This window comes from Dethiobacter alkaliphilus AHT 1 (genome assembly GCF_000174415.1).
GTDB classification, from domain to species: domain Bacteria; phylum Bacillota; class Dethiobacteria; order Dethiobacterales; family Dethiobacteraceae; genus Dethiobacter; species Dethiobacter alkaliphilus.
This window is the reverse complement of sequence record NZ_ACJM01000012.1, coordinates 1-98358: the sequence shown is the minus strand read 5'-3', so window position 1 is coordinate 98358 and position 98358 is coordinate 1. Positions and strand designations below refer to the sequence as shown.

At 49.7% G+C, this 98358-nt stretch carries 92 protein-coding genes, 4 tRNA genes and 1 other annotated feature; of the genes, 25 read left to right on the top strand and 71 right to left on the bottom strand.

The window, feature by feature from the left end; all coding sequences use genetic code 11:
• The 13 genes from DEALDRAFT_RS16545 to gltX all read right to left on the bottom strand — a co-directional run.
• Positions 1–172, bottom strand: a 172-nt coding sequence (locus tag DEALDRAFT_RS16545) for a GTP-binding protein (protein WP_008517628.1), incomplete at its 3' end; no start/stop codon positions are given.
• Between the two features lie 95 nt (positions 173–267).
• Positions 268–343 (bottom strand) — tRNA-Met (locus DEALDRAFT_RS11565).
• Position 344: 1 nt separating this feature from the next.
• Positions 345–420: transfer RNA gene (locus tag DEALDRAFT_RS11560), tRNA-Thr, on the bottom strand.
• A gap of 17 nt (positions 421–437) precedes the next feature.
• Positions 438–513: transfer RNA gene (locus tag DEALDRAFT_RS11555), tRNA-Met, on the bottom strand.
• A 19-nt stretch (positions 514–532) separates the two neighbouring features.
• Positions 533–606: transfer RNA gene (locus DEALDRAFT_RS11550), tRNA-Gly, on the bottom strand.
• A gap of 375 nt (positions 607–981) precedes the next feature.
• Positions 982–1647 carry an RNA polymerase sporulation sigma factor SigH gene (gene sigH / locus DEALDRAFT_RS11540; RefSeq protein WP_083798759.1) on the bottom strand — a complete coding sequence of 222 codons (666 nt, stop codon included), beginning with the start codon at positions 1645–1647 and terminating at the stop codon, positions 982–984.
• Between the two features lie 115 nt (positions 1648–1762).
• Entirely contained in the window at positions 1763–2275 is a 513-nt protein-coding gene (locus DEALDRAFT_RS11535) for an NYN domain-containing protein (RefSeq protein ID WP_008517624.1), read from the bottom strand.
• A gap of 4 nt (positions 2276–2279) precedes the next feature.
• Entirely contained in the window at positions 2280–3017 is a 738-nt protein-coding gene (gene rlmB, locus DEALDRAFT_RS11530) for a 23S rRNA (guanosine(2251)-2'-O)-methyltransferase RlmB (protein ID WP_008517623.1), read from the bottom strand.
• An 8-nt stretch (positions 3018–3025) separates the two neighbouring features.
• Positions 3026–3712, bottom strand: coding sequence for an FAD-dependent thymidylate synthase (gene thyX, locus DEALDRAFT_RS11525; protein WP_008517621.1), 687 nt, complete (start codon positions 3710–3712; stop codon positions 3026–3028).
• A complete protein-coding gene (locus DEALDRAFT_RS11520; protein ID WP_008517619.1) occupies positions 3713–4084 on the bottom strand; it encodes a Mini-ribonuclease 3 in 372 nt (123 codons plus the stop codon).
• A complete protein-coding gene (gene cysS, locus DEALDRAFT_RS11515; protein WP_008517617.1) occupies positions 4085–5494 on the bottom strand; it encodes a cysteine--tRNA ligase in 1410 nt (469 codons plus the stop codon).
• Positions 5491–6138 (bottom strand): serine O-acetyltransferase, encoded by a 648-nt coding sequence (gene cysE / locus DEALDRAFT_RS11510; RefSeq protein WP_008517614.1) that lies wholly within the window; start codon positions 6136–6138, stop codon positions 5491–5493. The genes cysS and cysE overlap by 4 nt, the downstream gene beginning before the upstream one ends.
• Before the next feature lie 44 nt (positions 6139–6182).
• Positions 6183–6397: a binding site (T-box leader), on the bottom strand.
• 89 nt (positions 6398–6486) lie between these two features.
• Positions 6487–7950 carry a glutamate--tRNA ligase gene (gene gltX / locus DEALDRAFT_RS11505; RefSeq protein WP_008517613.1) on the bottom strand — a complete coding sequence of 488 codons (1464 nt, stop codon included), beginning with the start codon at positions 7948–7950 and terminating at the stop codon, positions 6487–6489.
• A gap of 159 nt (positions 7951–8109) precedes the next feature.
• Between gltX and DEALDRAFT_RS11500 the strand changes: the two genes are divergently transcribed.
• The gene (locus tag DEALDRAFT_RS11500) at positions 8110–10158 is read left to right on the top strand and encodes an NAD(+) synthase (RefSeq protein WP_008517611.1); all 2049 of its coding nucleotides are present in this window, start codon (positions 8110–8112) and stop codon (positions 10156–10158) included.
• A gap of 359 nt (positions 10159–10517) precedes the next feature.
• Here DEALDRAFT_RS11500 and ispF read toward each other — a convergent pair whose 3' ends face one another.
• The 4 genes from ispF to DEALDRAFT_RS11480 form a co-directional block, all read right to left on the bottom strand.
• Positions 10518–10991 carry a 2-C-methyl-D-erythritol 2,4-cyclodiphosphate synthase gene (ispF, locus tag DEALDRAFT_RS11495; protein WP_008517610.1) on the bottom strand — a complete coding sequence of 158 codons (474 nt, stop codon included), beginning with the start codon at positions 10989–10991 and terminating at the stop codon, positions 10518–10520.
• Positions 10982–11680 (bottom strand): 2-C-methyl-D-erythritol 4-phosphate cytidylyltransferase, encoded by a 699-nt coding sequence (ispD, locus tag DEALDRAFT_RS11490; RefSeq protein ID WP_008517608.1) that lies wholly within the window; start codon positions 11678–11680, stop codon positions 10982–10984. The genes ispF and ispD overlap by 10 nt, the downstream gene beginning before the upstream one ends.
• Entirely contained in the window at positions 11681–12778 is a 1098-nt protein-coding gene (locus DEALDRAFT_RS11485) for a PIN/TRAM domain-containing protein (protein WP_008517606.1), read from the bottom strand.
• Positions 12779–12980: 202 nt separating this feature from the next.
• Positions 12981–13475, bottom strand: a complete 495-nt coding sequence (locus DEALDRAFT_RS11480) for a CarD family transcriptional regulator (RefSeq protein WP_008517605.1) — start codon at positions 13473–13475, stop codon at positions 12981–12983.
• 203 nt (positions 13476–13678) lie between these two features.
• Here DEALDRAFT_RS11480 and DEALDRAFT_RS11475 point away from each other — a divergent pair, with 203 nt between their 5' ends.
• Positions 13679–14071 carry a nucleoside triphosphate pyrophosphohydrolase family protein gene (locus DEALDRAFT_RS11475; RefSeq protein ID WP_008517603.1) on the top strand — a complete coding sequence of 131 codons (393 nt, stop codon included), beginning with the start codon at positions 13679–13681 and terminating at the stop codon, positions 14069–14071.
• 93 nt (positions 14072–14164) lie between these two features.
• Here the strand turns inward: DEALDRAFT_RS11475 and DEALDRAFT_RS11470 are convergent, their stop codons facing one another.
• From DEALDRAFT_RS11470 to DEALDRAFT_RS11445, 6 genes are all read right to left on the bottom strand, one after another.
• Positions 14165–14950, bottom strand: coding sequence for an IclR family transcriptional regulator (locus DEALDRAFT_RS11470; RefSeq protein WP_008517602.1), 786 nt, complete (start codon positions 14948–14950; stop codon positions 14165–14167).
• Between the two features lie 154 nt (positions 14951–15104).
• Positions 15105–15827: an amino acid ABC transporter ATP-binding protein gene (locus tag DEALDRAFT_RS11465; protein WP_008517600.1), complete on the bottom strand. Its 723-nt coding sequence runs from the start codon at positions 15825–15827 to the stop codon at positions 15105–15107.
• The gene (locus DEALDRAFT_RS11460) at positions 15820–16482 is read right to left on the bottom strand and encodes an amino acid ABC transporter permease (RefSeq protein ID WP_008517599.1); all 663 of its coding nucleotides are present in this window, start codon (positions 16480–16482) and stop codon (positions 15820–15822) included. The genes DEALDRAFT_RS11465 and DEALDRAFT_RS11460 overlap by 8 nt, the downstream gene beginning before the upstream one ends.
• 88 nt (positions 16483–16570) lie before the next feature.
• The gene (locus DEALDRAFT_RS11455; RefSeq protein ID WP_008517596.1) at positions 16571–17377 is read right to left on the bottom strand and encodes a basic amino acid ABC transporter substrate-binding protein; all 807 of its coding nucleotides are present in this window, start codon (positions 17375–17377) and stop codon (positions 16571–16573) included.
• Between the two features lie 113 nt (positions 17378–17490).
• Complete coding sequence (locus DEALDRAFT_RS11450) at positions 17491–17988, bottom strand: DUF2889 domain-containing protein (RefSeq protein ID WP_008517595.1); 498 nt, start codon at positions 17986–17988, stop codon at positions 17491–17493.
• Positions 17988–19649 carry a long-chain-fatty-acid--CoA ligase gene (locus tag DEALDRAFT_RS11445; protein WP_040378977.1) on the bottom strand — a complete coding sequence of 554 codons (1662 nt, stop codon included), beginning with the start codon at positions 19647–19649 and terminating at the stop codon, positions 17988–17990. The genes DEALDRAFT_RS11450 and DEALDRAFT_RS11445 overlap by 1 nt, the downstream gene beginning before the upstream one ends.
• 253 nt (positions 19650–19902) lie before the next feature.
• Here DEALDRAFT_RS11445 and DEALDRAFT_RS11440 point away from each other — a divergent pair, with 253 nt between their 5' ends.
• From DEALDRAFT_RS11440 to DEALDRAFT_RS11425, 4 genes are all read left to right on the top strand, one after another.
• The gene (locus tag DEALDRAFT_RS11440) at positions 19903–20820 is read left to right on the top strand and encodes a GGDEF domain-containing response regulator (RefSeq protein WP_008517592.1); all 918 of its coding nucleotides are present in this window, start codon (positions 19903–19905) and stop codon (positions 20818–20820) included.
• Between the two features lie 203 nt (positions 20821–21023).
• Positions 21024–22094 carry a glutamine-hydrolyzing carbamoyl-phosphate synthase small subunit gene (gene carA / locus DEALDRAFT_RS11435; protein WP_008517590.1) on the top strand — a complete coding sequence of 357 codons (1071 nt, stop codon included), beginning with the start codon at positions 21024–21026 and terminating at the stop codon, positions 22092–22094.
• 21 nt (positions 22095–22115) lie between these two features.
• Positions 22116–25370 carry a carbamoyl-phosphate synthase large subunit gene (gene carB / locus DEALDRAFT_RS11430; RefSeq protein ID WP_008517588.1) on the top strand — a complete coding sequence of 1085 codons (3255 nt, stop codon included), beginning with the start codon at positions 22116–22118 and terminating at the stop codon, positions 25368–25370.
• A gap of 148 nt (positions 25371–25518) precedes the next feature.
• Positions 25519–25758, top strand: a complete 240-nt coding sequence (locus DEALDRAFT_RS11425) for a hypothetical protein (protein ID WP_008517587.1) — start codon at positions 25519–25521, stop codon at positions 25756–25758.
• Between the two features lie 68 nt (positions 25759–25826).
• Here the strand turns inward: DEALDRAFT_RS11425 and DEALDRAFT_RS11420 are convergent, their stop codons facing one another.
• The 9 genes from DEALDRAFT_RS11420 to DEALDRAFT_RS11380 all read right to left on the bottom strand — a co-directional run bounded on the left by DEALDRAFT_RS11420 (position 25827) and on the right by DEALDRAFT_RS11380 (position 33947).
• Complete coding sequence (locus DEALDRAFT_RS11420; RefSeq protein WP_008517584.1) at positions 25827–26480, bottom strand: HAD-IB family phosphatase; 654 nt, start codon at positions 26478–26480, stop codon at positions 25827–25829.
• A gap of 2 nt (positions 26481–26482) precedes the next feature.
• A complete protein-coding gene (locus tag DEALDRAFT_RS11415; RefSeq protein ID WP_008517582.1) occupies positions 26483–27319 on the bottom strand; it encodes a class I SAM-dependent methyltransferase in 837 nt (278 codons plus the stop codon).
• Between the two features lie 121 nt (positions 27320–27440).
• Positions 27441–28274: an FAD/NAD(P)-binding protein gene (locus tag DEALDRAFT_RS11410; RefSeq protein WP_008517581.1), complete on the bottom strand. Its 834-nt coding sequence runs from the start codon at positions 28272–28274 to the stop codon at positions 27441–27443.
• Positions 28264–29292 (bottom strand): 4Fe-4S dicluster domain-containing protein, encoded by a 1029-nt coding sequence (locus DEALDRAFT_RS11405; protein ID WP_008517580.1) that lies wholly within the window; start codon positions 29290–29292, stop codon positions 28264–28266. The genes DEALDRAFT_RS11410 and DEALDRAFT_RS11405 overlap by 11 nt, the downstream gene beginning before the upstream one ends.
• Before the next feature lie 15 nt (positions 29293–29307).
• On the bottom strand, positions 29308–30285 hold the full coding sequence (locus tag DEALDRAFT_RS11400; RefSeq protein ID WP_008517578.1) for a 4Fe-4S dicluster domain-containing protein: 978 nt from the start codon (positions 30283–30285) through the stop codon (positions 29308–29310).
• Positions 30282–30713 carry a hydrogenase iron-sulfur subunit gene (locus DEALDRAFT_RS11395; protein WP_008517576.1) on the bottom strand — a complete coding sequence of 144 codons (432 nt, stop codon included), beginning with the start codon at positions 30711–30713 and terminating at the stop codon, positions 30282–30284. Before DEALDRAFT_RS11395 ends, DEALDRAFT_RS11400 begins: the two co-directional genes overlap by 4 nt.
• Positions 30704–32683 (bottom strand): CoB--CoM heterodisulfide reductase iron-sulfur subunit A family protein, encoded by a 1980-nt coding sequence (locus DEALDRAFT_RS11390; RefSeq protein ID WP_008517574.1) that lies wholly within the window; start codon positions 32681–32683, stop codon positions 30704–30706. The genes DEALDRAFT_RS11395 and DEALDRAFT_RS11390 overlap by 10 nt, the downstream gene beginning before the upstream one ends.
• Before the next feature lie 26 nt (positions 32684–32709).
• Positions 32710–33114 (bottom strand): 4Fe-4S dicluster domain-containing protein, encoded by a 405-nt coding sequence (locus tag DEALDRAFT_RS11385; RefSeq protein ID WP_008517572.1) that lies wholly within the window; start codon positions 33112–33114, stop codon positions 32710–32712.
• 29 nt (positions 33115–33143) lie between these two features.
• Positions 33144–33947 (bottom strand): CoB--CoM heterodisulfide reductase iron-sulfur subunit B family protein, encoded by an 804-nt coding sequence (locus tag DEALDRAFT_RS11380; protein WP_008517570.1) that lies wholly within the window; start codon positions 33945–33947, stop codon positions 33144–33146.
• Between the two features lie 670 nt (positions 33948–34617).
• Between DEALDRAFT_RS11380 and DEALDRAFT_RS11375 the strand changes: the two genes are divergently transcribed.
• The 4 genes from DEALDRAFT_RS11375 to DEALDRAFT_RS11360 all read left to right on the top strand — a co-directional run bounded on the left by DEALDRAFT_RS11375 (position 34618) and on the right by DEALDRAFT_RS11360 (position 39073).
• A complete protein-coding gene (locus DEALDRAFT_RS11375; protein WP_008517569.1) occupies positions 34618–36231 on the top strand; it encodes an ATP-binding protein in 1614 nt (537 codons plus the stop codon).
• A complete protein-coding gene (locus DEALDRAFT_RS11370) occupies positions 36218–36889 on the top strand; it encodes a response regulator (RefSeq protein WP_008517567.1) in 672 nt (223 codons plus the stop codon). The genes DEALDRAFT_RS11375 and DEALDRAFT_RS11370 overlap by 14 nt, the downstream gene beginning before the upstream one ends.
• A gap of 22 nt (positions 36890–36911) precedes the next feature.
• Positions 36912–37937, top strand: a complete 1026-nt coding sequence (locus DEALDRAFT_RS11365; RefSeq protein ID WP_008517566.1) for a DctP family TRAP transporter solute-binding subunit — start codon at positions 36912–36914, stop codon at positions 37935–37937.
• Between the two features lie 170 nt (positions 37938–38107).
• Complete coding sequence (locus DEALDRAFT_RS11360; protein ID WP_008517564.1) at positions 38108–39073, top strand: DUF3231 family protein; 966 nt, start codon at positions 38108–38110, stop codon at positions 39071–39073.
• A gap of 236 nt (positions 39074–39309) precedes the next feature.
• On the opposite strand, the gene DEALDRAFT_RS11355 is transcribed toward DEALDRAFT_RS11360, so the two are convergent.
• Together DEALDRAFT_RS11355 and DEALDRAFT_RS11350 are read right to left on the bottom strand one after the other, a co-directional pair.
• Positions 39310–41238 carry an AMP-dependent synthetase/ligase gene (locus DEALDRAFT_RS11355; protein WP_008517563.1) on the bottom strand — a complete coding sequence of 643 codons (1929 nt, stop codon included), beginning with the start codon at positions 41236–41238 and terminating at the stop codon, positions 39310–39312.
• Between the two features lie 196 nt (positions 41239–41434).
• On the bottom strand, positions 41435–41845 hold the full coding sequence (locus DEALDRAFT_RS11350; protein WP_008517561.1) for a HEPN family nuclease: 411 nt from the start codon (positions 41843–41845) through the stop codon (positions 41435–41437).
• Between the two features lie 143 nt (positions 41846–41988).
• Between DEALDRAFT_RS11350 and DEALDRAFT_RS11345 the strand changes: the two genes are divergently transcribed.
• The 6 genes from DEALDRAFT_RS11345 to DEALDRAFT_RS11320 all read left to right on the top strand — a co-directional run bounded on the left by DEALDRAFT_RS11345 (position 41989) and on the right by DEALDRAFT_RS11320 (position 49005).
• Positions 41989–43197 (top strand): spore germination protein, encoded by a 1209-nt coding sequence (locus tag DEALDRAFT_RS11345; RefSeq protein WP_008517560.1) that lies wholly within the window; start codon positions 41989–41991, stop codon positions 43195–43197.
• A gap of 3 nt (positions 43198–43200) precedes the next feature.
• The gene (locus DEALDRAFT_RS11340) at positions 43201–44313 is read left to right on the top strand and encodes a GerAB/ArcD/ProY family transporter (RefSeq protein WP_008517558.1); all 1113 of its coding nucleotides are present in this window, start codon (positions 43201–43203) and stop codon (positions 44311–44313) included.
• Positions 44310–45419: a Ger(x)C family spore germination protein gene (locus DEALDRAFT_RS11335; RefSeq protein WP_008517556.1), complete on the top strand. Its 1110-nt coding sequence runs from the start codon at positions 44310–44312 to the stop codon at positions 45417–45419. The genes DEALDRAFT_RS11340 and DEALDRAFT_RS11335 overlap by 4 nt, the downstream gene beginning before the upstream one ends.
• A gap of 151 nt (positions 45420–45570) precedes the next feature.
• The gene (locus DEALDRAFT_RS11330; protein WP_008517555.1) at positions 45571–46776 is read left to right on the top strand and encodes a spore germination protein; all 1206 of its coding nucleotides are present in this window, start codon (positions 45571–45573) and stop codon (positions 46774–46776) included.
• Positions 46777–46787: 11 nt separating this feature from the next.
• Entirely contained in the window at positions 46788–47897 is a 1110-nt protein-coding gene (locus DEALDRAFT_RS11325) for a GerAB/ArcD/ProY family transporter (protein ID WP_008517553.1), read from the top strand.
• On the top strand, positions 47890–49005 hold the full coding sequence (locus tag DEALDRAFT_RS11320) for a Ger(x)C family spore germination protein (RefSeq protein WP_008517551.1): 1116 nt from the start codon (positions 47890–47892) through the stop codon (positions 49003–49005). The genes DEALDRAFT_RS11325 and DEALDRAFT_RS11320 overlap by 8 nt, the downstream gene beginning before the upstream one ends.
• A 36-nt stretch (positions 49006–49041) precedes the next feature.
• On the opposite strand, the gene DEALDRAFT_RS11315 is transcribed toward DEALDRAFT_RS11320, so the two are convergent.
• On the bottom strand, positions 49042–49707 hold the full coding sequence (locus DEALDRAFT_RS11315; protein ID WP_008517550.1) for a GNAT family N-acetyltransferase: 666 nt from the start codon (positions 49705–49707) through the stop codon (positions 49042–49044).
• Between the two features lie 265 nt (positions 49708–49972).
• On the opposite strand from DEALDRAFT_RS11315, the gene DEALDRAFT_RS11310 reads away from it, so the two are divergent.
• Positions 49973–51073, top strand: coding sequence for an ATP-binding protein (locus DEALDRAFT_RS11310; protein ID WP_008517548.1), 1101 nt, complete (start codon positions 49973–49975; stop codon positions 51071–51073).
• A 5-nt stretch (positions 51074–51078) separates the two neighbouring features.
• Here the strand turns inward: DEALDRAFT_RS11310 and DEALDRAFT_RS11305 are convergent, their stop codons facing one another.
• Entirely contained in the window at positions 51079–52245 is a 1167-nt protein-coding gene (locus DEALDRAFT_RS11305) for a DNA methyltransferase (protein ID WP_008517545.1), read from the bottom strand.
• A 114-nt stretch (positions 52246–52359) separates the two neighbouring features.
• Between DEALDRAFT_RS11305 and DEALDRAFT_RS11300 the strand changes: the two genes are divergently transcribed.
• A complete protein-coding gene (locus DEALDRAFT_RS11300; protein ID WP_008517544.1) occupies positions 52360–53127 on the top strand; it encodes a tetratricopeptide repeat protein in 768 nt (255 codons plus the stop codon).
• Positions 53128–53178: 51 nt separating this feature from the next.
• On the opposite strand, the gene DEALDRAFT_RS17015 is transcribed toward DEALDRAFT_RS11300, so the two are convergent.
• The 7 genes from DEALDRAFT_RS17015 to DEALDRAFT_RS16930 all read right to left on the bottom strand — a co-directional run bounded on the left by DEALDRAFT_RS17015 (position 53179) and on the right by DEALDRAFT_RS16930 (position 58026).
• Positions 53179–53328 (bottom strand): Spo0E family sporulation regulatory protein-aspartic acid phosphatase, encoded by a 150-nt coding sequence (locus tag DEALDRAFT_RS17015; protein ID WP_008517542.1) that lies wholly within the window; start codon positions 53326–53328, stop codon positions 53179–53181.
• 174 nt (positions 53329–53502) lie between these two features.
• Positions 53503–54219, bottom strand: a complete 717-nt coding sequence (locus tag DEALDRAFT_RS11295) for a coenzyme F420-0:L-glutamate ligase (RefSeq protein ID WP_008517541.1) — start codon at positions 54217–54219, stop codon at positions 53503–53505.
• A 156-nt stretch (positions 54220–54375) separates the two neighbouring features.
• Positions 54376–54777 carry a hypothetical protein gene (locus tag DEALDRAFT_RS11290; protein WP_008517539.1) on the bottom strand — a complete coding sequence of 134 codons (402 nt, stop codon included), beginning with the start codon at positions 54775–54777 and terminating at the stop codon, positions 54376–54378.
• Between the two features lie 12 nt (positions 54778–54789).
• Positions 54790–55191, bottom strand: coding sequence for a hypothetical protein (locus DEALDRAFT_RS11285; protein ID WP_008517538.1), 402 nt, complete (start codon positions 55189–55191; stop codon positions 54790–54792).
• Entirely contained in the window at positions 55188–55844 is a 657-nt protein-coding gene (locus tag DEALDRAFT_RS16150; RefSeq protein WP_161598029.1) for a TetR/AcrR family transcriptional regulator, read from the bottom strand. Before DEALDRAFT_RS16150 ends, DEALDRAFT_RS11285 begins: the two co-directional genes overlap by 4 nt.
• Before the next feature lie 171 nt (positions 55845–56015).
• On the bottom strand, positions 56016–57707 hold the full coding sequence (locus tag DEALDRAFT_RS16530; RefSeq protein ID WP_008517534.1) for a putative glycoside hydrolase: 1692 nt from the start codon (positions 57705–57707) through the stop codon (positions 56016–56018).
• A 172-nt stretch (positions 57708–57879) separates the two neighbouring features.
• The gene (locus DEALDRAFT_RS16930) at positions 57880–58026 is read right to left on the bottom strand and encodes a hypothetical protein (RefSeq protein WP_008517533.1); all 147 of its coding nucleotides are present in this window, start codon (positions 58024–58026) and stop codon (positions 57880–57882) included.
• Between the two features lie 188 nt (positions 58027–58214).
• Between DEALDRAFT_RS16930 and DEALDRAFT_RS11270 the strand changes: the two genes are divergently transcribed.
• Positions 58215–60932, top strand: coding sequence for a cation-translocating P-type ATPase (locus DEALDRAFT_RS11270; protein WP_008517531.1), 2718 nt, complete (start codon positions 58215–58217; stop codon positions 60930–60932).
• Positions 60933–60967: 35 nt separating this feature from the next.
• On the opposite strand, the gene DEALDRAFT_RS16145 is transcribed toward DEALDRAFT_RS11270, so the two are convergent.
• Genes DEALDRAFT_RS16145 through DEALDRAFT_RS11250 form a run of 5 tightly spaced genes read right to left on the bottom strand, consistent with a single transcriptional unit; the run spans position 60968 to position 66960 of the window.
• Positions 60968–61324: a hypothetical protein gene (locus DEALDRAFT_RS16145; protein ID WP_008517529.1), complete on the bottom strand. Its 357-nt coding sequence runs from the start codon at positions 61322–61324 to the stop codon at positions 60968–60970.
• Between the two features lie 4 nt (positions 61325–61328).
• The gene (locus DEALDRAFT_RS11265; RefSeq protein WP_008517528.1) at positions 61329–61550 is read right to left on the bottom strand and encodes a TetR/AcrR family transcriptional regulator; all 222 of its coding nucleotides are present in this window, start codon (positions 61548–61550) and stop codon (positions 61329–61331) included.
• A gap of 9 nt (positions 61551–61559) precedes the next feature.
• On the bottom strand, positions 61560–62648 hold the full coding sequence (locus DEALDRAFT_RS11260) for a TolC family protein (RefSeq protein ID WP_008517526.1): 1089 nt from the start codon (positions 62646–62648) through the stop codon (positions 61560–61562).
• A complete protein-coding gene (locus tag DEALDRAFT_RS11255; protein WP_008517525.1) occupies positions 62645–65746 on the bottom strand; it encodes an efflux RND transporter permease subunit in 3102 nt (1033 codons plus the stop codon). Before DEALDRAFT_RS11255 ends, DEALDRAFT_RS11260 begins: the two co-directional genes overlap by 4 nt.
• Positions 65743–66960 (bottom strand): efflux RND transporter periplasmic adaptor subunit, encoded by a 1218-nt coding sequence (locus tag DEALDRAFT_RS11250; RefSeq protein ID WP_008517523.1) that lies wholly within the window; start codon positions 66958–66960, stop codon positions 65743–65745. Before DEALDRAFT_RS11250 ends, DEALDRAFT_RS11255 begins: the two co-directional genes overlap by 4 nt.
• Before the next feature lie 243 nt (positions 66961–67203).
• Between DEALDRAFT_RS11250 and DEALDRAFT_RS11245 the strand changes: the two genes are divergently transcribed.
• Together DEALDRAFT_RS11245 and DEALDRAFT_RS11240 are read left to right on the top strand one after the other, a co-directional pair.
• Positions 67204–67659 (top strand): hypothetical protein, encoded by a 456-nt coding sequence (locus tag DEALDRAFT_RS11245; RefSeq protein ID WP_008517522.1) that lies wholly within the window; start codon positions 67204–67206, stop codon positions 67657–67659.
• A gap of 290 nt (positions 67660–67949) precedes the next feature.
• Entirely contained in the window at positions 67950–69011 is a 1062-nt protein-coding gene (locus tag DEALDRAFT_RS11240) for a tocopherol cyclase family protein (RefSeq protein WP_008517520.1), read from the top strand.
• A 25-nt stretch (positions 69012–69036) separates the two neighbouring features.
• On the opposite strand, the gene DEALDRAFT_RS11235 is transcribed toward DEALDRAFT_RS11240, so the two are convergent.
• From DEALDRAFT_RS11235 to ftsE, 5 genes are all read right to left on the bottom strand, one after another.
• Positions 69037–70782: a MutS-related protein gene (locus tag DEALDRAFT_RS11235; protein ID WP_008517519.1), complete on the bottom strand. Its 1746-nt coding sequence runs from the start codon at positions 70780–70782 to the stop codon at positions 69037–69039.
• Between the two features lie 95 nt (positions 70783–70877).
• Positions 70878–71615 (bottom strand): DNA alkylation repair protein, encoded by a 738-nt coding sequence (locus DEALDRAFT_RS11230; protein WP_008517517.1) that lies wholly within the window; start codon positions 71613–71615, stop codon positions 70878–70880.
• 83 nt (positions 71616–71698) lie between these two features.
• Entirely contained in the window at positions 71699–73105 is a 1407-nt protein-coding gene (locus tag DEALDRAFT_RS11225; RefSeq protein ID WP_008517515.1) for a DUF3048 domain-containing protein, read from the bottom strand.
• Between the two features lie 18 nt (positions 73106–73123).
• Positions 73124–74014: a permease-like cell division protein FtsX gene (ftsX, locus tag DEALDRAFT_RS11220; RefSeq protein ID WP_243441159.1), complete on the bottom strand. Its 891-nt coding sequence runs from the start codon at positions 74012–74014 to the stop codon at positions 73124–73126.
• On the bottom strand, positions 73998–74687 hold the full coding sequence (gene ftsE, locus DEALDRAFT_RS11215) for a cell division ATP-binding protein FtsE (RefSeq protein WP_008517512.1): 690 nt from the start codon (positions 74685–74687) through the stop codon (positions 73998–74000). Before ftsE ends, ftsX begins: the two co-directional genes overlap by 17 nt.
• A gap of 181 nt (positions 74688–74868) precedes the next feature.
• Between ftsE and DEALDRAFT_RS11210 the strand changes: the two genes are divergently transcribed.
• A complete protein-coding gene (locus tag DEALDRAFT_RS11210; protein WP_008517510.1) occupies positions 74869–75870 on the top strand; it encodes a potassium channel family protein in 1002 nt (333 codons plus the stop codon).
• Between the two features lie 29 nt (positions 75871–75899).
• Here DEALDRAFT_RS11210 and DEALDRAFT_RS11205 read toward each other — a convergent pair whose 3' ends face one another.
• The 3 genes from DEALDRAFT_RS11205 to DEALDRAFT_RS11195 form a co-directional block, all read right to left on the bottom strand.
• Entirely contained in the window at positions 75900–77621 is a 1722-nt protein-coding gene (locus DEALDRAFT_RS11205) for a lytic transglycosylase domain-containing protein (protein ID WP_008517508.1), read from the bottom strand.
• 143 nt (positions 77622–77764) lie between these two features.
• Positions 77765–79906: a Tex family protein gene (locus DEALDRAFT_RS11200; protein WP_008517507.1), complete on the bottom strand. Its 2142-nt coding sequence runs from the start codon at positions 79904–79906 to the stop codon at positions 77765–77767.
• A gap of 123 nt (positions 79907–80029) precedes the next feature.
• A complete protein-coding gene (locus DEALDRAFT_RS11195) occupies positions 80030–80473 on the bottom strand; it encodes a YaiI/YqxD family protein (protein ID WP_008517506.1) in 444 nt (147 codons plus the stop codon).
• Between the two features lie 89 nt (positions 80474–80562).
• On the opposite strand from DEALDRAFT_RS11195, the gene uvsE reads away from it, so the two are divergent.
• Positions 80563–81534 (top strand): UV DNA damage repair endonuclease UvsE, encoded by a 972-nt coding sequence (gene uvsE / locus DEALDRAFT_RS11190; protein ID WP_008517504.1) that lies wholly within the window; start codon positions 80563–80565, stop codon positions 81532–81534.
• Here the strand turns inward: uvsE and DEALDRAFT_RS11185 are convergent, their stop codons facing one another.
• Both DEALDRAFT_RS11185 and DEALDRAFT_RS11180 read right to left on the bottom strand, forming a co-directional pair.
• Positions 81535–83685 carry an acetate--CoA ligase family protein gene (locus DEALDRAFT_RS11185; protein WP_008517503.1) on the bottom strand — a complete coding sequence of 717 codons (2151 nt, stop codon included), beginning with the start codon at positions 83683–83685 and terminating at the stop codon, positions 81535–81537.
• Between the two features lie 80 nt (positions 83686–83765).
• Positions 83766–84089 carry a hypothetical protein gene (locus DEALDRAFT_RS11180; protein WP_008517502.1) on the bottom strand — a complete coding sequence of 108 codons (324 nt, stop codon included), beginning with the start codon at positions 84087–84089 and terminating at the stop codon, positions 83766–83768.
• Between the two features lie 202 nt (positions 84090–84291).
• On the opposite strand from DEALDRAFT_RS11180, the gene DEALDRAFT_RS11175 reads away from it, so the two are divergent.
• A complete protein-coding gene (locus DEALDRAFT_RS11175) occupies positions 84292–85137 on the top strand; it encodes a YihY/virulence factor BrkB family protein (protein WP_008517500.1) in 846 nt (281 codons plus the stop codon).
• On the opposite strand, the gene DEALDRAFT_RS11170 is transcribed toward DEALDRAFT_RS11175, so the two are convergent.
• The 5 genes from DEALDRAFT_RS11170 to DEALDRAFT_RS11150 all read right to left on the bottom strand — a co-directional run bounded on the left by DEALDRAFT_RS11170 (position 85134) and on the right by DEALDRAFT_RS11150 (position 90081).
• Positions 85134–86237 (bottom strand): AI-2E family transporter, encoded by a 1104-nt coding sequence (locus DEALDRAFT_RS11170; RefSeq protein WP_008517498.1) that lies wholly within the window; start codon positions 86235–86237, stop codon positions 85134–85136. The genes DEALDRAFT_RS11175 and DEALDRAFT_RS11170 overlap by 4 nt on opposite strands.
• 65 nt (positions 86238–86302) lie before the next feature.
• Positions 86303–86749 (bottom strand): hypothetical protein, encoded by a 447-nt coding sequence (locus tag DEALDRAFT_RS11165; RefSeq protein WP_008517497.1) that lies wholly within the window; start codon positions 86747–86749, stop codon positions 86303–86305.
• A 17-nt stretch (positions 86750–86766) separates the two neighbouring features.
• Positions 86767–87189, bottom strand: a complete 423-nt coding sequence (locus tag DEALDRAFT_RS16525) for a YtxH domain-containing protein (protein ID WP_008517496.1) — start codon at positions 87187–87189, stop codon at positions 86767–86769.
• Positions 87190–87503: 314 nt separating this feature from the next.
• Positions 87504–88727 (bottom strand): dicarboxylate/amino acid:cation symporter, encoded by a 1224-nt coding sequence (locus DEALDRAFT_RS11155; RefSeq protein ID WP_008517494.1) that lies wholly within the window; start codon positions 88725–88727, stop codon positions 87504–87506.
• Between the two features lie 244 nt (positions 88728–88971).
• Positions 88972–90081 carry a Gfo/Idh/MocA family protein gene (locus DEALDRAFT_RS11150; RefSeq protein WP_395858048.1) on the bottom strand — a complete coding sequence of 370 codons (1110 nt, stop codon included), beginning with the start codon at positions 90079–90081 and terminating at the stop codon, positions 88972–88974.
• Positions 90082–90244: 163 nt separating this feature from the next.
• On the opposite strand from DEALDRAFT_RS11150, the gene DEALDRAFT_RS11145 reads away from it, so the two are divergent.
• Positions 90245–90595 (top strand): cupin domain-containing protein, encoded by a 351-nt coding sequence (locus tag DEALDRAFT_RS11145; RefSeq protein ID WP_008517490.1) that lies wholly within the window; start codon positions 90245–90247, stop codon positions 90593–90595.
• 48 nt (positions 90596–90643) lie between these two features.
• Here the strand turns inward: DEALDRAFT_RS11145 and DEALDRAFT_RS11140 are convergent, their stop codons facing one another.
• The 8 genes from DEALDRAFT_RS11140 to DEALDRAFT_RS11105 form a co-directional block, all read right to left on the bottom strand.
• Positions 90644–91408: an FMN-binding protein gene (locus tag DEALDRAFT_RS11140; RefSeq protein ID WP_008517488.1), complete on the bottom strand. Its 765-nt coding sequence runs from the start codon at positions 91406–91408 to the stop codon at positions 90644–90646.
• Positions 91409–91685: 277 nt separating this feature from the next.
• Complete coding sequence (locus DEALDRAFT_RS11135; protein WP_008517487.1) at positions 91686–92483, bottom strand: S1C family serine protease; 798 nt, start codon at positions 92481–92483, stop codon at positions 91686–91688.
• Positions 92484–92506: 23 nt separating this feature from the next.
• Positions 92507–93175: a vitamin B12 dependent-methionine synthase activation domain-containing protein gene (locus tag DEALDRAFT_RS11130; protein ID WP_008517484.1), complete on the bottom strand. Its 669-nt coding sequence runs from the start codon at positions 93173–93175 to the stop codon at positions 92507–92509.
• Between the two features lie 267 nt (positions 93176–93442).
• On the bottom strand, positions 93443–93835 hold the full coding sequence (locus tag DEALDRAFT_RS11125; RefSeq protein WP_008517483.1) for an FMN-binding protein: 393 nt from the start codon (positions 93833–93835) through the stop codon (positions 93443–93445).
• Positions 93836–94026: 191 nt separating this feature from the next.
• Complete coding sequence (locus DEALDRAFT_RS11120; protein WP_143753444.1) at positions 94027–95784, bottom strand: ASKHA domain-containing protein; 1758 nt, start codon at positions 95782–95784, stop codon at positions 94027–94029.
• A gap of 195 nt (positions 95785–95979) precedes the next feature.
• Positions 95980–96570: a rubrerythrin gene (rbr, locus tag DEALDRAFT_RS11115; protein WP_008517480.1), complete on the bottom strand. Its 591-nt coding sequence runs from the start codon at positions 96568–96570 to the stop codon at positions 95980–95982.
• 26 nt (positions 96571–96596) lie between these two features.
• A complete protein-coding gene (locus DEALDRAFT_RS11110) occupies positions 96597–96995 on the bottom strand; it encodes a Fur family transcriptional regulator (RefSeq protein WP_008517478.1) in 399 nt (132 codons plus the stop codon).
• A gap of 148 nt (positions 96996–97143) precedes the next feature.
• The gene (locus tag DEALDRAFT_RS11105) at positions 97144–98286 is read right to left on the bottom strand and encodes a sensor histidine kinase (RefSeq protein WP_008517476.1); all 1143 of its coding nucleotides are present in this window, start codon (positions 98284–98286) and stop codon (positions 97144–97146) included.
• Between the last annotated feature and the right edge of the window lie 72 nt (positions 98287–98358).

Below are 98358 nucleotides of genomic sequence, written 5' to 3'. Positions count from 1 at the left end.
CTTTTTCTTCAGGTGCTTTGTCGATTTCGTCGTAAGCAGTTTTGGTTGCGCCGCCTGCGGTGGAAAGACAAGTGGTGATCGCAGCGGTCAGGGTGGTCTTACCATGGTCAACGTGACCGATGGTCCCCACGTTTACGTGTGGCTTGGTTCTTTCAAACTTTTGCTTTGCCATACTAAAACCTCCTAAAACAGTAGATTTTGCTAATCAAAATAAATAAAAAAATAGCTTGGTCAAGCCTCAGCTTGTCCCAAGAATTATGTATAAATTGGTGGCGGCGCAGGGATTTGAACCCCGGACGCGGCGGGTATGAACCGCCTGCTCTACCACCTGAGCTACGCCGCCATGGAGCTCACGAGCGGGATTGAACCGCTGACCTCATCCTTACCAAGGATGTGCTCTACCTACTGAGCTACGTGAGCAAGACAAGATATAAAATTGGTTGCGGGGACAGGATTTGAACCTGCGACCTCCGGGTTATGAGCCCGACGAGCTACCAACTGCTCCACCCCGCGTCATTGCTGTTAACTTGTTTGGAGCGGGTGATGGGAATCGAACCCACGTAGCCAGCTTGGGAAGCTGGAGCTCTGCCATTGAGCTACACCCGCGCGGGCTTTCCCGACATCAGCTTCTTGATTATACAACACTTAATTTGGCATGTCAACACAGTAATTGTAGCCAATTTAAGGCTGATTGGCCATGTATTTGGTTACCTTCCCAGACATAAGAAAGGCGCGCTTATTCAGCTTCCTCAGTGCGAACTTTTCAGTGCCGGTTTCTGCTGCAGCTTTGCTAGCTGCAAAGCCTGATAATTTCCTACCGGCATAAGAAAGGCGCGCTTATTCAGGTTCCTCAGCGCGCGCTTTTGATACTGGTTGCTAGCAGCTTCGCAAATTGCCAGGCGCTATACTTTCCTGCCGGTAGAGGACACAGGAAACGGAGAGCAGGTGCTCTCCGCCTTGTACCCATCTGTCTGGAAACGGTTAACCTTCCCGCACTTCCAGATATCTTTCCAACTTCCTTTTAACACGCTGCAGTGCGTTGTCAATGGACTTGACGTGACGCTTCAGCTCCACCGCAATTTCCTGATAGGACTTTCCTTCCAGATAGAACATCAGCACTTTCCATTCCAGGTCACTTAGAATTTCGCCCATCTTAACTTCAATGTTGTCGTATTCTTCCCGGTTGATCATCAACTCTTCCGGGTCGGTTATCTTGGCCCCTGAAAGAATGTCAAGGAGCGTTCTGTCCGAATCTTCGTCATAAATCGGCTTGTTCAGTGACACATAGGAATTGAGAGGAATGTGCTTCTGCCGGGTCGCTGTTTTAATGGCCGTGATGATCTGCCGGGTAATACATAATTCGGCAAATGCCCGAAACGAAGAAAGTTTGTCCTCTTTGAAATCGCGAATGGCCTTGTACAGCCCAATCATTCCCTCTTGAATGATGTCTTCCCTGTCAGCGCCAATGAGGAAATAAGATCTGGCTTTGGCTTTCACGAAGTTTCTATACTTATTAATGAGGTACTCAAGCGCCACTTCACAGCCATCCTTGGCTTGTATGGCTACTTCTTCGTCGGTTTGCACTTCGTAATTTTCATAAACCCTGGCCAGACCACGGACTTCCTGGGCCGTAACACTCACACGCATCGCCTCCACGATTAGAAATCGTTGCACCGTAACCTGGAAAACTTACATTGCTATTATACCGTAGGGCCTGTCAAATCGTCAAGGACTTTTGGACAGGCACTGCAGACAAGCTTCGTCAACTTTTGCGGCGCCAGCGCTCCAACACTTCCCTGGTTTTTTGATCCAGGTGAATATCCAGCACCATCCGCCGCCCCCGATCACCGGAGTTTGCTTCACTTAGCTGTCTGTCCATTTCCCCAAGCTGCAGGCGCAGTTCCCGTGATGAAATTCTTGTGGCCCCCAGCCTGAGAACAAGGGACTGTTCCAGTGCATCTGAGGTGGCCACCTCCACAACATTTCCCGCCGCCACCAATTGGGCGGTGAGCCGTTCAATAACCACATCTGCCGTTTCTCCTTCGTCGCTGAAGATTACGGCAAAGGGGGCATCGCCGGGATCCTTTTCTTTGCCTCCGCTAACCCGGTAAGCATCAAAAACCACTATGATGCGGTCCCAGCGAAACTTCAGATAACGTATCAGAATACCGCACAGTTTAGCGCGGGCTTCTTCCAGGCTGACACTTTTTAGGGCCGACAAATCTTCCCAGTTCCCAATAACGTTATAACCATCTACTAGCAGTACGCTGGCCATTTCTTTAAAAACCTTCCCGCTGCCGGTAAACTTCGTACATTAACAGGGCTCCCGCCACCGAAGCATTCAAAGAAGCCACTTTACCCTGCATGGGCAGTTGAACCAGATGGTCGCATTTTTCCTTTACCAGGCGACCCAGGCCTTCGCCTTCACTGCCGATAACCAGCACGGTCCCACCCTGATAATCTCCGGTGGTGTAGACCGACTCTCCGTCCATATCGGCACCATACACCCAAAGCCCCGCATCTTTGCACTCATCCAGGCAGCGTGCCAGGTTTACCACTTTGGCCACCGGCAGGTACTCGGCGGCTCCGGCGGCGGTGCGCACGGCGGCAGGCGTCATTTGCGCAGCACGGCGCTCGGGGATAATAATCCCGTCACAGCCGGCGGCATAGGCGGTACGAATCAAAGCCCCCAGATTATGTGGGTCCTGAATATGGTCAAGCAGCACCAAAAACGGTGGTTTATCGCCGGCCTTGGCCAGGATATCGGCAAAAGGTGTATAACGAAACGGCGGCGTTTCAGCCATCACCCCCTGATGATTGCGACTGGTAGCACGTTTATCCAGCGCAGCTTTGTCCAGATACTCTACCTTGACACTATATTCTTTAGCCAGGGCAAGTATGTCATCAACAGGCTTGCCACGGGAACCTTTTTGCAATAAAATCCTGGTAATTTTTGTCCCGGCGCGCAGTGCTTCCATTACCGGGCGACGGCCTTCAATCATCCTTTTTTCTTCCATGGGACACCTCACATGTTACGGAATTTTTCCCGTACCGCGGCAAACTCACCGCAAGTCATTTCCCCCTCCGGACATGTTCCTTCACTGACGCAGGCCGGCCCGGAAACACCAAACAGGGTGGGCGCCACCTTTTTTACTTCTCTGTAAACCGCTTCGGCCAAATCCCTGATTTCCCACTGCGCCCGGTTGCAGCAGCGCAGCGCAAAGAAATTATGCAGGCTTCTGGCATTCATGGTAAATACCACCTTGGTTTCACAGGCATTGGGCAGCACATAGCGGGCATCCTCCTGATGCACCATGGCGCGCAGCTTCTCATAAGCCTGGCGGATGTTCTCCATCTGTTCATGAAAAAGCGCTTCCGCCTCGCTGTTTTCTTTAACCGAAGGCGGCACAATATATGCAAAGGCATCTTCTGTCACGTAACGCTGTGATTTTTGTGAATAGGAAGCAATGCGGTGCCGGACCAGCTGGTGCGACAGGGCCCGGCTCACTCCTTCCACTGCAAAAGTAAAGGATACGTGCTCAATAGGTGAAAAATGGCCCATTTCCACCAACTTGTTTAAAAAACGTCCGGCTTTCTCCTGGGTCAAGCCGTCCAAAAGGGTGGACGCGCCTTCCGGAGAATAGCACAGCCGGGCCGCTGCGGCCACGGTTTTTTCCGGGTCCGGAGTATAGGCTAACAGCGTCACATGCATTTATGATTCCTCCCCCATTTCAATGGCATCCAATAGTTCTTCCAGTCTGTGGTGCTCCCCGTTTAAATACAACCAGCCCAGCAGGGCTTCAAAGCCGGTGGCCCGCCGGTACGCAGCCATATCTGCATTTTTGGGCACCCGGCTTTTGGTGTTGCGGCCGCGGCGGACAATTTCCGCCTCCTCTTCTGAGAGAAGCGGCTCAATTTGCCCAAGAGCCGCGTCCTGTCCTTCAGCCCGCACCAACCGTGTGGCCCTGCGGTGCAGCTGGCGTACCGGCAACGCCTTTTGCCGGGACAATTTCTGCCGGACAAAAAGCTCAAACACCGCGTCCCCGACGTAAGCCAGCATCAAGGGAGATAAATTACTGTTCATTTATTTTCTCCGCCAGCGAATCCCCTGTGGCGTATCTTCCAGCACAATCCCCATAGCCTGCAGCTGGTCTCTGATGGCATCGGCGGTGGCCCAGTCTTTTTCTTTGCGGGCCGCCTGCCTTTTTTCAATCATTTCATTAACGGTGGCATCCAAATCTTCATCGTCCTGCTTTTGGAAAAAGCCCAAAACACTGCCCAGCTCTTCAAACAGCGCCAGGGTTTTTTCCACCACCTGCCGGGATACCTGGGCGTTTTTCAGATAAGCATTGGTTTCCCGGGCCACATCAAAGAGAACCGCCAACCCGTCGGCAGTATTAAAGTCATCATCCATGGCCTCCACAAAACGGCCGCGGTGCGCCTCCAATGCCGCCAGCCTTTCCGTCGCATCCGCCGAATCCCCCTGCCCTTCAGGCAGCTTTTCCAGCAAATCCCGCAGGTTGTATACCACGTTATTTAACCTGTCCAAACCGCTTTTGGCCTGCTCCAAAAGATCCGGCGAATAGTTAATGGGATTGCGGTAATGGGCAGAAAGCATAAAGAACCGGACAATCTGGGGGTCAATCTGCTTGCGGATTTCCCGCACCGTCATAAAATTACCCAGGGACTTGGACATTTTCTCCTGATTAATGTTCAGGTAGCCGGCATGGAGCCAGTATTTGGCGAAAGGCTGGCCGGTAGCGCCTTCACTCTGGGCCTTCTCGTTTTCATGGTGGGGGAAAATCAAATCGGGCCCGCCGGCATGGATATCCAGTGTATCCCCCAGGTATTTGGAAGACATGACGGAACACTCAATATGCCAGCCGGGGCGGCCTTTGCCCCAGGGGCTTTCCCAGGCCGGCTCACCGGGTTTTTGTTTTTTCCACAGCACAAAATCCAGCGGATGTTTCTTGCGCTCATCCACATCTACCCGGGCGCCGGATTCCAGTTCATCCAGAGGCTGGTGGGAAAGTTCACCGTAATTATCAAAGGCCGGGGTATGAAAATATACGTCTCCGTCCACCTCATAGGCCATGCCTTTGGCTTCCAGTTTCTGAATTAACTCAACCATTTCCTCAATATGCTCGGTGGCTTTGGGATGCTCATCGGCGGGTTCCACGCCCAGTGCTTCCACATCCTCAAAATACGCTTCAATGTAGCGCTCCGCTAACTCAGGCACCGTAATTCCCAGTTCGTTAGCCCGCTTAATCATCTTGTCATCAATATCGGTAAAATTTTGCACAAACGTAACATCATAACCGCGCCAGCGCAAATATCGCCGAATCACGTCAAACACAATAAAGATACGGGCATTACCAATATGGAAATAATCATAAACCGTGGGGCCGCAGGCATAGATTCCCACTTTTTTACCTTCCACCGGCACAAACTCTTCTTTTTTCCTGGTCAGTGTATTGAATACGCGCACACTCACTTGGCTTTTCCCTCCTTAATACACTTCTCCTGTTGGAAGCGCAAATCAATCTGATTCTGCAGGCAGTGCAGCATCTCCGCCACCGGATCCGGCAGATCCTCATGGTTTAAATCCACCGACGGAATACGTTCTCCGTCATAGATTACCACCCGGCCGGGCACACCCACCACCGTTGTGTGGGCAGGCACATTGTTTAGTACCACCGACCCCGCACCAATTTTGGCATAGTCGCCGATTACAATGGGGCCCAGCACCCTGGCTCCGGTGCCCAGCACCACATTGTCTCCCACGGTGGGATGTCGCTTGCCTTTTTCCTTGCCTGTCCCGCCCAGAGTAACGCCCTGGTACATGGTGACGTTATCACCCACCTCTGCCGTTTCACCAATAACAATACCCATTCCATGGTCAATAAAAACACCATCACCGATTTTGGCGCCGGGATGAATTTCCACCCCGGTGAGCAGTCGGGCAATTTGTGAAATCACCCTTGGTACGAGGACCAGTCCCCGCCGGTGCAGGGCATGGGCCAGCCTGTGAAAAATAATAGCATGGAGTCCGGGGTAGCACAGGATAACCTCCAGCAAACTTTTTGCCGCCGGATCCCGTTCAAATATTGCTTTAATGTCGTTTTTCAGCCGCTTCATTTTTCTTCTCCCCCAGCATTTAAAATAATAAAAACCGCCTCTGTATCAGAGACGGCATAATCCGCGGTTCCACCCTGTTTGGGCATAAATGCCCCACTCATCAGGATAACGGCTTTTATTGCCGTGCCTTCCTACTCCAATTTCAAAAGGCAAGCTCCGGGGCGCACTTGGGGCCATTTCACCGAAAGCCTCTTCCAGCCAGTGGAGGCTTCTCTCTGACAGCTCTTTTGGCCTTACTCTTCCCCGTCATCGCAAAGGAATCTTTAATTACCTCTATATTATAGAAGGACGACTGCAAAGTGTCAACAGGCAGGCCCTTTGGCCTGCCTGTTAATTGCTGCAAATTGCTTAGAGCTGCTTTAGCGTATACTCCAGACGACGGGCCACCTGTTGTGGGCCCAGCAAAGTAAGAAGAGCATTGAGATCCGGACCCTGGGAACGGCCGGAAACGGCTACCCGCACCGTCATAAACAAAGCCTTGCCTTTTACGCCCTGCTCCTTGCCGATGCCTTTTAAAATGGCTTTGACCGTCTCTCCGTCCCACTCCTGAAGCTCCAGAGCCTTTTGGCGAAAGGCGGCAATTACCGCCGGAGATGTCTCCAAAGCCAACACCGCTTTGGCATCTTCGTCCTCCTGGTCCAGCTCAGGCTCCTCGCCAAAGAAGGCGGCGGCATGCTCTGTAATCTGGGCGGCGTATTCCAATTTGTCTTTTACCGCTCCCACCACCTGCTTTAGCCAGTCCAAGTCCTCTGCGGTGGGGTTTTCTGCAGCCAGTCCCGCTTGCTGCAGATGGGGCAGGCACAGGGGAAAAATCCGCTCCACAGATTCTTCCTTAATATAGTGCGAATTCATCCACTTTAGTTTGGCAAAGTTAAAAACGGCGGGACTTTTGGAAACCCTCTCCAGCGAGAAAAGGCGGGTCAGCTCTTCAATAGAGAAAATTTCCTCTTCCCCTTCCGGCGACCAACCCAACAGCGCCAGAAAATTCACCAGCGCTTCCGGGAGATAACCCTGGTTGCGGTACTGCACCACCGAGGTGGCACCGTGGCGCTTGCTCATCTTGGAGCGGTCTTCGCCCAAAATCAAAGAGATATGGGCAAACCTGGGCAGTTCAAAGGCTAATGCTTCATAAAGCAAAATCTGCCGCGGCGTATTGGATAAGTGTTCTTCACCGCGCAGGATATGGCTGACCTTCATCAGGGCGTCATCGAGAACTACAGCAAAATTATAGGTGGGAATACCGTCGGATTTGACGATGATATAATCACCGATGCCGTCGCTGTCAAAGCTCACCCGACCGCGCACCATGTCATCCACCACAATCTGTTGGCCTTCAGGGACCCGAAAACGGACCACCGGTTTGACACCCAGGGCACATTTTTCTTCCTTGTCCTTAATGGACAGATCGCGGCACTTGCCTAAATACCGGGGCAGTTCCCCTTTGGCAGAGAGCTCTTGCCGCTCGGCTTCCAGCTCTTCTTCACTGCAGTAGCAGTGGTAGGCCTGTCCCGACTCCAACAGCTTGTCAACGTAGGGCTGATAGATATCCAGCCGCTCACGCTGCCGGTAAGGACCGTTGTCGCCGCCGACGGTGATACCTTCATCCCAGTCGATACCCAGCCAGCGCAGCGAATCAAGAATCAGCTCTTCATACTCCAGGGTGGAGCGGTCCAAATCCGTATCTTCCACCCGGACAATCATTGTTCCGTTATAGCGCCGGGCAAAAAGCCAGTTAAACAACGCCGAGCGGGCGCCGCCGATATGTAAAGGACCCGTGGGGCTCGGTGCAAAACGCACCCGTACATTTTCCATTACCAATCCCTCCAGTTTGTCTCAGAAACTTTTCCTATTATATCATCAAAAGACGCCGCTTTGCAAAGCAAAAACGGGTACAATTCCCTGTGATTCCACAAACAATGTGGTTTTGTGCTATAATGGAAAGACAGTTCCATTTTGTTAGGAGGACCCTACATGAACGAATTTTTCAACCTGTACAGGCATGGCTTTATCCGCGTGGCCGTGGCGGTACCCGAAGTCCGGGTAGCAGACCCTGCCTTTAATGCAACTCACACAATACAATTAGCTGAGGAAGCGGCGGCTCAAAGGGCTGTGCTCACCCTCTTTCCCGAACTGGGAATCTCCGCCTACACCAATGAAGACCTGTTTCATCAACAGGCACTGTTGGAGAGCACGGAGAGAGAAATAAAGCGCCTGCTGCGGGAAACCAGCTTCCTGGACTCCATTTTGGTGGTGGGCGCACCTGTCCTGGTGGACTCTTCCCTTTATAACTGCGGGCTGGTACTGCACCGCGGCCAGATTCTGGGTATCGTACCCAAAACATACCTGCCCAATTACCGTGAATTCTATGAAGGGCGTCATTTCCGCTCTCCGGATACCACAACCCGAAATACAATTGAATACTGCGGCCAGGAAGAAATCCCCTTCGGCACCGACCTGCTTTTTAACGTCCGCAACATTCCCAACTTTATTTTTGCCCTGGAACTTTGTGAGGATTTGTGGGTACCGGCTCCCCCTTCCAGCTTTGCCGCTTTAGCAGGAGCCACTGTTATTGCCAACCTGACCGCCACCAACCTCACCATCGGCAAGGCGGATTACCGAAATGCCCTGGTCTCCAACCAGTCGGCAAGGTGTCTGTGCGGCTACATGTATTCCGCCGCCGGGCCCGGTGAATCCACCACCGACCTGGCCTGGGACGGCCAGGCACTGATTTATGAAGCCGGTGAATGCCTGTCTAAATCCAGCCGCTTTGACCTGGAGTCACGGCTGACTTATAGCGAAATTGACCTGGACAAGCTGGTGATGGAGCGAACCAGGCAGAACAGCTTTACGGAAAACGCCCGGGTACTCTCTGATTACCAACGCTTTCGCACCGTCCACTGCGACATTCAACTCACCGACGGTGAACTGCTTTTGACCCGCCAATATCCCCGCTTTCCCTTTGTCCCCTCCGGCGAAAAAGACCGCGACCGCAACTGTTATGATGCCTATAACATCCAGGTACACGGCCTGGTTAAAAGGCTGCAGTACACTAAATCTGAAACTATTATTATCGGCATTTCCGGCGGACTGGACTCTACCCAGTCGCTTTTGGTGGCAGCCAAAGCCGCCGACATGCTGGGCTGGCCCCGGGAGCGCATCCGTGCCTACACCATGCCCGGTTTTGCCACCTCCTCCCGTACCAAAGAGAATGCCTGGCGGCTTATTAAAGCTCTGGGTGTCTACGGCGAGGAGTTGGACATCCGCCCCGCCTGCAATCTCATGCTCTCCGACATCGGCCACCCGGCCTCCGGGGGCACCGGCGACTATGACGTCACCTATGAGAACATCCAGGCCGGCCAGCGCACCTCCACCCTGTTTCGCCTGGCCAACATGCACAAAGGAATAGTGCTGGGCACCGGCGACTTAAGTGAGCTGGCGCTGGGCTGGACCACCTACGGCGTAGGGGACCATATGTCCCACTACAACGTTAACGGCAGTGTACCCAAAACGCTGATACAGTACCTTTTGCGCTGGCAGACCGTGCCCGGCCGGGTAGACGAAGACACCCGTAACGTGCTTCTGGATATATTAAGCACCGAAATAAGCCCGGAATTGGTTCCCGGCAAAAGCGATGCGGACCAGCCGTCCCAGCGCACCGAAGATTTTATCGGACCCTATGAGCTGCAGGACTTCCATATTTATTACACCACCCGCTATGGTTTCCGCCCCAGCAAAGTAGCATTTCTGGCCTATAACGCCTGGCATAACAAAGAACAGGGCAGCTGGCCCGATATCCCTGAAGAAAAACGCAACCAGTACACCATCGGTGAAATCAAACACTGGCTGGAAATATTCGTCCGGCGCTTCTTTGCCCGCAGCCAGTTTAAACGCTCGGTGATGCCCGACGGGCCCAAAGTGGGTTCCGGAGGATCCCTCTCCCCCCGGGGTGACTGGCGCGCCCCCAGCGACAGCGAAGCCACCCCCTGGCTGGAAGACCTCTCCCGCATCCCCGAAAACTAGCGCTCGAACCCTTTTTCGTCCCCCTCGGACTGGGGTTCGACCCCAAATAGTTTTATCTTTAACTTAAAAGGCACACCACTTCATTTTTTGTGGTGTGCCTTACGTTTTGTTGTTCTAAGGGGTCAAACCCCGGGTTTTCTCTCTTTCGGTTTTTCCCGAGCCAGGGGTCAGACCCTTTTTCGCCTTTCTTCCCGACTTAAGGGTCTGACCCCGTCCCCATCATAAATGGTTTTATCTTTAACTTAAAAGGCACACCACTTCATCTGTTAGCGGTGTGCCTTTTTTATAAGATTTTGAGATCTACATTTGCGTTAGATTAATAATGTTAAACCTTACCCCCAGTTGGGTCTGTGTTTGAGTTAGATTAATAACATTAAACCTGACCCCCAGGCGGCGATGCCTTCTTCGGTGCCGCAGAAGCCCAGGCCTTCGGTGGTGGTGGCTTTGACGCTGATGAGGTCAACAGGAACATCAAGGGCAGCAGCGATGTTTTGGCGCATGGCTTCGATATGGGGCCCCAGTTTGGGGCGCTGGGCGATGATTACCGAGTCGATGTTTCCTACTGTATAGCCCTTTTGGCGGCAAAGATTGCCCACATGCTCCAGCAGCTTGATGCTGGAGATTCCTTTATAGGCCGGATCCGTATCGGGGAAGTGTTTGCCGATGTCTCCCAGGGCCAATGCGCCCAGCATGGCATCCATAATGGCATGAACCAGCACATCGGCATCGGAGTGACCCAAGAGCCCTAATTCATGGGGAATGGTTACGCCCCCCAGGATGAGGGGCCTCTCCGGCACCAGGCGGTGCACATCATATCCTGTTCCTATTCGCAAACTTCTCGCCTCCCCAACAAAGCCTCCGCCAGAATCAGATCCTCCGGCGTAGTAACCTTTATATTCTCGTAGTCACCCTCCAGCACATGGACCGGGTAACCGTAATGTTCAAGCAGTGCGGCATCGTCTGTGGCAGAATAGCCGTCACGGCGGGCACGCTGATAAGCGTCCAAGAGCCAGTCACGGCGGAAAACCTGGGGAGTCTGCACCGACCAAAGCTTTTGCCTCTCCGGGGTCCCGGCGACCTTTTTTTCAGAATCCACCATTTTAATGGTGTCCTTGACGGGAACCGCGGCGATAACGGCACCGCAGTTTTTAGCGGCCTCCAGACTGCGCCGGAAAAGCTCCGGCCGGATTAAGGGCCTGGCCCCGTCATGGATGCTTATGTAATCCGTATCTTCCTCTACAGACTGCAGGGCATTAAATACTGAATCCTGGCGTTCTTTGCCGCCGGTGACCACCGAGATATCTTTTCCGCTAAAGCAGGACAAAAGAACATCCCGGCGAAAAATTTCTTCTTCGCCGGGAGTCACTACCACAATAACCTGGGTAAAGCAATCCGCCGCAAACACTGCGGCCAGAGTATGGCTTAAGACCGGTTTGCCCAAAACCTGCAGGTATTGTTTATTAATATCTTTGCCCATACGCCGGCCCTGGCCGGCGGCAGGAATAATTGCTACTGCTTTCATTTACCTGGCTCCTGATACTTTTTCCAGTTTGGGTTTGGCAAAAATCATCCGGCCGGCGGCAGTCTGCAAAACACTGGTTACCACCACTTCAATGGTATCGCCGATAAAGCGCCTTCCGCCTTCCACCACAATCATGGTACCGTCATCCAGGTAGGCTACGCCCTGGCCGTGCTCTTTGCCGTCTTTGATGATTTGCGCAGCCATTTCTTCCCCGGGCAGCACAATGGGCTTTACCGCATTGGCCAGCTCATTGATGTTTAGAACCGGCACCCCTTGCAGTTCGCAAACTTTGTTCAGGTTGTAATCGTTGGTAACGATTTTGCCTTTCATTACCTTAGCCAGTTTGACCAGCTTGCTGTCCACTTCCGGGATATCATCGAAATCCTGCTCCACAATCTGAATGGGAACGATGGATTCCTTTTGCATCTTATTGAGGATGTCCAAACCCCGGCGTCCGCGGTTTCGCTTCAGTGTGTCCGAAGAATCGGCGATGTGACGCAGTTCTTCCAGCACAAAACCGGGGATCACAATAATTCCCTCCACAAAACCCGTGGACGTAATATCCACAATGCGGCCGTCAATGATTACACTGGTGTCCAGGATTTTGGCGCTACGAAAACTACCCTGCTCAGAACTGCGGCCCTGGCGGGTAAAAAGCCCGGTAAGAAACGTCATCTCTTCTTTGCGGTTTAACATCAGGCTCATACCAAAATAGCCCAAGAATAAAGTTACCGCCAAAGACAGATATGTCCCCACAAGGGGTACGCGCTGCAATGCCAGACTCAAAAGCGCTCCAATCAAAAGCCCGATTACCAGACCAATAACACCAACGGCGATGTCCTGCGTGGGAATGGCTTTAAAGGCGGATTCCATCCAGGCATTAATTTTCGCTGCCACGCCCATTAGCCAAGGTGAAATGATGTAAGAAATAAGTCCAAAAATAGACCCTCCCACAATGGAAACCCCGATGCTGGTCCCGGTTGTCGCCTCCACGTTGTTAAAAGCTTCCGCGACCTGGTCGAAGCCGTAGCTTACCAATTGGTAGCCAATGGCAAAGCCTACAACCAGTAAGATTATGCGAATTATTCTCTGCAACAACTCTGTCACCTCCTCCTTCCTATTATAGCCTATAGTTTTTACCATTTTCAAGGAACTTGATACATCTCCACACAAAGTTCATGCGACAAAACAAAATTTTAATAAATCGGTAACATATCAGCAACATTTTGGGGCCTCTTCGCCGGGGTCTGACCCCGGCTTCCGCCGGTTGCAGTTTCACCTCCGGATAGGAAAAAAGGCATCATATGGTATGATGCCCTTCATCAAAAAATTGATTGAGGATTTCGTCTACATCCTGAGCGCTGGTGTTTTGTGCCAGAACCAACTCGGATACCAAAATCTGCTTGGCGCTGTCCAACATTTTTCGTTCGCCGGTAGAAAGGCCTTTTTCCCGCTCTCGCAGCATTAAGTTCCTCACTACTTCTGCAACCTGAAAAATATCCCCGCTTTTAATCTTCTCCATGTTTGCGCGATAACGTCTGTTCCAGTTGGTAGACATTTTGCTGTGATTGTCACGCAGGATAGTTAGTACCTGCTCCACACCATGGGTGTCAATGACTTCGCGCAGACCGATTTGATCCACATTGTCCATGGGTATCATCACTTTCATGTCACCGATGGGAATGTTCATGATGTAATATCTTTTACGCGCACCCAGGATTTCTTTTTCTTCAATGGCCTCAATAACTCCGGCGCCATGCATAGGATATACCACTTTGTCGCCTATATTGAACATCGGCAAGCCTCCCAGGTTAACGTACTTGTTACATTTTATCACAGATTGACCTAAGTGTCAAATAAGACTGTATTCTATCACAATTACCGTACCTTGTCAATAAACGGGATAGGCCCTTTTTTGCGGCCGCGCATTGACAATGATTTGTCAATATCAGTATAATTGAGGAAGAAACATTCGACAGCCTGAGAGGGGGATTCTTTTTGAAAAACGACGTCGATCAGTTTCAGGGTAAAGTATCGGAACTGTTGATCAGGCACCGCAGCATAATGGATAGCCTGACAAAGTTTCATGAGTCAACAGCCAGAATCAATCGCGCCATAGCCAAAACAGTAACCAGCTGTGGTTGCCTTTCGGTCTGCGCATCCAAACAGAATTGCCCTCCGGAAGTGGATTTAAAAGATTGTCAGAAGTATATGGACTCCCATCTGCAGGGAGAGTTGTGCGAACAATGCCGAGAGGCGGTGGAGGAAGAGCTGGGCAACCACCTCTTTTATCTGGCGGCCATCTGTGATTTGCTGGACATAGAGCTAACTGATGTCTTCGGCAAAGAATTTAAGCGAATCTCCACTTTGGGCTTTTTTAACCTGTCATAACCTGAAAAGACGACCGTAAGGTCGTCTTTTTTTACATCGCTACGTCTAATATAGCTGGTGTTGAAAGGCTAAGGACCTGAATGCGCGCCCTTCTTAGCGCTTCCGATGTCCCAGACGTTCCGATATTTTATCTGCCGCCGCCATCACTTCCGGAATCAAACGCTCCAGAATAAAGGCATCGGTCAGCCTGGTATCCGGTCCCGACACGCTAATGGCGGCAATGGCTTTATTCTCGTAGTCCCAGACCGGAACAGCCACACAACGCACCCCTTCTTCCAGCTCACCATTATCCAGGGCATAGCCGTGCTTGCGGATCTTGGCCATCTCCGCTATTAGTTTTTCCGGATCACAAATGGTAAACTCGGTAAAACGCTCCAGCGGCGCTTTTTGCTCTATGAAGAGCTTCAGCTCCCGGTCGGAAAGCTGCGCCAACAGCGCCTTGCCGGCGCCCACACAATGGGCCGGACCGCGGCTGCCCACCCGGGCAAAAATTTTAATCATATTTAAGGACTCAATCTGGTCAATATAGACAACCTCACCCTGGTCAAGAATAGCCAGGTTGGTGGTCTCATTGCAGCGGTCCACCAATTCCTGCAGAAAAGGGCGTGCCGTGGTGCGGATGTCCATGGAATACAGCGCCGCATGGCCCACCTCAAAGGTGCGCAGACCCAGCAGATATTTACCGTTATCTTTATCCTGATTAATAAAACCGTCATTCATTAATGTATGCAGGAGTCGGTGGGCGGTGGAAATGTTTAAGTCCGCCTTATCCCGGATCTGGGTCAGCGTCAGGGGCGTCCCCGCTTCAGCCAGCACGATGAGAATTTTTAGCGCCCTCTCCACCGACTGAACCGTATGTCTGTCATGCGAACCTTTCATTAAATCATCCCCTGTCAAAAGTATATAGAAGAAGCAGGCGCAAACGCCTGCTCCATTGCCGACAAATAGTTGCCCAAACGGGCTTTCGCATTATGAAAGTTGTTCTCAAAATTATTATACCCAGTTATCCGTCTTTCTGTCAACAGTAATAACGCTAAAAGATTTTGCTGAGGAATGCCTTGGTGCGGTCGTTCTGCGGATTGGTAAAAATTTGTTCCGGAGGAGCCTCCTCCACAATCACACCTTCGTCAATAAAGATAACCCGGTCCGCCACTTCACGGGCAAAGCCCATTTCATGGGTCACCACCACCATGGTCATTCCTTCCACCGCCAACTGTTTCATAACCTGCAGCACTTCCTTAATCATTTCCGGATCCAGTGCCGAGGTGGGTTCATCAAAAAGCATTACCTTGGGCTGCATGGCCAGGGCCCGGGCAATGGCCACCCGCTGCTGCTGTCCGCCGGAGAGCTGCCGGGGGAAGGCTTCGGCCTTATCGGAGAGGCCAACTTTGCGCAATAACTCCAGGGCTTGTTCCCTGGTCTTTTTGGAGTCGGCGCTTTTAACCTTCAAGGGTGAGAGCATGATATTCTGCAGCACCGACATATGGGGAAAGAGGTTAAACTGCTGAAAAACCATACCCACATCTTCCCGTACCCGGTCAATGTTGACCCGTTTATCAAGAATCTGCACCCCGTCAATGTAAATTTCGCCCTCCTGGGGAACCTCCAACAGGTTCAGGCAGCGCAAAAAAGTACTTTTACCGGAACCGCTGGCGCCGATTACCACCACCACCTCGCCGCGGTTAATCTCGGTGGAGATGCCGCGCAGCACTTTCAGGCTTCCAAAGCTTTTATGCAAATCCACTACTTTAATCACGGATGCGGGTCCTCCTCTCAACGTAGCTGGCGACGCGGGATAGTATGAACGTCATGACAAAATAGACCGCGGCAATACCGATAAACACCTCAAAATCCTTATAAGTTCGTGCCCTGATCGCGTTTCCCCGCTGCATTAGTTCTGCAAAGCCAATGGCAAAGAGCAGTGATGAATCTTTAATTAGCATAATGAATTCATTGACCAATGGCGGAATAATGCGCCTAAAAGCCTGCGGCAGGATAATAAAGCGCATGGAACGGACATAATTCATACCTAAAGAACGGGCAGCTTCCATTTGTCCTTTATCGATGGACTGGATACCGGACCGGACAATTTCGCCCACGTAGGCACCACTGTTAATGGAAAGAGCAATTACTCCCGCAGTAAATCTGTCCAAGCTAACAATGTTCAAGCTGGCCAGTCCAAAATAAATCAAAACAATCTGCACTAAAAGCGGTGTGCCGCGAATTATTTCTATATACGCTGTGGCCAGAAATCTCAGTGGGCGAATAGATGACAGCTTAACAAGCCCCACAACCGAGCCGATTAAAAACCCTACTAATACTGCTACCGCAGAAATCTGAACCGTTAGGACAGCACCTTGCAAAATAAAGGGCAAATTGTCCCACACTACAGAAAAATCCAGTTCTCTCATACTTCTCCCCTTTTCTTGCCGATTTTTATTTGCTCTTAACTGAAGAAAAAGCAAAGCGAAAGTCGCTTTGCTTTCAATCAGTTAAGACTTATTCTTCGTCGGCAAACCACTTAACAATCAGCTCGTCGAATCTGCCGTCTTCCTTGATGTTGGCCAGCGCCTGGTTAATCTGCTCCAAGAGCTCTGTGTTGTCTTTGTTTACCGCAATACCGTAGTATTCTTCTGTCAGCGGCTCGCCTACCATTTTCAGGCTACCCATGGTATTAATGTAGCGCTGAGCCACCGGATTGTCCACAATCACGGCGTCCACCCGGCCTGTTTCCAGCTCCATAAAAGCGGCATTAATCTGCTGCAGACGCACAATGTTGCTGTCATCCACAATTCTTGACGCTTCAATGTCACCGGTGGTGCCCAGCTGAACAGCCACAGATTTGTCTTCCTGCAGGTCTTCCACGCTTTGGATTTCATCATTGTCTTCCAGAACCACGATTACCTGACCGGCATTAATGTACGGGTCAGAGAAATTAACCTCTTCCTGACGCTCTTCGGTGATGGTCATAGCTGCCACCGCCATATCAACCCGCTCGGACAAAACTGCGGAAATCAGGCCGTCAAAGGCCATGTTGTCAATCTCCAACTCCATGCCCAGCTCATCAGCAATCATTTTGGCCATATCCACATCAAAGCCATCGTATTCATTGTCATCGTTGATGAATTCAAACGGAGCAAACTCGGCATTGGTACCCATTATCAGTGTTTCTGCTGCTTCAGCATCTCCGTTGTCATTGCCGTTATTGTTTTCGTTGTTGTTAGCCTCGTTGTTGCCGCAACCGGCCAATACTCCCAGAGCCAATACCAGCACAAAACACAGCGCCAACCATTTAAACTTTTTCATAAACAATCCCCCTCAAAATGTATTGGACGTTTTTTATATGTAGTTCTAAAACGCCCTTTTGACCCAAGCTATTATATCACGGATTTAATATTTCGGGAAGATAAATTTTTTACCTATTTCTGCGCGCCGTCATTATAGACCACGCACCTGCCCGGCACCACGTTCTGGCCTATGCGGGCGATATCGGCCATAACCTGCGGCTTGGCCTCTTCTTCGGTCAGGCCCTCCTGCAGATATTTTTCCGTCAGTTCCTGAATAGTACGGGCACCGATGGCGGGGATAAACCCCCGCAGCGCATCGAGTACCATATCTTTTAAATGCTCGCATCCCTCTTTACCGCCCAGAATATCTCTGGCCTGGCGCCCCGCTCCTTTGGTAAGGTTCAGGCCCACCAGCTTTGGCACCTGCAGGAGGGCCTGCTGGCAGATTTCAGGATAGGGCGTGCGGCTCATCTTAGCTTCCGCTGTGAGAATTTCGCCGCTATCTGTATCCACAATCATTTGCACATCAATTTCATGCACTTCATCAGACAGATGAGAATGGAGCAAAAATTTATTTTGCTCCATCTCTATAACTTCAATGGTTTTGTTTCGCTTTAACAGAGTTTTCATTACCCGGCCAACTTTTCTTTCTCTTCATCTATCAGCACCCGTTTCAGCACTTTGCCGATGGTTGATTTGGGCAGCTCTGACCGAAACTCCAGTGTGCGGGGAATTTTATATTTGGCCAGCCGCTCTTCACAGTACTTGCGGATTTCTTTTTCCGTGGCCTCTTCCCCTTCCCGCAGGACCAGGTAAGCTTTAACAGTCTCACCGCGGTAAGAATCGGGGATACCCACCACCGCCGCTTCCTGCACCTTGGGGTGCTCGTAAAGCACTTCTTCCACTTCACGGGGATAGATATTAAAACCGCCGGAGATAATCATATCTTTAATGCGGTCGGCTATGTAGAAGTAGCCCTGTTCATCCATGCGAGCCATATCGCCGGTGTGGAGCCAGCCGTCTTTAATCATCTGGGCCGTTTCTTCCGGCTTGTTCCAATACCCTTTCATTACCTGCGGGCCCCGGACAATAAGTTCGCCCACTTCACCCACCGGCATTTCTTTGGACGGGTCGGCAGGATCCACAACTTTGGCCACCGTATCCGGGAAGGGGAAGCCGATGCTGCCGATGTTGTTTCCTTCATCCAAAGGGTTACAGTGGGTGACCGGTGAGGCTTCGGAGAGACCGTACCCTTCCACCAGCGCCGCATTGCCGGAAAGCCGCATAAATTCCTGCTGCACTTCCACCGGCAGCGGTGCGGAACCGCTGATACAGGCCCTGATGGAAGTAAGATCATATTTACTTACTTCCGGATAGTTATTGACGGCAACATAAATTGTAGGCGCTCCCGGAAAGAAAGTTACCTTATGTTTCTGTAATTCGGTTAACAGGGTTTTTACGTCAAAGCGCGGAATGAGAATTAATTCGCCCCCCACCGCATTGCTGAAATTCAGGGCTGTTGTCATACCGTACACATGGAAAAAAGGCAAAACACCCATTACCCGCTCCTTGCCTTCCACACACTGGGTATACCACTCCCTGGTCTGCATCGTATTGGCAATTAAGTTCAGGTGAGTAAGCATGGTTCCCTTGGGCACACCGGTGGTACCGCCTGTATACTGCAGAAGTGCCACATCTTCTGCCGGGTCGATTTCCACCTCCGGCGGGTCCGGCAGGTTCTGTGACAGTAATTTGGTAAATTTCACAGCTTCTTCGGCTGGGACATGCAAATTATGCCCTTCCTTTTTAGCCTTAATGGGATAGAGCAGATTCAAAGGAAACGGGAGATAGTCTTTAATACTGGTAACAATATAACTTTTTACCGGTAAGTTGCGGCGCACCTTCTTGACTCGCGGGTTGACCAGGTCCAGGTAGACCAGGACTTTTGCTCCGGCATCCTTAAGCTGATGTTCTAACTCTCTTTCCGTATATAAGGGGTTTATCATTACCACAATGGCTCCCAGTTTTAAAGTTGCATAGTAGGCAATGACCGCCTGGGGAGTATTGGGCAGCATAATGGCTACTCTGTCACCTTTTCTTACACCCAGTGAATACAGTGCGGCGGCAAACTGACAGATTTGCTGCCATAGCTGACTGTATGTCAACTTTTTCCCCATAAAGGTGACAGCAGTTTGGGTCGGGTATTCTTCTGTTGATTGCTCTACCAGGGCATACAGTGGAATGTCGGGATAGCTAAGATTAGGCCTCACTCTTTTTGGATAATTTTCCATCCATAAATACTTATTCTGGCTCAACTTTTTCTTCCTCCCTTACAAAATCCTTTTTTTGGGCGTAGAGAATATTCTAAATAATTTTATTCTACAAACAATATAATAATCCTGCGAAATATTTTACATTTATAAATTTTTTTTATGTTAAGAATATTCTCTTTTCTAAAATTGCTTGATATTGGCTCTTTAGGCAGGAATTTGCCAATATTTGTGGAATTTTAAGAATCGGTTGCCTTTTGGGGGAGGATTTTTTATGCCAAAGATTACAGTAATAGATGACAGCATCACCATAGTCAAAATGCTCACCGACCTTCTGACTCAGGACGGCCATCAGGTGTGCGGTATGACAGAAGCAGCAGATGCCCTGGATAAGGTTGTGGGCTTTTCTCCGGATTTGATAGTTCTGGATGTAATTATGCCGGATGTAAACGGCTATGACCTCTGTCGCATGCTGCGCAACGACACCCGCACATCCCACCTGCCCATTATGATGCTTACCTCCCGGGGTGAGGTTACCGATAAGGTGGCGGGACTGGAAGCGGGTGCCGATGATTATATCGTGAAGCCCTTTGAACCGCAGGAGGTGCTGGCCCGCATCCGCACCCATTTGCGCCGGGCCAAACAACACAAATCCTTTTCTCCCCTGACCGGATTGCCGGGAAACCAGATTATTGAGGAAGAGATAAAAAAATGCCTTTCCAGTGGCGATTTAAATGTGGCCATTTTATATTTGGATTTGGATAACTTCAAGGCATACAATGATACATACGGGTTTATAAAAGGCGATGAAATGCTGCGCACCGTCTCTGATGTTTTAAGAGAAAGTGTGCAAAAAACATCTCCGCTTCATTCTTTTGTGGGCCATATCGGCGGCGATGATTTTATAGTTGTGGTCCCCTCGGAAAAAACAAAAGAGACATGCAGTACCATTATCAATGAAGTGGACAAAAAAGTTCCTTCCTTTTACAATGAGCAGGACAAAACAAACGGTTTTGTGGTGACCACCGATCGTCTGGGGCAGGCAGCACGCTTCCCCCTGGTCACGCTCTCCATTGCCGCCATTACAAACCCCGACGGCACCAATGTTGATTATGAACAAATCAGCCTCTTGTCGGCAGCTTTGAAGAAGAAGGCTAAAGAATTACCGGGAAGCGCCTTTGTCACCGGTTAAGTTTTTCTTGACTTTTTTCCCTTGCATCTGGTAGAATTAAAAAAATCTCTAAGGCACCTTTAACTTAGTCCAGAGAGGCTAAAAAGGAGGCTACAATTATGTATGCATATAACATGGAACCTGGCTAACCCAAGCGGCTTTTTTTTGCCGTGGGGTTAGCTTTTTCTTTTTTAATTGACAATACAATTCAGGAGGTAATAAATATGCTTGCACGCTTGGGCTTGGAAAACGGGAAAATATTTTATGGCAAAGGGTTCGGTGCCACCGGCAGCTGCGAAGGAGAAGTGGTTTTCAATACGGCCATGACCGGCTATCAGGAAATCCTCACCGATCCTTCTTATTGCGGTCAAATTGTTACCATGACATACCCTTTAATCGGCAATTACGGCATTAATCCCGATGATTTTGAATCCCGCCGGTCTCATGTCCGCGGCTTCATTGTAAAAGAAGCCTGCGAGTCCCCCAATAACTGGCGGGCCACAGATACGTTGGCCAATTATCTTAAGGAAAACAATATTATCGGCCTCACCGGCATCGATACCCGGGCGCTGACCCGCACCATTCGCCAGAGCGGCACGCTCCGCGGCGTCATAACCACCGAAGACTGCAGTGATGAAGAATTGGTGGAGAAAGCCAAACAGGCCAAACCCCTTTCCGGTCAAAACCTGGTAGAGAAAGTCACCACTCCCCGGTCCTACACCATAGACGGTAAAGGCCGCCGTGTTGTGGTCCTTGATCTGGGCATGAAGCAGAGTATTGCCCAAAACTTAAGCAAAGCTGGGTGCGAAGTGGTGGTAATGCCTGCATCGGCTACTGCCGATGAAATCCTGGTGCTAAACCCGGCGGGAGTGATGCTGACCAACGGACCGGGGGACCCTAAAGATGCAGGGCAGCCCATTGAAACAGCCAGGGATTTAATCGGTAAACTGCCGCTCTTTGGCATTTGCCTGGGTCATCAGGTTTTGGCCCTGGCTTTGGGCGCTGAGACCTATAAGCTTAAATTCGGGCACCGCGGTGCCAACCACCCGGTAAAGGACCTGGAAACAGGAAAAGTGCAAATCACTTCCCAAAACCACGGGTACGCCATTGACGAAAAAACACTGGACGGAATGGACCTTGCCATTACCCACCGCAACTTAAATGACGGCACGGTGGAAGGGATGACCCATAACCGTCATCCGCTCTTCTGTGTGCAGTACCATCCCGAAGCTTTTCCCGGCCCCAGTGACTCCGCACATATTTTTGAACGTTTTATCTCCATGATGAATTCCTAAATTACTAAAGGAGGCGAAAAGATGCCCAGATATAAAGATATTAAAAAGGTAATGGTAATCGGCTCCGGCCCCATCATCATCGGACAGGCAGCTGAGTTTGACTACGCCGGCACCCAGGCTTGCCGGGCCCTAAAAGACGAAGGATTGGAAGTTGTCTTGGTTAACAGCAACCCGGCCACAATCATGACCGATACCAATATTGCCGACCGTGTTTATATAGAACCTTTACAGATTGACACCCTCACCGAAATCATCGCCAAAGAACGGCCCGACGGACTGCTGCCCACCCTGGGCGGACAGGTGGGCTTAAACGCCGGCAAGGATCTGGCGGAGCAGGGGATTTTGGAGCGCTATGGCGTGCGTATGCTGGGCACCCCGCTGGATGCCATTATCCGCGCCGAAGACCGTGACCACTTCAAGCAAACCATGGAAATGCTAAATGAACCCATCCCTGCCTCCACCATTGTTTCCAGCATAGACGATGCCGTTTCTTTTGCTGCTGAAGCCGGTTATCCGGTGGTGGTGCGGCCCGCCTACACCATGGGAGGCACCGGCGGCGGTTTTGCCGCAGACGAGGAAGAACTGCGCTCCACTGCGCAGCGGGGCCTAAAAGCCAGCCCCATCAATCAGATTTTGGTGGAGCAAAGCGTGGCCGGTTGGAAAGAAGTGGAGTTTGAAGTAATGCGGGACAGCAATGATAACTGTATTACCATCTGCAGTATGGAAAACATTGACCCGGTTGGCGTCCATACCGGGGATTCCATAGTGGTGGCCCCGGCCCAGACTTTAACAGATAAAGAGTTTCAGATGCTTAGAAACGCATCCCTCAAAATTATCCGGGCTTTGGGTATTGAAGGCGGCTGTAACATTCAGTTTGCCCTGGATACAGACAGCTTTAACTACATTGTCATCGAAGTAAACCCACGGGTCTCCCGCTCTTCTGCCCTGGCGTCCAAAGCCACCGGCTACCCCATTGCCAAAGTGGCCACCAAAATTGCCATCGGCATGACCCTGGATGAAATTGAAAATGCGGTGACTCAGAAAACCACCGCCTGTTTTGAACCCACCATTGATTATGTGGTCATCAAAGTGCCCCGCTGGCCCTTTGACAAGTTTGCCCTGGCGCAGCGCACTCTGGGCACCCAGATGAAAGCCACCGGCGAAGTTATGGCCATTGACCGTAACCTGGAAGCCGCCATACTTAAAGCGGTACGCTCCCTGGAAATCGGCGTGCACAGCCTCAAGCTGGACACTGCAGCCGGGCTCAGCATGGAAGAATTAAAAGAGCTGATTGTGCGCCCCAATGATGAACGGCTCTTCATCCTGGCTGAAGCTTTCCGGCGCGGCATCACTGTGGAGGAAGTCTATAATATTTCCCGCATTGACCCCTTCTTCAGCCAAAAAATCAAAAATATCATCGATATGGAAAAGAAGATTGCCTCCTTTGCCGGCCAGGGCGCCAAAGCCTTTGATAAGGATTTGTGGGTTGCCGCCAAGGAAATGGGTTTTGCCGATGAAACCATAGCCGAGCTGTTAGGCACAACGGAAGAAGAAGTGCGCAGCGCCCGCAAAGCCCGGGAGGTGGGGCCTGTTTATAAAATGGTGGACACCTGTGCCGCAGAGTTTGAGGCCGGCACACCCTACTTTTACTCCACCTACGGCACAGAAGATGAAGCAGAAGTAACAGAGAAGCGTAAAATCATGGTGCTGGGCTCCGGCCCCATCCGCATCGGCCAGGGCATTGAATTTGATTATTGCTCCGTCCACTCGGTGTGGGCCCTGCAGGATGCCGGCTATGAGACCATCATCGTAAACAATAACCCGGAGACGGTTTCCACCGACTTTGATACCGCAGACCGGCTCTACTTTGAACCTCTGCAGCCCGAAGACGTTTTAAACATTCTGGACAAAGAGCAGCCCGACGGTGTGATTGTGCAGTTTGGGGGACAAACCGCCATTAATCTGGCCGAGCCTCTGGCCAATGCCGGCATTCCCATCATCGGGACCTCGGTGGAAAACATTGACCGGGCCGAGGACCGGGATAAGTTTGACTTACTCTTAACGGAGCTGGATATTGCCCGGCCGCCGGGACAGACGGTCACTTCTGCCGCCGAGGCGGTGCCCGCCGCTCAGGCCATTGGTTACCCGGTGGTGGTCCGCCCCTCCTATGTGCTGGGTGGCCGCGCCATGGAAATAGTCTATTCCGACGATGAGCTCCTGGAATATATGCACAATGCGGTGCGGGTTTCGCCACGCCACCCGGTACTGGTGGACAAATACCTGCTGGGTACCGAACTGGAGGTGGACGCCATCTCCGACGGAGAGACGGTACTGATCCCAGGCATCATGGAGCATATTGAGCGGGCCGGCGTTCATTCCGGAGACAGCATTGCCATGTATCCTGCCCAGTCCATCGCCGACAAACACAAAGAACTGATTGTGGATTATACCACCAGGCTGGCCCGGGGGCTGAAGGTCAAAGGGATTATAAACATTCAGTATGTGCTGTTTGAGGATAACCTCTACGTCATCGAAGTAAACCCCCGCTCCTCCCGCACCGTCCCCTTCCTCTCCAAGGTAACGGATATCCCCATGGTGCAGTTGGCCACCCGCTGCGCCCTGGGAGAAAAACTAAAGGACCTGGGCTACAATGGCGGTATCTGCCCGGATATGCCTTTTGTGGCGGTAAAGGCCCCGGTATTCTCCTTTGCCAAACTGGCGGATCTGGAAACTTCCCTGGGACCGGAAATGAAATCCACCGGTGAGGTAATGGGGATAGATGTGGATTTGCCGCGGGCCCTGTATAAAGCGCTTCTGGCGGCCAACCTCTACATCCCGTCCTCCGGTAACATCCTGGCCACTGTGGCGGACAAGGATAAAGCGGACGCCATACCGCTACTGTTACAGTTTGCCAAACTGGGCTTTAAGCTTTATGCCACCCATGGAACAGCCAAGGCCCTCTTAGAAGCGGGCTGCGAAGTAGGGCGGGTAAACAAAATCGCGGAAGGTTCGCCCCATGTGGTGGATATGATCCGCGGCGGCAGCATTGATGTGGTGGTCAATACCCTGACTAAAGGGAAAGCGCCCAAGCGTGACGGATTCCGTATCCGGCGGGCGGCGGTGGAGCTAAACATCCCCTGCCTCACTTCCCTGGACACCACCAAAGCGGTACTGCACGTGATGGAGACCTTGCTGGAAGGCGGCAAAGTAAACCACACTGCACTGCAGGATTATCTGGCCGGCAGAAAAAATAACGGCCACTCTGTTTCAGCTTAATACTTCTTAAAAAGGAGCCCCGTTTATCAGCGGGCTCCTTTTTGCTTCTAAATTATCGAACAAACGTGAATTTTTTATCAATTCACTACAAGTTCCCGGCGTAACATGATAAAATAAAAGAAAATAATAACAAACGGAGGTGAGAGCCTTGCGCTTTATCAGTGAGCCCGTCTGGGACCGTATAGTAAGCTATACCGGTGCTTACCTGGCTGGCCTGCTTCTCTTCTCACTGGTATACGCATCAACTGTAAGCGGTGGTGGTGACAACCAACTCTACATGACAATCCTCAGGAATTTTTCGCCACTGGCCCTGCTTTCGGTTCCGGCAGCTTATATTGTTTGCCGGGTTAAGGGTTTACTGGATCCGACAGACAGCGGCGATTGTTAGCAATACCAATAATACCCCTTTAGGCACAAGCTTTCTGCCTAAAGGGGTATTCTGCTTGCAGTCATAGTTTAAGTCAGAATACGTTCCATGTCGGACACAATGTCGTTAAAGTTCTCAAACCGTGTGTAGGCAATCCCCTGCTCCTGGCAATACTCTGCCAAGGTGCCTTTGGCATAAATGGTATCCACGTCTTCAAGGACCTTGATATCAGACAAGCCGTCGCCGGCATAAATCAAAGTGCGCGTGGGATAGTCCTGCCTGTACTGCCAGCAAACGGCGCGCTTGCAGTTGGCACAGGCTCCGCAGGGGCATTCTTCCGGCAGCGGCGGAAAAGCAATGTTTATCCGGTCACCGTCAAAGGCTGCTCTGTTGGAATATACAGGCACATCTTCCATGTCGGCATTTTTAAGCATCCGGCGGATATATAAGTCCAAACCGTCACTGACAATGGCCAGTGGTGTGGCGGTCTGGCGGCATAGGTCTCTTAGTTTGGCAAAACCAGGGTCCACAAAACAATGATAGTAGAGAAACCTGTGCCATTCCTGTTGTGTTACCCGAATGGTGGGAATGACAGTTTCATAAAGCTTACGGGAACCTATTTGGCCGTTTTTGTAACTTTCCATGGCCTCTTCCCATTGGGGTGCGGCAAACCTCTTAAAAATGGTCAACAAAACATCCTGAGAGACGGTACCGTCGAAGTCGGTTAAAAATACGGCCTGCATGTTTATTGACCCTTCACAGCTTTGATGATTACGGTGCTTTCCGGGAAAGGCGCATCCATGGAGAAGTCTTTGGACCATTTTTCTTCAAAAAACGGCAGCAGGTAGCTATGCATTTTGGCCACCTTCAAACCGTGCTGTGCCAGCTTATCCCTGAACTCTTCCTTGGTGAAGTAGCCGTAGATTTCATCCATTTCTTTGTGCCAGCCCACTTCATAAAAGTATTTGGTCAGATATTCAAAAAAATAGTCCAGTTCCACCTGCACCGCGCCGTCGGACAACTGTCTGTAGCGGGCCGGCATAACTTTATAGTCTTTTATAAAGGTGCGAAAACGCTTCCGGGTCCAGTCTTTTTTAAAGTTAACCCGCACTTTTTCCGGGGCCGGCTTTACCGTATCCCGGATAATAATGCTCCCACCCGGTTTTAACACCCGCACCGCCTCGGACAGGCTGTTATCCACTTCATGCGGTCCGCCATGGGAGTATATTTCGTGAATGGTGCTGCAATAGATTACCACATCCACCGACTCGTCGGCCAAAGGCAGATGGGTGGCGCCGGTCAGGAGCACGTCCACATTATCCAGACATCTTTTCCGGGCCGCATCGCACATTACCGGGTCTAAGTCGATGCCGGTGATTTGGCTCTTACGGAAATTATGGGCCAAAAGGTCCAAGACCACGCCATTACCGCAGCCGATTTCCACAATTTTTTCGGTGTTTCTTTCAATTAAAGGCAAAATAAGTGCTTTATGAAATTTACTGCGCTCCAGGCCCTCCATCAGCGCCTGGTACTCTGCCTGATCCTGAAATTGCTGAACAGGCTGCTGTACTTTACACTCCATAAAAAGTCTCCTAGCCTATATAATTTGTCATAAAATTTCGAACTGTTTCATTATAGCACACTTTTAAAAAAAATTGAAGATGGGGAGCTGATCCCCATCTTCTTTTGGTACAATGAATATTTTAGAATTCGGGAGGCATCTGCTGCAGCTGCTCCAGAGAAAATACCGGGCCTTCCTTGCAGACGTATTTATCCCCGATGTTGCAGCGGCCGCATTTACCAACGCCGCACTTCATCTTCATTTCCAGTGTGGTAATAATGTTCTCCGGCTGGTAGCCCATCTTTTCCAGGCTCTGCAAAACGAACTTAATCATGATGGGCGGTCCGCAGGTAACGGTAACCTTGCCTGCCGGGTCCGGATTTAATTCTTCCAGAAAGGCGGGCACAAAGCCTACGTTGCCGTCCCAGTCGTCGGAGGCCACGTCCACCGTGAGATGAACGTCGGTATCCCGCACCTTGGGCCAGTTTTCAAAGATTTCAACTTTCTGGATTAAGTCATCTGAAGACCGGGAGCCATAGATGATATCGATCTTGCCGAAATCGTCCCGGTTATCCATACAGTAATTAATGAGAGAACGCAGCGGCGCCAGGGCAATCCCGCCGGCAATAAAGAGAATGTCTTTGCCCTTCATGAAGTCTCTGGGGAAACCCTTGCCGTACGGTCCGCGGATGCCGATTTTGGTACCGGGCTCGATTTGATGCAATGCTTTGGTCACAGTCCCCAGCTCTTTAACGCTGAATTCCAAAAACCCTTTGCGGGTCGGCGAAGACGTAATGGAAAACAGCGCTTCACCTACGGGAAATACGGAAACCATGGCGCACTGGCCGGGCTCGTAGTCAAAAAAGTCGCTGCCGTCCTCGGTAACCACCGTAAACGTTTTTACATCCGAGGTTTCACGGCGGATGTCCTTGACAATGCCAATCTTGGGCAACAACGGATTACTGTTACATCCCATCTTCCGCACCTCCTACCGCATTGATAACTTCCAGAATATCCAGGTTCACCGGACATTTGCGGACGCAACGGCCACAGCCCACACAGGCGTAATCACCGTGCTGATGGGGGAAGTAGTTCAGCTTATGCATAAAACGCTGTCTTACCCGTTCCTTCTGGGTGGGACGGGGGTTATGCCCGTGGCCCATCATGGTGAAATCGGAGAACATACAAGCATCCCAGCAGCGAATCCGCTCACCGCGGTTGCCGGTGGGGTATTCCTGTACGTCGAAGCAGTGACAGGTGGGACAGACAAAGGTACAGGTACCGCAGGCAATGCAGCGCCTATAAAGCTTATCCCAGTAACCGTCTTCGAACATATTGTCCAGCTTCTCCATCACACCATCCACTGTGACTTGGGTGACATATTCTTCTTTAGCCTTCTCCTGGGCATCTTTGAGCTTGTTCTCGTCGCCGGAAGTGGCTTCGGTGAGCAGACCGTTTAAATTGGTCAGCAGGGCTTCGCCTTTTTCAGACTGGGCCACCAAAACCAACTCATCTCCCACGTCAACGCCTAAAACATCGGCGCCGGGAGCTTTGCCGGGCTCAATGTCAAAGGACTGGCAGAAACAAGTCTCATCAGGCTCGCCGCATCCCAGCGCCACCACGGTGGTCATTTCCCGACGGCGGCGGTAAGCTTCATCCACCGGATCCCCCAGATAGACCTTATCCATCATGGCAAAACTGGAAACATCACAGGGACGCACACCAAAGAGAATGGTATTTTCCCCCGCCTTGCAGGCGAAATCTTCAATCTGCAGGTCATCACCGAACTCGTACTTCAAAACCGTCTCGGTCTGCGGAAAGAAGAACTTCTTGGGGGGAACAAATACATTTAACTCGTCAAGATTTACTTCCATACCTTCCTGCCAGGAAGCAAAGTTTACGACTCCATCAGTTTCTGCGGGGACGTACAGCTTCGCCTCGGCGGAGAGAGCCTGCCACAATTCAGGCAGTTTTGCTTTAGCAATCTTTTTCATTATAGCCGCACCCCCTTAACTTTCATCAAAACCGGCCGGATCTTCACCGCGGTAAGTGCCCAGCGGCGGGTTGTCTTCCGGATCCAGGCCTGCTTCGTATTCACCAAAGAATTCATCCAGATCTTTAATCAGCTTACGGTTTAGCTCCTGCAGCGGAATGCCGGCAGGGCAAATCCGTTCACATTCTCCGCACTCATAGCAGCGGCCCGCCACATGGAACGCGCGGATTATATGATAGTTCAGTGTATCGGCCATATCACTGGCTTTACCAATCCAGCGGGGCTCCGCCTGGTCGAAAACACAGGTGCGGCAGTTACATGCCGGACAGGTGTTGCGGCAGGCAAAGCAGCGGATGCAGCGGTCAAACTGGCGTGTCCAGTATTCATACCGGTCTTCCAATTCCTGCTTTTCCACATTCTCCACCCGGGAGAAACGGATTTCGTCCACCCCTTCGCGGACGGGCACTTCTTCCCAGGCCAGTTTATCATGGACCACCGGGTTGGGATGGCGACAAGTTAGGCACTTATCCAGCAGATATTCTTCCGCCGGCACACGCTCTTCCTTACCATCCACATTTATTACCAGCTCTTCGCCGTCAAAGGTTACTTCCTTGATCTTCTTAGACGGAAAGTTGCTTCTGACTTTGTCGGCATCGGCTTTGCCGCTGCAGGGCACGCCGAAAACCACTACGCTGTCGCGCTCCAGGCGGCGGTCCTGCAGCAAACGGTTAATGCCGCGGGAATCACAGCCCTTAACGAAAATACCGACTTTTTCGTGACAGTTGTCTTCCTCTAAATCCAGCAAAAACTTTACCGGATTATAAACGCTAAACGGATCCCAGACCAGCTGTTCTACATCGTCGGGACTCTCAATGAAAGCCACCGGAGACTGCCACCAGAAATCTTTCTTGCGCCAGCCCAGAACTGCGGTTACTTCCTGCTTCTCCAGGGCATCCTTTGCTATTTGCTGAACTTTTTTTGTATATTCACTCACCGGACATCCCTCAACTTTCTGTTCGGACCGAGATTTTTGATCTCCTCCGTGACATTATTCATCACAGTGGCGAACTTCGCTCCTTCCGAACCGGAAATCCAGCGCACCTGGAAGCGCTCGGGCTCAATGCCCAAAAACTCCAGCGTCCGCTTCAGTACCGTGAAGCGGCGGCGTGTGAAAAAGTTGCCGCTGTGGTAATGGCAGTCGCCGGGATGGCAACCGGCCACCAGTACACCGTCGGCTCCGCGCTGGAAGGCGCGGATAATGAAGCTGGGGTTCACACGACTGGAACAGGGTACGCGGACAATCCGGACGTTGGTGGGGTAACTCATACGGCTGGTACCGGCCAAATCGGCGCCGGCGTAGCTGCACCAGTTACAGCAGAAGGCCACGATTAAGGGCGTATGCTCCTTTTCGTTTACAGACATATTGCATCCACCTCCGCTAAGATCTGTTCATTGGTGAAGCCTTTTAAGTTAATGGCACCGGGGCGGCAGGCCACAGTACAGGCACCGCAACCCTGACAGAGGGCGGTGTTCACTTCTGCTATCTTGCGCTTAACCGTTTCCCGGCCACGGCGCTCTTCAATGACTTTTTCTGATATGGCGCCATAGGGGCAAACTGCCATACATGACATGTCGCCGTTGCAGTACTTGAGATTAACCTCAGCCACTGTGGGGTTACTCATCAGGTTATCCTTATTGAGCAGAGAAGCGACTTTTACTGCGGCGGCAGATGCCTGAGCTACAGTTTCCGGGATATCTTTGGGACCCTGACACATACCGGCCAAAAATACGCCGGCGGTCTGGGTATCCACAGGACGCAGTTTGGGGTGCGCTTCATTAAAGAAGTTATGGGCATTGGTGGTGATGGAGAGTTTCTGGCCCAATTCTTTGGCATCGGAGCGGGCATCAACGGAGGTGGCCAGAACCACCATGTCCACAACCAACTCAACCAAAGCACCGCTTAGTGCATCCACACTTCTGACAATCAGTTTGTCGCCGTCTGGGAACACTTTGGAAACATTCCCCTTGATATAGCTGGTACCATACTCTTCATAAGCACGATTATAAAACTCTTCATAATCCTTACCCGGTGTGCGCACATCGATGTAGAAGACATGTGCTTTGGCGCCGGGCACTTTTTCGCTGAGCAAAATGGCATGCTTGGCGGTATACATACAGCAAACCTTGGCACAGTAGGGATTACCCTTTTCACGGTCACGGGAACCCACACACTGAATGAAAGCCACGTTCTTGGGCGGCTCGCCATTTGAAGGCCGTAAAATCTTGCCGCCGGTGGGGCCGGAAGCATTAAACAGGCGCTCCATTTCCAGACTGGTGATAACATCAGGATGCTTACCGTAGGCGTATTCGCCGTAATTATCCAGACTGTGGGTATCAAAGCCGGTGGACACCACAATGGCACCGTACTTATTAGTAACTAACTGATCTTCCTGATCGTAATCAATGGCATCGGCGGGACATATCTTCTGGCACACCTTACACTTGCCGGAAGTAAACCAACGACAGTTGGCACGGTCCAGGGCCGGCTTATTGGGCACCGCCTGGGCAAAGGGTGTATAGATGGCGCGACGCTGGGCCAGGCCCTCTTCAAACTCACTCTCCACCTTGGCCGGACACTTGGCCATGCAGTCTCCGCAGCCTGTGCACTTGTTCATATCCACACTGCGGGCCTTGTTGCGGATTGTTACGTCGAAGTTACCCACAAAACCTTCCACTTTGTCCACTTCGGAATAAGTGATCAGGTTAATCTTTTCATGCTGGGCCGCATCCACCATTTTCGGGGTGAGAATACAGGCCGAGCAGTCCAGGGTGGGGAATGTTTTGTCCAGCTGGGCCATACGGCCGCCAATGCTGGGCTCACGCTCCACCAAGTCCACTTCAAAACCACTCTCGGCAATATCAAGGGCTGCCTGAATACCGGCAATACCGCCGCCGATTACCAGTGCCCGCTTCTCAACAGGCATTTCATCGGCATGGAGTGCTTCGTTTCTGGCCGCTTTGGCCACCGCGGTACGCACCAGGGAAATGGCTTTATCCGTTGAGGTTTCTTTGTCTTTATGAACCCAGGAGCACTGCTCCCGAATGTTTGCGATTTCCATGTAGAACGGGTTCAGCCCGGCAGCTTCCACCGTCTTGCGGAATGTGTTTTCATGCATCCGCGGTGAGCAGGAACCGATTACCACACGGTCAAGCTTGTGTTCCTTGATAGCATCTTTAATCATGTCCTGTCCCATTTCAGAACAGGTATATTTGTTGTGGTCGGCATGCACGACACCGGGCATGGTTCTTGCCGCAGCGACCGTTTTATCAATATCTACTGTGGCGGCGATGTTTGAGCCGCACCAGCAGATAAAAACGCCAATCCTCTTCACGCTAATCCCCTCCCAAATTTAGTTTCTTACTTGGCGTACTTACGAAACGCACTAACCAACCCTTGTTGCGGCGCATTCTCCCGCACCCTGGCAGGCAGGTCTTTGGGATGGAGGTAATTGCCGCCTTTTTCCCGGATAATTGTTAAGCGCAGCGCTTCAATTACTTTGGGAATATCCACGCCCCGTGGACAGCGAGAGTCGCAAGTCTGGCAGGAAGCACAGATCCACAACGTCTTACTGTGCAGGAGTTCGTCCACCAATCCCATTTGTGCATAACGGAGCACCTGATGGGGGAAGACATCCATGGCCCAGACCACAGGACAGCCGCCGGTGCATTTGCCGCACTGGAAACAGGCCGATACCTTCTGGCCGCTGATTTCTTCCACATCCTTGACCAGGTTGCTGTTAAGTTTGTCTGTGGTGACCTTCATTTCGTTCCCTCCCTTATCTTTGCTGTGAATTAAACTTCCAGAGCTTCGGCCAGAAGCTCGGTAAAGTAGTATACAGGTAGCTTCGCATTTGGATCTTTGGTTGCTTCCTGCAATGTGTTCTGGTACTCTTCCAGGTTATACTTGCAGAGCGGGCAGGCCACCACAAAGGCTTCCGCCTTATTGTTATAAGCGGACTTTAAGATTCTGCCCACCGCAGTGGAGGCAACATCCTCATTGGCCATGGACAGATAAGAGCCACAGCATTCGGTCTTATAGGGATAGTCCACAGCTTCAGCACCGATGGCCGCCAGGAAATCTTCAATAATTGTGGGATTTTCCACATCATCAAAGTTCATTTCATCTCTGGGCTTTAAAAGCAAACAGCCGTAGTAGGGCGCAATCTTTCTGCCTTCCAGCTTTTTCTTGACTTTCTCTGCCAGCGCAGCAAAGCCTAAATCATTTTTCAGTACTTCCAGGTAATGGACCACGTCCACATCACCCATGTACTCTTCTTCCAGATACGCGTTTACTTTGCGGCGCAGTTCCCCGTCTTCACGAATCGCCTTATTTGTGCGTTTGAAGACGTTGTAACAGCCGGCACAAAGTGTCATCATTTTTTCATGAGCCGCCTCTTTGGTCTGAGCCAAAGACCTGACCGGGGCCAAGAACGGGAAAATTTCATCAGTGTTCAGAGGGTATAAAGCTCCGCAACACTGCCATTCTTCAATCTCGGTCACTTCTAGCCCCAAGGCCTTGGCAGTCGCCAGAGTGGTATCCTCATAGACTTTAGCCTTAGTCTTCAGGGTGCATCCTGGATAGTAGCTATAGCGCACCCCACCCACCTCCTATTTAAATATGATTTATGAAACACAAAAAGCGTTTTTCTAGGAACGCCCGATTCCCTTTTGATTCGACATGGAGGAACCATTCCCTTTTTTGCGAGGCTGAATTAATCAAAGAATTTAAATAAGTTTAATTTTTAGAATAATTAAACGGCTTGTGCCCCTTTTCCCGAACCGCGTGAAACATGAAGTTATTCCATACATATCCCGCCATTTCAGAGATTATGACACTTCTAAAAAGAAAACAGGCAATCTCTGGGAACGAAGATTGCCTGGCCCGACACCATGTTTTATATTTTGGAATTATTCTAATAAAAAGAAAGGAGCCAAGTGCGGTTTTTAACAAACCACTCCCTTCTTCGGTGCTGCCTACCGAAGAAAAAAGTTACATCCGCATCTTGGCTCTGATTGCGACCCACCTGGTCGCTAAAGAGGAGGAGAATAATTCGGTCGTACTGATAACTACTTTTTAAATCTTAAATTAATTATAATTTTGAAAATTCAGAGTGGCAACCATTTGGACATATTGTTGATATTGGTCATTTTGGTCATTACAGAATTGCGAATGGTCATGGGCAATATCTTACAGGCAATACATTATAAAAGGAAATTAAAATAATTTGTCGAAAGATTTAAGGCAGTTATGAAGGAGCGATGATAAATGGGCTTACCCCGACAATTGCCGCTGCGCTGGAAAATCACGCTTCTCTCTTTTGGCCTGATTGCCCTGGCGGTGTTAATCGGCGGCATGATTTTAATTGAAAACTTTTCCGCCACACTGGAAGACGAGATCGGTTCCCGGGCAATGGCTGTGGCCCGCACCGTGGCTCAGATTGAAGAAATTCAAAATAATGTTGGCACCCCCGGCGGCGATGCTGATATTCAGCCGGTGGCGGAGCGAATCCGCCTGGCCACCAATGTGGAATACATCGTGGTCCTGGATATGGACAGAACCCGCTACTCTCATCCCCTGCAGGACCGAATCGGCCAACAGTTTGAAGGCGGCGACGAAGGGCCGGCCTTTGCCGACCATGAATATATCTCACGGGCAGCAGGAATTATGGGGCCGTCGGTGCGGGCTTTTGTCCCCATCAGGGTAGATGAGGGAACCCGGCAGGTGGGCGTTGTGGTGGTGGGGATTCTGACACCCACTGTAACCGGTTTGCTCAGCGATATTCGCACCACCTTCTACTTCTCCCTCTTGTTTGCGTTAATCGTGGGCCTGGCAGGCTCCATCTACCTGGCGGACAATATCAAGCGCACCATGCATAATATGGAGCCGGCGGAAATGGCCCGCCTGATGGAAGAACGTGTCTCCGTCTTTCATGCCATCGGGGAAGGAATCATCGCCATTGACCGGGAAATGAATATCACGGTTATTAATGAAGAAGCACGGCGAATTCTCCACCTGGACGGGGAATACATCGGCAGACCGGTTCTGGAAGCCATTCCCGACTCCCATCTGCGCCGCACGGTGGAGACGGGAACATCCGAATACAACCAGGAACGCTCCATTAACGGCACGGCCATTCTGGTCTCCCGCATCCCCATTGTGGTTAACGGTGAAATCGTGGGTGCGGTGGCTACCTTTAAAGACAAATCAGAGTTGCATACGCTGGCAGAGGAATTGACCGGCGTTAAAAAGTTCATCGAAGCTCTGCGCGTGCAAAACCACGAGCATGCCAACAAATTGCACACCATTGCCGGCCTGATTCAGCTGAAACAGTATGATGAAGCCATCGATTACATTTTTGAGGTAACCGCCGAGCAGGAGGAGTTGACGCTTTTCTTAACCAAAAATATTAAAGATTACAGTGTGGCAGGACTTATCTTTGGTAAATACAGCCGGGCAAAAGAACTGCGCATCGAGATGTCCATCGACCCTCAGACTCATCTAAATGAGTTGCCGGCGGGTTTAGACAGCAGCACCGCGGTGATTATTATCGGCAACCTGTTGGAAAATGCCATGGATGCAGTTAGCGGCCTGCCTCAGGAAAAAAGAAAGATCGAGATTCTGGTGCGCAACCTGCCGGAACACTTCCTGATTCGCGTCAAAGACCTGGGCGTGGGTATTGCGCCGGAACATTTAAGTGAAATCTTTAAGCCGGGCTTTTCCACCAAAGCAAAGGAAAACCGCGGCGTGGGGCTGTCCCTGGTCTATCAGCAGGTGATGAATGCGGGCGGCGAAATCCGGGTAGAGAGTGAGCAGGACCAATTTACAAATATTGAAATACGGATTCCAAATGAAAGAAGGTCCACCTATGAAGGGAATTAGAACGGTAATTGTGGAAGACGACCCCATGGTAATGCAGGTCAACCGGCAGTACATTGAAGAAATCGGCGGTTTTGAAATAGTGGGCACCGCCGAAACCGGGTATGAAGCACTGTCTGTAATCCGAAAAATCCAACCCGACGTGGTGATTTTGGATATCTACCTGCCTGATTTGGACGGGATTCAAACCCTAAAAGAACTGCGCTCCGACAACATCCCCACCGATGTAATCCTGGTTACCGCAGCCCGGGATGTGGAGACCATCCAAAATGCTTTCCGCTACGGTGCCACCGATTACATCATCAAACCCTTTAAATTCTCCCGGTTAAAAAGCGCCCTGGAATCTTATAAGCTGTTGCACAGCAAACTGCACCGCAAAACATCGTTGGACCAGGATGAAATCGATGACTTAACCATGAACAAAACACGCATGCAGGAGACCCTGCCCAAAGGGCTAAATGAAGTTACCCTGCGTCAGGTACTCTTGTTTTTGCTAAAAAGAAAAGACCCGCTCTCTGCCGAAGAGGTGGCTGAAGGTGTGGGCCTGGCCCGGGTTACGGCCCGTCGCTACCTGGACTACCTGGAGAAAACGGGCAAATTGGCCATCGAAGCACAATATGGCTCAGTGGGACGCCCTGTTAACCGGTACCGAGTTGTTTAATAACCACAAGCAGGTGAAAAGAATGCAGACCATAACAACCTCAAAACTGCTATATGCTTTACTACTGACCGTAATGACCCTTGCCCTGCTTCTTTCCGGCTGCCAGAACCGGGCCTTGGACCTGGAACAGGTGGGGGAAGACGAGCGTATCGTCATTAAATTTTCGCATGTGGTTTCCGAGCTGACACCCAAAGGTCTGGCGGCCAGAAGATTTGCCGAGCTTGTCCACGAAAGAACCGACGGCCTGGTGGAAGTACAGGTCTATCCCAACTCTCAGCTTTATATGGATGGCGAAGAAGTGGATGCTCTGATTAACAACAATGTGCAAATGATCGCACCCGCCACCGCCAAAATGACAGAATTTTTCCCGGAATTGTTGCTTTTTGACCTGCCTTTCCTGTTTGAAGATTTTGAACAGGTACATCGCTTCATCGACAGTGAAGGAGGACAAAAGCTTCTGGATAAATTTCAGACCGACAGCATGCTTTCCCTGGCCATGTGGGATAACGGCTTCAAAGTTATGACGGCCAACCGCCCATTATATACCCCCGATGACTTTGCCGGACTACGCTTTCGTATCATGCCCAGCCGGGTGCTGGAAGCCCAGTTTGCCCAACTGGGGGCACAGACCAGGGACATGCCCTTCTCCGATGTTTATGCCGCACTGGAGCGGGGAACAGTAAACGCGGCGGAAAACCCTCCCTCCAACCTCTATTCCAAAAGGTTTTACATGGTCCAGGAACACCTGACCGTCAGCAACCATGGCTACCTGGGCTATCTTGTCCTCACCAACCAGACATTCTGGCAGGGACTTCCTGAAGATATACGCGAAATTCTGGAAGAAACCCTGGCCGAAGTTACCCAGTGGGAACGCAAAATTGCCGCCGAACAAAACAAACGGGACCTGGAACGTATTATAAACAGCGGTGAAATTGAAGTTCACTATCTTTCCGAAGCAGAAAAGGCAGCCTGGCGGGAGGCTCTAATGCCTGTCCACCAAATGTTTTTGCCCGACATTGGCACCGAACTGCTGCAAGGCACCCCATAATAAATACAAGAACCATGATTAAACTTAAAAAGAGCTCAATGCTCTTTTTTTATTTCCTTTTTATAAACAGCCAATCAGGCACCCATTAGAATCAAGCTGGCATTACATTTTTTTACATCTTTAGGGAAATAATAATCACCATTACTATCATGAGGAGGCACACAGTTTAAATGCTCTTTTCCAAACCGGAAGACAAAGCCCAAATGATTAACGTCCAGGAAGCCAATAATCTCTGGGACCTGGCCAAAGCCAATTACCTGGCGGTGGAGTTAATGCAGACCTGGGAAAACTTTGCCCACGATGCAGATTTTAAAGCAGTGATAAAAACCTTTCTCACTGACATTAAAAAAGACATCAAAACATTAGAAAAAGAGTTGAAAAAGCACGGCATCCCCGGGCCCGATAAAAACCGGGCAGCCGTAAACACCGCCATCAACACCGAAATTATGATGGATGAATATATTGCGCAGGAATTCTTTATTTTTGCCCAGGAAAATGTGGAACAGCTCTTAAGAGCCATTCGCACCACCACCACCAATGATGGGCTGCGGGCCCTGTTTTTAAAATTTGTCAATAAAGCCATCGACCGGCTGGACAAAGTTGTGGGCTACCTGAAAATGAAAGGCTGGCTGGAAACCCCTCCTCTCTACCCGCAAACTCCCGCGGAAGTAAAGGAAACCATTGCCGCCGGCGGTGTTTTTCACCTTTGGGATCATCTCACCTTTCGCTACGACAACATCAGTCAGACCGAAATCTTTCACTCCTTTGCCAAAGATCCGGAATTTAAAGCCCTTTTAAAGGTGGGGTTGCAAAAAACTTTAAAAAAACAGGCGGCCATGCTGGAAAAAGAGTTAGAACGCCTTGGCATTCCCCTGCCCAAACCGCCCAAAAACTTTGCCATGTCCGACAGTACAGAACTGTTAGATGACGACTATATGTTCCGCATCCTGCTTACCGGCATCCAGGGTGCCGCCGCTTTTCACGCCCAAGCCTTAAAGCAAAGCACCGTGGAAGACCGCCTCAGAAAAGAATTCAAAAAACTCCTCTGCGAAGAAATTGGCTACATAGATGAAATGATAAAATTCGGCAACGCCAAAGGCTGGCTCCACCCCGTCCCCCAATATAAACTCCAATAACGGTGTGGACAGAGGGACAGGTTTATCTGTCCACACCAAACATGAGACAAAGGGGACCCTCTGCGAGGACAGGCAGGTGATTTTGTCTCACGCCGTTGAGACAGGGTGCCGGCGAGGAGAAGCAACCTCACCATGCAAAAAGTTGCATGGTGAATGCGAAAAAAGGTCCGTCCCTAATTTGTAAAAAAACGCAGCCTGTTTTCAGGCTGCGTTTTGACGTTGGTTTTGACGCTGGTTTAGGCACCGGTGCTTTTTGATGCGTTGGTGCTTTGTACCGGGGCGATTTCCGGCTTGTATTCTACTTCAATGGCATCATCTGTGCCGGCATACAGCGCTTCGAAGATATCCTTGTATTTTTCAAAGACGAAGCGGCGCTTTATTTTAAGGGTAGGTGTCAGCTCTTTGGCTTCCAGTGTAAACTCATTTTCCATCAGGTAGATACGTTTAACCTGGGCAAAGCGGGGTTCATTCTGCAGCGCCTTGGCCACACGTTTGGCATAAAGCTTGCGCACTTCCGGCAACTTGAGCAGCTCGCTGCGGCTTCCGTATTGTAAACCCTTCTCCTTTGCATAACCTTCCAGCTGCTCAAAATTGGGGACCAGTATAGCCACCAGGTAATTTTTCTTATCACCCTGAATTACCGCCTGCTGAATATAACGGTCACTGGTCATCAGCCCTTCCAGAGGCTGCGGTGCCACATTTTTACCGCCGGAGGTAACGATAATATCCTTTTTGCGGTCGGTAATAAAGAGGAATCCGTCTTTATCCAGGTATCCGATATCTCCGGTTTTAAGCCAATCGCCGGCCAAAAGCTCCTCTGTGGCTTCCGGGTTATTATAATAGCCGGGGCAGTTTTGCGGACCCTTACTTAAGATCTCGCCGTCTTCATCAATGCGCACTTCACCTTGGGCAATAACCTGGCCCACCGAACCATAACGCATATTTTTCAGGCAATTGAAGGTGATAATGGGTGAAGTCTCCGTCAGGCCATAGCCCTCCAGAATCCTGATATTCATGCCATTGAAGAATTCTGCCAGTTCCCGGCCCAGCGGCGCGCCGCCGGAGATACAATACTCAAGCCGCCCGCCGATGCGCTCCCTGATAGTACTAAACACCAGTTTATCGGCCAGAGAAAACTTAAAACCAAAGAAACCGGACGGCTCTTTCCCCTCAACAAACAGTTGTGCATTCTGCCGGGCAACTCCTTTGGCCCAGAAAAAGATTCTCTTCTTTATCGGGCTGCCCGCATTTACTTTATCCATAATCCCCGCATAAACTTTCTCGTACACCCTTGGTACAGAGACGAAGAAATGGGGACGAACTTCCTGCATGTTATCGGCCAGCGTATCAATGCTTTCGGCATATGCAATGGTACAGCCCACCAGCATGGGCATATAATATCCGGCGGTTCTTTCCAGCACATGGCTTAAAGGCAAAAACGAAAGGGTAACAAACCAGTCATGGACTTCTACCCGCTCCAAAGCGTTGCGTACATTAGAGAGGAAATTATCATGGGTCAGCATAACGCCTTTGGGATTACCGGTGGTACCGGAGGTATAGAGCACCGAGGCCAGATCATCTTTTTCCACACTCTGCCACCGCTCTTGGTATACATCGGGGTTTTCCCGGGCAAACTCCCGCCCCATTTCCTGCACTTCCGCAAACTCCAGGACCTGACGCTCATCTCCCAGATTGCCTGTGATGTCGGACAGGGCATGTTCACTCTTGCTGCCGGTGGGGATAATAATTGTTTTAAGCTTGGGGATTGTATCCCAAACCTGCCAAATTTCCCGCAGCAGGTCAACACTACCCACGATAATTACTCCCGCTTCGGAGTCGTTTAGAATATGGGCAATTTGCTGTCCCCTGTTGGTGGGATAAACGGGAACATTAATGGCAGCCGCCGACAAAATGGCCAAATCGGAAATCAACCAGTTGCCCTGCGTAGTCATCATCAGAGCGACCCGATCCTTGGGCTGCACCCCCAGAGAAACAAGCCCCAAAGACAGATCTTTAACCTCTGCAGCCACTTCATTCCACGACTTGGGCGTGTAGGCACCATCCTTCTTTTCCAGAATCATGTCCTTGTCGCCAAGCTTTTTTACCTGCGCCTGAAAAACCGAGTTGATAGACTGCGTATACTCCTTGGGCCAGACTTTTTCCATAGTTTTACCCTCCTAAAAGTAAAGTGGCTGGTAGACTATTTATTGCGGCAGTAGCTGCGGAGAAATAGTTCCTTGATTATTAGAAATATTCCTAATGTTAAATTATATTACTAATTTCTCCGTTTTTTACAAAACTCCTGTCTGAAAATTTAAAAAAATTGTCCTATGGGAAATAAATTTTTTTTCACAGAAGTAATCATTGAACATATTGGGCTAATTTAGTGGCCAGCTCTTTGACCTTTTCTATCTTCATTACCACCTCAAAACCCGATTGGTCTTTAAAGCGTAAAGACTCAATTTCTCCCTGTTCACTGATACTTTCTATTTTTATATGGGCCACAGAATTGCGCATACACTGCAGGAAACGGGATGCGGTTTGCTCCTGCTCAGCTATTCTCCCCCAACATATTTCCTGAGGGTCAATTCCCAAATCGGAAAACCCTATTCCCTCCTGGTGACAGACTCGATTAAAACCCCGCTCCCGGGGCAGCACAATCAGGCCCAGTAAACAGTTAATCAAAAGCGTTACCCCATAGGGCCCATCATAGTTTTCCAGGATATGCATTGTCCGGGCCACAAAATCTTTTTCCACAACCTGACGTTCCATAAATACCTCCTGCTGTCAGCAAACTTCACTTCTATAATATACAAAACCTATGCTCATATAATACGCAACGACCCCTCTTTAAGAATAAATTGACAGAAACTGCTTACGCTATACACAGAAAAATTGTGAGGACGGGGCAAAATATGTTCAGATTCTTAAAACGGAAAAAGAAAATACAACAGAACGCTGCTGCACCCCGGCTACCTGAACAGGAGCAAGCAACAGATGAGGTGGCCATCGACGATGAGGAGATAAAAATATCCCTTGTAGATATGGCGCCGCGTGATACCCAGTATCCCCTGCGTGGCCCGAAGAAACGTTTTTCGGAAAACATTGTTTATAATCTGCAATTATTACGGGAGCGTTTTTCCGACTCCAATCTGACTTTTGAACAGTTTTTAATAGGTTCCCGCACCAGAAACCGGGTTGTAATTGCGTATCTTAAGGATGTGGCACACCCCGGCATTGTGTCAGAAGTAAAAGAAAGACTGCGCTCAATACGGACAGAAGCCGTTATTGACACCAGCTATCTGGAAAGGGATATTGAGAACTCAAATATCAGCCCCTTTCCCCAAATTGAAAACACTACAAGGCCCGATGTGGTAATGTCTGCACTGTTACAGGGCAGGGTGGCCATAATCTCTGACGGAAATCCGGAAATACTTTTGGCGCCCACAACATTGTTTGACCTGATGGATACACCGGAGGATGCCAATTCCCGCTGGTTTATTGCCGCCACTTTTTTTCGTGTGGCCCGCTACATCATGTTTATCCTGGCTGCCTCGCTACCCGCTTTTTATATCGCAGTAACCACGTTCAACCCGGAGTTTATTCCGGCAGGTATTACTTTCATCATCGCCCGGGCCCGGGGCGCCGCCCCTTTTCCCGTTTATCTGGAAACATTTATAATGATGGGCGTTGTGGAGGCGGTGCGGATGATGTTAATTCGCATTCCCACTCCCATTGGCGGAAACATTGCGCTTTTTAGCGGCCTGGCCTTGGTTATTGCCGGCCTTCTCTCCAATGTGGTTACCCCCATCGTCTTAATGGTGGTGACATTGGCCATTATCTGCTCTTTTGGTATTCCCAATTACGATTTGCGCTCCACTCTGCGCATTATCCAGTTCTTCACCATGATTATGGCCACGGCCCTGGGTATTTTTGGCTTTGCTGTAGCCTTTTTTTATCTTAGCGTTCACCTGGCATCATTAAAATCGTTTGGTATCCCGTACATGACTCCGCTGGCACCATTGGAGGCCAGCGCCTGGGGACATACTATAGCCCGGAAAGGCAGCGAAAAGATGCCCCAGGATGAGACATATAAACCCCGCACTGCAGAGCAGGAGGATTAATAATTGGCTTATTCCATTTCCGATTCAGTTAATGACAAGTTAGAGCCACGCATCCTGATTGCGGTACTGATTGTGAGCATTCTGGAATTTGAAGTTTTTACTTTTTCCAGGGGTGTGGTGGAGATAGCCGGTCAGGACGCCTGGCTGTCCCTGATTATTGGGGCGGTTATTGTTTCGGTAAATACCTTTTTGTTAGTAAAGCTAATGTCCAGGTTCCCCGGCGAAAATATTTTTCATTTCAGCCCCAAAGTCTGGGGCAAGCCGTTGGGCCTGGTAATGATAGTGGGTTTTCTCTTATATTGGCTCGTTTTTCTCATAACATTGCTGGAAGACTTTAGCGTAGCCAACCAAACCTTCTTTGTCAGGGAAGCACAACCCATTATCTCCGTTATCTTACTGGTTATCGGCGCGGCCTGGGCTGTGTCTTATGGTTTTCCCGCACTGGTCAGGCTATTGCAGATTCTGCTGCCCTTTATTATTCTGCCCCTGTTGTTTATAGGGGGGCTTGCCTTGCCACATATCCAATTGGAACAGTTCCAGCCCATGCTGGCAGGCGGTATCTGGCCTGTCCTAAAGGGAGCAATTTTGGTTGCCGGCTTTCTGCAAGGTTTGGAAATAATTCTTTTTGCCGGCCCTTTTATAAAAAACCCACAGAAAGCTTTAAAACCAGCACTGTTGGGAGTTAACCTGATTATTTTCATTGCCTTAATACAGTCGGTCAACGCCATTGGTATCCTGGGAGTGGACAATATCGAGGTCTCGGTGTGGCCCGGCATTGACACCATGTCCGTTATTCATTTTCCCGGATTTCCGGTGGAAAGGTATGAGTTATTTCTGACTCTCCCCTGGCTTGTCGGCATATTCAGTACACTCTGCGTGTTTCTCTACCTTCTCTCCTATGGGATAGTGCAAACGTTTAACATTCAGCACAGAACAGTTGTCATCTACCTGCTTGCCGCAGTAATTGTGGGCGGCACCCTCCTGTTTCCCAATTATGCCTGGACTTTGCAAGCCAGAGAGCTTCTAAACATAGTAACGCTGCTCTTTATTGCTGTTATTCCCGTTCTTACCTTAATATTAGCCGTTATCCGCAAAAAGGAGGGTACTGAAAATTGATAAGAAAAGTACTTGCCACAGCTCTTATTGTTTTCTTTCTCGCCGGCTGCGGTGCGGTACAAATTGAAAACAGGGCGTTTGTTACAGCCATTGGCCTTGACCTGGCAGATGAGGGCTCTACCGGCAGATACCTGGTAACAATAGAAGTATTTAGGCCGGGCACAATGCAGTCTAATACACAGCAACCCCCGGTGATTATACTCAGCGTGGCTACAGACAACTTTGAAATGGCCCTGGAGCAATTGCAGTCCCGTTTAGCCACAAGAATTTCCCTTGCCCACTTAACCTTGGTTATAGTGGGTGAAGAGGCGGCAAAGGAGTTTGATTTCAGAGAGGTTACCGACTACTTTCACCGTCATCCGGAAATACAGATGCGGGCCCGCCTGATGGCGGCCCAGGACAAGCGTGCCCTTGATATTTTAAAAACCGAGCCACTTTATCGGGAGTATATCTCACAGGAGTTGGTGGCCATGGCGGAGATGTGGCCCTATGTGTCTTTAGCCAGGCGAAATCCTTTTTTTGACTTTGTGGCTGATTTAAGAAGAACCGGGGGGCGCGGCCTGCTGCCCCGGGTAATGAAATCAGATGAAGGAGAATTTATTATCCGCCACGGCAGTGCTGTTTTTGATAATTATAAATTGGTGGGCTGGCTAAGCAGTGAAGAAACCCAAGCTATAAACTGGCTCATGGAAGATGTGCAGGTACCGGTCACGGCAAGTTTTCAGGGGGAAGAATATAGTTATCTGACAAAAGATATCCGAACCAAAATTATCCCTGAAATAGAAGATGATAAGGTGCGGTTTCACATCAGCATTGAAACAGACGGCATTCTGCGCCAGCAACTGGGCCATCATGTTGATATGTCCGATCCTGCAAATGTCAGTGGAGTAGAAAGCGCCCTGGCCCAAACCATCGAAGGCCAGGTTCGCTCTGCCGTAGATAAAGCGCAGCAAGACTTTGGCACTGACTATCTGGGCTTTCAGTCCATTCTGCGCCGGCACCATCCCCAGGCACACCAGAGACTTGACTGGGATAAAATCTTTCCCCATATCCCCGTATCCATTGCGGTGGAGTCACACCTGAGCCGTTTTGGCAAGATTGAGTAAAATTTTAGTTAAATTGTAAAAAGAGTAATATTAAATTGCCATCTTGCTAAATCTACCATAAGAAAGACACGCATTCCGTTTCCTTAGCAGCTTCGCAAACAGTGAAGCGTTATTATTTCCGGCACAACATTATCTATTGAGGGCGACAGCTATGTTTAAAAGATTCAGCTGGCTTAAACGCCAGCAGACAAAACGGGAAGAATACAAACCGGCAGAGGAACCTGAGGTGATTGGGGAAAATGAACCCGATCCTGAGGTTTCCTTTGTGGATGTGCTGCCGCGGGACAACCAGTTTCCCCTGCGGGGGCCAAAAAAACGTTTTGCCGACAGCATTGAAGTTAACATACAGACCCTTCGTCAACTGCTGCAGGATGACAGCCTGGTTTTTGAACAGCTCTTGGTGGGTTCCAGATCCAGGCGAAAAGTTGTTATTGCTTACTTAAAAGACGTGGCTCATCCGGGTATTGTGGGGGAGGTAAAAGACAGGCTGCGTGCCATACGCACTGAATCGGTAATTGGCAGCAGCTATATTGAACGAAACATTGAAAACTCCAACCTGAGCCCTTTTCCTCAGGTTGAAACAACCCCCAGGCCCGATGTGGTGGAGTCCGGCTTATTGCAGGGCAGGGTGGCCATACTGACAGACGGAAGCAGCGAAGCACTGCTTGCCCCCACCACCTTCTTTGATTTAATGGATACCCCCGAAGATGTGCACACCCGTTGGTTTGTGGCCGCCAGCTTTTTTCGGGCGGCGCGCTATATTATGTTTATCCTGGCCGCCAGCCTGCCTGCCTTTTACATAGCTTTGGCCACTTTTAACCCCGAATTTCTGCCTACCAAGATCGCATTCATTATTGCCAGAGCCAGGGGCGGCGCTCCTTTTCCCATCTATCTGGAAGCCTTTATTATGATGGGGATTGTGGAAGCGGTGCGCCTGATGATGATTCGTATTCCAACCCCATTGGGAGCAAGTATCGCCTTGTTTTCCGGACTGGCGCTGATAATTGCCGGATTATATGCCAATATTGTCACTCCTGTGGTTTTAATGGTGGTAACCCTGACCATCATCTGCTCTTTTGGTATACCTGATTTTGATTTGCGCACATCTGTGCGGATTATTCAGTTTATTACCATGATTATGGCAACTTTCTTAGGTATTTTTGGATATGCCCTGGCTTTCTTCTATCTTAGCGCCCACCTTGTGACATTAAAGTCCTTTGGCATACCCTACATGACTCCCCTGGCACCTTTCGAGGCCAGTGGCTGGGGGCATACGTTGGCCAGAAGTAGCAGTGAGGTTATGCCGCAGGATGAAACCTATAAACCTCGTTTACCCAATGATAACGAGGAAAGTTAGAGGGCAGATATATGAGCATCAAAGATTCCGTAACAGACCGCTTAGATGTCAGGATATTGCTGATTGTGCTGATTGTTAGCATCATTGAGTTCGAAATTTTTGTCATTCCCAAAGCAACGGCACGGGTTGCCGGTCAGGATGCCTGGATAGCTATGCTGCTGGGTTCGGTTTTTATCGCCTTTAACACATTTATTCTGGTCAAACTGACCGCCAGATTTCCCCGGGAAAATTTTTTTGAATTCGGCGGTAAAGTATGGGGAAAGCCGCTAAGCTATGTGATTATCCTGGGCTATCTGGCCTATTGGTTTATATTCTTGTCCTTTTTACTAAAGGATTTTAATGTGGTAAATGAGACTTTTTTTGTCAGGGAAGCTCATCCTGCTGTTTCAGTAACCCTCTTCACCCTGGGGGCCGTATGGGTAGTTATTTACGGGTTTCCCGCCGTTGTCCGACTGCTGCAAATGATGGCTCCGTTTTTGCTGCTGCCGTTGATTATGGTGGCAGCACTGCAGGTTGTAAATATCAGGCTGGAAAATCTTCAACCGGTGCTGGGCAACGGCGTACTGCCAGTGTTAAAAGGTGCCGTTCTTTTTGCCGGGTTCTGGCAGGGGCTGGAGCTCCTTCTTTTTACCAGCCCTTTTATAAAAAAACCACAGCAGGCATTAAAGCCAGCTTTGTTGGCTGTGGGTGTGCTGACAGCATTGGCAGTTGCGCAAACCATTAGCGTTATTGGAGTTTTGGGTGTTGACCACATAGAAGTGGCCATCTGGCCCGGCATTAATGCCATGTCTGCCATAGCGTTTCCCGGCTTTCCGGTGGAAAGATTTGAGCTGTTTTTAACGCTGCCCTGGATTGTGGCCATATTTACAACTCTTTGTGTCTTTCTCTATCTCTTATCTTTTGGTATTATTCAGCTTTTACATATTCCCTACAGGAAGTTAACAGTCTTTCTCTGTGCCGGTTTAATTGTTGCGTCCAGCCTGCTTTTTCCCAACTACCCGGCAAAAATGCAGTACTTTGATGCCTTTGCTCTGCTTACCATTGTGTTCGTCCTGCTTATACCCTCTCTGACTTTAATTTTGGCCATTATCCGCAAAAAGGAGGGCCATGAGATTGAATAGATTACTGCTTGTTGTACTGCTGACTTTATTATTGATCCCCGGCGGGTGCGGCACGGTACAGATTGAAGACAGAGCTTTTGTAACTGCCATCGGCTTAGATACAGTGGGCAGCGGAGAGGATCTGCGGTATCTGCTTACAGTGGAAGTTTATCGGCCCGGCATGCTGCAGGCACGAATCCAGGACTCACCCAGTATTATACAAACGGTGGAGGCGGAAAATTTTGAAAAGGCTTTGGAGTGGCTCCAGGCAAGGCTATCGCGGATCATCACCCTTTCCCACCTCAGAGTGCTGGTCATTGGTGAAGAGGCAGCAAAAGAAATTAACTTACGGGAAATCATTGATTATTTTGAAAGACATCCGGAAGTACAAATGCGCATTAAAATTTTGACGGTCCAGGACGGACAGGCCATGGAACTGTTAAAAACAGAGCCCCTTTTTGAAGAATTTATCTCGGAAGAGTTAATCGAATTGACGCAACAAGCAGGCTATTTGCCTTTGACGCACAGAAACCCGTTTTTTAAAGTTCTGCAGGAACTGAGAGTAACGGGAGGCCGCGGGTTATTGCCCAGAGTGATTACCACAGAGGATGGCAACATAGCTATCCTGCATGGAGGCGCAGTGTTTAATGACTATAAACTGGCCGGGTGGCTAAGCAGCAAAGAAGTCCACGATGCCAACTGGATTCTGGGAGGCGTGCAGCGCACCAGCGAAAAGGTCGAATTGGAGGACGGCACCTATACTTATTCCATGAGGCGCAGCAGAATTAACATTATCCCCCATGTGGAGCAAGAGCAGGTGCGTTTTACCGTTAAGATTGAAACAGAGGGAATCGTCCGGCAGCAGCAAGGACGGCAGCTTGATCTGTTGGAACCTAACAATATTGCCAAACTGGAAAAGGCATTAAGCAGTATGGTTGTCGAGAATGCGCAAAAGGCCATTGTTAAGTCACAACAAGATTTTGGCATCGATTATCTGGGCTTTGGCCGTGCTTTAAGAAGACATAACAGACAATTCTATGACCAAATTAACTGGGAAGAAATGTTTCCTTCGGTACCCATTGATCTTGAGGTGAATACGAAAATCACCCTTACAGGGAAAACATGGTAGACTGCAAAACGCACCTCCTGTTTGGAGGTGCGTTTCTTACAGCATCCATTTACCACGGTAACAAACATTCTGGAATTTCAAACACGTCTCCTGGGGCACCCGGCTGCCGATTCGCACTGATAAGAGGTTTGCCGGGTGGCTGCAGATATCCGGGTCATCGGTTAATGTGGTCTTAAAACCGCTTCTGTCCAAAAGATTCTCCATTACTCTGCGGTACTCCCAGGGAGTAAGATTGGAGCCCCGCAGGTCCCAGAACCAGTAGCATTCCATGCTGACAATAATTTTGTCTTCCATATAGTCGGTATAAAAGGGGATTTTCACCAGTTCGCCGGCAATACCCGTTTCCCGCCACTGGGAGGAAACCTCAATTGCCCCCAACTCCAGCAGACATAGGATGCCGGACTGGGCCCACCTTTCGAATTCGGGATAGTGGAAAGTAATATAACCTACTATTGTGTTTTCATGGCAGGCAATAAAGACCTGGCCTTCCGGCAGGTTGGCAATATCCATGAGGGCCTGGTGCTGTTGCTGCGGTTGGCGAAACTTGGTGAGCCCTTCACACATGATAAAACGGTTAATTGAATGAGCTGAAACCGGTCCCATCAGATTAATAGTGCCGCGCTCTGTATATAAAGTGCGCTCTGATACGTCATGCTGCACCTGCTTAAATATTCCCGTTTCCAATTGCCTGTTAACCTGCATAACTCTCACTCCGTTTTTTGATTTAGACAGCAAACCATACCTTTCTAATTTCAATTATATGGCCTGCGCAGCATTTGTGCAATATTTCACAAAGTAGTTGTAATATTAAAACAATTTAAACTTCTAATTCCAATAACCACTATACCTAAGGGTATTATTACAGGAATTTTATAATTTCCGTATTAACCGACAGCATGCAGCAAAATTTTTGCGAAGCCTATTGTATAATGGAGATGCTTGTACTACAGACTGGGAGGAATGCGCTATGCCACTGACTCATCTCTATCCGGCAAAGAAACTCACCGTTCCCGTTGATTATATGTTCTGGCGCTCCCATGCCCACTTTCTTTTTGATAACATAGCTGCGGCTGTGGTTGCTGTGGATACAAGCGGCTATATTACTATTTTTAACAGTGAAGCAGAGCAGGTATTTAACAGGCACGCTGAAGATGTATTGGGCATGCCGCTGCAGAAGGTCTTTCCCAACCTGCCTTCCCACGAATATTACCTGTTAAGAATATTAAAAACGGGCAAAGAACTTAAAGATGCGGAATTTAGCTACTGTCCGTATACAAGTCAGGAAGGAATCTTTAGCCACAGCGTTGCCTTGGTGAAAGGCCAGCATGGTACTGTTGACGGTGCCATTTGGCTGCGTAAAGACCTAACCTGTGAGCGCCGGTTCCAAAAAGAAGTTAACAATGTGGAAATCCAGGCCATTGTAAGCCAAATTGCCGCCGGCACCGCCCATGAAATAAGAAACCCTCTGACCGCAGCCCAGGGGTATATCCAGATGGCTAAACAGCAATGTCCTCCCGAAGTTCAGGAATACCTGGAAATTGCCATGGAGGAGATGAATCAGATTAACCGGACCATTACCGAATTTCTGGCCTTTATCCATCCCGGTGAGGAGGGCCTGCAGTTTATCTCCCTCAACAACCTGCTGGAGGATTTGCTGCAACTGATGGAAAAAGTGGGTACCATGGTCAATATTGAATTTATCGCCCATCTGGACAACAATATTCCCCTATGCCTGCTGGATTCCGAATTGATGAAGCAAGCGGTGCTCAATGTACTGCGCAATGCCATTCAGTCCATGCCGCAGGGAGGACGGCTCAGTGTTTACACGTCCTTTCGCCGGGATACAGATGAGGTGATGATTGACATTGCCGATACAGGCGCAGAAATTCACGCCGATGTCCTGGACCGTATCTTCAAACCCTTCGTTTCCATGAAAGTAAATTCGCCGGGACAAGCCCTGACGCTGGCCAACCGCATAGTGCAGCATCAGGGTGGCTATATGCAGGTCTGCAGCAAAAAAGACCGGGGCACCTCGGTTAAAATATTTTTTCCTGTTTGCAAAAGTTAAGCCTGTCACGTTTCATGTGACAGGCTTTTCTCCAGGACCAACAACCGCTGGGTGTTGGTTCCCTTTTTATTATTGGTGACTGCAAAACAATGAGCCAGTTTGGTAAACTGTTGTTTTTGGATCAGCACCTCCATTAACTGCAATCCACAGCGGTTCTCTGCAATAATTTGGGTTACAGCCTCATCCAGATTGATTTTTTCCCCGCCACAGAGTACCTCCCCCACCTCAAAAACGCAGATTCCCCCCACCCGCAGTATCCTGCCGATTTCCAGCAGCACGTGGGCCACAAAGCTCTTCCAGACCCTGATGCTGGCTGTCTGTGTTATCCTCCCCTTTAAAATGCTGGGGTCAATGTTTAAGAACCAATGCTCCAGCCAATTGTCATGAACATAGTTTACGCAATTTAAAAACGGCGGGGATGTGACAACCAAATCTACACTGTTATCCGGCCAGGGAGATAAATTGCGGGCGTCGCTTTGCAAATAGCGGTTTTGTGCGCCGGATTGCCGGATAGCCTGCAGGCAGTTGTCTTTTAGGGCACGGCGTGCTTTGGCTATAATGCGCGGTGCCACGGCCCGGTAAGGCGGCTCTTCTCCCCGCTTTTGATTGATGCGCCGCTGGGCCTCGGGCAAAACGGAGAGCTGGGGCATGCTGTAAGCGGAAAAAAAGCCTGTTGAATGGCCATGCAACCGGGAGAGGGCCAAAAGTTGAACAAAGCGTGATGTTTCGCTTTCTTCCCTGCTTATCGCATCTTTTAAAAGATATAATTCACGCAGAGTATCTGGATGATAGAATGCCAGCAAATCTGAATCAGGCTGCAAATCAATTTTTTTTTGCCAGTTTATGTCCCCCAAAAAACTCTCAATCTCCGGCAAACTGACCGGACTGCATTTGGCCCGGGTAATACAGATAGCCAGTGGGTTGGCATCATTAACCCAGGCAGAGCGGCCCAATAGATTGGCCTGCAAGGCGGTGGTCCCTCTTCCGCAAAAGGGATCGGCCACAACATCGCCGGCCTTGCTGTATTTGCGGATGCAATAGTCCGGCAGCTCCGGCTTAAATGACGCCCGGTATGAAATCACATAATGCAGCGAATGCATCTGTCTCTGTTTTGCCGTCCACAATTCCCCTTCCCTTACCCGGGGTCCGGGAGGTGAGATGGTTTTCGTCAAAGGCATCCCTCCAGATTATCTATCTGTAGATACCTATGACAAAAACACGTGAAGTTTGTCAGAAAAAAGAATATAGTTTATACTACAAGCAGAGTATTTTAAGGAGGTGCTTACGTGAGCGAAGAGATGGAACAGGAAAGCAGGGAACCGGCTTCCTATGAGCTGCCCTGGCCCAGGGAACTGTCCCAGGGTCTGGCACCGGGTCTGCTCTGGGCCGTAACCAGCTTTTTTCTGTTTTTGGTATATTTCTGGTATGGTGTGGCTTCCCTTGCCCTTATGTTTATTTTCTTTCAGACACAACGCAATACACCGGTGGGTAGAGCAAGGCGCTTTTACGTCCAGGGCAGGCAGGAATACCGCAAAAAAAACTACACAGAAGCCCTGGAAAATTTCCATAAAGCGCTGGAAATCAAGCCGGATGCCACCGTTATCTATCCTGTAATCGGTGATTTATATTTTTTCAGGGAGGAAATTGCCAAAGCAAAAAATGCATATCAGGACTATTTCCGCCGGATGCCGGAAGACCATGATATGCGCATCTGGTATGCCGGTAAATTTCTGGAAAGGGGCCAATTTGCAGAGGCCGTCAAAGAACTGAAAAAACTGCCCGCAGAAGTTCGCCGTACGCCCCAGGTTGTAAACCTGTTGGCCTTGTGCCTGTTAAAATCGAGTCAAAACAAAGAAGCGATACAGATTCTGGAACCGGCAGTGCGCAAAAACGAGAGTGACGACGAGCACCTGCTGACTTCCCGCTATTTTCTGGCCAAAGCCTATCTGCAGGACGGTCAGAAAGAAACTGCCCGTTCCCTGCTGCAGAAACTGGAAGAAGAACATCCCGGACTGGAAGATGTGCCGCAGTTGCTGAGCTCATTAAACAAATAAAGGCACGCCCGCCGGCGTGCCTTTTTATTGTTTCCGCTAAGGAAGACTACTTTATTGTTTTATAGAATCAGACCGGCGCATAAAAACATATATCAGGCGGTCTACCCGTTCACTTTGTTGCAATGTTCTTTGGTCACCGAAGCCCCACTGAGATGCAAACTTATGCAACCTTTCTCGCTCACGATCTATCAGGGCAAGCATAACATACCTCCTTAGCATTTTTATATGCATCTTACTTAATTTACCTATTACGACAAGCTTTTCTAATTTCCTGCACCCCATTAACAACTTTTAACATTTTTCGCAAAATTGTCAAATTTATTCTTCTACGGTAAAATAATAACATGGTTTGCAACACAGGGTATAAATAATTTCTTAACGCTTGCGAATGAGAATAAAAGGAGTCTGTTCCGTGCCCTGTCCCGCCGGATTATCCATAATCAGCTCTGCCAGAAACTGCTTGTCGTATGGGATATCATTGCTAACGCCCATAACTTCCACACCAATGTTATTTGCATCTACAATCATACAGTCTATGTTGTATTTTTCCCTAATGTCCTGGCAGACTTTATCAGGATCAATGGGTCCCAGCAGTCCTTTATCACCATAATATTCCCAGCTCACATCATTGAAACCGTCTATGGCATTGATGTTATTGCCCAAATAGCTGTAAAATATGCCGCGCTTGCCAAACAGCTTACCTATTGCCGATAAAAAGGCGGCAAACAGTACTTTCCACGGGCCGCACAGGTCAATGGTTGTCTGCATTTTAAGCAGATTACCCGGTCGTTCACCCCGCGGTGTTTTCATAACAAACTTAGCTAAAATTTTGGCCAACAAGCCTATCTTTACGCTACTTTTGTACAATACATTTCCCTGGCACAGCGTTATAATTTTCTCGCTTATAGAAAGTATGTCTCCGTCCTGATAATAGGGCAGCACATACTTTTCAACCAGTTCAAAATAATCTTCTCCCACTTCCACAAAATGAGTGCGAATCGGATATCTTAAAAAGACTTGTCCATCAACTTCCCGGGTCAGTTCCCGCCCGGCATTTGGTTTTAATTGGGCTACAGCCTCTGCTTTGCTCATCTCGTCACCTCAACACACTCACTTCGACCTTATTCACCAAAATCCTGCGACCGGTTATGTAAAGTTATCACAGATAATGTTTCCAATTGAAGTGCTGGTCATACCCGACCCGGAAAAAGAAGCAGCGGCTCAAACAAGTTGAGCCGCTGCTTTAGGTTAATATAGAAAAACTGTCAACAGGATAATAGATAACCCGAAAATTCCTGTGCCGATGTCAATCAAGACAATGTGACGTCCTTTGTCCTTGCTGAGCATTTTGGCCACCGCTTGCTGAAAGCGATTGTAATCAAACAATAGTACAATTCCTTTGACGGCCGTCAGGGAAAACAGGACGGTTAGAATAATAGAGTTGTCAACTCCCGCGGTAAAATGTTGGTACCAGGTAAAAGCCACCAGCAACAGACCCGCTACCGCCACCGGAACAATCCACGTTGGGCGTTTGGCACTGTAAGTTTTGGCAAGAAATTTGTTCTCATCCCAGGGAAGCAGATGCATGTAAACAGGTTTCAGCCCTGTCGCCAGGCCAAAAATCCAACCAAGTACGGAAAAATAATTCACCTCTGTCACCTCCTAATAAACGAAAATCCCCAGAGAAATAACGGCTACTCCCATAAACAGCACGGCGATATTGATTTTATTTAATACACTCCGGTCCACCGTCAGAGCATGAATAACAAACTTACGAAACTGCTGATAATTAAAAAGAACCTGAGAAGTCTTAATCAGCGTTAAAGAGATAAACACGGTGATTATCAGGGAATTTGGCACACCCGCTGTAAAATGCTGGTACCAGGTAAAGCCAACCAAGAGCAAGCCCAACACAGCCACCACCCATACCCATTTAGGCTGCTTTTCGGTGTAGGCAGTATTTAGTTCAAAACTGTTCCAGTGTTTAGGGAAAAGATGCATGGCCGGGCGGGTAAGTATCATCACAGCACCAAAAACAAAGCTCAGGCCCTCAAAATAATTCATTGTTTTTCCTCCTTATTTCCTGGCGCTGCCAGGCCGTTTTGCAAAAAATCAATAATCTGACCCACTTCTTGCTGCAGTTCTTCTTCGTCCATCTGTAGTAATTCATTGTAATCAGGATAGAAGTCGGTGAAGTTTAACATTACAAAGCGCAGGACCCGCGTAATAAATTTACGATCCAAATCACTGCGTAATTCTCCGTTTTTGATGGCGTTAGTAATCATGCTATTCATATACTTATCAAACTCAACGGTGAACCGCCCCCAGATTTTTTGTTTCAGAGCACCATCGGGCATATCCTGCAGCTGCTTATTAATCAGATGATAGCGAGGATTTTCCCGGGCAAACTGCACAGCCGTATTTAACTGTAATGTCAGGGTTTCAAACATGCTCAGCTCTTGAACGGGGCGCTTTAAATCCTGCAGGGCCGCAGCCAGGAACCTGCTTTTCTCTACCATTATAATCTCCATCAGATACAGATAAAGATCTTCTTTGTTATGAAAATAATGATACATGCTCCCTTTGGAAATGCCGGCTTGTTCTATAATACTGTTTAGTGAAGCAGTCTTAAAATCTCTTTTGGAGAACTCATCCAAAGCTGCTTCCAAGACCTGTTTTTGCTCCTGCTGCGAAAGGTTCAAAAAACCCTGCTTCACCACTTCAATCACCTCTCCTCAATTTCTTAGACCACACGGTCTAGACTGCCTAGTCTAATTGTAGCATGGGCAGTTTTAACCTGTCAAGTAAAAAATTAATCAAAGATCCTCAGTACAGGCAGTTTTTAGTCCTCATCACAGAAGAAAGGCACGCCGAGGCGTGCCTTTGACTCAATCATTTATTCCATTATCTTTTGTCAGTATCTCCAAAAATTCGTTGTCCGGGCGGACTCTCCAGACACCGTTTTCCTGCAGCACTTGAAATTTACTGTTTTCCAGAGAAAGATTTCCTTCTGAAAACTTAAGTTCCGCTGACAGGGTAAACTCAACATTATCCCCGGCAGAGGATTGGTTTGTTATTTCATAATCCTCCAGGGAAGCAGTGTGGCTGTCAATCCATTCCCTAAATTCTGTATGATCCATGGTATTGGTGGTGGATTGCCAGGCATAGGCTTCCCGCCACCGGGTTCTTCTCATGGCTTCCAGATAATCTTTTAGCGCTTCTTCTGCGGTGCGACCCAATTGATCATGCCCTGCTTCCCTGCGCTCTGACTTTTTGGCCTCTTCTCTCTGTGCCGCTTTGTCGGCAGGAAGGAAGGCATCTTTATGGTAACGGTTTGCGGCGTTCCAGATCAAATATTCGTCAATGCCCAATTCCAGTGCAGCATCAATCTGTTCCCGCACCTGCTCGGCGCCGTAACGAATGTGGCCCCGCACCCAGGTTGCGGTAAAGCTTTGCAGCCAGGGGCGGATAATTCCGGGGTTTTCCAGTGGAGCATTACGCTTCAGAGCATCTTCCAACGCCCTGGTTACCGTCCCTCCCGGGTTGGCATCAGGAACGGCAAACCCAAAATAGCCGGGGCCGTAGTGACTGGGATAAATCATGGGAGAGATGATTTCGGTAAGTGGCGCTATCCTTTCCCAACTCTGTCCGATTCGGTCCGAATCACCCCAGGAGGTGGAGATAACGCCGAAAACGTCGGCGGAGATATGCACGTTATACTCTGCGAGCTCCTCACGGGCATAAGCCAGGAACGCTTCAATGGCTTCGTCCCTTTCTTTTCCTTCTGAACCGGGGAAATTTGCTTCCTCATCCACTCGCCGGGCATTTTCGGGGAAACGTACATAATCAAATTGTATTTCTCGGAAGCCGTGAAGCGCCGCTTCCTTGGCAATGGCAATGTTGTAATCCCAGACATTTTTGTCATATGGATTAACCCAGCCGTAGCCGCTCCGATCACGCCATACGCCGCTACCGTCTTTCTTCTGGATAGCCCAGTCGGGCTGTTTCTCCGGCAGGTGGGGATCACGAAATACCACTACCCGGGCAATGGGATATACATCATGTTCATTTAGTGTTTCCATTAATGCGGAAATGTCCCTAATGGGAGTGGCACGGTTTGCCCCCACTTCTTTGACAATTTCTATTTCACTGTTGTAGGTCATCAGGCCGTGATCATTTTTTACATCTATAACCATGGTATTTAACTCGGTATTATCCAACAAATCCAAAAGTTCGGCGAACCTGCCGGTACCGCCCGCCGTGTTTCCCGTCACATAGATTCCCTTGGCCTGCACATGCGGATTATCTGCCGGTTCATCTGCCGGCAGCGGCACAAAAAAGTGACCCAGTTCTTCCTTCAGCGCTTCTTCCCGCTGACGCCGTTCTTCTGCCCGGGCCTCTTCAGCAAGCTGCCTTTCTTCCTCTTCGGTGAGCCCTTCTTCTTCAGGCTCCTCTGTGTCCTCCTCCTGCTCCACAGGATCTTCCACCCTGGAAAAAGTCTCTTCCACACATCCGGAAAAGAGTAATGAAAAGCCCAACAGTACCACCATAAGTATTAGAATATATCTCCCCGTTTGCAATGCCGGTCCCCCTCATAATTTCTTACCTATACTCTATGTCAGTGGGATGAAATTGTCGAACCTTCTGTGGCTCAGACAACGGCGCTGCATGTCCATATATAGACATCTTGTCCACCTGAAAAACAGAAACGGCGTTTTAATAGAAAAAAGAGAGGAGCAAAGCTCCTCTCCATTAACTGGTTTGAGAACCGGGACCGCCGCCGCAGGGCTTTGACGGATTCTGGTACTTTAGCGAACATTCTTCACACATTTCCACTCCGTTTACTTTGTAAACCTCATCTTCTTTAACTTCAACATTGCACTTTTCACATTCTGCCATGCTAACAACCTCCTCAACGTTTCTTCAAATTGTAACCCAGATCTATAAACTTTTAAATACTTTGGCGTGCATTGTAATACTTATGAAATAGACTGACCTATAGACTTGTCTTATACTTGAATTCAAAGGCTTACATAGTAAAGCGCCAAAGCGCTTTTTTTCGCTCTACCGGAGGTGGACAAACAAACATGGAGAAACATTGGCATCAACTTGATAGCACAGAAGTTTTGAACAAACTTGATACCACAGAAGAAGGGTTGTCCACTGCAGAAGCCCAAAAACGTTTACAGGAATACGGAAAAAATGAACTGCAAGGAAAATCCCGGGGGCCGCTGCTGCGTTTTTTGCTGCAGTTTCATAACCCCCTTTTATATATTTTAATGGTGGCCGCAGTTGTGGCCTTTTATCTGGGTGAATACCTGGATATGTGGGTCATTCTGGGAGTAGTTTTGGCCACCGCTGTTATCGGCTTCATTCAGGAAGGAAAAGCGGAATCGGCCATCGATTCACTGCGGGAAATGCTGGCTCCGGAATGTACTGTGCTGCGGGACGGAAAACAGACCACCATTGTCAGCAGTGAGCTGGTTCCCGGTGATATAGTTTTGTTGGAATCAGGGGACCGGATCCCGGCGGATTTGCGCCTTATTGAAGGCAAGAACCTGGCTTTGGATGAATCTGCCCTAACCGGAGAATCAATGGCGGTAAAAAAGCAGTATGATAAGCTGGACAAGGAAGACCTGGTCCTGGCGGACCGCAGCAACATGGCCTTTAGCGGCACCGCGGTGGCCCGCGGTGTGGGTAAAGGAGTAGTGGTGGCCACCGGTGTTAAAACTGAAATGGGCAAAATATCCAAGTTTGTTTCCGGCCCTCAGAAGTCGGATCCACCCATCATGCGCAAAATCAGAGAATTCACCAAGGTAATTATGGTGGGCATAATTGCTCTGGGTGCCGTTAACCTGTTTGTAGGCCTGCGTTTTGGCTTTGAAGCCGGCTTTGTATTCCTGGTCTCGGTGGGTATGATTGTGGCCATGGTCCCGGAGGGACTGCCGGCCGCTTTGGTAGCCGCATTCTCACACGGGGTAACTAAAATGGCCAATTGCGGTGCCCTGATCCGTAAACTGCCGGCAGTGGAGACGCTGGGTGCAACCACCGTTATCTGCTCCGATAAGACCGGAACGCTGACTAAAAATGAAATGACCGTTAAAGAAGTGTTCTGCGGCGACAAGAATTACGCCGTCTCCGGCACAGGATACAGTCCTGAAGGAGAATTTTCCCGGAATGACGATACCTTTACAGATTTGGATGGCCACACGGACCTGCAACAAATCCTTCTGGCCGGGCTGTTGTGTAACAATGCTGTTTTGGAAAAAGATGAAGAAGATAAAGATAAGATTCAGGGAGATCCCACCGAAGGAGCCTTGCTGGTGGCAGCGGCCAAGGCTGATATCTCCTCCTCTGCAAAACGGCAGGATGAGCTTCCCTTTGAATCGGATCAACAATATATGGCCACTTTGCACCACCGGGATGATGACGCTCTGCTGATTGTCAAAGGTGCTCCGGAAAAAATTATTGCCATGTGCCACCGGAAGCTGGTGGACGGAAATGAAGAGGATTTTGATGGTGACTCTGCGGTAAAAGAGGCAAAACGGATGGCCTCAGATGCTTTACGGGTCCTTGGTTTTGCCTGGAAAAGAGTCTCCAAAGAACAAACGGAGATCTCCGCAGACGATCTGCAGGAATTAACCTTTTTGGGACTGCAGGGAATGATGGATCCACCCCGTGAAGAAACAATGGATGCGGTGCGCAGATGCCGTGACGCAGGTATTCGTATTGTGATGATTACCGGAGATCATGAAAGCACCGCCCGGGCCATCGCCGACAAATTACACATCGGCCATGATGAGAAGCGGGCAATATCCGGTGAAGAAGTGGCGGCCATGGATGATGACCAGCTCTTTACCGCCGTAACCGACTATTCGGTGTTTGCCAGAACATCTCCGGAACATAAATACCGGATTGTGACACAACTGCAAAAGAACGGCCATATTGTTGCCGTTACCGGGGATGGGGTAAACGATGCCCCGGCTCTAGCCAACGCCGACATCGGCATTGCCATGGGGGTCACAGGAACACAGGTGGCCAAAGATTCTTCAGACATTGTTTTAACCGACGATAATTTTGCCAGCATTGTATCCGCCGTGGCGGAAGGACGGCACACTTTCAACAACATCTGGAAAGTGATTCTCTTCTTGCTGCCCACCAACGGCGGCCAGGGACTGGCTATCCTGGCGGCAATTTTGCTCTCACCGTTTTTACCGGTTTTCAGTGAACGGCTTCCCGTGGAGCCCATTCATATCCTGTGGGTAAATCTGTTCATGAGCATTTCCTGTGCCATACCTCTGACCCGGGAACCTAAGGAAAAAGGGCTCCTCAAACGCCCACCCCACGACCCGGCGGAAAAACTGGTGAATAAGGTGTTTTTACGCAAGGTAAGTATAGTTTCTGTGGTTTCCGCTTCGGCGGCCATTATTATGTTCTTGCTTTACAACAACGGTGTGTTTGCCGAACCCGACGTCCCCACCTTTGCCCAGGCTCAGACGGTGGCCTTTACCACCATTATTCTGGTGCAAACCTTCTACCTGTTTACAGCACGCTGGATTGAAGACTCAGCCTTTAAGCACAGTCTCTTTAGTAATCCTTTTCTCCTGCTGGGTGCGGGAATCACCATACTTTTTCAGCTGCTTATCGTCTATGCAGAGCCACTGTTTGGCTTTAGCCCATTGCGTACCGAACCATTTCCTGCCCATGTCTGGCCATACATTCTCCTGGCCGCCTCTCCCGGCTTTTTCCTCATTGAGCTGGAAAAGTTATATATCCGCGCAACGAAAAGCAACGCAGCCCATTAGGCTGCGTTACTTTTATGCGTATGCGCAGGAAAATATTAAATTTCATGGCCTGATCCCAGGCCGTGGAGGAAAAAGTCCATAAGTTCTTCGGTAAAGTTGGAAGCAGGGGCGGGACTTTCTTCCAGAAAGGCGTTGCCCCACAGGCTCATTAAGCTGCCCAGGACAGACTGGGCTACTACCTCAGCAGATACCGGTCTGAATTCCCCGGATTCAATGCCTTCAGACAGGATGGCAGAAACAAAAGCATTGAGCTGTTCCCGCTGTTGACGCAGCAGGGCTTTAAATTCATCCTGGGGCAACCAGTGCTCTGAGCCGAGGATTCTGGCCATAGAGCCGTGGGTCTCAATAAAATCCAGTTGGTAGTCAAAAAGGAGTTGGAGTTTATCCTTCACAGTCTTACCCTTTTTGCACCGCTTTGGCCATTTCATTATGATAGGCGCGGGAAGAAGCTTGCAGCATCTGAAAAAAAAGTTCATCTTTGCTGCTGAAATATTCATAAATGGTTCCTTTTCCCACACCGGCGCAGGAAGCAATATCATCTATTTTGACCTGGTGATAGGGGTGCTGACTGAAAACTTCCGTTGCCGCCTGCAGAATACGAATCTGTTTTTCTTTCATGTGGTCACCTCAGTCCAGATCCCGGGCTGTGGCAAAGAGCCACTGCTGATACATTAAATAACGGTCATAGCGGACATGGAGCAGTTGTGTCTCCAGCTCCAGCAATGTGGTCTGCGCCCCGGTCACTTCCATCTGTGTGGTGACACCGGCCTCATACCGCAGACAGGCCAGGCGATAGCTTTCCTCTGCCGCTTTAACACTCTTTTCCAGAGCCTGTTCCTGTTTTTTCAAAACTTCCATACCGCTGTACAGCTGACGAACCTGGAGTTCCACATTCTTTTTGGTTATCTCCAGATTAAGCCGGGCCTCTTCCAAATCCAGTTCTGCCTGACGGTGAACGGCGTCTTCTTCAGAAAAGTTTTCCTGTACATATTCCAGCTGTGTTTCCTGCAGTTCCACCTCACCTTTTGCCTGCTCTATTTCAATGCGTTTTTTCAAAGCCGACGACAGTCCGGACTCTAAATTGGGCCTGCCCGGCTTAGGAACAGACTGCAGTTCAGCTACACTGAGACTGGCGTCCAACCGGCGTCCCAGGGTATTGTTTAACTCCAGGGCCGCCAGCTCTACCTGGTTTTCTGCCGCCAGCAGGGCCGCTTGTGCTGCGGCTACCTGGGCTTCGGCGCCAAGAACGTCGCTTCTGGGCGTCATCCCATGGTTATAAGAAACTGTGGCCAGGCGCACCATCTCTTCTGCCCGCTGCAGGTTTTGTTTGGCCAAGTTCTTATTTTCCCGGGCTTTTTGTACTTCCAGGTAGTTTTGGCGGGCCTCAAGAATTACCTGGTTACGTACCAGGTCACGGGCCAACCTGGCCATTTTTTCTCCCTGCTCGGCCTGCGCCGGCAGCAAATCAAGGAGCTGCTCCACATCCGGTGTCAAAAGACCTTCTTCCCGGAGGCGGTCAAGGATTGTTTCCGATTCATCGGCCTGTTCAGAAGCCCGCTCAGCCCGTTCCACATTAATCTCGGACTGCCGGATAGCAGGGTTCTGCTCAACGGCCAGCTGAGATGCCTGCTGCAGAGTGAGGTTTTCCACCGCCACCGCTGCAGTAACCCCGGCTAACAAAAGTATAATTAACGTTACAGTCATCCTTGTTTTCATGCCGATACCTCCCCGGGAGCACTTTTCTTTTTTTTGAAAAACCGTGTCCCCATATCTTCCAACAAACTGTAGATCACCGGCACCACCACCAAAGTCAGCACGGTGGAAGCTGCCAGGCCGCCGATGACCACCGTGGCCAACGGTGCAGAAGTTTCCGATCCCGAGCCAATCCCCAGAGCCAGGGGAAACATCCCCAAGATAGTGGTTAGTGTGGTCATCAAAATGGGGCGTAAGCGTATAGGGCCGGCCTGATAAATGGCCTCCCGGGTTGACAAACCCCTCTCCCGTAACTTATTAATATAATCCACCAAAACAATGGCGTTGTTTACCACAATCCCCGCCAGCATAATAACGCCGATAAAGGCAGGCACATTTAGCGTTCGGCCTGTTATTACCAAGGCCAGGACAACGCCGATAAAGGTCTGCGGCAGTGCAAACATAATGATAAAGGGATGCAAAAGTGACTCAAACTGAGCTGCCATAATCATATAAACCAGCAAAACTGCCAGCGCCAGAGCCATCCAGAGCGAATCAAAGGAGTCTGCCATAAGCTCCTGCTCACCGGCATACTCAATGGAATAGCCCGACGGCAGTTCCATGTTATCCAGCTGACGCTGGATATCGGCCATTACCGGGCCCAGGGCCCGTCCGGCCAGTTGGGCCGTTACCCTGGCGCTGCGCACCTGGTCGTCACGGGAAATGCTGACCGGTCCGGTAGCCCGGGCAAAGTCGGCCACCTCTCCTAAGGGAATACGGGAGCCCGCGGGGTTTACAACCTCTATATCCTGCAGCATGCTTATGCTTTGGCGCATCTCTTCCGGCACAAATAGACGCACATCCAACTCTTGGCTGCCGGTACGAAAACGGGTCACAACCTGACCGCTGAGGGCGGTGCGCAGGGTGTTGGCCACAGTGATGGACTGCAGTCCGTATGCGGCTGCCTTTTCCCTGTCAACGGTTACCTGCAGTTCAGGCCAGCCCCGATCAAAACTGGTGGCAGCTTCCCGGGTTCCCTCCACGCCTTCCACAATCAGGCGGATCTCCTCGGTAAGATGCCGCAGCGTCTCCAGCGAATCGCCTTTCACCATAATATCCACAGGAACACCGCTGCCTCCCATGCTCATGCCCTGCGACGCCTGAACGGTAATCTCAGCGCCTGGCAAGGTTTTTAGCGCCTGGCGCACCTCATCGGCTACCTGGTCATTGTCCAGTCGGCGCTGGTCCAGTGGAGTGAGGCGCACGTCCACTGAGGAACGGTTGGCAGCTCCGCCGCCGGAAAAACCCATACTACCTCCCGCTGCACCCACCGTAGAAAAGACGTAATCCACCTCCGGGATTGCCTCTAAGCGCTCCTCTGCCCTGGCTGTCAGCGCTTCCGTTTCATTTAGTGTTGCCCCGTCGGGAAGCCGCACCGATACCGTTAACCAACCGTCATCCATTCCCGGAATGAATTCGGTTCCTACCCAGGGTACCAGCGCCACACTGCCGGCAAAAGCCAGCAACATTACGCCTATAACAATTTTTCTGCGGGTCATGGCCCAGCGCAGCAGGCGCCCGTAAACCGACTCCACCCGTTTAAACCCCCGCTCAAAAGCGGCGGAGAGTTTTCCTTCATTATTATTTACCGATACCTGCAAAAGCCTGGATGACAGCAGAGGGATAATGGTCAGTGCCACTGCCAGGGAGGCAAAAAGAGCAAAACTTACAGTCCAGGCCATGGAACTGAAAATTTGGGAAGCAATTCCTTCCACAAATATTACCGGCAGAAAAACTACCACGGTGGTTAAGGTGGCGGCGATAATGGCATCGGCCACTTCATTACTGCCAACAGCCGCCGCCTCTTTGGCTTCCATGCCTTCCTGACGCAGGCGGAAAATATTTTCCAGAATAACAATGGCGTTGTCCACCATCATGCCGATTCCCAGGGCCAGGCCGCCCAGGGTAATCAGGTTTAAGGTAAGATTATTAAAAAACATCAGCACAAAAGTGGAAATAATGGATACGGGAATTGCCAGTCCGATAACCAGGGTACTGCGGACGTTTCGCAAAAACATAAAAAGTATAAACACCGCCAAGACCGCACCTGCCAGGCCGATACTTAAAACATCACCGATGGAATCATTGATAAAATCAGCCTGGTTAAACAATATAGCCGCCTCAGAGCCTGTGGGCAGTTCCCCGGACAATTCCTGTAGTGCGCTGTCGATTCTGCCGGCAACGGTGACGGTATTGGCGTCGGATTGCTTGGAGACGTTCAGACCCACCCCGGGAGTACCGTTGAGCCGCAACAGCTGCTCCTGCTCACTGTGTGTATCCTGGACTTCCGCCACGTCACGCAAATAAACCGTTCCCCGCTCCGAAGAATGCAGGACCAGGTTTTCCAAATCAGACAGGGAGGAAAACTGTCCCAGTGTCCGCACCTGCAATTCCTGGCCGCCTTCGGCCAATGTGCCGGCGGAAACATTCAAATTCTCCATCCTGAAAATCTGCCCCAGCTGATCCAGCGTGAGGCCATAGGCTGCCAGACGGGCGGGATCGGCCACAACCCTTATCTCCCGCTCAATGCCACCAATGACGTCCACCGAGGCCACACCGTCGATTCTCTCCAGCCTGGGTTGAACGGTATCTTCGGCCAGGCGTTTTAAGTCCGCCGGACCCATATCACCGGTGATGGCAATGGATACTACGGGCATCATGGACGGATCGGCCTGAACCATCAACGGTGAGTCCACATCATCGGGCAAGTACCCCACAACCCGGTCTACCCTTTCCCGCACATCCAAAGCGCGAAAGTCCATATCGCTTCCCCAGTTAAACTGCAGCACCACCACCGAATTACCCTGTGATGAAGTGGACGATATTCTTTCCACCCCGGGCACAGTGGCTAAGATCTGCTCCAAAGGGCGCGTCACCATGTTTTCCACTTCTTCCGGAGCAGCACCGTCATAACCGGTTACCACGGCGATGACGGGAAATTCCATTTCAGGCAGCAGGTCAACAGGTAAATTAAGAAATGCAAACCCGCCCAGAACAAGAACAATACAGACCGCCATCAGGACCGCAATGGGTCGTCTGATAGCCAGTGAAGGGAGGTTCATGACTGCTCACCTTCTACCTGCACCGCTACCCCGTCCCGCAGGAAATGGTGTCCGGTTATCACCACTTTGTCACCCACAGTAACACCGGCTTCAATTTCGGCATGGGTCTCATCCCGCAGGCCGATTGTCACATCGGTTCTCACCGCCTGCTCATCTTTAACCAGATAAATATAATAGCTGCCGTCATTCTCCAGAATAGCGGAACGGGGCAGCACCACCGCATCATCCCTGGAATCCCGCACCAGTATCAGCCGGGCAAACATGCCGGGCCTGGCCTCGATTTCTTCAACCAGTGTCACCTTAACCAGAAAAGAGCGGGTTCCGCTTACCGCACCGGGCGATATCTCCCGTACTTCCCCCTGATAGCGGCCCTCTAAAGTGGGGATTTCCACCGCTATCTCCATGCCCACCGCAATATGGTTGACCGCCTGCTCAGTAAGCAGGGCAGTTACTCTGGTGCCCTCAGCGTTTATCAGGGTAACCACCGGCGTTCCCGGTGAAACCATGTTACCTGCTTCGGTATGGACCAGAGTCACAGTACCACCCACCGGGGCGGTGATGGTGGCGTTTTGGTAATTGAGCCGGGCCAGTTCCAACCCGGCTTCTGCCTGTTTTAATTGGGCCGTTAGAATCTCCAGCTGACCTTCTCCCCGTTCATGGCTTTGCAGCTGATCGCTGGCCAACTCATATTGGGTCTGGGCCACGGCAAAGCTGGCCCGCACATCTTCCAACTGCTGCTTGGCCAGGCCTCCTTCCGCATAAAGAGCTTCCATCCGCTCCAACTGTTCACCGGCTCGATTAAAATTAATCTCCGCCTGGCGCACATTGGCCTGCAGTTGGGACAAGCCGCTGCCGGCCTCCATACTGTTAAGGTTTGCCCTGGCCATTTCCACCGCCGCTTCCGCCTGCTGCACCGCCAGAGCCAACTCCCTGGCCTCCAGCTCCACCAGAACATCACCCTGCTGCACCGTGTCCCCCAGGGCCACATTAACTTTAGACACGGTACCTGAAACCTTAGGTACTATTTGAATTTCTCCGCCGGCGGAAACTTCACCGCTAAAAGAAAAGGTTTCGGCAATTTCACCCTGCCCGGCTCTGGTAATCTCAACGGCAACAGGGTCCACACTTTCTTCCTCCTCCGCACCGTTGCCGCAGGCAGTAAGTAACAGCGCTCCTGCCAATAACAGCGCTATTTTCCAGGTCTTGCTTGACATTGACTAATCCCCCGTTTCAAGATGCTTAAATACTTACCGAAACCGACCGACCGGTCAGTCGGGCGGATATACAACAATCTGCACGCATTAATTATATCGCACCTGACTACCCCGTCAAGAGAATTTCACACATTCCAATGGTTAACAAATCTTAACTTTTCCTACTGTTATGAAGGGAACTATTTGTTCTTTACCCCGTCTAAAAGTCTACAAAACAATCCACTAATCAGGAGGGGTTTCAAAATGAAAAAAACTGTAGTTATGCTTACTGTTGTTATGCTTGTCAGTCTTATGTTTACCGGCTTTGCCCTGGCCAATAATACCCCGGAAGGCGGTAACCCGGAGGTAATTGACCACGGCGAAGAAGACTATGTGGGTAGGGACATGGAACTGGAAAAAGGAGAAATGGGTATTACCGCTGTGCCCGGAGAGTTGGACGAAGTGGAGGAAGGATTTGTGGGTGAAGGTCAGGAGCCGGCAGACGGTGAAGCCCGGATAATTTCCACCGACGCCGACGTGCCCGAGGCGGATGAAGATTATGTGGGTAAAGGCATGGAGCTGGAAGAAGGAGAAATGGGTATTGTCTCTGTGGACGGTCTGGAAGCTGAGGAAGCTTCAGGGAACCTCCCTCTCTATGGCGGCCTGGCCGTGGTTGGAGGAGCACTGGCCTTATTTGTTTACAGGAAAAAAATAGCCTGATTTAAAGCCCGGTTTGATGAAAACCGGGCTTTTTTTGCAGTTTGCAAAGCTGCTAAGGAAGCCAGTATTAAAACCACGCATTATGGAAACTGAATAAAGCGTGCTTTTTTATACTGGCTTGAATTATAACGCTTTGCAGTTTGCAAAGCTGCTAAGGTAGCCAGTATTAAAACCACGCGTTTAGGAAACTGAATAAAGCGTGCTTTTTTACTTTCCTGTAACATATTGATACAGGAGACGGCCGGTTTCATGCAGAACTAAACAACAATCTGCTTGTGGAGGTGCCATAGTTGCTGCGGTCAATCTTTAATCCGGATTTGTATCATGGCCATAACAGGCATAGCAATTTTTTCGAAGGCTGGTACTTTAAAATCATTGACCCCTCTGAAGAATACCGCTTTGCCTTTATTCCCGGTATCTTTAAAGGGAAAACGCCGGATACCACCCACAGTTTCCTGCAGATAGTGGACGGCTCGGCCATCAAGTATCACTATCTGCGCTATGACGGCAGCGCTTTTTCTGCAAAACCGGGGCGCTTTGATATCTCCGTTGCCGGTAACCGCTTTTCACTGGAGCAGTTGAGCCTCAGTATAGATCACGAAGAAAAAAACATCAGCGGAACCCTGACGTTAAATGAGCCGGTAAAGTGGCCTGACTCAATATTTAGCCCGGGTAGCATGGGTTATTATAACTTTCTCACCTTTATGCAATGTTACAGCCAGGTATGCTGCCTGGATGCAACTTTAAGCGGCACACTGGAAATTAACGGGCAAAGCGTGGACTTTACCGGCGGCAGTGCCTATATAGAAAAAAACTGGGGCCGGGATTTTCCCTACGGCTGGATCTGGGTCCAGGCCAACAATTTTTCCCGAACCGGCACCTCACTTAGCTGTTCCATCGGCCATATACCTTTTCTTTTTACCAGTTTCCGCGGCTTTTTAATCGGCTTTCTGGCCAATGGAATATTCTATGAATTTACCACCATGAACAAAAGCAAGGTGGATATTGTCAGGGAGGGTGAGCACTACCTTATCACCGCCTGGAATAAAAAACACCTGCTGCAAATTCGCTCCCTTGCCCCCAAAGGCTCCTTTGTTCTCTGCAACGCGCCCCGGGAAAACAATATGCAACCCTTTGTTGAAGAATCATTGCAGGGCAGAGTTGAAGTACTGCTCATGGATCTGAAACAAAACCAAGTTATTTTTCACGACTTCAGCAGCAGTGGCGGAATCGAATACGGCGGCCGCCAGGAACTGGTCCTAATCCGTCAGAAGTATACTCAGCCGGTGCCCGTCCAACTGGGCAGAGCCTGCCCCAATCCCATTCTTTATAAATGCAAAACTAATAAGTAACCCGCTTCGCTGAAGCGGGTTACTGCTATTTACTGCCTGCCTTATCGATTCTTTCTTGTGCCCCATGGGTTACTTCCGTGGGGTATCCCAGATGCCTGAGAATCTTAATGGCATTCCAGGAGGTTGTTATGCCTTCTTTTAGTAAATAGTCAAACTCCAGGCCCGATTCCCCCACCCTTTCCCGGAAATGATAGAGCGGGTAAACAGGCGAGCATGCTTTGGCCACATCCAGATCATGGGTGGCAATCAGGTTCATGGTGTTTTGGCCGGATAGATATAATAACACTTCGATGGCGGCAGGGATTCTTTCCAGAGAATGGGTCCCGCGGAAGATTTCATCGATGATACACAAGGCCGGGGCGCCGCTGCCCACTCCGCGAATCATCTTAAGAATTGCCTCCGCCTCAATGAGATAATAGCTTTTACCTCCGGGCAAATGGTCCTCCTTATTAATGGAGGTAATAATTTTAAACAGGCTCCCTTTGTAGGAGCGGGCAAAACAAATCCCCACCGACTGAGCCAGAAGCGCGTTCACTCCGATGGTCCTAAGAAATGTGGACTTACCCGACATATTGGAACCGGTTAGGATGGCTCCGGGCTTTTCCAGTAAAATACTGTTGGGAACCGCCTTGTCCAGGAGAGGATGGCGGATATCCTGGGTATATACAGCGGTCTGCCCTTCCAGAAACTCCGGTTCGCACCAATTTTCTGTACCTGCTCTCATGGAGGCCACCGCAATCAGGGCGTCTACCTCCCCCAGCAGCTGGTAAGTCTGTCGCAGCTGGGTTAAATTGGCTTTAACCTCCTGCATCACTCCGTAATAATTGCGAAGATCTAGCAGGAATAAATTATTTACGTATTCATATACGCCAAGCGAATCCATGGCGGCAAAACCCATAGTACGGGCTTTGTGGATAATACCCTTTCCCGCAGCGGCATTTTTTCGCAGCGGAGCGGAGTAACTGGTAAAGTCTGAGTGTTGAATCCGGCCCATCTCCTGTGCCGACACCAACATGGCACGCAAATAGCGGATAGGCGGGAAACGAAACATTAAATGCCTGGCGGTATAGTTCTGGTAGTAATAATTAATGCCAAACATCGGGATTACGCCAATAATCACACTATGTATTCCCCATACAGAAACGGACATCAGGGCCAGCAGCGCTGCAAATGCCAGCAAATTTGGCACGATTCCCAGATCAGTGGACTTAAAATCGTCTCCCCATAAAAAATTTGTTACGGTATCCGGCTTCATTCTGTCCAACGGCAAGAGTATCCCCTGCAGTTTTTCACGAAGCACAGCATCTTCACTAAGCGCGCGGACAGCGGCATTCCTTTTTTGCAAAACCTCTTTTTCCAGAAGCGGGGCCCGAAGCATATTGTACAATACCTGCTCGCCGGGTGAGGTCAGGGTCCGGTCGGCCAGGGCATAGATCCGATCCATATGTAAATCATCCCATGTCTGTGGGCTAATGGCATACTGTCCGCCTTCCTCCACCGGAAAAAGCGGGAAAGCCTTCTTCAGGCTTTGCAGTTCCCTCTCCTTTTTTACCGTCTGCCCCCAGTGGCTGCGCAGTTCAGCCATTGCTTCGGCAAATTTCATTTTCCGATACAACATCCACCAAACGATGGCAAAAGGCAGCAGGCTAAACATACCCCAATAGTAAACAGTATCAAAGGTTTCGGCCAGATAGAAAATAAAGATGGCCACGGCAGCGGTCAGTAAAGACATGCCCCATAAATATATTTTAAAACGTGTTCTCTCCGTCATACATACCTCCCAAATATGACCTGCTTTTTTAGTTCGTGAACTTTTTATGTTTTCCTCTTACACGGCAACAAAAAGGGCCCGTCACGGGCCCATTGCTACTTATAAGGCTTAATGTCCTGTACTTCACCGTTGGGGGAAAGAATTACCCGAAATGAGGCGGGTTGAACCTTCTCCTGCACTCTCTCACTTTCCAACTCCCGGATTGCATCCCGGGCAATCCAGCGGGCACTGGTCTGGGGCATCTCACCGATTTCTTGTGCCGTCTCCAAAGCCAGCTTATTTAAGCTGTAATTACGCTTGCCAATCTGGCGCAGAGCCCAGTTTACCGCCTTTTTGACGTAATTTCGCTCATCATCTGCTCCGTCTTTAATAAGGGACATAAACAAAGCAAATTTGGCATCCGGCGCCTCTTTTTCGGTAACGGCCAGTCGGGCCATTAACACAAACCCGGCGCGCTTTACAAATTCCTCTTTTGCTTTGCTCCAGTCAAAACATTTTTTATAAGCCAACTCCGTTCTGCCAAAAAGATTACTGCAGACCTGGTCACAAATCTCCCAGTAGTCAAACTCCAGAGCCCAGGCATCCATCTGTTCTTCGGTAACCTGCCGGGGGTCATCCACCATGGAGGCCAGTATCCGCGTTTCCCTGGTCTCATCCTGCCACAGCCGGGCGGCTAATTCCCGGTCTGTACCGATTTCTTTGGCCATCCGGCGCAGATCTGGAATGGACACACCATAAACCTTTTGTGGTGTAATGCCAAAACGGGCCATCCCTTCCACCGCTTCCGGCCTGGACATTGCTGTTAACCTCTCTACCACTTCCTGATAATCCATACTTCAACTCCTAACACATAAAGAAAAAATTCTCTACATCCTTCGTTAAGCAAAACAAATTTCCTTTATGCATTTTTTACCGGTTAGGGGCGGGCCAGTTGGATCCAGGTTTGGCCGTAGAGCAGTTCGATTTCCTGGCCGTCCTGATAGTAGAAGCGGGTGGGAGAGCTCATGTTATCTTTGCGCCATGTGCCGCGGAAGCGCTGGCCCTGGGCATAAAAGTCAATGGGGCCGGAGCCAATTACATCCGGGGTGGGGCGTCCACGCCAATCGGATGGATGGGGGACATACTGCACGATAACGTTGCGGGCCATAATTGCCTGGCCGGTGGCATCCCGATGAGCCTGGCCGTTAATCAGGCGCTGGTAAGCGGATTCCTGTTCATTATAGCGGTAGCCCACGCGATAATTGTTACTGTATTCGATGGAAAAACTGTTGGCGGCACTTCCCTGCCGGCTAAGATAGGCGGGGCGTACCGTCATCTTTGAGGAGCGCGATTCCAGGCCCAGAGAGGCCAGATTAACATACAAATTATGGGGTGCCCGACGAGAGCTGTCCCGATAAAACCGGGAATCACCCAGCGCATTGGTATATTTCACATTCCATTCATTTATCTTTTCCAGGTTGTCCCGGGAAGCGCTGGCTGTAATGAAGCGCACGCCGTTTTCCATGGACAGCAGGATGCTGTGCTCCCGGGCACTGCGAATGGGGCCCACTTTTTGCGGAAAGGTTGAAAACAAGGCCAGGTAGCGGGTAATGCGTCCTTCCACTTCAAATTCGTATACTTTACTGGCCTGGGCCAGGCCGTGTTGTGGCCGGGCACCGGCAGCATTATCCAGGATTATGCCGTACACCGGCTGCCGGTTGGCTTGAGGGGTAAGCTGGGCCAGGTCCTGCTGCAGTTGCTTTTTGGCATCGGAGAGCATTTCTTCCATCCGTCTGCGCTGAGCCAGCAGATTTCTCCGTTGCGCATCCATCTGGTAGCGGAAATCCTCGATGCTGGCTAACTGGTCCTCCATGGCCTGCTGTTTCTCCTGCAGGACGGCATATTCGGCTTTCACTGCGGTAATTATTTGCGCATCCTGATTGAAGATGCGGGCCAGATAGGCCACCCGGACCACCAGGTCACTGAAATTTTCAGCCCCCAGGAGAACTTCCAGATAAGACATGCCGCCTTTCATGTAGGCGCTGCGAACCCTGCCGGCGAAGGCATCATTCTGCTCTTCCAGCCGGGCCTGGGATTCGGCAATTTCCACTTCCGTCTGGCGAAGCTGCCTTTGGGTATCTTTTAGCTGGCTTTCCAGCTCATCAATGCGGGCCAGACGTTCTTTAATATCTTCATCAAGCAGCTTGATAACCTGCTCATATTCATCTATCTCTTCCCGGGTTTCATCAATACGCTCCTGGACATTACCGGGATTGCCAAAAGCTGTACCGGAAATTAAGAGCAGAAGCAGCGCAAACACGGTAATTTTAGCAATGTGGCGCATAGGATTCTCCTTTCCACACTAAACCCGTAAGAATTTGCGGACAGAAACATAGCTGCCCACGCCGCCCATCAGGGTTCCCATTAACAGAAGGCCCACAAAAATAGGCAGTATTCTGGCCATATCCGTTACCGGTTGCAGAAAAAAGGCTAAAGCCTCGGTTTGCAGGGAATAGGCCACACGAAAATAGACAAAACTCAAAGCTGCCGCTGCAGCCACGGTGCCGGTCCAGCCCATCACCATGCCTTCCAACAGAAAAGGAAAGCGGATAAACCAGTTGCTGGCACCCAGGTATTTCATAATCCCCACTTCATCCTGACGGGCCAGTACCGACAGGCGGATGGTGGTTACGATAAGGAAGATGGCGCCCAGCGCCAACAGGCCGCTGACGATGAGAAACAGGGTATTGAGCCAACCCGTTACCTGCCCTACGCGGGCAACCAGCTCTTCTCCGAAATCTGTTACTTCCACCCCGGAATAGGACTGAATTTCCGCAGCCAGAGCCGGAACGGCTTCTGCTCTGTGCGCCCGGACCTTAAACATATCAGGCAGCGGATTGTTTTCGCCTTCCAGGCCCACCAACATCACCCGGTCGCCCATGGTGCGGCCAAATTCCTCCAGGCCTTCATCTTTGGGCACAAAGGTGTAGCCGGAGACATCCTCATGTCCGCCCAGCTGCGCCTGCAAGGCTGCCGGATCTGCTCCATCCTCTAAAAAGACGCTGATTTCCACATTGGACTCAATATTGCGCATAAACTGGCTGGCATTAACCGCCAACAGCAAAAAGCCGCCTAAAATTGCCAGGGAAATAGCAATAATTCCTGAAGTCACCAAAGCCAACCAAAGGTTGCGAAACAGCGCAACCACACTTTGTCGCAGACAGTATCTCATTGAATTAATGTTCACGGCCATAACTCCCCCGTTGTTCGTCTCGGACCAGCCGTCCGTTTTCCAACGCAATTACCCGTTTTTGCATCTGATCCACCATATCCCAGGCATGGGTAGCGATAATCACCGTAGTTCCTTCCCGGTTAATATCTTCAAAAAGAGACATTAACTGCCGGGCGTTTTCCCGGTCCAGATTACCGGTGGGCTCGTCCGCCAGAATCATCAGCGGCTCCTTGACGATGGCGCGGGCAATGCCCACCCGCTGCTGTTCACCGCCGGAAAGTTCGGTGGGGAATGAATTTTCCTTACCCTTAAGGCCCACCTTTTCTATGGCTGCCGGTACCTTTTGTCGAATTTCTTTGGGGGAGCTGCCAATTACCTCCAGGGCAAAGGCCACATTTTCATACACCGTCTTTTGTTTCAGGAGACGGTAATCCTGAAAAACCATACCGATTCTTCTTCTGTGGTTTAACAGCTCATTTTGCTTAAAATCGGCAATGCTTTTACCATCAAAAAGCACTGCTCCTGCAGAAGGGGTCTGCTCACGGAAAATAAGCTTAATTAATGTGCTCTTTCCCGCTCCGCTGGGGCCCACCAGGAATAAAAAATCGCCCTGCTCCACCTGCAGTGAAAATCCCGCCAATGCAGGGGCATGGCTGCCGTTATAATGCTTACTTACTTCTTTAATTTCAATCAAGGTTCGCACTCCTTTATTCAACATTGACTATTAAAGTTCGACTATTTTCCAGATTCTCCTTCCATAGGCAATAAAATTTACCGACAAAAAATTAACTTTATGTTAATAACCACAATTTGCAAACCCGGACAACCTAACGTAAAATAGGAATATCATTGCAGTTAATCCAGGTGGTGAAGCCATGAACCAAAAAACAAGGCAGATTATCCTCATTCTGATGATTCTCACCATGCTGTTGGTGGTGGGCACCACCGGCTATATGGTGCTGGAGGACCTGAATTTTATCAATGCCCTTTATATGACGGTGATTACTCTTTCCACCGTAGGTTTCAGGGAAGTGGTGGATTTACGGCCGGAAACTCAGGTTTTTACCATCTTCATTATTTTTGCCGGCATCAGCACCGCCGCGTATGCCTTTACCAATCTGGCAGCATTTTTACTGGAAGGGGAATTCAGCTATGTTTTACGGAGGAGAAGTATGGATAAAAAGATAGCGAAGTTAAAAGATCATTACATATTATGTGGGGCAGGACAGACCGGCAGCAGCGTAATCGCCCGTTTTCAGCGCAGCAAGGTGGATTTTGTGGTAATTGAAAAAAACGAAGAGAAAGTACATGACATGGTGGAACGGGGAATCCTGGCCATTCATGGCGACGCCACCACCGAAGATGCCCTGGATAAAGCACGGATCCGCCAGGCAAAAGGGCTGATATCCAGCCTGGCCACCGATGCGGACAATGTTTTTACCGTGTTGACGGCCCGGGAAATGAAAGAAGATCTCTACATTGTCGCCAGGGCCATCAGTAAAAATGCTCATGTAAAATTGCTGCGGGCCGGGGCCGATAACGCCGTTTCCCCCAACGAGCTGGGCGGGACCCGCATGGCGTCCATGCTGCTGCGGCCCGTTGTGGTCTCGTTTTTAGATATCATTACCCATATGGGTGATGTGGTGCTGGATTTGGAAGAAGTGTACATCACAGACAAATCAGATCTAGCGGATACCACCCTGGAGAAAGCTAAAATTCCGGAGCTCACCGGGCTGAATGTACTGGCCATTAAGAAAAAAGATGAAGAAAAACTTCGCCTCAACCCCACCTCTCAGGAAAAAATCCATGCAGGAGACAAATTACTGGTTCTGGGGCAGGAGTATCAGATTGACAAACTAAGGGAAATGGCAGGATAAGACAGGTAAAGCCGGGCAAATTGCCCGGCTTAATTATTATACAGCCATTGATAAGTAAGATAGGAATCGGTAACTTTGGTGATATATTGCCGCGTTTCAAAGAAAGTGACGGCGGTGGGAAATCCGGCCCGGGTGGCACCCAGTTCGCTGCTTTGCCAGCGGTTGACATTGCCGGGGCCGCCGTTGTAGGCTGCCAGGGCCTTGTCCAGGTCATCATCATAGCGGTTTAACATGGCCCGCAGATAATAGGCACCGAAGCGAATATTAACTTCCGGCTCGGTAAGCATCTGCCGGTCAAACTCCAGTCCCAGATTTGTGGCAATCTCTTCTCCCGTGGCCGGCATTATCTGCAACAGGCCCACTGCTCCCGCATGTGAAGCCACCGCCGGCTGAAAACGGCTTTCCTCCCGCATCACAGCCCAGAGCAGCTCCGGCTCCAGGGCAAATTCAGCTGCCGCCTGCTTAATTTCATCGCCAAAGGGCCTGGGGTAGCCCAACTCATACCCCTGCCTGTTATCCGGCTCCTCCCGCAGCGCCCTCATTCCCCAGCGAGAGGACTGCAGGTAGTTTTCCTGGCTCAAATACCATTTCCCCACGGCAACTTTATCCGCTGCTGTGCCCCGCTCCCAGGCAATGCCCAGTTCCACCTCAATGAGCTCTTCTCTGCCTGCGGCCTGATAAGCCTCTAAGCGCTCCGGAACTAAAGATTGGCCTTGTGCACTTTGGCTAAGTTGGGGCCACTGCACATTTTGGCCCAGTCGGAGCATCCAGACAGGATGCTTCGACAGTTCCTCATGCAGCTCTTCAGACTGCGGGTCTGCTGCCTCTTTAAGTAACAGATAACTGCGATAAAGTGCATCATCCTGATAAGAACCGGACTCCTCTGAGAGCTGCAGATACAGCGGCAGCGCTTCTTCCTGATAGCCCATTTCATCCCAAAGCACCGCACCGCGCCAACGGGCGGCCGGTTCGGGGCTTTTAGCATACGCCGCCGCCGCTTTTTTAGGCTCACCGACCCGTTCATATAACCGGCCCAGCCTCTGTCCGCCGGTACCCTCCAGCCTGCGGTAGAGCGCCATTGCTTCTTCGGTCTGCTCCATAGCCTCCAGTGTCCGGGCATACTGCCACAGCAGCGTATCATCTTCCGGATGTCTTTGTACCAGTTCTTTTAAAATGGGCTCTGCCTTGTCAAAGCTCCCCCGCTCCACCAGGGCCCGGGCCAGATAAAGCTTCTCTTGATCTGCCAGGGAGCCGTTCTGGTCCGAAAGCACTTCAATAATTTTCTGCCAGTGCCCGCCGGCAAAAAGCCCGTCCAGTATCAGAGCCTGCTCTGCGCCCAAACCCTTTAAAGCTTCCAAGGCATGGCTATTGGGCAACAGTTTCAGATAAGCATCGATGGCTTCTTCTTCATCTGCTTCCGCCAGATAATCTGCCAGTTTAAAACGGGTTTCGTTATTGTCATAAAGGGCCAGTGCCCGGCGCAGGTATTCTTCCCGGTTTTCCTCCTCCAGCTCTGCCAAAGCCAGGATGGCTGCAAAACCTACGGCATCCTCCCGGTGCGCCAACTGCTCCAGCGCCTCCGTCTCCTCATTTTGTTCTGCCTCTGCAAGCTTTGCCAGGGCTTCTTTGGCCTGCAGCGGAGGTTCTTCCTGCTCTGCGGGCAACCCGGTTTCCTCACGGGGAAAAACTGTAATTACCAGGATAATAATTATTAAGCCGGTTAAAGCCAGCGTAAACATGTTCTTGCGCATGTGTCAAATTCCTCCATAATCTTCTCACTCCTACTTCAACACAGAGCGGCTTAAACCCTGCGAGGAGCGCAAGTCCATGCAAAATTTGCCGAAACGAGAAAGGCCCGGGATTTTTTTAAATCCCGGGCCCGGCTGTATGCATTTTACTGCAGATGCAAACGGGCCAGACCGATGCGCTTTTTTTTCACATCCAGAGAGATTACTTTTACTTCCACCACATCACCCACCTGCACCACTTCCAGGGGATGTTTGACAAATTTGTCCGACAGCTGGGAGATATGGATCAAACCGTCCTGGTGGACACCGATATCCACAAAGGCGCCGAAGTCCACCACATTACGCACCACGCCGGTGAGCTCCATCCCTTCCTGTAAATCTTCCAGGTGCAGCACACCTTTTTTAAAGACCGGCTTGGGCACATCTTCCCGGGGGTCCCTCCCCGGCTTTTTAAATTCCTCCACAATATCCTGCAGGGTGGGCTCCCCCACCTCCAGGTCGGCGGCCGTTTCCTTGATATTAATCTGTGGGATGGCCTGGGGTTTACCCAGGTCACTGTGGTCTATTTCCATTATATCGATGAGCTTTTGGGCCACCTGATACGATTCCGGGTGCACCGCACTCCGGTCCAGATAATTATCTGCATCGGGAATGCGTAAAAACCCGGCACTCTGCTTAAAAGCCGCCGGCCCCAGCTTGGCCACTTTTAACAGTTCTTTTTTGGCTTTAAAAGTGCCGTGCTCTTCCCGGTAGGCCACAATGTTGGCGGCTATGGTTTTATTGATGCCCGCCACTCTGCCCAACAGCGGTGCGCTGGCTGTGGTCAGATCCACTCCCACCTGGTTTACCGTATCTTCCACCACGCCGCCCAGCACTTCCTCCAGCCTTTTCTGGTTTACATCATGCTGGTATTGGCCAACTCCAATGGAACGGGGATCAATCTTTACCAGTTCGGCCAGGGGATCCTGTACCCGGCGGGCAATGGAGATGGCACTGCGCTCTGCCACATCCAAATCCGGAAACTCCACTTTACCCAGTTTGGAAGCGGAGTACACACTGGCACCGGCTTCATTAACCACCGTATATTCTATCTCCCGGTTCATCTCCGAAATAACTTCTGCAATAAACTCTTCACTTTCCCGGCCGGCGGTGCCGTTACCGATGGCCACCGTATTCAGGTCATGTTTTTCAATCAGCTTTTTCACCACCGCCGCCGAGGCTTCTTTTTTGTTAAGGGGCGGGGTGGGATAAATCACCGCGGTTTCCAACAGCTTGCCGGTCTGGTCCACACAGGCCAGCTTACAACCGGTGCGGTATCCCGGATCCAGTCCCAGAATTCTTTTGCCGGGCACCGGCGGTGTTAATAATAAGCCGCGCAAATTGGCTTTAAAAATCTTCAGAGCCTGCTCCTCGGCGGCAACAGTGATTTCATTGCGCACCTCCCGCTCCAGGGAAGGAAAGAGCAGGCGTTTCCAGCCATCTTTTAGGGCGCTTGCCACCTGGTTTTTTGTTTCCTCCGGCATTTGCCTGGGCACATAATGTTTCTCTAAAACGGCCAGAGCCTGGTCTTCGTCAAACTCCAGTTTAATGGAGAGAAAATCTTCCTTTTCACCGCGGTTCATGGCCAGCACCCGGTGCGGCTGTACTTTCTTCAGCGGTTCACTAAACTCATAGTACATTTCATAAGGGCTTTCTTCCTCTTTGCTGCCGCGGCTGACAATCAGGCCGCGGTTAAAAATCAGAGAGCGGATTTCCTTGCGGGGTCGGGGCTCGTCGGAGGCGATTTCGGCGATAATATCCCGGGCGCCGCTTAAGGCATCCTCTGCGGTGGAGATTTGATGTTCTTCATTTAAGTAATTCTCTGCCTCGGCAAACGGGTCGGCAATGCCCTCCAGCAGTTTGTATGCCAAGGGCTCCAGGCCCTTTTCTTTGGCAATGGTGGCACGGGTCCGTTTTTTGGGCCGGTAGGGCCGGTAAATGTCTTCCAGTTCGGTGGCTGTGGCCGCTTTGGTTACAGCAGCTTCCAGCTCCGGTGTTAATACGCCCTGCTCATCTAATAACCGCAGGATATCTTCCCGGGTTTTTTCCAGGTTGCGGTAAAGGTTTAGTTTTTCAGAGAGTAGCCGTAATTGTTCATCGTCAAGTCCTTCTGTCACCTCTTTGCGGTAACGGGCAATAAAGGGCACTGTATTCCCTTCGTCCAACAGGGCTACCGCCTTAGCCACGCGGTTGGCACTCAGGCCAAGATCAGCGGCAATGCGCTGGTTAATTCGTTCATTGGTATTCATGCTGCATAACCTCCGGCTTTAACTTCAAATTGTTTCCTGCTTGTCCAATAATATCAGGAAACGGGCAGTTTCACAACTGAGGGATAAAAAAAACCCTGTCAAAACAGGGTTTTGCCTCTAACCTTATTTTTGCTGTGCTTTCTGGAGAATCATCTCCAGTGAAGCGCTAAACTTCCGGTTATCTGCAGCAGTTCGTTTTTTCGGCCCCTTGGTTTTGCCGCCGCCACGGCGAAATTTAGCCATGGCTTCCCGGGTTTCCAGCATAAATTCGATGGTGGACGACTGATACTCCTTGCCATGGGGACTGAGGCAATAAGCGCCTTTGCCCAGAACCATGGCCGCCAGTCCCCAGTCCTGGGTAACCACCACATCACCGGGGTCGGTGAGGTTGAGCACCTTAATATCGGCCTCCTGGGAAGAATCCCCCACCACCACATGATGGTCCGACTCAATGTTATGATTGAAGCTGGCCACAGTCCAGACCGGCAGACCATATTTTTTACCCGCCCTTTTACAGGCCGCCAACACCGGCTTGGGGCAGGCATCGGCGTCAATGAGAATTTTCATAAGCACTCACTTTCTATGGGAAATGTGCCTCTATGCACGGCGCAGATTTGGGGCACACTAACTAAAAAACAGAATGGGATGGAGATAAGATGCTGCTACGCTTTGGTTTTGTGGCCATGTCCATGAAGCTGGAAAACGCCTCGCCGTCAAAGACTGTTACTTTGAAGACATTTGCCAAACTGGCCGCAGAAAAGCCGGAAGCGGCGCTGGAGAAAGTGCGCCGCACCGCAGAAGAGAATCTGGCCAACTGCCTGCGGCTTTTGCATTATTGTCATGCCAACCATGTCCGTGTTTTCCGTTTTTCGTCCCGCATTGTGCCGCTGGCAACCCATCCTGATTTGAGCCATTGGGACTATCTTGGGGATTTAGGGCCCCAACTTGCCAAATTGGGAGACTTCATTGAAAACAACGGGATGCGCATCACTTTCCATCCCGACCATTATACCGTACTTAACTCGCCCCGGGAAGATGTTTTTACCGCTTCGGTGGCGGACCTGGCCCATCATTGCCGTTTGTTCCAGGCCATGGGGCTTGCAAAGCAGGCCAAACTTATTCTCCATGTTGGGGGCAGCTACGGTGACAAAGAAGAGGCGCTGGAGCGCTTTCTGACCAACTGGGCACGGCTGCCCCGGGGCATTGCCAAACGAATGACACTGGAAAACGACGATAAAACCTTTACCGCCACAGATACCCTTTATCTCTGTGAGAAACTGCAGCTGCCCATGGTATTGGATTTGCACCATTTTCACTGCAACCACACCGAAGAAGAGCAGCTGGAGGATATATTTCCGCGGTTTGTGGCCACCTGGGAAGGTTCGGGCCTTCCTCCCAAGCTGCATGTCTCCAGCCCCAAATGTGAAAAGGAATTCCGCAGCCATCATGATTTTGTTGATTCGGTAACAATTTTGCCGGCTTTGCAAAAGCTAAAATTATTTACCGGCCAGGCCCATGTAATGGTGGAAGCAAAACAAAAAGATGTGGCCATGTTCCGCTTAGTGGAGGAACTGGCAGGACAGCCGGGCATGGAGCAGCTGGATGCGGCCACAATCCGGGTTTTGTAATTATTCCTTTGTAAGCACTATCAAGGCATCCACCGCCACCGGGCGGCTGCCGGAAAGAACAATGGGGTTAATATCAATTTCAGCAATGCGGGGATGAAGCAGTGCCAACTCGCCCAGTTTGCGCAGTAAGCGGGCAAGTTCTGCGGTTTCGGCAGCGGGCATGCCGCGGAATTGCTGCAGCAGGGCAGCGGTTCTGATATCGGTGAGCATTTCCTCCGCTTCCGTTTCTGTTAAAGGAGCGGCACGGAAGGTAACATCTTTGATGGCTTCGGTGAAGATTCCGCCGATGCCAAACATAATACAGGGGCCAAAGCCGGGGAAGCGGGACATTCCGGCCAAAAGTTCTCTTTGGCCCTGCACCATTTCCGCCACCAGAACAGGTACCTGGCTGCCGGCAGCGGCAATAACGGCAGAGTATGCCTGCTTTACGTCATCGACGGTCTTTAGGTTAAGATGGACAAGGCCCTGTTCCGTCTTATGGGCAATATCCGGTGAGGAAGCCTTGAGAACTACGGGAAAACCCAGCTTTTGTGCCGCTTCTGCCGCCTCCTGGGCACAGTGGGCCAAACGCTCCCGGGTAACCGGAATACCGTAGGCCGCCAGCACCTGCTTGGCCTGGTATTCATCCAATACCTGCCGCCCTGCGGCCACAGCTTCGGCAATAATCTTTTCCGCCTCCACCGCCAGGGCAGGTAGTGGTGTGCGTTCAATTTCTTTTCTCTCACGGATTTCTTTATGCCGATGGAGGGCAGACATGGCCTTAGCCGCCTTTTCCGGCGCATCAAAGACCGGAATGCTGTGGCTGCGGAAGGCGGCGGTATAGTTGTCCTCATTGCCAAAAAACGAAGAAACGGCCATTGGAAGCTGATACTTGACCGGCAGGGAGACCATGTCGGTAAAATCCACCGGAAACTGCGCCAGGAAACCTTCCAGAGAAATACCGCCCAGCATTTCCTGCAAATAGGGATGGATTGCTCTTAAAAAACCGTGGCTCATGGCCCCGTGCAGCACCAACCCGTCCACTTCGCCGCTTTGCATAATCAACTCAGGAATCACCACACTGAGATTCCGGGCATTCAGATCGAAGGTCAGATCAACGGGGTTGGTACTGGAGGCCTGTGCCTGAATAAGCTGCCGGATTTGCTCCTGCAGCTGCGGTGAAAACCGGGGCACTTCCAGATTGTTTTTGTCACAGGTATCGGATATAGCCGTTCCCGGCCCGCCGGAATTGGTCACCACCCCTACCCTGCTGCCGCGCATGGGCGGCTGGGAGGCCAGCATCCAGCCATTTAAGTATAAATCTTCTACCGTATCTACCCGGATGATGCCGGCCTGTTTGAAAATCCCTTCGTAGAGAAAGTCCGGCCCGGCCATGGAACCGGTGTGACTCATCCCGGCCCGGGCTCCCGCAGCGGAGCCCCCCACATACTGGGCGATTACCGGTTTATGCGGCGTTATTTTCTGAGCCACATCAATAAAGCGGGCGCCGTCCTTAATACCTTCAATGTACAGGGCGATGGCCTTTGTTTCTTCATCCTGGCCCAGATACTCCAAAGCATCGGTAATATCTATATCTGTTTCATTACCGACGCTTATTGCTTTACTGAAGTGAATTCCCCGTTCTTTCAGGTAAGAAAAGGTCTGGGTTACATATGTACCGCTTTGCGAAGCCATGCCCAGCCGGCCCGGCTGCCCGCTTAAAGGCATCACCGTGGTATTAAGTGATATTTGTGAATTCATCATCCCGATACAGTTGGGGCCCAGAAAGCGAATATTGTGCCGGCGGGCAATTTCCTGCAGCTCTTCTTCCTTCTTTTGGCCGGCTGCCCCGGTTTCGCGGAAACCGGAAGTTACAACAATGGCACGTCTGGTCCCCAACCTGCCAAACTCATCCAATAAATGCAATGCCGCATCTGTGGGGACAATCAGCATCACAAGTTCCGGTACCTGGGGCAGTTGGTCCACAGTCCGGTATGCCTTGTGGCCCAGCACCGTTTCCTCTGTAGGGTGAAGTGGGAAAAACTTTCCCCCATAGCCTCCTTTTAGGATATTTAGTGCATGTAATGTCCCCATTTTCCGAGGATTGTTACCGGCCCCTGCTATGGCAATGGACCCGGGATTCATTAATTTGTATAATGGATTGTTCTTCATTTTCCCCTCCATCTGCTTGTAATCATACATAATGCAATTATACAAAATTTATTAACGTTAAGTAAATAGTGTATTTGTTTTCAGGAGTCTTTAGATGAAGGTATCACCATGAAGGCAATAACATCTCCTGAACCGGTGCTCATTTTCTTAATTTGTGGCATCTCACCACCATTTCGTGCTTCAAGGGTGTCCATCTCCTGCGCTGACATTACATCCAGCGCTTCCGCCAATTTCTGCAGTATTTCCTTTTGCTGCGCATTCATTTTCCGTAATTCCCGGCTCTCCCTGCGCAGGTTCTCCGATGACTTCCTGTAAAATAACCATGTTACCAAGGCACTGATCAGTCCACCAAAAACCGTTCCCGTCATGGTTACCAAAACATTGCTTAAAAGCTGCTCTGCCATGAACTATCTTCCCCCAATATCAGGTTTACCATATTATATTTTTCAGGCCTTTGTGCTGTGCGCAGGAAAGACGCGGACGTAAAGTGCAAAAAAGCTCAGGTGTAATCACCTGAGCTTTTGTCATATATCATCTATGGAAGCAGCGGATAAAGGCATGGTATAATCAAAGACATCATACCTATAACAAGAGGGGTGAACTGCTATGGAGGGAATACTCAGTTTTATAAAACAACTGTATTTGCGGATTCAGGAAAATGAAACCACCGCCCGTGGGGCACAACTGAGTTATTTTTTCATTTTGTCCATTTTCCCTTTTCTGATTTTTTTAATTACACTTATCGATTATACGCCGCTGAGCCAACAGCATACCTTAGACCAACTTGCTCTGCTTTTACCTGATAACGCCTTTGCCATTGTGGAACAAATTGTCTCCGAGGTTGAAGCTGCAGATAATTTTACATTACTCTCCCTTGGTATCCTGGGGACCATCTGGACTGCCAGCCGCGGCACCGCCGCCCTAATAAAAAGCCTTAACAAAGCTTATGATATCACGGAAAGCCGATCCTTTTTTGTGCTGAATACCATCGGCATCGCCGCCACCCTGGCTCTGGCCCTGTTAATTCTCTTTACCCTGAGCTTTCTGGTTTTTGGCCAGGTCATCGGAGAACTTGCTTTTCAGTACCTGGGGCTGGAAGGGCTCTTTCAGGCGTTATGGCCCGTACTGCGTTTTTCCATCCCCCTGCTTATCATCTTTGTCAGCTTTACCCTGCTTTTTCTGTATTCCCCCAACTGCCGCCTGCGGCTGCGCCATGTCTACCCCGGCGCCATCTTCTCCACCCTGGCCTGGATAATAGCTTCACAGGCCTTTGCCTTCTATGTCAACAATTTCGGCAACTTTTCCCGCACCTACGGCAGCATTGGTGGTATCATTGTCTTTATGATCTGGCTATATCTCAGCAGCGTGGTGGTTCTGTTGGGAGGGGAAATTAATGCCACTTTATATAACTCGTTTTGCAAATCCAACCAAAAGTCCTGGACTGCCAGCTAAGCTTTTGAACTACGGCCGTTATCGGCCGTTTTTTTTGTCCGTAAGAACTCATAGAGGTGGGAAAAAATAATTTTGAAAATAACAAAGGTGGGCACAGCAATAATTAAGCCCAGCAGCCCCGCCAGATTACCAACCACCAGCAGCAAAACAATAATCACCATGGGGTGCAGATAAAGCTTTTTACCCATGACCTGAGGAGTTATAAACAGGCTCTCAATCTGCTGCACAATAAAAATCACTATAAGAACCTGCAGAGCCATCAGCCCAGAGGTAAAAAGACCCACAATCACCGCCGGTATGGTGGCAATCCAGGGACCGATGTAGGGAATAAAGTTTGTCACCACAGCAAAGAGTGCCAAAATAAGAGCGTGACGGATGCCAATAATCAAAAAGCCGATATACGCCAATACTCCCACAGACATACTGACGATAATCTGACCCTGGATAAAGGAAGCCAGGCCATGGTCAATCTCCCTTAAAATGGTGAGGGCTTCTTCCCGGTATCCTTCCGGAATATGCCGGGTAATGAACCGGTGGAAGCTTTCCCCGTCTTTTAACAAATAAAAAAGTATAATGGGTAGCAGCACAAAAAGGATAACCGCATTGGCTAAAAAGCCCATGGCCGAGGATATTCCCTCCTGAACGCCGGGCAGTGCATTTAGTATGAACTCGGAAACCGATTCGGCTAAATCTTCGATGGAAAACATATCATTGGCCTGAAAGCGCTGAAATAGATAAGTTTCCTCCAGCGCCCCCACCGCGTTAATAGCCTGGTCAAGATAAGCAGGGAAAAAATCAATTAACTCCAACAGCTGCTCATATGCTTCCACTCCTACTGTACCAAATATTAATACCACCAATAAAGCCAGAGTAGCATAAATCATCAGAACAGCCAAAGGCCTGGCCACATTACGACCCTGCAACCAGCTGACAATGGGTCTGAAAAGGTAGTAAAGAATCAGTGCAAATAATGTGGGTAAAAACAACAGCCTGACAAACACCACCAGCGGGATAAAAATAAAAGACACTTCCCGGCCGATATAAATAATACTGAATATTAAAAGAATCCAAACAGCAGCCTTAAAAGCCTTGGTATTCATAAAGTCCACCTGCTCACCCCCTTTACAACTAAGGATAGAGCGTCTGCTCTATCCTTAGTGAAATTCTATTTTTTACTGAACATCTCCAGAAAGATCCGCAAACTTTCACTGACAATGCGGACATAGCCCAGAATATCCTGCGTATTCTCCTGTACCGTACTGGCAGTCTCCACCAGACTGGTATTGACCATATCAACAGAATAGTCAACCTTTTCACCGGTATTTTTCAGGGTGGCAGACAAGGCATGAAGATTATTTATGGTCCCCGGCACCTGTACTTCCAGCAGGTCCTTGTTCATATAAATTGCGGTACTGATTTCATTGATATTTTTCATGGAAGCATTTACGTTAGTAATGGTTTCCTGAATATTTTTCTCATTATCGCTGATACGCTTGTTAATACCAGAAACCAGTTTGTTAATGTTATTTAAGGTGATAACCAAAAATATCCCGGCAACAAACAAGACTAACAGTACAAGAAAAATACCCAAATCCTGCAGCGAAACATACATATTTTAGCTCACCTACTTTATTTCAGTTCTTTATCAACCTTTGCTTTGGCCTCTTTCACCGCATCCTTTACATCTTTCTTTGCTTCCTTGGTGGCTTTTTTAATGTCATCTTTTGCTTCAACCACCGCTTCTTCGATAATCTCTTTTTCCAGTGCTTTCTCTTCTACCTTCTCGCCGATGTTTTCTTTAACGCTTTCAACCTTCTCGGTAAGGTTTTCTTTGATGTCCTGAATTTGCTCCTTGCCTTTGTTAACCGTTTCCGTTGCCTTCTCAGCAATTTCCTTTCTGGTCTCTTTCCCCGCTTTGGGAGCTAACAGAACGCCGGCCGTTACGCCCAGAGCCGCACCTGCTGCCACCCCGGCAGCCACTTTAGCTGCAGCTTCTTTGCGCTCCTGCTTTTTCTTTTCTTCCTTAACTTTTTCCAAATAATCTTTTAACATAAATTTATCCTCCTTATTGTGTTTTAGAAATTCTTATGTGTTACCTACTATTTTATACTATAAACGCCCCAGTTCCTGCAGTTACAGCAACTTGTAAGTTTTCGTTAACTAATTTGTGGACAGAGGGACAGGTTTATTTGTCCATACATTTTTTTCCTTTTGAGACAGTGGGGACCCTCGAGACAAAGGGGACAGGTGTTTTTGTCTCACTGCCGCGGCTTTTGCAAATAGAGGCGTTGTTATTGTCTCTGTACACAAAAGGAGCCTGCATGCAGATACAGCATGCAAGCTCCTCTGAGAACTAACAGGACAAGTTATTCTGCCATCGCTTTGACGGAGTACAAATCGGGGGAAAGCCTCTCCCCTTCAGTACAGGCCACCATGGCGGTGGCGGTCAAATCGTCAATGACGTTTACCGCAGTTCTGGCCATATCCAAAATCCGGTCTATGCCGGCAATGAGGGCAATGCCCTCCACCGGCAGGCCCACTGAACCCAGAACGGTCATCAGCATAATCAGGCCAGCGCCGGGAACCCCTGCAGTACCGATGGATGCCAATACCGCTGTAACGGCAATTAGAATCATTTGTCCGATGGTGAGCTCAATTCCAAACGCATTGGCGATGAAGATAGCCGCAGCGGTCTGATAAAGGGCGGTACCATCCATATTGATGGTGGCACCAATGGGCAGGACAAAGCCGGAGACAGATTTAGAAATGCCTACTTCATTGGCAACCTTAAATGACACAGGCAGCGTCCCGGCACTACTGGTGGTGGTAAAGGCAAAGAGGATAGCCTCTTTAATCTTGCCGATGAAACGTAATGGATTAATTTTGCAGAACAGCCACAAAAAGATGGTGTGCACCACAAAAACATGAATGATGCAGCCCAAATACACCACCAGAATCAATGAAGCAAAGGGGGCCAATACCCCTAAGCCAAAGTTCCCCACAGTCCAGGCCATGAGAGCAAACACACCGATGGGAGCATACGCCAGCACCATATAGACCATTTTAAACATAACTTCAGCGGCCGACTCCAGCGTAGCTTTTACCGCCGCCGATGCTTCCGCAGCCCAGCCCATGGAAATACCAAATACAATGGCAAAGAAAACCACCTGCAGCATAGTTGCGTTGGCCATGGCGTTTACGATATTGGTAGGAATAATATTAAGGACGGTCTCGGTAAAGGGCGGAGGTGTCACCACTTCCACCTGCCCCAGTTCACCTAGCTCCATGCCGATTCCCACGCCGAAAATATTAGCCAATATAAGGCCAATAGTGAGGGCGAAAATACCGGTAATATAATAAAAGAACAGGGTTTTGCCAAAAATTCGCCCCATCTTCATTCCGCCGATTTTAGCCACACCCACCGACAGGGTGGTAAACACCAGCGGAATAACCAACATCTGCAGCAGTCTTAGTAAAATATCACCCAGAAATTTAATCCCGCCAATTGCTTCACCAAACACCGCGCCGGCCACAATGCCCAACACAAAACCGATCAGAATCCTCTCCAAAAGCCCCAGTTTTCTAAGCATAGGTAACCTCCTTTTTTAGATTTCTTTCAGCCCAATTCACCTCCCTTTGTATATATACGCTTCGATTAGTCGAACCATGTCAATTTATTTGTGACAGAGTTCACTTTTATTCCAGACATAAAAAAACAGGCTTTGCAAAGCCTGTTTTTTGTGGAGTGAAAAACCTGCATTTCTTCGCAGAGGCTCCTAAGTGGGACAGTTGACCTGCCTGTCCTCGCAGAGGGTCCCCGTGTCCCATTAGTGTCTAATGGATGATGTTTGGTGGATTTTGATAGTATGGATCTGTTGGCATCTGCGATTCCGGTATATTATCGTCAATGGAAACCACTCTCTCCTCTTCGATGGAGCGGAGGATGGACATTATGACTTTTAGGTCACCGTATTCTATTTCCGGAGTTACACTGATTTCTTCGCTGCCGGTGAGGGCGTTGTGAAAGTTTAGCAGTTCATTGTAAAATCCTTTTTGTACTTCATAGGGGATTTGTTCCGCTCCGCCATCATTATAAGCCACATTTATGGTGCCGGCATCCCTTTCTTCCAGATAAATCATGCCCAGGGCACCATAAATCCGCAGCCCGGTAAGGGGGCGCTGTGCTTCCTGGCCCGCACAGTAGAAAGTAAACTGCCCGGTTACACCGGCGCTAAACTGCAGGTTAGCCTGAATTACCGAATAGGGCGAGAATTCGGCCTGCTGCGGCCGACCCAAAGCATGAACCTTTGTGACTGCACCAAAGATATGCTGCAGCCCGGCAATTTCGTGGACCGCCGCATCTGTTATGGCGCCACCGGGATACTCAGGATGCTGGCGCCATTCCCTGGCCGGGAACTCGTTCTTTACCATTTCCTGCGGAAAATCCATGAAACGGTTATAAATAAAGTGACTGACGTCCCCAATTTTTTTACCGTGGACAAAGTCCCGGATAAGATTTACCTCTTCATTATAGCGATAATGTTCCGCAATCATGATGGGTATTTGCGCATCACGGGCCAGGGTGCGGGCCTGCTTAGCCTGCGACAGGTTCGGGGCCAGCGGCTTTTCACAGATAATACCTTTTTGCTTTTTGGCCCATTTACGGGCAACCGCTTCGGTTATGGTGAAATTAAGTTCAATGGGCACAAGGATATCCACCAGGTCCAATTCATGCGTTTCAATCATTTGCAGGTAGTCAGTGTAGACGTCTCTGTCCTGTAAGTTTAACCGCTTGGCCCACTGCTGTGCTTTGTTTTTATCAATATCGCACAAAGCAGAGATTTGATAGCGGTGGGAAAGTTCCTGGAAAGCAGGATAATGTAAACGTTCAAAAGCCATGCCGGTACCGATAATACCAACTTTCAACTGTTTCAAATTGGACACCTCTCTTCTCTATGTCCGTAGCATGGCTAAATTTGGTTTAAGATATCCGGATTCTACAGAGATATTACAGCGATATTAAAGAACGGATTGGCGACAGGAACAGCATAAGTTTCCGGCGTAAACACAAAAATAAAAGGAAGATTAAATTCCAAGGAGGATTAATATGCAAAAGTTTCAGCTGCAGGATTATCGGTTGGAGCCTGAGGGTAAGATTGCCAAAAGGATGATCTATAAAGATGCTAATGTGATTTGTTTTATCTTAAACATCGCCTCAGGCGCATCTTTGCCCCCGCATACCCACTTTGACTGTACCGTTCTATTACAGGTGCTTACCGGCAAAGCCAGCGTCAATGTGGACGGAAACAGTCTGGCCGCCGCTGAGCAGGATCTGATTCAACTGGATGGCCCGGAAAAGATGTCGGTGGATAATGTGGGTGAGGAAACGCTGGCCCTTTATGTAAGCATCTCACCGGCACCGCCAAACGATCAATATACAAAGGATGCTAATCTATAGCATCCCTAAATGCAAAAAGAGAGCCGTAAGCTCTCTTTTTGTATTTTATTATTGAACGTTAGCTTTTTGCAGTGCTTCGGCAACCGCTTCCATCCATTTTTCGGAACTGCCGGTAGCTCCTGTGAAGATATCAACTTCGGCGCCGTTTGCCTCCACAAACCTGGCGGGCATTTCTTCCACGGCTTCATGGAATTCATCGTAGGTGTAGTCTTCATCTTTGAATTCACCATCGCCGGTAACTTCGGAAAGCTCAACCTCTACAATATCGCCGCCGGATACCGTTACCAAAGCAATGCCCACAGCTCCTCTGTCATCCGGTTGGGAAGCACCCATAAAGGTTCCGTCAAAGGAGCCGTCAAAACCTTCTGCCAAAGCTAAGGCATTGGCCACAGCTTCCATGGCTTTGTTGGAAGTACTGGTAGCTTCGGTGATAAGATCCACCTCACTGGAATTGTTTTCAACAAATGCCGCCTCTAACTCTGCAATGGCAGGTTCCCATGGCTCATAGCGATAGTTTTCATCTTTTGCCACAGCTGTGTTAGCATATTCGGTTAGTACCACTTCAACGATTTCATCATTTTCTATTGTGACCTGCGCTTCAACATATCCCCGGTTAGCAGTGGATATACCGGTGAATGTGCCGTTTTGATACTGGTTTGCTGTGGTCTGCTCGTTATTCTCATTTCCCGGGTTATTTTGATTGTTGTCTCCTTCATTATTACCAGCCCCATCCCCACAACCTACTGCCACCAATGCTACCACCATTAACAGAACTGCAGCCAACAAAACCCTTTTGCTAATAGCTTGTTTCATGATGTCCTCCCTCTTAGAATTGTTAATTTTCCTAAGCAGACAGTGCTACCCTCCCTTGTGAAAGTTATCATTTTCCCTATCCATACACTTCTACTACATGGTGTAGTTTCCTGCCCTGTAAAATTTAACCTTCTTTGAAAAGTTTGTGTCTACAGTATGTCAGGCTGATCTAAAAGGCACACTTGTTCGGTTTACTTGATAGGTTCGCAAAGGCGAAGTCGTGATAAGTTCCTGTACATGGCAAAACACGCCGCGTGGCGTGTTTTATGGAGAACCGTTATTCATAAATGTGGTGAACAGGAACGGCCAGGCCGATAATTTCATCACCTGCAGACTGTGTTGAGGTGGCAAAAATAACGGCTACGGCTTTGCCCGAACTGTCGATGACCGGGCTGCCGCTGCTTCCCCGGTGAATAGGTGCTTTTACCCTGAGCACAGGAGTTTCCCACCCCGTCAACGTTGTTTCTCCAGCTACTTCACCTTTGGCCACGATATGTGAATACCATAATGGGTTGCCAATGACTGTTACTTCGTCTCCCGGACCGGGCTGGGCCTTTGGGTCTGTTTCAATTACCGGCAGGTCCTGGCCCTCAATCTCAATTATGGCCAGATCCACCTGGGGGAAAACGGCGGAAACTGTTCCGGCATAGGGTGGTCCCTGAGGGAAACGGACGGTTATCAGACCTGCATTATCCACCACATGATAATTGGTAATAATCCGGCCGTCTTGTTCAACATTAAAGCCCGTTCCCCCGGAATTACCCACGCTGATCTCCACAACTGCCTCACGTAACTGCTGCATTTGTTGATCCTGCACCAACTCCCGTGACCTGTGGACAAAATCCAGAGAGGGCAGAGTATAAACTGCCAGGAGTTGATTTAAAGCCAGGGCCAGATAAGCCAGCACGGTAAGTATAACCAATAGCTTGAATACTTTTTGCCCCAGGCCTCTGTTTTTTGCCGGCTCATCATCCTGAGCATATTTATTATTCAGTTCGCGTATTAGTTCTTCATCCAGGTCTTGACCGGTTTTACCTTTGGCTTTAACTTTCCAGAACTCCTGCTCTTTTTTCATCTGTTTCTCCGATTTCCTTCAATTTAAGATCTGGCAATACTGCATAAGTGCCCGCCTTTTCTTTGCCTGCAGTCCGGTTTCAGCGGACAGGAATCGCAGCCTTCCTCGTTAATTTCCCGCATGGGTTTTTGCCCCAGTTTCACCACAAAAGAAACAGATTTAAGAGGAGACATTAGCATAGAACCTGAAAGCTTTACTCCCAGCGTTTCTGCCGCGCTGCCCAGTTGGTCAAAGATCATTTTTTGGCCGCCCACATCCCAGCAGCCATAACCGGGGCTGAATCTGCGGGTGATATAAGAATATTGCTGCTTTGCCTCTTTAACGATGACTTCATTTAAACGATCTGCCACAGCTTCTACCGCCACTGAACCTATGGCATCCAGCACCACGGCGCGCAGGTTGTCACCTTTGGCAAACAGCCTCTGCACTTCTGTTTCCAGTTCGCTGCCCACGGTAACCAGGCCCACAGCCAGGGAATCTGCATCGGCAAAGATCTCTTCTGAGCGGTACAAAATAGCCGGCGACAGTTTATAGATCCCACGGCAGCATAAGAGGGGTAAGGCCCGCTCCCGTTCCTGCCGCATAACTTTTAACACCCTTTTGTTTACCGGTGCCTTTTTTGCCGGTTCATAGCCCAGAAAGGTCAGGATATTTTCTTCATTTAGAGTAATATCACTTGTTTTCCAGACCATCAAGATGTTATCCTCCCTTTTGGGTGTGCCGGTCTTTTCTTTCAACACGGGCAACAGAGATTGGAAAACTTATGCATCATTATAACACAGCAATAGAATTACTTAAAATAAAGTCCCGCTCTTTTTGCTTTAGTTTGCTATTAATAATATGCTAATTCTCTAAATTTTTCAGGCGAAATAACAGACTGATTTGATCTAAAAAGGCTGCCTAAGAACGGCAGCCTTTTTGCTAGAACTTTGCTTTTGGTTTCAGCACTTAGGTTTTGCTTATTGCTTTGCACGTTTTAAAGCATTCTCCACTGCTTTAATCAGTGTCCTGCTGGATACGGTAGCTCCGGAGACGGCGTCTACATTCAATGTCTGCTCTTCCACAACTCTGTCCAGAACCTCTTCTGCATCACGGGACGGTTGGTTATCCCTGTTTTGCACCACGATAGTCTCCACAACTTCACCATCCGCTACCACCACATCAACAACGAAGTTAAAAGCGCCGTAGGTGAACGTTCCCCGATGCGTTCCGTCCGGAACCCGGGAAAAATCAACGGTATCTTCCGGAGCACTGACACCATCCGGATCCGGGCCCTGAGCGCAGCCAAACAGCACAAAAGAAAGCGCAAATAACACTACTATCAATGCCCGGCGTTTATTTGTTTTTTTCATTATGATCATCCTTTCTACGTTGAAAAGAAGGCAAGCCTTATACAAAATATGCGAAGAAGAATACAGATAGAAGATGTCTGATAATTTAGTAGGTTTGAATTCGCTGCGTATACTCTAAAACCCTTTTTTTATCTCTTAATAAAAACTAACAATTAAAAACACTTTAGATACATGGTATGCAGGCGTTTTATTTATGGGCCAGGTAACAGCATAGAATTGGCAAAAATCCTGGCAAACCCGGGATTTGAACCTAGTTCAATAAACTTAACTTTCTTAGCCAGTTGGGCCGCCCGGTGATATTCTTCGCTTGAAATCAGGGCCAGCTTAGCACCTGCACCCGCTGCATTACCTACCATGGTAACCCGGTCTTCCAGCTCCCCGGGAATCAGGCCGATTATGCAGGCGCTTCTGGGATTTAAATAATTCCCAAAGGCTCCAGCCAAAAGCACTTCATCAATCTCATCGTAGCCGATACCGCTATTGTTCATCAATATACGGATTCCTGCCGCCATAGCTCCCTTTGCCAACTGCAGCTCCCGGATATCTTTTTGTGTGACCATAATCCTTTTGCCGTCCGGATCCTGGGCCACCAGAAAGGCCCAACTCCCGTCATGCTCGATAAGGCGTTCTTTTAGTTTTTGTCCTGTGGGATTGGTAACCTTGTCTGGTTCAACAAACTTTCCCCGTTTCGTTATCAGGCCCGCTTCCAGAAGGCCTGCCACCGTATCCAGTAATGCGGAGCCACAAATCCCCAGCGGACTCACATTGTCAATAACAGAGAACTGCAAGTCATCGCTAAAAGTTACATGGTCAATGGCCCCGGACGCGCCGCGCATACCGCAACTAATCTGAGCTCCTTCAAATGCAGGGCCCGCCGCTGTGGAACAGGCAAACAGGCTATCTTTGTTTCCTAACACCAGTTCTCCATTGGTGCCAATATCAATGACCAGTTTGCTCTTTTCACTTCGGTCCAGTTCTGTGGCCAAGAGAACCCCGACGGTATCCGCCCCTACAAAACCTGCGATATTAGGCAGCATAAAGACTTTACCCGCCGGGTTAATTTCCAGACCCAGTTTAGCAGGTTCTGCCTCCACCGGCTCACTGACGGCAGCAACATAAGGGGAAAGTGCCACCTGCCGGGGATGAATACCTAAAAATAAGTGATGCATGCAGGTATTTCCCACCACTGTCAATGTATAAATGTCTTCTCTTTTTATTTTTGCCTGTTCAACGGCTTGGCCGATTAGGGTATTTAGAGCTTCGGTTACCGCGGTATGCAATTGCGCCAAACCATGTTCATTCTGATTTGCATAGGTGATGCGGGAAATAACATCGCCACCAAAACGAGTCTGTGGATTCAGGGCAGAAACCACCGCCAGCTCCCGACCGGTGTATAAATCGATGAGAAAGCCCACAATGGTCGTGGTCCCGATATCAAAAGCCATACCCAGCAAATTATCGCCGGTATTACCCGGCTCCAGCCCAAGCAGCTCCTTTTCGTGAACTATGGCCGTTACTTTAAATTTATCCTTGCGCAACACAACGGGCAGCTTCTGCAGAACGGAAAAATGTGTTTTTGTCACAGAAATGCCCTGTTGTGCCAGGCTGTCTTTAATTCGCTGCAGATCCGGCCGGTGATCTTCCAAACCTGGCTTATCAACTTCTAGATATCGTTTTGTGAGCTGAGGCATGATCTGTGCTTTGCCCCCCGAAGTCGACAGCAATATCTGATGCTGCATATTCTTCTCAGCTAACAGCTCTACTGTGGTGGGCCCTGACACTTCTACCAGGCATGCTAACCGGATTCCCTCTGCCAATTCATCAGCTTGCAACAGGGCTGTTTCCTGCTCATGCACCGCATCGCCACCGGACACAATACGAACGCGGCATTTACCGCACTTTCCTCTGCCTCCGCAGGGGAAATCGAAATTGATCCCCGCTGCATGTATTACCTCTTTTAACGTGCTGCCTTCTACAGCCTCAACTTCCCGGCCTTCGGCAGGAAAACAACCTTCTGGTTTGCCATAATATCACCTTCCATAATCGTAAAAAAGCGCCTTACCACATCCGGGCAAGGCACTTATTGCTACTGGCTGATACCCTGCAGCTTTATATAGGGTGACTTTCGACGCGCTCCCTGCAATTTAATATGTTTCTGCAAAAATTTCAAAGAATGATTGAGGATGGATGCATGCCGGGCACTCCTGGGGAGCCTCCTGCCCCTCATGTATATAGCCGCAATTGCCGCATTTCCACTGGGTATCGGCAGCTTTTTTGAATACCTGATCGTTTTCAATATTTGCTGCCAGCTTGGCAAATCGTGTTTCGTGTCTCTTTTCCGCCGAAGCAATCATACGGAAGGTGGTGGCAATTTCGGCAAACCCTTCTTCCTCGGCTACCCGGGCAAATTCAGGATACAAATCCGCCCACTCTTCGTTTTCACCATCAGCTGCAGCTTGCAGGTTTTCCAATGTGGTACCCTGTGCCACCGGATATTCGGCAGTGATTTGTACAGTGGACGGCAGTTCACCCAAACCAGCCAACAGGTATTTATAAAATCTTTTGGCATGGGCCAGTTCATTTTCTGCAGTTTCTATAAAAATGTTGCGGATTTGTTTATAGCCTTCCTTGTCCGCTACCGAAGCATAGTATGTGTAGCGGCTGCGTGCCTGTGATTCACCGGCAAATGATTTCAACAGATTTGACGCAGTTTTTGTACCTACCAGACTTTTCATAATTTATTCCTCCCGTTTCTTTGTTTTTATTTCCCAAGGCAGCCAGGGCAGGTTCCTTGGAAATAAACCTTTTTTACTTCGATATTAAACCCTTTTAAATCAGAGGTAACAATGGCTGCGTCGTCTACAATAAAATCATATATTTTTTTGCACTGCACGCATTTAAAATGTCCATGAGACGCTGTATCGGCATCAAAGCGGGTTTCCTGCTCTTCCACATTGATTCGTCTGACCAGACCGGCTTCTTGAAAAAGTTTAAGAGTGTTATACACTGTGGTTTTGGACAGGGTGGGCACTTCCTTCACCAACTCACTGTATATTTCATCAACTGTGGGATGGTTTTTCCTCGAACGCAGAAAATCTAATATTTTTAGGCGATGAAACGACGGTTTAATACCGCTGTTTTGCAGAATATCACTTTCCATGGATTCATCCCCCTGTGGAAATGTAATGATTTCAATATTGTAATGATTACATTTTAATATTTTAAGCTTGCTCTGTCAACTCCTCGCGGGCGGTGCAAGGAAAGGTTAATAAATAAAATCAGCTCAGGGATGACCTGAGCCGAAGATGTTATGCCAGATTTTGCTCCAGTGGGAAAACAGCTTCCACCAGTGTCCCCTCACCGGGCCGGGAATCTATACTCAACCGACCTCCGCCATGCCGCGCCCGAGCACTCATGTTTTTAAGACCCTGGCCTTGGCCAGCCATATCAACATTAAAACCGTGACCATTATCCCGCACCCGCAGAATCACCACATCTCCATCCTGTGCAAGAGAAACATCCACCCTGTGGGCGCCGGCATGCTTTTGCACATTGGCCAGCGCTTCCTGCACAATGCGATATACCGCCACTTCCTGCTCCGGGGTCAGGCCGCCGTTGTATTCCAAAGACACATCCACAGCCAACTGCTGCCGGCGGGCAAACAGGTCGGCATGAAGCTCAAGCGCTTCCACCAACCCCTGCTCCTCCAGCGGTGAAGGTGTGAGCTCCATAATCAGCCGGCGCAATTCTTTCATGGTGGCCTGGGTGGTTTCTTCCAGGTGGTTGATAATTTCAGCCTCCTGGCCCTCCTTACCAACCATCCGACGCAGGGAATGCAGTGAAAAAACGATGCCATGGATTCCCTGGGAAATAGAATCATGCAGCTCCCGGGCCATGCGGTTTTGCGCTTCCGCCACCGCCAGGTTGCGCCCCGCTTCTTCCAACAGCTGATTCTTTTCCGCCAATTCAGCCAGGTAGCGGTTCTCCATTTCCAGGGTCTGAACTTGCTGCCGGTCTTTTTCGAAACGATAATTAACATAGCTTACTGTTCCACCAAAAATAATTCCTAAAATTAGTCCGGGTAGGGCTAAACGGCGCATTTCTTCCACGATATGACCTTCGCCGATTATAATGCTGGCCACAAAGGATATCCCTGTCACCATGGTGGCCACCACCACAAATGTAAGCACATTGCGATGCGCATCTTCCTTTATGCCCCTGACCAGCAGATATTGTTCCAGATACGCACCTACCAAGCCTACCGTTCCGGCAATTATTCCCAAGAGCAGTGTCATTCCCGGGACTAAAACCATGGTCGGATAATCCACTGTACCTAACCAGGAAATAGCAGCTCCGGCTACCAAACCAAAAGATGCTCCTGCGATAGCGCTGGTACGAAATCCTTTAATCAGCTCTTCTCTATTCAGATTAGATTTTTGTTCATCACTCACCGGTTTCACCGTCCTGCACCAGGCCGTTTTTCATAGCATAAAGCGCCGCCTGGGTACGGCTTTTAACCTGCA

Bases quoted from the DNA above. Each gene is read 5' to 3' on its own strand.
- sigH (WP_083798759.1), bottom strand. From the start codon at position 1,647: ATGCGTGTGAGTGTTACGGCCCAGGAAGTCCGTGGTCTGGCCAGGGTT.
- DEALDRAFT_RS11535 (WP_008517624.1), bottom strand. From the start codon at position 2,275: ATGGCCAGCGTACTGCTAGTAGATGGTTATAACGTTATTGGGAACTGG.
- rlmB (WP_008517623.1), bottom strand. From the start codon at position 3,017: ATGGAAGAAAAAAGGATGATTGAAGGCCGTCGCCCGGTAATGGAAGCA.
- thyX (WP_008517621.1), bottom strand. From the start codon at position 3,712: ATGCATGTGACGCTGTTAGCCTATACTCCGGACCCGGAAAAAACCGTG.
- DEALDRAFT_RS11520 (WP_008517619.1), bottom strand. From the start codon at position 4,084: ATGAACAGTAATTTATCTCCCTTGATGCTGGCTTACGTCGGGGACGCG.
- cysE (WP_008517614.1), bottom strand. From the start codon at position 6,138: ATGAAGCGGCTGAAAAACGACATTAAAGCAATATTTGAACGGGATCCG.
- gltX (WP_008517613.1), bottom strand. From the start codon at position 7,950: ATGGAAAATGTACGGGTGCGTTTTGCACCGAGCCCCACGGGTCCTTTA.
- DEALDRAFT_RS11500 (WP_008517611.1), top strand. From the start codon at position 8,110: ATGAACGAATTTTTCAACCTGTACAGGCATGGCTTTATCCGCGTGGCC.
- ispD (WP_008517608.1), bottom strand. From the start codon at position 11,680: ATGAAAGCAGTAGCAATTATTCCTGCCGCCGGCCAGGGCCGGCGTATG.
- DEALDRAFT_RS11480 (WP_008517605.1), bottom strand. From the start codon at position 13,475: ATGTTCAATATAGGCGACAAAGTGGTATATCCTATGCATGGCGCCGGA.
- DEALDRAFT_RS11470 (WP_008517602.1), bottom strand. From the start codon at position 14,950: ATGAAAGGTTCGCATGACAGACATACGGTTCAGTCGGTGGAGAGGGCG.
- DEALDRAFT_RS11460 (WP_008517599.1), bottom strand. From the start codon at position 16,482: ATGAGAGAACTGGATTTTTCTGTAGTGTGGGACAATTTGCCCTTTATT.
- DEALDRAFT_RS11455 (WP_008517596.1), bottom strand. From the start codon at position 17,377: ATGAAAAAGTTTAAATGGTTGGCGCTGTGTTTTGTGCTGGTATTGGCT.
- DEALDRAFT_RS11450 (WP_008517595.1), bottom strand. From the start codon at position 17,988: ATGAAAACTCTGTTAAAGCGAAACAAAACCATTGAAGTTATAGAGATG.
- DEALDRAFT_RS11445 (WP_040378977.1), bottom strand. From the start codon at position 19,649: ATGGAAAATTATCCAAAAAGAGTGAGGCCTAATCTTAGCTATCCCGAC.
- DEALDRAFT_RS11440 (WP_008517592.1), top strand. From the start codon at position 19,903: ATGCCAAAGATTACAGTAATAGATGACAGCATCACCATAGTCAAAATG.
- carA (WP_008517590.1), top strand. From the start codon at position 21,024: ATGCTTGCACGCTTGGGCTTGGAAAACGGGAAAATATTTTATGGCAAA.
- carB (WP_008517588.1), top strand. From the start codon at position 22,116: ATGCCCAGATATAAAGATATTAAAAAGGTAATGGTAATCGGCTCCGGC.
- DEALDRAFT_RS11420 (WP_008517584.1), bottom strand. From the start codon at position 26,480: ATGCAGGCCGTATTTTTAACCGACTTCGACGGTACCGTCTCTCAGGAT.
- DEALDRAFT_RS11415 (WP_008517582.1), bottom strand. From the start codon at position 27,319: ATGGAGTGTAAAGTACAGCAGCCTGTTCAGCAATTTCAGGATCAGGCA.
- DEALDRAFT_RS11410 (WP_008517581.1), bottom strand. From the start codon at position 28,274: ATGGGATGTAACAGTAATCCGTTGTTGCCCAAGATTGGCATTGTCAAG.
- DEALDRAFT_RS11405 (WP_008517580.1), bottom strand. From the start codon at position 29,292: ATGAAAAAGATTGCTAAAGCAAAACTGCCTGAATTGTGGCAGGCTCTC.
- DEALDRAFT_RS11395 (WP_008517576.1), bottom strand. From the start codon at position 30,713: ATGTCTGTAAACGAAAAGGAGCATACGCCCTTAATCGTGGCCTTCTGC.
- DEALDRAFT_RS11385 (WP_008517572.1), bottom strand. From the start codon at position 33,114: ATGAAGGTCACCACAGACAAACTTAACAGCAACCTGGTCAAGGATGTG.
- DEALDRAFT_RS11375 (WP_008517569.1), top strand. From the start codon at position 34,618: ATGGGCTTACCCCGACAATTGCCGCTGCGCTGGAAAATCACGCTTCTC.
- DEALDRAFT_RS11370 (WP_008517567.1), top strand. From the start codon at position 36,218: ATGAAGGGAATTAGAACGGTAATTGTGGAAGACGACCCCATGGTAATG.
- DEALDRAFT_RS11365 (WP_008517566.1), top strand. From the start codon at position 36,912: ATGCAGACCATAACAACCTCAAAACTGCTATATGCTTTACTACTGACC.
- DEALDRAFT_RS11360 (WP_008517564.1), top strand. From the start codon at position 38,108: ATGCTCTTTTCCAAACCGGAAGACAAAGCCCAAATGATTAACGTCCAG.
- DEALDRAFT_RS11355 (WP_008517563.1), bottom strand. From the start codon at position 41,238: ATGGAAAAAGTCTGGCCCAAGGAGTATACGCAGTCTATCAACTCGGTT.
- DEALDRAFT_RS11350 (WP_008517561.1), bottom strand. From the start codon at position 41,845: ATGGAACGTCAGGTTGTGGAAAAAGATTTTGTGGCCCGGACAATGCAT.
- DEALDRAFT_RS11345 (WP_008517560.1), top strand. From the start codon at position 41,989: ATGTTCAGATTCTTAAAACGGAAAAAGAAAATACAACAGAACGCTGCT.
- DEALDRAFT_RS11330 (WP_008517555.1), top strand. From the start codon at position 45,571: ATGTTTAAAAGATTCAGCTGGCTTAAACGCCAGCAGACAAAACGGGAA.
- DEALDRAFT_RS11325 (WP_008517553.1), top strand. From the start codon at position 46,788: ATGAGCATCAAAGATTCCGTAACAGACCGCTTAGATGTCAGGATATTG.
- DEALDRAFT_RS11315 (WP_008517550.1), bottom strand. From the start codon at position 49,707: ATGCAGGTTAACAGGCAATTGGAAACGGGAATATTTAAGCAGGTGCAG.
- DEALDRAFT_RS11310 (WP_008517548.1), top strand. From the start codon at position 49,973: ATGCCACTGACTCATCTCTATCCGGCAAAGAAACTCACCGTTCCCGTT.
- DEALDRAFT_RS17015 (WP_008517542.1), bottom strand. From the start codon at position 53,328: ATGCTTGCCCTGATAGATCGTGAGCGAGAAAGGTTGCATAAGTTTGCA.
- DEALDRAFT_RS11295 (WP_008517541.1), bottom strand. From the start codon at position 54,219: ATGAGCAAAGCAGAGGCTGTAGCCCAATTAAAACCAAATGCCGGGCGG.
- DEALDRAFT_RS11285 (WP_008517538.1), bottom strand. From the start codon at position 55,191: ATGAATTATTTTGAGGGCCTGAGCTTTGTTTTTGGTGCTGTGATGATA.
- DEALDRAFT_RS16930 (WP_008517533.1), bottom strand. From the start codon at position 58,026: ATGGCAGAATGTGAAAAGTGCAATGTTGAAGTTAAAGAAGATGAGGTT.
- DEALDRAFT_RS11270 (WP_008517531.1), top strand. From the start codon at position 58,215: ATGGAGAAACATTGGCATCAACTTGATAGCACAGAAGTTTTGAACAAA.
- DEALDRAFT_RS11265 (WP_008517528.1), bottom strand. From the start codon at position 61,550: ATGAAAGAAAAACAGATTCGTATTCTGCAGGCGGCAACGGAAGTTTTC.
- DEALDRAFT_RS11260 (WP_008517526.1), bottom strand. From the start codon at position 62,648: ATGAAAACAAGGATGACTGTAACGTTAATTATACTTTTGTTAGCCGGG.
- DEALDRAFT_RS11255 (WP_008517525.1), bottom strand. From the start codon at position 65,746: ATGAACCTCCCTTCACTGGCTATCAGACGACCCATTGCGGTCCTGATG.
- DEALDRAFT_RS11250 (WP_008517523.1), bottom strand. From the start codon at position 66,960: ATGTCAAGCAAGACCTGGAAAATAGCGCTGTTATTGGCAGGAGCGCTG.
- DEALDRAFT_RS11245 (WP_008517522.1), top strand. From the start codon at position 67,204: ATGAAAAAAACTGTAGTTATGCTTACTGTTGTTATGCTTGTCAGTCTT.
- DEALDRAFT_RS11235 (WP_008517519.1), bottom strand. From the start codon at position 70,782: ATGACGGAGAGAACACGTTTTAAAATATATTTATGGGGCATGTCTTTA.
- DEALDRAFT_RS11230 (WP_008517517.1), bottom strand. From the start codon at position 71,615: ATGGATTATCAGGAAGTGGTAGAGAGGTTAACAGCAATGTCCAGGCCG.
- DEALDRAFT_RS11225 (WP_008517515.1), bottom strand. From the start codon at position 73,105: ATGCGCCACATTGCTAAAATTACCGTGTTTGCGCTGCTTCTGCTCTTA.
- ftsX (WP_243441159.1), bottom strand. From the start codon at position 74,014: ATGGCCGTGAACATTAATTCAATGAGATACTGTCTGCGACAAAGTGTG.
- DEALDRAFT_RS11210 (WP_008517510.1), top strand. From the start codon at position 74,869: ATGAACCAAAAAACAAGGCAGATTATCCTCATTCTGATGATTCTCACC.
- DEALDRAFT_RS11205 (WP_008517508.1), bottom strand. From the start codon at position 77,621: ATGCGCAAGAACATGTTTACGCTGGCTTTAACCGGCTTAATAATTATT.
- DEALDRAFT_RS11200 (WP_008517507.1), bottom strand. From the start codon at position 79,906: ATGAATACCAATGAACGAATTAACCAGCGCATTGCCGCTGATCTTGGC.
- DEALDRAFT_RS11195 (WP_008517506.1), bottom strand. From the start codon at position 80,473: ATGAAAATTCTCATTGACGCCGATGCCTGCCCCAAGCCGGTGTTGGCG.
- uvsE (WP_008517504.1), top strand. From the start codon at position 80,563: ATGCTGCTACGCTTTGGTTTTGTGGCCATGTCCATGAAGCTGGAAAAC.
- DEALDRAFT_RS11185 (WP_008517503.1), bottom strand. From the start codon at position 83,685: ATGAAGAACAATCCATTATACAAATTAATGAATCCCGGGTCCATTGCC.
- DEALDRAFT_RS11180 (WP_008517502.1), bottom strand. From the start codon at position 84,089: ATGGCAGAGCAGCTTTTAAGCAATGTTTTGGTAACCATGACGGGAACG.
- DEALDRAFT_RS11175 (WP_008517500.1), top strand. From the start codon at position 84,292: ATGGAGGGAATACTCAGTTTTATAAAACAACTGTATTTGCGGATTCAG.
- DEALDRAFT_RS11170 (WP_008517498.1), bottom strand. From the start codon at position 86,237: ATGAATACCAAGGCTTTTAAGGCTGCTGTTTGGATTCTTTTAATATTC.
- DEALDRAFT_RS11165 (WP_008517497.1), bottom strand. From the start codon at position 86,749: ATGTATGTTTCGCTGCAGGATTTGGGTATTTTTCTTGTACTGTTAGTC.
- DEALDRAFT_RS16525 (WP_008517496.1), bottom strand. From the start codon at position 87,189: ATGTTAAAAGATTATTTGGAAAAAGTTAAGGAAGAAAAGAAAAAGCAG.
- DEALDRAFT_RS11155 (WP_008517494.1), bottom strand. From the start codon at position 88,727: ATGCTTAGAAAACTGGGGCTTTTGGAGAGGATTCTGATCGGTTTTGTG.
- DEALDRAFT_RS11145 (WP_008517490.1), top strand. From the start codon at position 90,245: ATGCAAAAGTTTCAGCTGCAGGATTATCGGTTGGAGCCTGAGGGTAAG.
- DEALDRAFT_RS11140 (WP_008517488.1), bottom strand. From the start codon at position 91,408: ATGAAACAAGCTATTAGCAAAAGGGTTTTGTTGGCTGCAGTTCTGTTA.
- DEALDRAFT_RS11135 (WP_008517487.1), bottom strand. From the start codon at position 92,483: ATGAAAAAAGAGCAGGAGTTCTGGAAAGTTAAAGCCAAAGGTAAAACC.
- DEALDRAFT_RS11130 (WP_008517484.1), bottom strand. From the start codon at position 93,175: ATGGTCTGGAAAACAAGTGATATTACTCTAAATGAAGAAAATATCCTG.
- DEALDRAFT_RS11125 (WP_008517483.1), bottom strand. From the start codon at position 93,835: ATGAAAAAAACAAATAAACGCCGGGCATTGATAGTAGTGTTATTTGCG.
- rbr (WP_008517480.1), bottom strand. From the start codon at position 96,570: ATGAAAAGTCTGGTAGGTACAAAAACTGCGTCAAATCTGTTGAAATCA.
- DEALDRAFT_RS11110 (WP_008517478.1), bottom strand. From the start codon at position 96,995: ATGGAAAGTGATATTCTGCAAAACAGCGGTATTAAACCGTCGTTTCAT.